This is a genomic window from Dactylosporangium sp. NPDC049140 (genome assembly GCF_040648435.1).
This window is the reverse complement of record NZ_JBEZDS010000015.1, coordinates 55004-166633: the sequence shown is the minus strand read 5'-3', so window position 1 is coordinate 166633 and position 111630 is coordinate 55004. Positions and strand designations below refer to the sequence as shown.

General features: G+C 73.9%; 106 protein-coding genes, 1 tRNA gene and 2 pseudogenes (3 of these 109 cut by a window edge). 47 read left to right on the top strand and 62 right to left on the bottom strand.

From position 1 onward, the window contains the following. Both AB0B76_RS25080 and AB0B76_RS25075 read left to right on the top strand, forming a co-directional pair. On the top strand, positions 1 to 140 hold the 3' portion of the coding sequence (locus AB0B76_RS25080; protein ID WP_360379533.1) for an MFS transporter. 568 nt of this gene lie to the left of the window's left edge; the window shows 140 of its 708 coding nt (coding positions 569-708); its start codon lies beyond the left edge, outside the window; the stop codon is at positions 138 to 140. 198 nt (positions 141 to 338) lie between these two features. Continuing rightward, positions 339 to 827 (top strand): DivIVA domain-containing protein, encoded by a 489-nt coding sequence (locus tag AB0B76_RS25075; protein WP_360379531.1) that lies wholly within the window; start codon positions 339 to 341, stop codon positions 825 to 827. Positions 828 to 1129: 302 nt separating this feature from the next. Here AB0B76_RS25075 and AB0B76_RS25070 read toward each other — a convergent pair whose 3' ends face one another. Then, positions 1130 to 1612: an SRPBCC family protein gene (locus tag AB0B76_RS25070; protein ID WP_360379529.1), complete on the bottom strand. Its 483-nt coding sequence runs from the start codon at positions 1610 to 1612 to the stop codon at positions 1130 to 1132. Next, the gene (locus AB0B76_RS25065) at positions 1609 to 1932 is read right to left on the bottom strand and encodes a metalloregulator ArsR/SmtB family transcription factor (RefSeq protein ID WP_360379526.1); all 324 of its coding nucleotides are present in this window, start codon (positions 1930 to 1932) and stop codon (positions 1609 to 1611) included. The genes AB0B76_RS25070 and AB0B76_RS25065 overlap by 4 nt, the downstream gene beginning before the upstream one ends. Before the next feature lie 68 nt (positions 1933 to 2000). Here AB0B76_RS25065 and AB0B76_RS25060 point away from each other — a divergent pair, with 68 nt between their 5' ends. Further along, positions 2001 to 3170 carry an MFS transporter gene (locus AB0B76_RS25060; protein WP_360379523.1) on the top strand — a complete coding sequence of 390 codons (1170 nt, stop codon included), beginning with the start codon at positions 2001 to 2003 and terminating at the stop codon, positions 3168 to 3170. Here AB0B76_RS25060 and AB0B76_RS25055 read toward each other — a convergent pair. After that, complete coding sequence (locus tag AB0B76_RS25055) at positions 3167 to 4609, bottom strand: HAMP domain-containing sensor histidine kinase (protein WP_360379520.1); 1443 nt, start codon at positions 4607 to 4609, stop codon at positions 3167 to 3169. The genes AB0B76_RS25060 and AB0B76_RS25055 overlap by 4 nt on opposite strands. A gap of 1 nt (position 4610) precedes the next feature. Then, positions 4611 to 5288: a response regulator transcription factor gene (locus AB0B76_RS25050; protein ID WP_360379517.1), complete on the bottom strand. Its 678-nt coding sequence runs from the start codon at positions 5286 to 5288 to the stop codon at positions 4611 to 4613. Positions 5289 to 5367: 79 nt separating this feature from the next. On the opposite strand from AB0B76_RS25050, the gene AB0B76_RS25045 reads away from it, so the two are divergent. Genes AB0B76_RS25045 through AB0B76_RS25035 form a run of 3 tightly spaced genes read left to right on the top strand, consistent with a single transcriptional unit; the run spans position 5368 to position 7696 of the window. Then, positions 5368 to 6342 (top strand): ABC transporter ATP-binding protein, encoded by a 975-nt coding sequence (locus AB0B76_RS25045; RefSeq protein WP_360379514.1) that lies wholly within the window; start codon positions 5368 to 5370, stop codon positions 6340 to 6342. Beyond that, a complete protein-coding gene (locus AB0B76_RS25040) occupies positions 6339 to 7220 on the top strand; it encodes an ABC transporter permease (protein WP_360379512.1) in 882 nt (293 codons plus the stop codon). Before AB0B76_RS25045 ends, AB0B76_RS25040 begins: the two co-directional genes overlap by 4 nt. A 5-nt stretch (positions 7221 to 7225) precedes the next feature. After that, positions 7226 to 7696 carry a hypothetical protein gene (locus AB0B76_RS25035; RefSeq protein WP_360379509.1) on the top strand — a complete coding sequence of 157 codons (471 nt, stop codon included), beginning with the start codon at positions 7226 to 7228 and terminating at the stop codon, positions 7694 to 7696. Between the two features lie 115 nt (positions 7697 to 7811). Here the strand turns inward: AB0B76_RS25035 and AB0B76_RS25030 are convergent, their stop codons facing one another. The 3 genes from AB0B76_RS25030 to AB0B76_RS25020 are packed head-to-tail and all read right to left on the bottom strand — an operon-like array spanning position 7812 to position 9420. Next, positions 7812 to 8750, bottom strand: coding sequence for a DUF2218 domain-containing protein (locus tag AB0B76_RS25030; protein ID WP_360379506.1), 939 nt, complete (start codon positions 8748 to 8750; stop codon positions 7812 to 7814). Next, complete coding sequence (locus AB0B76_RS25025; RefSeq protein ID WP_360379504.1) at positions 8747 to 9265, bottom strand: DUF2269 domain-containing protein; 519 nt, start codon at positions 9263 to 9265, stop codon at positions 8747 to 8749. The genes AB0B76_RS25030 and AB0B76_RS25025 overlap by 4 nt, the downstream gene beginning before the upstream one ends. Beyond that, on the bottom strand, positions 9259 to 9420 hold the full coding sequence (locus tag AB0B76_RS25020) for a hypothetical protein (RefSeq protein WP_360379502.1): 162 nt from the start codon (positions 9418 to 9420) through the stop codon (positions 9259 to 9261). The genes AB0B76_RS25025 and AB0B76_RS25020 overlap by 7 nt, the downstream gene beginning before the upstream one ends. Before the next feature lie 99 nt (positions 9421 to 9519). Here AB0B76_RS25020 and AB0B76_RS25015 point away from each other — a divergent pair, with 99 nt between their 5' ends. The 3 genes from AB0B76_RS25015 (at position 9520) to AB0B76_RS25005 (ending at position 11292) form a co-directional block, all read left to right on the top strand. Then, positions 9520 to 10122, top strand: coding sequence for a helix-turn-helix domain-containing protein (locus AB0B76_RS25015; protein ID WP_360379500.1), 603 nt, complete (start codon positions 9520 to 9522; stop codon positions 10120 to 10122). Positions 10123 to 10142: 20 nt separating this feature from the next. Continuing rightward, complete coding sequence (locus AB0B76_RS25010; protein ID WP_360379498.1) at positions 10143 to 10586, top strand: DUF6153 family protein; 444 nt, start codon at positions 10143 to 10145, stop codon at positions 10584 to 10586. Between the two features lie 91 nt (positions 10587 to 10677). Beyond that, positions 10678 to 11292 carry a DUF305 domain-containing protein gene (locus tag AB0B76_RS25005; protein WP_360379495.1) on the top strand — a complete coding sequence of 205 codons (615 nt, stop codon included), beginning with the start codon at positions 10678 to 10680 and terminating at the stop codon, positions 11290 to 11292. 52 nt (positions 11293 to 11344) lie between these two features. On the opposite strand, the gene AB0B76_RS25000 is transcribed toward AB0B76_RS25005, so the two are convergent. Then, positions 11345 to 12100, bottom strand: a complete 756-nt coding sequence (locus tag AB0B76_RS25000) for a methyltransferase domain-containing protein (RefSeq protein ID WP_360379493.1) — start codon at positions 12098 to 12100, stop codon at positions 11345 to 11347. Positions 12101 to 12128: 28 nt separating this feature from the next. Here AB0B76_RS25000 and AB0B76_RS24995 point away from each other — a divergent pair, with 28 nt between their 5' ends. Then, complete coding sequence (locus tag AB0B76_RS24995; RefSeq protein ID WP_360379490.1) at positions 12129 to 12560, top strand: MerR family transcriptional regulator; 432 nt, start codon at positions 12129 to 12131, stop codon at positions 12558 to 12560. A 101-nt stretch (positions 12561 to 12661) separates the two neighbouring features. Here AB0B76_RS24995 and AB0B76_RS24990 read toward each other — a convergent pair whose 3' ends face one another. Next, complete coding sequence (locus tag AB0B76_RS24990; protein WP_360379487.1) at positions 12662 to 14083, bottom strand: MFS transporter; 1422 nt, start codon at positions 14081 to 14083, stop codon at positions 12662 to 12664. Positions 14084 to 14180: 97 nt separating this feature from the next. Between AB0B76_RS24990 and AB0B76_RS24985 the strand changes: the two genes are divergently transcribed. Beyond that, positions 14181 to 14867 (top strand): TetR/AcrR family transcriptional regulator, encoded by a 687-nt coding sequence (locus AB0B76_RS24985; protein WP_360379485.1) that lies wholly within the window; start codon positions 14181 to 14183, stop codon positions 14865 to 14867. Here AB0B76_RS24985 and AB0B76_RS24980 read toward each other — a convergent pair. The 13 genes from AB0B76_RS24980 to AB0B76_RS24920 all read right to left on the bottom strand — a co-directional run bounded on the left by AB0B76_RS24980 (position 14848) and on the right by AB0B76_RS24920 (position 41355). After that, positions 14848 to 15159: a hypothetical protein gene (locus AB0B76_RS24980; RefSeq protein ID WP_360379483.1), complete on the bottom strand. Its 312-nt coding sequence runs from the start codon at positions 15157 to 15159 to the stop codon at positions 14848 to 14850. The two genes, AB0B76_RS24985 and AB0B76_RS24980, sit on opposite strands and share 20 nt — an antisense overlap. Positions 15160 to 15279: 120 nt before the next feature. Then, on the bottom strand, positions 15280 to 15711 hold the full coding sequence (locus AB0B76_RS24975) for a hypothetical protein (RefSeq protein ID WP_360379481.1): 432 nt from the start codon (positions 15709 to 15711) through the stop codon (positions 15280 to 15282). 531 nt (positions 15712 to 16242) lie between these two features. Further along, positions 16243 to 17985 carry a hypothetical protein gene (locus tag AB0B76_RS24970; protein ID WP_360379478.1) on the bottom strand — a complete coding sequence of 581 codons (1743 nt, stop codon included), beginning with the start codon at positions 17983 to 17985 and terminating at the stop codon, positions 16243 to 16245. Further along, complete coding sequence (locus AB0B76_RS24965; protein ID WP_360379475.1) at positions 17978 to 23164, bottom strand: hypothetical protein; 5187 nt, start codon at positions 23162 to 23164, stop codon at positions 17978 to 17980. The genes AB0B76_RS24970 and AB0B76_RS24965 overlap by 8 nt, the downstream gene beginning before the upstream one ends. After that, positions 23161 to 26223, bottom strand: coding sequence for a hypothetical protein (locus AB0B76_RS24960; RefSeq protein ID WP_360379472.1), 3063 nt, complete (start codon positions 26221 to 26223; stop codon positions 23161 to 23163). The genes AB0B76_RS24965 and AB0B76_RS24960 overlap by 4 nt, the downstream gene beginning before the upstream one ends. A gap of 1 nt (position 26224) precedes the next feature. Then, positions 26225 to 27394 (bottom strand): kelch repeat-containing protein, encoded by a 1170-nt coding sequence (locus AB0B76_RS24955; protein WP_360379469.1) that lies wholly within the window; start codon positions 27392 to 27394, stop codon positions 26225 to 26227. 49 nt (positions 27395 to 27443) lie between these two features. Next, positions 27444 to 31991: a DUF6603 domain-containing protein gene (locus AB0B76_RS24950; RefSeq protein WP_360379466.1), complete on the bottom strand. Its 4548-nt coding sequence runs from the start codon at positions 31989 to 31991 to the stop codon at positions 27444 to 27446. Next, on the bottom strand, positions 31991 to 34582 hold the full coding sequence (locus AB0B76_RS24945) for a S8 family serine peptidase (protein WP_360379463.1): 2592 nt from the start codon (positions 34580 to 34582) through the stop codon (positions 31991 to 31993). Before AB0B76_RS24945 ends, AB0B76_RS24950 begins: the two co-directional genes overlap by 1 nt. Continuing rightward, entirely contained in the window at positions 34582 to 37194 is a 2613-nt protein-coding gene (locus tag AB0B76_RS24940) for a S8 family serine peptidase (protein ID WP_360379461.1), read from the bottom strand. Before AB0B76_RS24940 ends, AB0B76_RS24945 begins: the two co-directional genes overlap by 1 nt. 147 nt (positions 37195 to 37341) lie before the next feature. Continuing rightward, positions 37342 to 38001, bottom strand: coding sequence for a hypothetical protein (locus AB0B76_RS24935; protein WP_360379459.1), 660 nt, complete (start codon positions 37999 to 38001; stop codon positions 37342 to 37344). A 152-nt stretch (positions 38002 to 38153) separates the two neighbouring features. Beyond that, a complete protein-coding gene (locus tag AB0B76_RS24930) occupies positions 38154 to 39104 on the bottom strand; it encodes a L,D-transpeptidase (RefSeq protein ID WP_360379456.1) in 951 nt (316 codons plus the stop codon). A 139-nt stretch (positions 39105 to 39243) separates the two neighbouring features. Beyond that, positions 39244 to 41007, bottom strand: a complete 1764-nt coding sequence (locus tag AB0B76_RS24925) for a bifunctional diguanylate cyclase/phosphodiesterase (RefSeq protein ID WP_360379453.1) — start codon at positions 41005 to 41007, stop codon at positions 39244 to 39246. 129 nt (positions 41008 to 41136) lie between these two features. After that, positions 41137 to 41355, bottom strand: coding sequence for an SAM-dependent methyltransferase (locus tag AB0B76_RS24920; protein ID WP_360379663.1), 219 nt, complete (start codon positions 41353 to 41355; stop codon positions 41137 to 41139). Between the two features lie 53 nt (positions 41356 to 41408). Between AB0B76_RS24920 and AB0B76_RS24915 the strand changes: the two genes are divergently transcribed. After that, positions 41409 to 44870 carry a phosphodiester glycosidase family protein gene (locus AB0B76_RS24915; RefSeq protein ID WP_360379451.1) on the top strand — a complete coding sequence of 1154 codons (3462 nt, stop codon included), beginning with the start codon at positions 41409 to 41411 and terminating at the stop codon, positions 44868 to 44870. A 56-nt stretch (positions 44871 to 44926) separates the two neighbouring features. Here AB0B76_RS24915 and AB0B76_RS24910 read toward each other — a convergent pair whose 3' ends face one another. Further along, the gene (locus AB0B76_RS24910; protein ID WP_360379448.1) at positions 44927 to 45997 is read right to left on the bottom strand and encodes a M57 family metalloprotease; all 1071 of its coding nucleotides are present in this window, start codon (positions 45995 to 45997) and stop codon (positions 44927 to 44929) included. Next, a complete protein-coding gene (locus AB0B76_RS24905; RefSeq protein ID WP_360379446.1) occupies positions 45991 to 46371 on the bottom strand; it encodes a hypothetical protein in 381 nt (126 codons plus the stop codon). Before AB0B76_RS24905 ends, AB0B76_RS24910 begins: the two co-directional genes overlap by 7 nt. Between AB0B76_RS24905 and AB0B76_RS24900 the strand changes: the two are divergent. From AB0B76_RS24900 to AB0B76_RS24890, 3 genes and pseudogenes are all read left to right on the top strand, one after another. Beyond that, positions 46344 to 46877: pseudogene (locus tag AB0B76_RS24900) on the top strand (hypothetical protein); the annotation flags it as partial. The gene AB0B76_RS24905 and the pseudogene AB0B76_RS24900 sit on opposite strands and share 28 nt — an antisense overlap. Beyond that, positions 46781 to 47224: a LuxR C-terminal-related transcriptional regulator gene (locus tag AB0B76_RS24895; RefSeq protein ID WP_360379443.1), complete on the top strand. Its 444-nt coding sequence runs from the start codon at positions 46781 to 46783 to the stop codon at positions 47222 to 47224. The pseudogene AB0B76_RS24900 and the gene AB0B76_RS24895, both read left to right, overlap by 97 nt. A 31-nt stretch (positions 47225 to 47255) precedes the next feature. Then, the gene (locus AB0B76_RS24890) at positions 47256 to 48458 is read left to right on the top strand and encodes an ATP-binding protein (protein WP_360379441.1); all 1203 of its coding nucleotides are present in this window, start codon (positions 47256 to 47258) and stop codon (positions 48456 to 48458) included. A gap of 18 nt (positions 48459 to 48476) precedes the next feature. On the opposite strand, the gene AB0B76_RS24885 is transcribed toward AB0B76_RS24890, so the two are convergent. Next, positions 48477 to 49421 (bottom strand): helix-turn-helix domain-containing protein, encoded by a 945-nt coding sequence (locus AB0B76_RS24885; protein WP_360379438.1) that lies wholly within the window; start codon positions 49419 to 49421, stop codon positions 48477 to 48479. A 99-nt stretch (positions 49422 to 49520) separates the two neighbouring features. Between AB0B76_RS24885 and AB0B76_RS24880 the strand changes: the two genes are divergently transcribed. Beyond that, positions 49521 to 49892 carry a VOC family protein gene (locus tag AB0B76_RS24880; protein WP_360379436.1) on the top strand — a complete coding sequence of 124 codons (372 nt, stop codon included), beginning with the start codon at positions 49521 to 49523 and terminating at the stop codon, positions 49890 to 49892. 19 nt (positions 49893 to 49911) lie between these two features. Here AB0B76_RS24880 and AB0B76_RS24875 read toward each other — a convergent pair whose 3' ends face one another. Both AB0B76_RS24875 and AB0B76_RS24870 read right to left on the bottom strand, forming a co-directional pair. Then, on the bottom strand, positions 49912 to 50880 hold the full coding sequence (locus tag AB0B76_RS24875) for a hypothetical protein (RefSeq protein WP_360379433.1): 969 nt from the start codon (positions 50878 to 50880) through the stop codon (positions 49912 to 49914). A gap of 200 nt (positions 50881 to 51080) precedes the next feature. Beyond that, a complete protein-coding gene (locus tag AB0B76_RS24870; protein ID WP_360379431.1) occupies positions 51081 to 51575 on the bottom strand; it encodes a DUF2690 domain-containing protein in 495 nt (164 codons plus the stop codon). Between AB0B76_RS24870 and AB0B76_RS24865 the strand changes: the two genes are divergently transcribed. From AB0B76_RS24865 to AB0B76_RS24855, 3 genes are all read left to right on the top strand, one after another. Beyond that, on the top strand, positions 51563 to 51976 hold the full coding sequence (locus AB0B76_RS24865) for a hypothetical protein (RefSeq protein ID WP_360379428.1): 414 nt from the start codon (positions 51563 to 51565) through the stop codon (positions 51974 to 51976). The two genes, AB0B76_RS24870 and AB0B76_RS24865, sit on opposite strands and share 13 nt — an antisense overlap. 169 nt (positions 51977 to 52145) lie before the next feature. Continuing rightward, positions 52146 to 52442, top strand: coding sequence for a hypothetical protein (locus AB0B76_RS24860; protein ID WP_360379426.1), 297 nt, complete (start codon positions 52146 to 52148; stop codon positions 52440 to 52442). Between the two features lie 534 nt (positions 52443 to 52976). After that, complete coding sequence (locus AB0B76_RS24855) at positions 52977 to 54083, top strand: universal stress protein (RefSeq protein ID WP_360379424.1); 1107 nt, start codon at positions 52977 to 52979, stop codon at positions 54081 to 54083. Positions 54084 to 54310: 227 nt separating this feature from the next. On the opposite strand, the gene AB0B76_RS24850 is transcribed toward AB0B76_RS24855, so the two are convergent. From AB0B76_RS24850 to AB0B76_RS24830, 5 genes are all read right to left on the bottom strand, one after another. Further along, a complete protein-coding gene (locus AB0B76_RS24850; RefSeq protein WP_360379421.1) occupies positions 54311 to 55003 on the bottom strand; it encodes a DinB family protein in 693 nt (230 codons plus the stop codon). A gap of 12 nt (positions 55004 to 55015) precedes the next feature. Continuing rightward, positions 55016 to 55978, bottom strand: a complete 963-nt coding sequence (locus tag AB0B76_RS24845; RefSeq protein WP_360379419.1) for a DUF1152 domain-containing protein — start codon at positions 55976 to 55978, stop codon at positions 55016 to 55018. A 41-nt stretch (positions 55979 to 56019) separates the two neighbouring features. Then, entirely contained in the window at positions 56020 to 56676 is a 657-nt protein-coding gene (locus AB0B76_RS24840; RefSeq protein ID WP_360379660.1) for a response regulator transcription factor, read from the bottom strand. Positions 56677 to 57815: 1139 nt separating this feature from the next. Then, positions 57816 to 58973 (bottom strand): caspase family protein, encoded by a 1158-nt coding sequence (locus AB0B76_RS24835; protein ID WP_360379417.1) that lies wholly within the window; start codon positions 58971 to 58973, stop codon positions 57816 to 57818. Further along, positions 58973 to 60139 carry a hypothetical protein gene (locus AB0B76_RS24830; RefSeq protein ID WP_360379415.1) on the bottom strand — a complete coding sequence of 389 codons (1167 nt, stop codon included), beginning with the start codon at positions 60137 to 60139 and terminating at the stop codon, positions 58973 to 58975. Before AB0B76_RS24830 ends, AB0B76_RS24835 begins: the two co-directional genes overlap by 1 nt. A gap of 114 nt (positions 60140 to 60253) precedes the next feature. Here AB0B76_RS24830 and AB0B76_RS24825 point away from each other — a divergent pair, with 114 nt between their 5' ends. Beyond that, a complete protein-coding gene (locus tag AB0B76_RS24825) occupies positions 60254 to 61210 on the top strand; it encodes a pentapeptide repeat-containing protein (protein WP_360379413.1) in 957 nt (318 codons plus the stop codon). Beyond that, the gene (locus AB0B76_RS24820) at positions 61207 to 61395 is read left to right on the top strand and encodes a hypothetical protein (protein WP_360379410.1); all 189 of its coding nucleotides are present in this window, start codon (positions 61207 to 61209) and stop codon (positions 61393 to 61395) included. Before AB0B76_RS24825 ends, AB0B76_RS24820 begins: the two co-directional genes overlap by 4 nt. On the opposite strand, the gene AB0B76_RS24815 is transcribed toward AB0B76_RS24820, so the two are convergent. From AB0B76_RS24815 to AB0B76_RS24800, 4 genes are read right to left on the bottom strand one after another with little or no spacing between them, the layout of a single operon-like run. Beyond that, the gene (locus tag AB0B76_RS24815; RefSeq protein WP_360379408.1) at positions 61390 to 62601 is read right to left on the bottom strand and encodes an FAD/NAD(P)-binding oxidoreductase; all 1212 of its coding nucleotides are present in this window, start codon (positions 62599 to 62601) and stop codon (positions 61390 to 61392) included. The genes AB0B76_RS24820 and AB0B76_RS24815 overlap by 6 nt on opposite strands. Next, on the bottom strand, positions 62598 to 63977 hold the full coding sequence (locus AB0B76_RS24810) for an NAD(P)/FAD-dependent oxidoreductase (protein WP_360379406.1): 1380 nt from the start codon (positions 63975 to 63977) through the stop codon (positions 62598 to 62600). The genes AB0B76_RS24815 and AB0B76_RS24810 overlap by 4 nt, the downstream gene beginning before the upstream one ends. Then, positions 63974 to 65383 carry an FGGY family carbohydrate kinase gene (locus AB0B76_RS24805; protein WP_360379403.1) on the bottom strand — a complete coding sequence of 470 codons (1410 nt, stop codon included), beginning with the start codon at positions 65381 to 65383 and terminating at the stop codon, positions 63974 to 63976. The genes AB0B76_RS24810 and AB0B76_RS24805 overlap by 4 nt, the downstream gene beginning before the upstream one ends. Next, complete coding sequence (locus tag AB0B76_RS24800) at positions 65380 to 66273, bottom strand: M48 family metalloprotease (RefSeq protein ID WP_360379400.1); 894 nt, start codon at positions 66271 to 66273, stop codon at positions 65380 to 65382. The genes AB0B76_RS24805 and AB0B76_RS24800 overlap by 4 nt, the downstream gene beginning before the upstream one ends. Positions 66274 to 66315: 42 nt before the next feature. On the opposite strand from AB0B76_RS24800, the gene AB0B76_RS24795 reads away from it, so the two are divergent. The 8 genes from AB0B76_RS24795 (at position 66316) to AB0B76_RS24760 (ending at position 72586) form a co-directional block, all read left to right on the top strand. Then, positions 66316 to 66699 carry a BlaI/MecI/CopY family transcriptional regulator gene (locus AB0B76_RS24795; RefSeq protein ID WP_360379397.1) on the top strand — a complete coding sequence of 128 codons (384 nt, stop codon included), beginning with the start codon at positions 66316 to 66318 and terminating at the stop codon, positions 66697 to 66699. Between the two features lie 39 nt (positions 66700 to 66738). Continuing rightward, positions 66739 to 67278 carry a PadR family transcriptional regulator gene (locus AB0B76_RS24790; RefSeq protein WP_360379395.1) on the top strand — a complete coding sequence of 180 codons (540 nt, stop codon included), beginning with the start codon at positions 66739 to 66741 and terminating at the stop codon, positions 67276 to 67278. Further along, complete coding sequence (locus AB0B76_RS24785; RefSeq protein ID WP_360379393.1) at positions 67275 to 68309, top strand: glycosyl hydrolase family 18 protein; 1035 nt, start codon at positions 67275 to 67277, stop codon at positions 68307 to 68309. The genes AB0B76_RS24790 and AB0B76_RS24785 overlap by 4 nt, the downstream gene beginning before the upstream one ends. A 266-nt stretch (positions 68310 to 68575) precedes the next feature. Continuing rightward, entirely contained in the window at positions 68576 to 69208 is a 633-nt protein-coding gene (locus AB0B76_RS24780; protein WP_360379391.1) for a hypothetical protein, read from the top strand. Positions 69209 to 69219: 11 nt separating this feature from the next. Next, positions 69220 to 69771: a hypothetical protein gene (locus AB0B76_RS24775; RefSeq protein WP_360379389.1), complete on the top strand. Its 552-nt coding sequence runs from the start codon at positions 69220 to 69222 to the stop codon at positions 69769 to 69771. Between the two features lie 36 nt (positions 69772 to 69807). Beyond that, a complete protein-coding gene (locus AB0B76_RS24770) occupies positions 69808 to 70872 on the top strand; it encodes a hypothetical protein (RefSeq protein WP_360379387.1) in 1065 nt (354 codons plus the stop codon). Continuing rightward, positions 70869 to 71774 carry an ABC transporter ATP-binding protein gene (locus AB0B76_RS24765; RefSeq protein ID WP_360379385.1) on the top strand — a complete coding sequence of 302 codons (906 nt, stop codon included), beginning with the start codon at positions 70869 to 70871 and terminating at the stop codon, positions 71772 to 71774. Before AB0B76_RS24770 ends, AB0B76_RS24765 begins: the two co-directional genes overlap by 4 nt. Continuing rightward, on the top strand, positions 71771 to 72586 hold the full coding sequence (locus AB0B76_RS24760) for an ABC transporter permease (RefSeq protein WP_360379383.1): 816 nt from the start codon (positions 71771 to 71773) through the stop codon (positions 72584 to 72586). Before AB0B76_RS24765 ends, AB0B76_RS24760 begins: the two co-directional genes overlap by 4 nt. A 19-nt stretch (positions 72587 to 72605) precedes the next feature. Here AB0B76_RS24760 and AB0B76_RS24755 read toward each other — a convergent pair whose 3' ends face one another. The 4 genes from AB0B76_RS24755 to AB0B76_RS24740 all read right to left on the bottom strand — a co-directional run bounded on the left by AB0B76_RS24755 (position 72606) and on the right by AB0B76_RS24740 (position 76424). Then, positions 72606 to 73361 (bottom strand): lipase, encoded by a 756-nt coding sequence (locus AB0B76_RS24755; protein ID WP_360379380.1) that lies wholly within the window; start codon positions 73359 to 73361, stop codon positions 72606 to 72608. 170 nt (positions 73362 to 73531) lie between these two features. Beyond that, on the bottom strand, positions 73532 to 74365 hold the full coding sequence (locus AB0B76_RS24750; RefSeq protein ID WP_360379377.1) for an NAD(P)-dependent oxidoreductase: 834 nt from the start codon (positions 74363 to 74365) through the stop codon (positions 73532 to 73534). Further along, on the bottom strand, positions 74362 to 75654 hold the full coding sequence (locus tag AB0B76_RS24745) for an enolase C-terminal domain-like protein (protein WP_360379374.1): 1293 nt from the start codon (positions 75652 to 75654) through the stop codon (positions 74362 to 74364). Before AB0B76_RS24745 ends, AB0B76_RS24750 begins: the two co-directional genes overlap by 4 nt. A gap of 2 nt (positions 75655 to 75656) precedes the next feature. Then, complete coding sequence (locus tag AB0B76_RS24740; protein ID WP_360379371.1) at positions 75657 to 76424, bottom strand: class I SAM-dependent methyltransferase; 768 nt, start codon at positions 76422 to 76424, stop codon at positions 75657 to 75659. A gap of 19 nt (positions 76425 to 76443) precedes the next feature. On the opposite strand from AB0B76_RS24740, the gene AB0B76_RS24735 reads away from it, so the two are divergent. Then, positions 76444 to 76740 (top strand): DUF1877 family protein, encoded by a 297-nt coding sequence (locus AB0B76_RS24735; RefSeq protein WP_360379369.1) that lies wholly within the window; start codon positions 76444 to 76446, stop codon positions 76738 to 76740. 36 nt (positions 76741 to 76776) lie between these two features. Continuing rightward, complete coding sequence (locus AB0B76_RS24730) at positions 76777 to 77997, top strand: aspartyl protease family protein (protein WP_360379366.1); 1221 nt, start codon at positions 76777 to 76779, stop codon at positions 77995 to 77997. Between the two features lie 19 nt (positions 77998 to 78016). Here AB0B76_RS24730 and AB0B76_RS24725 read toward each other — a convergent pair whose 3' ends face one another. The 4 genes from AB0B76_RS24725 to AB0B76_RS24710 are packed head-to-tail and all read right to left on the bottom strand — an operon-like array spanning position 78017 to position 81231. Then, positions 78017 to 79273: a suppressor of fused domain protein gene (locus tag AB0B76_RS24725; RefSeq protein ID WP_360379364.1), complete on the bottom strand. Its 1257-nt coding sequence runs from the start codon at positions 79271 to 79273 to the stop codon at positions 78017 to 78019. Between the two features lie 12 nt (positions 79274 to 79285). Then, positions 79286 to 79540, bottom strand: coding sequence for a hypothetical protein (locus AB0B76_RS24720; protein ID WP_360379361.1), 255 nt, complete (start codon positions 79538 to 79540; stop codon positions 79286 to 79288). Positions 79541 to 79558: 18 nt separating this feature from the next. Beyond that, positions 79559 to 79984 carry a GNAT family N-acetyltransferase gene (locus AB0B76_RS24715; RefSeq protein WP_360379359.1) on the bottom strand — a complete coding sequence of 142 codons (426 nt, stop codon included), beginning with the start codon at positions 79982 to 79984 and terminating at the stop codon, positions 79559 to 79561. Beyond that, positions 79981 to 81231 carry a PQQ-binding-like beta-propeller repeat protein gene (locus tag AB0B76_RS24710; protein ID WP_360379356.1) on the bottom strand — a complete coding sequence of 417 codons (1251 nt, stop codon included), beginning with the start codon at positions 81229 to 81231 and terminating at the stop codon, positions 79981 to 79983. Before AB0B76_RS24710 ends, AB0B76_RS24715 begins: the two co-directional genes overlap by 4 nt. Positions 81232 to 81343: 112 nt before the next feature. On the opposite strand from AB0B76_RS24710, the gene AB0B76_RS24705 reads away from it, so the two are divergent. Beyond that, positions 81344 to 82507 (top strand): glutamate-cysteine ligase family protein, encoded by a 1164-nt coding sequence (locus AB0B76_RS24705; RefSeq protein WP_360379354.1) that lies wholly within the window; start codon positions 81344 to 81346, stop codon positions 82505 to 82507. Between the two features lie 161 nt (positions 82508 to 82668). Here the strand turns inward: AB0B76_RS24705 and AB0B76_RS24700 are convergent, their stop codons facing one another. Then, a complete protein-coding gene (locus AB0B76_RS24700; protein WP_360379351.1) occupies positions 82669 to 82857 on the bottom strand; it encodes a hypothetical protein in 189 nt (62 codons plus the stop codon). A gap of 50 nt (positions 82858 to 82907) precedes the next feature. Here AB0B76_RS24700 and AB0B76_RS24695 point away from each other — a divergent pair, with 50 nt between their 5' ends. Further along, positions 82908 to 84020 carry a PQQ-dependent sugar dehydrogenase gene (locus tag AB0B76_RS24695; protein ID WP_360379349.1) on the top strand — a complete coding sequence of 371 codons (1113 nt, stop codon included), beginning with the start codon at positions 82908 to 82910 and terminating at the stop codon, positions 84018 to 84020. A 9-nt stretch (positions 84021 to 84029) separates the two neighbouring features. Here AB0B76_RS24695 and AB0B76_RS24690 read toward each other — a convergent pair whose 3' ends face one another. The 4 genes from AB0B76_RS24690 to AB0B76_RS24675 are packed head-to-tail and all read right to left on the bottom strand — an operon-like array spanning position 84030 to position 87784. Continuing rightward, complete coding sequence (locus tag AB0B76_RS24690; RefSeq protein WP_360379346.1) at positions 84030 to 84689, bottom strand: hypothetical protein; 660 nt, start codon at positions 84687 to 84689, stop codon at positions 84030 to 84032. A gap of 44 nt (positions 84690 to 84733) precedes the next feature. Continuing rightward, positions 84734 to 85765 (bottom strand): LacI family DNA-binding transcriptional regulator, encoded by a 1032-nt coding sequence (locus AB0B76_RS24685; RefSeq protein ID WP_360379344.1) that lies wholly within the window; start codon positions 85763 to 85765, stop codon positions 84734 to 84736. Further along, positions 85762 to 86778: a LacI family DNA-binding transcriptional regulator gene (locus tag AB0B76_RS24680; RefSeq protein WP_360379342.1), complete on the bottom strand. Its 1017-nt coding sequence runs from the start codon at positions 86776 to 86778 to the stop codon at positions 85762 to 85764. The genes AB0B76_RS24685 and AB0B76_RS24680 overlap by 4 nt, the downstream gene beginning before the upstream one ends. A 34-nt stretch (positions 86779 to 86812) precedes the next feature. Beyond that, positions 86813 to 87784, bottom strand: coding sequence for an acetylxylan esterase (locus AB0B76_RS24675; RefSeq protein WP_360379339.1), 972 nt, complete (start codon positions 87782 to 87784; stop codon positions 86813 to 86815). A gap of 208 nt (positions 87785 to 87992) precedes the next feature. Between AB0B76_RS24675 and AB0B76_RS24670 the strand changes: the two genes are divergently transcribed. The 7 genes from AB0B76_RS24670 (at position 87993) to AB0B76_RS24640 (ending at position 97543) form a co-directional block, all read left to right on the top strand. Next, positions 87993 to 88913, top strand: a complete 921-nt coding sequence (locus AB0B76_RS24670; protein ID WP_360379336.1) for an ABC transporter permease subunit — start codon at positions 87993 to 87995, stop codon at positions 88911 to 88913. Continuing rightward, entirely contained in the window at positions 88910 to 89764 is an 855-nt protein-coding gene (locus AB0B76_RS24665; protein ID WP_360379333.1) for a carbohydrate ABC transporter permease, read from the top strand. Before AB0B76_RS24670 ends, AB0B76_RS24665 begins: the two co-directional genes overlap by 4 nt. 34 nt (positions 89765 to 89798) lie before the next feature. After that, the gene (locus AB0B76_RS24660; protein WP_360379331.1) at positions 89799 to 91454 is read left to right on the top strand and encodes an extracellular solute-binding protein; all 1656 of its coding nucleotides are present in this window, start codon (positions 89799 to 89801) and stop codon (positions 91452 to 91454) included. Next, a complete protein-coding gene (locus AB0B76_RS24655) occupies positions 91455 to 92975 on the top strand; it encodes a xylan 1,4-beta-xylosidase (RefSeq protein ID WP_360379328.1) in 1521 nt (506 codons plus the stop codon). After that, entirely contained in the window at positions 92972 to 93625 is a 654-nt protein-coding gene (locus AB0B76_RS24650) for a hypothetical protein (protein ID WP_360379325.1), read from the top strand. The genes AB0B76_RS24655 and AB0B76_RS24650 overlap by 4 nt, the downstream gene beginning before the upstream one ends. Then, complete coding sequence (locus AB0B76_RS24645; protein ID WP_360379323.1) at positions 93622 to 95625, top strand: beta-galactosidase; 2004 nt, start codon at positions 93622 to 93624, stop codon at positions 95623 to 95625. The genes AB0B76_RS24650 and AB0B76_RS24645 overlap by 4 nt, the downstream gene beginning before the upstream one ends. A 133-nt stretch (positions 95626 to 95758) precedes the next feature. Beyond that, entirely contained in the window at positions 95759 to 97543 is a 1785-nt protein-coding gene (locus AB0B76_RS24640) for an alpha-glucuronidase (protein WP_360379321.1), read from the top strand. Positions 97544 to 97603: 60 nt separating this feature from the next. On the opposite strand, the gene AB0B76_RS24635 is transcribed toward AB0B76_RS24640, so the two are convergent. The 3 genes from AB0B76_RS24635 to AB0B76_RS24625 are packed head-to-tail and all read right to left on the bottom strand — an operon-like array spanning position 97604 to position 100548. Further along, entirely contained in the window at positions 97604 to 98497 is an 894-nt protein-coding gene (locus tag AB0B76_RS24635) for an SRPBCC family protein (RefSeq protein ID WP_360379318.1), read from the bottom strand. Further along, on the bottom strand, positions 98481 to 99095 hold the full coding sequence (locus tag AB0B76_RS24630) for a helix-turn-helix domain-containing protein (protein WP_360379315.1): 615 nt from the start codon (positions 99093 to 99095) through the stop codon (positions 98481 to 98483). Before AB0B76_RS24630 ends, AB0B76_RS24635 begins: the two co-directional genes overlap by 17 nt. 34 nt (positions 99096 to 99129) lie before the next feature. Then, positions 99130 to 100548 carry a PLP-dependent aminotransferase family protein gene (locus tag AB0B76_RS24625; protein ID WP_360379312.1) on the bottom strand — a complete coding sequence of 473 codons (1419 nt, stop codon included), beginning with the start codon at positions 100546 to 100548 and terminating at the stop codon, positions 99130 to 99132. Between the two features lie 47 nt (positions 100549 to 100595). On the opposite strand from AB0B76_RS24625, the gene AB0B76_RS24620 reads away from it, so the two are divergent. Next, entirely contained in the window at positions 100596 to 101735 is a 1140-nt protein-coding gene (locus AB0B76_RS24620; protein WP_360379309.1) for an MFS transporter, read from the top strand. 155 nt (positions 101736 to 101890) lie between these two features. Here AB0B76_RS24620 and AB0B76_RS24615 read toward each other — a convergent pair whose 3' ends face one another. The 5 genes and pseudogenes from AB0B76_RS24615 to AB0B76_RS24595 all read right to left on the bottom strand — a co-directional run bounded on the left by AB0B76_RS24615 (position 101891) and on the right by AB0B76_RS24595 (position 105816). Then, positions 101891 to 103099 (bottom strand): hypothetical protein, encoded by a 1209-nt coding sequence (locus tag AB0B76_RS24615; protein WP_360379306.1) that lies wholly within the window; start codon positions 103097 to 103099, stop codon positions 101891 to 101893. Between the two features lie 57 nt (positions 103100 to 103156). Then, positions 103157 to 104206: a cation diffusion facilitator family transporter gene (locus AB0B76_RS24610; protein WP_360379304.1), complete on the bottom strand. Its 1050-nt coding sequence runs from the start codon at positions 104204 to 104206 to the stop codon at positions 103157 to 103159. A gap of 23 nt (positions 104207 to 104229) precedes the next feature. Beyond that, positions 104230 to 104436, bottom strand: a pseudogene (locus AB0B76_RS24605) (hypothetical protein); the annotation flags it as partial. A 22-nt stretch (positions 104437 to 104458) separates the two neighbouring features. Continuing rightward, positions 104459 to 105637 carry a M28 family peptidase gene (locus tag AB0B76_RS24600; RefSeq protein ID WP_360379302.1) on the bottom strand — a complete coding sequence of 393 codons (1179 nt, stop codon included), beginning with the start codon at positions 105635 to 105637 and terminating at the stop codon, positions 104459 to 104461. After that, complete coding sequence (locus AB0B76_RS24595) at positions 105634 to 105816, bottom strand: hypothetical protein (RefSeq protein ID WP_360379300.1); 183 nt, start codon at positions 105814 to 105816, stop codon at positions 105634 to 105636. The genes AB0B76_RS24600 and AB0B76_RS24595 overlap by 4 nt, the downstream gene beginning before the upstream one ends. A gap of 83 nt (positions 105817 to 105899) precedes the next feature. Here AB0B76_RS24595 and AB0B76_RS24590 point away from each other — a divergent pair, with 83 nt between their 5' ends. Continuing rightward, complete coding sequence (locus AB0B76_RS24590) at positions 105900 to 106235, top strand: metalloregulator ArsR/SmtB family transcription factor (RefSeq protein ID WP_360379297.1); 336 nt, start codon at positions 105900 to 105902, stop codon at positions 106233 to 106235. A gap of 11 nt (positions 106236 to 106246) precedes the next feature. After that, the gene (locus AB0B76_RS24585; protein ID WP_360379294.1) at positions 106247 to 106912 is read left to right on the top strand and encodes a hypothetical protein; all 666 of its coding nucleotides are present in this window, start codon (positions 106247 to 106249) and stop codon (positions 106910 to 106912) included. Positions 106913 to 106939: 27 nt separating this feature from the next. Here the strand turns inward: AB0B76_RS24585 and AB0B76_RS24580 are convergent, their stop codons facing one another. Next, positions 106940 to 107089 carry a hypothetical protein gene (locus AB0B76_RS24580; RefSeq protein WP_360379291.1) on the bottom strand — a complete coding sequence of 50 codons (150 nt, stop codon included), beginning with the start codon at positions 107087 to 107089 and terminating at the stop codon, positions 106940 to 106942. A 31-nt stretch (positions 107090 to 107120) separates the two neighbouring features. Between AB0B76_RS24580 and AB0B76_RS24575 the strand changes: the two genes are divergently transcribed. Further along, the gene (locus AB0B76_RS24575) at positions 107121 to 107558 is read left to right on the top strand and encodes a hypothetical protein (RefSeq protein WP_360379289.1); all 438 of its coding nucleotides are present in this window, start codon (positions 107121 to 107123) and stop codon (positions 107556 to 107558) included. On the opposite strand, the gene AB0B76_RS24570 is transcribed toward AB0B76_RS24575, so the two are convergent. Further along, entirely contained in the window at positions 107505 to 107744 is a 240-nt protein-coding gene (locus tag AB0B76_RS24570; protein WP_360379286.1) for a hypothetical protein, read from the bottom strand. The two genes, AB0B76_RS24575 and AB0B76_RS24570, sit on opposite strands and share 54 nt — an antisense overlap. Before the next feature lie 213 nt (positions 107745 to 107957). Here AB0B76_RS24570 and AB0B76_RS24565 point away from each other — a divergent pair, with 213 nt between their 5' ends. Continuing rightward, positions 107958 to 108326 (top strand): glucosaminidase domain-containing protein, encoded by a 369-nt coding sequence (locus AB0B76_RS24565; RefSeq protein WP_360379657.1) that lies wholly within the window; start codon positions 107958 to 107960, stop codon positions 108324 to 108326. Positions 108327 to 108380: 54 nt separating this feature from the next. Here AB0B76_RS24565 and AB0B76_RS24560 read toward each other — a convergent pair whose 3' ends face one another. From AB0B76_RS24560 to AB0B76_RS24550, 3 genes are all read right to left on the bottom strand, one after another. Beyond that, entirely contained in the window at positions 108381 to 108566 is a 186-nt protein-coding gene (locus tag AB0B76_RS24560) for a DUF3073 domain-containing protein (protein WP_360379283.1), read from the bottom strand. Positions 108567 to 108945: 379 nt separating this feature from the next. Then, positions 108946 to 111132 carry a hypothetical protein gene (locus AB0B76_RS24555; RefSeq protein ID WP_360379281.1) on the bottom strand — a complete coding sequence of 729 codons (2187 nt, stop codon included), beginning with the start codon at positions 111130 to 111132 and terminating at the stop codon, positions 108946 to 108948. A gap of 1 nt (position 111133) precedes the next feature. Beyond that, a tRNA-Pro gene (locus tag AB0B76_RS24550) sits at positions 111134 to 111206 on the bottom strand. 95 nt (positions 111207 to 111301) lie between these two features. On the opposite strand from AB0B76_RS24550, the gene AB0B76_RS24545 reads away from it, so the two are divergent. Then, a protein-coding gene (locus tag AB0B76_RS24545) for a metalloregulator ArsR/SmtB family transcription factor (protein WP_360379279.1) crosses the window boundary here: on the top strand, positions 111302 to 111630 show its 5' portion. Its footprint extends 64 nt past the window's final position; 329 of the gene's 393 nt are visible here — the first part of the coding sequence; its start codon is at positions 111302 to 111304; its stop codon lies off the right edge, out of view. Next, position 111630: a 1-nt sliver of an SRPBCC family protein gene (locus AB0B76_RS24540; RefSeq protein WP_360379277.1), read on the top strand. 854 nt of this gene lie beyond the right edge of the window; a 1-nt sliver of its 855-nt coding sequence is all that appears in the window; its start codon straddles the right edge of the window (only 1 of its three bases is visible, at position 111630); the stop codon falls past the right edge of the window. The genes AB0B76_RS24545 and AB0B76_RS24540 overlap by 65 nt, the downstream gene beginning before the upstream one ends.

Sequence of the window (111630 nt, the reverse complement as noted above, 5' to 3'; positions counted from 1 at the left end):
TCGTGTTCCTGGTTGACGTCCCGGTGGCTGGGCTCGCACTGGTTGTCACCGCAGCGACCGGAATCGCCATGCTGGCCGTGCGCGCATCACAGCCGAGCTCGCAGTCCGGCCCTGTTGTGGTCGGCAGCCCAGCGCGCTGACGATGAGCGCGGCGCGTAGCGCTTCCATGGTGGTCTTGCACTCGGCGAGGCGCCGGCGGTAGTAGACGCGGCGGGGTGGGTCGCGGCGGAGCTGGGCGATGGCAAGCGACGCGGACCGCACCTACGCAAGTCCGACCCCATCGCACTCCGCGACAATTGGCAGGCGGCGGGATTGACAGGGGTGGCAACACTGAGCTGATGATCTCCTTCGAGTTCTCCGTGGTGCTGCGCGGATACGACCCACAAGCTGTGGATGCGCTTCTGGCACCGGCCGTCGCCGCACTCACGGCCGTCGACGAGAGTGCGCGGGCAGACGCAGTCGCCGCATTGCGCCGCGCGAACCTGCCCGTCGTACTGCGCGGGTTCGACCGGGCGCAGGTCGACGGCGCGATCGCGAGTCTGACCGCTCAGCTTGAGGGTGCACCCGGGTCAGAGCCGGACCCGGACCTGTCGGACGGCTGGTCGGTGCACACGGCGGAGTTCGACGTGGCCCTGCGTGGCTACGACGTGGCTGCCGTGGACCGGTTGGTCGAGCAGGTCGGCCGAGCGCTGACATCCGGGAGCGCCACTGCCCGCGCCGAGGCTGCGGTCGCGGTGCGACAGGCCGACTTCGCGGTCAAGTTCCGCGGGTACGCGCGACACCAGATCGATCGGTTCCTTGAACAGGCAGCACGGGAACTCGCATAGGCCGCATCACCGCAATCGACAGACAGTGCTGTGTGATCACCGGGCTGTGCGGCTTAAGAGCGGGCCGCGACCGGTACGTTGGCCCAGCCTCCGGCCATGACGCCGCCGTAACGTCCTATTTCGAGAACGCGGCGGTCCTGCGCCGGACGGCGCCCAGGCGGGCGAAGCCGATGCCGGCGATGAGCAGCAGCAGCCCGGCCGCGCCGAAGAGTGAGATCGAGGATCCGGGCCGGGTCGACGGCGTAGGCGAACACGTCCGGCGCCGGCCGTTCGACGTCGATGGCGACGGTGATCGGCGCCATTCAACGGCCTTCGGCGAAGAGGGCGGCGTAGCGGTCCAGGTACAGGGGCCATCCCTGGTCGTGGGCGACGCCGTCGCGGACGGCTTCCCAGCCGGGACCGTGCCGGTCCAGGTGGCGGTGCTCCAGCTCGACCCGGGTCCGGTCAGGAGTCTCGGCGATGAACGTGACCTCGACCTCGCTGGCGTGCTCCGGGTCGGTCTCGACCTGCCACTGGGGGCTGATGTCCCAGCTGAACACGACCCGGTCCGGCGGGTTGTAGGCCAGGACCCGCGCCCAGCGGCACTCGCTGCCGTCGACGGCGCGGTCGTAGATGTAGCCGCCGACCTTCGGCTCGAACACGGTCTCGGCGATCGGGGCGCCGAGCAGGTTGTGCTCCGGTGGTTTGAAGTCGCCGAACCGGTCGGTGAACACGCTGAATGCCCGTTCGATCGGCGCCCGCACGATGATGTGCCGGCGCACCACGACCTCGGCGGCTCCGGTCATGACCCCTCCTCGGTGGATTCGTCGACCGCGTCCTGAAAGCCGGCCAGCGTGCGGTTCCAGAACGCGTCGAGCTGGTCGCGCAGCGCGGCCACGCCGGCCGGGTTGAGCCGGTAGACCCGGCGGGCCCCCGCGGCCCGGTCGGTGACGAGCCCGGCATCCTTGAGCACCTTCAGGTGCTGCGACACCGCCGGCCGGCTGATGGGCAGCGCGTCGGCGAGCTCGACCACGGCCTGGGGCCGTTCGGCCAGCGACGCGATGATGGCGCGCCGGGACGGATCGCCGAGCACGTCCCAGCCGTCACCGGTCTGGTAAGTTGCCACGAACGGTAAGTTACAACTTACGGCCTCGTTGGTCAACCACGCCGCGTCGCCTCGCAGGGGGCATACTCATGACTTCGTCCTTGCCGGACCGGAAGATGTGGCCGCTGTACGCTGCCGGGCTGACGACGGCGTTCGGCGCGCACGGCATCGCCGCGAACCTCGGTGGGTTCTCCGAGGACGCGGTCACGTCGCTGCTCGTGCTGGGCGGGCTGCTGGCGTTGTACGACGGGGCGGAGGTACTGCTGAAGCCACTCTTCGGAAGCCTGGCCGACCGGGTCGGGGCCCGCCCGGTCCTGCTCGGCGGCCTGATCGCCTTCGCGGTCGCGTCGGCGGCGTACGTCGTGGCGGACCGGCCGTCGTGGTTGTGGGTGGCCCGGCTGGGCCAGGGCGCGGCGGCGTCGGCGTTCTCGCCCGCGGCGTCGGCGCTTGTCGCCCGGCTCACGCCGGCGGCCCGGCACGGCCGGGCGTTCGGCTCGTACGGCTTCTACAAGTCGATCGGCTACACCCTGGGCCCGCTGCTCGGCGGATTGCTGGTGTGGGCCGGCGGGCTGCGGCTGCTGTTCGGCGTCCTGGCAGTGCTCGGGGCGGCGGTGGCGGTCTGGGCGGTCGTGGCCGTGCCGGCGGTGGCGCCGCTGCCGAAGGTACGGCAGACGGTGTTCGACCTGGTTCGGCGGTTGACCGACCGGGCGTTTCTGGCGCCGACCGGTGCGCTGGCGGCGGCGTCGGCGGCGCTGTCGGTCGGGGTGGGGTTCCTGCCCGTCACCGGGCGGGCGGCCGGGCTCGGTACGGTCGCCACCGGTGCTGCCGTGTCGGTGCTGGCCGTGTGTGCCGCGGTGGTGCAGCCGCGGGCCGGCCGCGCCCTCGACGCGGGGCGGCTGACGACCCGTACCGGCCTGGGTGCGGGCCTCGCGGTCACGGCGGCCGGCCTGGGCTGTGCGATCCTGCCGGGCCTGGCCGGGGTGCTGGCCGCGGCCGTGCTGATCGGGGCCGGCACCGGGTTGATGACGCCGCTGGGGTTCGCGGCGCTGGCCGCGGGGACGCCGCCGGAGCGGCTGGGCCAGACGATGGGATCCGCGGAGCTGGGCCGGGAGCTCGGCGATGCCGGCGGGCCGCTGCTGGTGGCCGCGGTGGCGTCCGCGACGGCGCTGGCATATGGGTTCGCGGTGCTGGCCGTCCTCCTCGTGGCCGGTGCGGCGCTCGCGTTCGCCGCCCGGTCCACGCGCGCGCCGAGGACCTAGCCCCGTCCGGTCGTCGGGAGCAGCACGGCGATCGTGGTGCCGGTGCCGCGGTGGGTGCACGGGACCGGATCCCGCTGTGGATGGTGGTGGGCGGGGCCGGAGCAGCAGCGCAGCTGCCCGCCGTGCGCGGTGACGATGGCCTCGACGAGGGACAGGCCGAGGCCGGTGCCGGGGGTGGTGCGGGCGGTGTCGGCGCGGGCGAAGCGTTCCGCGGCGTGGGGCAGGAACTCGGCCGGCATGCCGGGGCCGGTGTCGTGCACGGTGAGCCGCGCCCAACCGCCGGCGGTGGCGGTGGCCACGGTGATCGGCGGGGCGCCGTGGCGCAGGGCGTTGTCGAGCAGGTTGGTGACGATGCGGTCGAGGCGGACCGGGTCGAGGCGGACCGGCGGCGCGGGGTCGAGATCGGTGCGCAGCGCGGTGCCGGGGAGGTCGGCGGCGTTGCGGTACCGCCGCACGATCGGCTCGACCGTGTGGGCGAGGTCGGTGGGCGGGGCGTCGGCGGCGGGTGCGGGCTGGACGCCGACGGCCAGGAGGGTGTCGGCGAGGGTGATCAATGCGGCGGTGTCGGTGGCGGCGGCCCGCAGCGCCTCCTGGAGTTCGGTGGCGGGCCGGGGCCGTCGCAGGGCGAGCTCGAGCTCGGCGGCGAGGAGGGTCAGCGGGGTACGCAGTTCGTGGCTGGCGTCGCTGACGAAGCGCCGTTCCCGTTCCAGGGCGGTGTCGAGGGCGGCGAGCATGTCGTTGAGGGTGCGGCCGAGGCGGGTGAGTTCGTCGTCGCCGGGCGGGACGTCGAGGCGGACGCCGGTGGCGCCGTCGGTGATGCGGGCGGCCTGGGCACGGTAACGCTCGACCGGGTCGAGCGCGGCCCGGGCGAGACGGTAGCCGACGAACGAGGCAACGGCCAGGGCCGCGAGGTTGGCCAGGGCGAGCTGGGCGATGAGCTCCCGCAGGGCCTCGTCGCGCTGGTCGCGGCGCACGGCGACGACCATGACCGCCGGTTGCCCGGCCGGCGGCGTGGTGTCCGCGGACAGCGCAGTGGCGAGGACGCGCAGCGGTTCGGGGCTGATCGGCAGCAGCGTGCCCAGATCGGCGCGGACCGGCCCTTGCCGGGCGGCCGCGACCTGTCCGGCGGTGAGCAGCGCCCGGTTGGTGAGGCCGGGGCTGGCCTGCAGGATCGCGCCGGTGGGATCGAGGATCTGGTAGAGGCCGCCGGAGACGATCGCGGGGTTGCGGGGGTCGAGGGTGCCGTCGTGCAGGGCGGCCGCAACCGCGGTCTGCTCGGCGGTGAGGTCGGCGTCGAGGCGCCGGTCGAGGGCGTACCGCACCCGCAGGTACACGAACCCGCCCGCCCCGGTGAGCACGACCAGCATGGCCGCGGCGAACCCGGCGATGAGCCGGACCCGCAGCGGCAGCCGCCGCCACCGCCCGGACCCGGGCGTCATCTCAGCCACCGTCCGGACGGAGCCGGTAGCCGGCGCCGCGCAGGGTCTCGATGGCGTGCCGGCCGAAGGGTTTGTCGACCTTGCCGCGCAGGGTGGCGATGTAGACGTCGATGACGTTGGAGCGCAGGTCGGTCTCGCCGTCCCACACCTCGTCGAGGATCTGGTAGCGGGTGACGCACTGCCCGGCCCGGGTCATGAGCAGCGCGAGGATGTCGAACTCCCGGGCCGAGACGTCGATCCCGGTGCCGCCGCGCGCGACCCTTCGGGTAGCGGGGTCGGCGGTGAGGTCACCGGCCGTGAGGGTGGCCGCGGCCGCGTCGGCGGTACGCCGGTGCAGGGCCCGCAGGCGGGCGAGGAGCTCGTCGAACGAGAACGGTTTGCTGAGGTAGTCGTCGGCGCCGGCGTCGAGGCCGGCGACCCGGTCGGGGACTTCGCCGCGGGCGGTGAGCATCAGCACGGGTACCCGGTGTCCGGCCTGCCGCAGCCGCCGGCAGACGGCCACGCCGTCCAGGCCGGGCAGCATCACGTCGAGCACGACCACGTCGAAGCGGCCGGCCGACGCGGCGAGCAGCCCGTCCGGGCCGGTATGCCGGGCTTCGGTGTCGTGGCCGGCCTCCGCCAGGCCACGGGTGAGCAGCTGGGCGAGGCGTCGCTCATCCTCCACCACCAGTACGCGCATGCCGCCTAGTGCACCACGCCGCGGTTCACCGTCGACGGCTTCATGTCTGTTTCATGTGGCGTCTCTAGCGTCCGTGGGCATGAGCGATGTGCTGGCGGTCAACGCCGTCGACCTCACCAAGACGTTCGGGACGCTGACCGCGGTCGACCACATCAGCCTGCAGGTCGCCCAGGGCGAGGTCTACGGCGTCCTCGGCCCCAACGGCGCCGGCAAGACCACGCTGCTGCGCATGCTGTTCGGCCTCATCCGCCCGGACGGCGGTACCCTCGAGGTGTTCGGCCGTTCCTGGCCCCACGACGGGGTGCGCACCCTCGACGGGGTGGCCGGGTTCATCGAGAGCCCGAGGTTCTACCCGGGTCTGTCCGGGCGGCGCAACCTGCAGCTCCTCGCGGGCCTCGACGGCCTCGACGGGCCGGGCGCGACCCGGCGGGTCGAGGAGGTTCTCGACACCGTCGACCTGCTCGGCCGGGACCGGGAGAAGGTCCGCGGCTACTCCTTCGGCATGCGTCAGCGCCTCGGCGTGGCCGCCGCGCTGCTGCGCGACCCGCGGCTGCTGGTGCTCGACGAGCCGGCCAACGGCCTCGACCCGGCCGGCATCCGCGACATGCGCGCCCTCGTCAACCGCCTCGCCGGCAGCGGCCTGACCGTACTGCTGTCCAGCCACGACATGGCCGAGGTCGAGCAGATCTGCGACGACGTCATGATCATGCGTACCGGTCAGGTCGTCTACCACGGCTCGATCGCCACCCTCCGCGAGCGGGCGCCGGCCCAGGCGCACCGCCTCGCCACCACCGACGACGAACGCACCGTCGCCCTCGCGACCGCCCGCGGCCTGGACGTCGAGCCGGCCGACGGCGGCCTCGCGGTCCGCGGCGACGAGGCGGCGCTCGACGCGCTCGTCGCCGACCTCGTCGGCGCGGGGATCGGGCTGCGCGGGCTGGCCCTGTCCGAGACACCGCTGGAGGCGCTGTTCTTCATGCTCACCGAGACCGCGCCCGACGCGCCCACCGCCGACCTGGACCGTACCGCCGCCACCACCGGAGCCCGCCGATGACCCACACCACCACCGCCGTCGGCGCCGTCACTGCGCACACCGCCGGTCACCATGCGCCGGCCCGGCGGCCCGGCACCCTGACCGTGCTGCGCTGGGAGGTGGCGAAGGTCGCCGCCCAGGCCCGCGCCCGTTACCTGTTGCTGGGCTGCCTGATCGTCCCGCCGGTCATCGTCGCGGTGTTCACCGGCCAGCAGCCGCCGTCGGACACCATCTACGGCCGGCACATCCACGCCAGCGGCTTCGCCGACGCCCTGCTCATCCTCGCCTTCGCCCACCAGTGGCTGTTCCCGCTCCTCGCCGCGCTCGTCGCCGGGGACATTTTCGCCAACGAGGACGGCCACGGCACGTGGAAGACGATCCTGACCCGCTCGGCGAGCCGCGGCCAGATCTTCGCCGCCAAGACCCTGACCGCCGTGCTGTTCAACCTCCTCGCGCTGCTGATCCTCGCGGGCAGCACGATCGCCGCCGGCCTGCTCATCGTCGGCACCCAGCCGCTGCCCGGCCTGTCCGGCCAGCTCATCCCGGCCGGCACCGCGCTGCCGCTCGTCGCGGCGGCCTGGGCAACGGCCATCGCGCCGCTGCTCGGCTTCACCGCCCTGGCGCTGCTGCTGTCCGTGCTGTCACGCAACCCCACCGTCGGCGTCGCCACCCCGGTCGTGCTCGGCTTCGCGATGCAGCTGTTGTCGACCCTCGGCGGCCTCGACCTCGCCCGGCGGCTGCTGCTCACCACCGGCTTCGAGGCCTGGCACGGCCTGTTCACGCAGGAGCGGTTCACCGGCCCGATCGCGCAGGCCGGGGCGGTCGCCGCCGGCTGGACCGCCGTGTGCCTGCTCATCGGCTACCTGGCGCTGCGCCGCCGCGACATCACCGGAGGCTGACCGCCATGGACCGCACCACATTGCGCACCCGCCTGCTCGGCCCGACGGCCGCGGTCGCCGCCGTCGCCGCGGTGTTCGCCGCCACTGCCGGGCGCGGCGGCGAGGACATCACCAAGGCCCGCCTGGAACGCGCCATCGGCCCGGCGTTCGCCAACCTCTACGTGCAGCGCTCCGCGATCCTCGGCAAGACCGGCGTCACCGTGGCGTCGATCGACGCGCATACGACCTGCGACCGCGGCGGCCCCAAGGTGCCCGACGCCGGTCCCGGCGCCAACTGGATCTGCATGATCACGTTCACCGACGACGGCGGTCAGCGGCAGGAGGGCAAGTTCGAGGTCACGGCCAACGCCGACGCCACCTACGTCGCTGGCGGACCGTCCAAACTCGTCGGCCTGGCCACCATCACCGACACCCACGGCAACGACGTCACCAACCCGGCCTTCGAGTTCGACGGCGCGTTCGACCCCGACAGCTGACCGGATTCGCCGCCGAGCTGGTCGGCGCCCTCGAGGTCGACGAGGTCGCGGTCAGCCCGGCCGCCCCGGGGCGCGGCTCGCGGCTCGGCGTGACCGACGCCAACCGGGTGCGCGTTCAGGGCTGCCCGGACCCGCCGGGTTGCCAGGTGATGGCCGGCTGTTCGCGGCGCGCGAACCGGCCGAGGTCGGCGGAGAGCAGCACCTGGATCCGGCGCAGGGTCTCGGTGTCGTCGGCGTCCACCCGCAGGAGCAGGGCGTCGGCCCGTGCGTCCAGGGTGCACCGGGCGCTCGCGAAGTCCAGGATCGCGACGGGCCCGTCGCGCCGGACGGTCACCTGCCGCCGGTCCGCGCCGGGATGATTCGGGATGGGGCCGATGCGGTGGACCTGTTCGGCGTGCCGGCAGAACTGTTCGAGGTACCGCTGTGCCCGTACGGTGGGCACCCGGGCGTGCGCGGTAACCGGTTGGGACTGCAGGGTGAGACTCACCAGCCAGCCCGCGACGCCGTCACCATCGCCGGCGGTGGCCAGGGTGGTGGGGGTGATGGCGTCGATGCGCCAGCCGTCGGTGAACGCCGCGACCACCTCGTCGCGGGACAGCCGGCGGGGGCCGCCGGGGGCCTGCTGGCGGTCGCTGAAGCACAGGACGTGCATCCGGCCGCCCGGGGCGAGGACCGAGCGGACGCTGCGCAGGTAGGCGTCGCGTTCGGGGTTGGTCAAGATGTGCAGCAGGCCGCTGTCCAGCACGGTGTCGAAGGTTTCGCCGAGGTCGGCGAGGCGATGCACGTCGTGCACGATGAACCGGGCGGTCAACCCGCGGTCGGCGGCCTTGCTCCGGGCGATACCGATCGCGGCCGGTGCGATGTCGACGCCGGTCGCGTCCAGGCCGTGGGCGGCGCACAGCAGGACGTGCTCGCCGCTGCCGCAGCCGGCGTCGAGGACCCGGCCCCGCACGGCGCCGGAGCTGACCAGCTCCGCCATGGCCGGCTGCGGGCGGCCCGGGTCCCAGTGCGGGATTCCGGTGGTGTAGCTGGCATTCCACTGCGCCGGGTTCATCGCACGCCTCCAGCCGGGGTGAGGAGATCGGATCGGCCGTACCTGGTCAGGGCGCGCGGCTTGTACACCGACAGGACCAGGGCGACGAGCAGCAGCGCGATCGCGGCGGCGGCATGCACGACCGGTGACGCGGTGCGCAGTTGCGCGGCACCGGTACCCGGGTCGGCGGCCATGCCGGCGAGCATGGCGAGGGTCTGCATGTACAGCAGCAGGATCCCGGTGGCGAACAGGTTCATGAGCAGCTTGAACAGCACCCAGTAGTGCCGGACGAGGCCCCAGGTGGTCCCCAGCGACTGGACGAGGCCGGTGAGCAGGCTCGCCACGCTGAACGGTACGAGCGTCGCCCAGCCGACCGGCTCGAGGACCAGATAGACGCCACGTACGACGCCGGGGTCGTCGGCGGCCAGCCCGACCACGCCGAGGGCCAGGGACGCGGCCACCGCGCCGAGCCAGCCGACCGACGCGCCCACGTGCAGCACCAGCATCAGTCTCCGGGTCGGCGGGCGCATCACCATCCCGGCCCACCCACGGCCGGTACCGGGTGCGGCATGCCGTGGTGCATGTGCCGGCCCGGTCCGTGTCCGGCCAGCAAGGCCACCACCACCAGGACCACGATCACCCCGCCGGCGATCGCGAACACCCTCACCCAGCGCGGCGACGGTTCGGTCATCACAAGCCTCCTGCAACTCGACTGCCCACCACTTTGCAAGACAACGTGTCGTTTTGCAAGACATACTGTCTCGTAGGCGGCGGAGTGTATGGTGAGGGAGTGCCGAGGCTGTGGAACGCGACGATCGACGAGCATCGCCGCACCGTGCATTCCGCGATCCTCGACGCCACGGCGGCGCTGGTCGCCGAGCACGGGCTGGCCGGGGTGACGATGTCGCAGATCGCCGCGCAGGCCGGGATCGGCCGGGCCACGCTGTACAAGTACTTCCCGGACGTCGAGGCGATCGTCGTGGCCTGGCACGAGCGGCAGGTCGGCGAGCACCTCGCGCAGCTGACCGCGGTCGCCGCGGAGCCGGCCGAGGCGGATGCGCGGCTGCGGGCGGTCCTGCTCACGCTCGCCGAGCTGACCGGAGGGCGGCATCAGCCCGCGACGGCCGGGCACGGCCCGGACCTGGCCGTGCCGCTGCACCGCGCCGAGCACCTGCACCGGGCCCGCCACCACCTGCACACCCTGCTGACCGACGTCATCGCCGCGGCAGCCCAGGCCGGGCACGTCCGCGCCGATGTGCCGGCCGCCGAATTGGCCACGTACAGCCTGCACGCCCTCGCCGCGGCCGCCGACCTGCCCGCCACCCGCCCGGCCCGCACCCGCCTGGTCGAGCTCACCCTCGCCGCGCTGCGACCGGCCGCTCGTACCTCGTGACGGCCGGTATCGTGGACGTCGTGGCCCACGGCAGCGCGCACCATCGGCATGGGCGGACGGCCCGGCTGGTGCTGCTGCTGACCACCCTGATCGGCCTGGCCGCCATGCACACCCTCGGCCACCACGGGCCGCACCTCGGAGCCGACCACCACCGCGGTCACCCCGCCGCCATGGCCCCAGACCCCGCGATCGCGGTGGCCGACGGCCTGATGTGCGCCGGTGACGGCTGCGGTGTCATCCTGACCGCCCCGATGAGCGGCGGTCACGGGCCGGGCGGCTGGGATGTCTGCGTCGCCGTACTTGTCGCGTTCGCCGTGCTCCTGCTCGCGGCCACCGTGCTGCGGGCCCGCCGGGCCGGCGCGACGGCGCACCGGGGCGGCCCGTCCAGCGCGGCGCGCCCGCGCGGCCCTCCGACCGGACGGGTCGGTCTCACCCTCGCCACGGTGTCGGTCCTGCGCACGTAGGACGCCCCGCACGGCCGCTGCCCGTCCGGGCCGCCGCCGTGCCGCCGCGTCCTGCGCAGACCCCGTCCGACACCGAAAGGTCAACACACCCATGACGCGCACCCTCGTGCGCCGAGCCACCCTGGCCGGCGCCACCCTCACCCTTGCGCTGCTCGTGGCCGCCTGCGGCGACCACGACGCGATGCCCGGCATGCAGCACGGCGGTGCCACCACCACGGCGGCCGGCAGTGCCTCGCCCGGTACCGCCGCGTTCAACGACGCCGACGCGATGTTCGCCCAGATGATGGTCCCGCACCACCAGCAGGCCGTGGAGATGGCCGACCTCGCCGACACCCGCGCCGCCGACCCCGAGGTGAAGACCCTCGCCAGGCAGATCAAGGCCGCGCAAGGTCCCGAGATCACGACCATGACCGGCTGGCTGTCCAGCTGGGGCAAGCCCGTCCCGGCGATGAGCGACATGTCGCACGGCGGCATGTCCGGCATGATGTCCGGCACCGACATGGCCAAGCTCAAAGCGGCCACCGGCAAAGACTTCGACCGGCAGTTCTGCACCATGATGATCGCCCACCACCAGGGCGCCATCGCCATGTCCCAGGACGAGCTCAGGAACGGCACCAACGCCGACGCCAAGGCCCTCGCCCAGCGGATCATCACGGCTCAGCAGGCCGAGATCGACACCATGAACAAGATCCTCGCCCGGCTGTAGTGCACCGCGACGCTGGACCGCCCAGGCCCGGGCGGCCCAGCGTCGCGAGCTGTCATGATCGGCGCGCGGAGGCGACGAACATCGGGATGGCGAGGAACATCCGACCGGTCTGGGCGCGGTGCTGCTGCTCGGCGGTCCATGCGTCGGCCTGTTCGCCGCTGATGGCGCCGGTGCTCTGCGCGGCGCGGCCGAGCCCGACCAGGATCGGCAGCATGGCGGCGTCGGTGAACACCGCGGTGTGCACCTCGACGGCGGGCTGGTCGAATCCGGCCGCCAGCAGCAGGTTGCGGTAGCGGCGGGCGGCCCACGGGCTTGGGATCGCGTCGGCGCGGGCGTGCACGATGGTCCGGGTCAGCGCCCGGTCGTCGGCGTCGATCACGAACGTGTCCCAGTCCTGGCCGATCAGCACGATCGAGCCGCCTGGGGTGAGGACCCGCCGGGCCTCGGCGAGAGCCTGGCCGGCATCGGTCAGTTCGTGGAAGACCTTGTCCGCGCGGTACCCGGCGACCGACGCGTCCGGGATCGGGAGCCGGCGGGCATCGCCCGATCGGAGGTCGAGGCCGGGCCGGCGCCGTCGGGCCTGCTCGATCATCTGCTCGCTGCGGTCCACCCCGATCGCCTGGAACCCGCGGTCGGCGAGCTCGGCCACCGCCCGGCCGGTGCCGCAGCCCACGTCGGCCACCGTCCCGCCCGGGGGGAGCGCGAGCAGGTCGTAGCTGCGCTCCCGGAGGGCGGCGGCGCCGGGCAGCGCGTCAGCGGCGTCGAGGAGCCGGATCAGCGCGTCGACGGTGTTGCTCGTCGTTGACATGCCCACCACCCTGCGACTTAATGTCGGCATGAAGTCAACCGGCGGGCCGGCGTCGATGGGTATCGGCGAGATCGCCGCACGTTTCGGCCTGGCCACGCATGTGCTGCGGCACTGGGAGTCCGTCGGGCTGCTGTCGCCGCCGCGGGCGGTGGCCGGCCGCCGGCGCTACGGTGCGGACCACCTGTACCGGATCGCGGTCATCCTGCGGGCGAAGGAGGCCGGGTTCGGCCTGGACGACATCCGCGCGATGATCGCCGCCCCGAGCCCGGCGCAGCGCACGGAGGTCCTGCGCCGGCACCGGGCCGACCTGGCGCGGCGCATCGCCCAGGCGCAGGCGTCCCTCGAGCTCATCGACTGCGCGCTGACCTGCGACCACGACGACCTCACCAGCTGCCCGCACTTCCAGGCCATGGTGGCCGACCGGATCGGCATCGGGGCGCCGGTGCACATGCCGTTCTGACCGGCCGTCGGGCCGTCGATCGTCCTTACCGCCGGCCGCATGCTGCGCGGGCCGGCGCAGCATGCGGATCCCGCTGGCATTGCGGTGGCAGGGCGGCCCGGTCAGTGCATGTGGCGGACGGCGCCCACCGGTGGCCGACCGGCCGGGATCAGCACCGCGGCGACGGCCGCGGCGATCACGCCGAGGATGACGATGAAGAGCAGTCCGCGGGTGAAGCCGGTGCTGGTCGGGTCGGCGCCGAGGCCGGCGGCGGCGAGGCTGGACACGACGGCGACACCGATCGCGGCGCCGAGCTCGTGGAAGGTGTTCACGGCCCCGGAGGCGACGCCGGCCTGCTGGGGGTCGACGTGGGCCAGGGCGGTGGAGGTCGCCGCGACGAACGTCGCGCCGAGACCGGCGGCGAGGACCGCGAGGCCGATGATCAGGCCGGGTGCGCTCAGCCAGGCGGTGGCGACGGCGGCGCCTGCCGCCGCGACACCGAGCCCGCCGGCCGCGGCCGCCCGGCCGCCGGCGTGACCGAGGATGCGACTGCCGAGATGGGCGCCGGCGATCGTCATCACCGCCGTCGGCAGGAACGCCAGGCCGGTGGCGAGGGCGGTGAAGCCGCGTACGTGCTGCAGCCAGAACGAGCCGAGGAAGAGGCCGCCGACCAGCAGAGCGGTGGCCACCAGCATGAGGAACGCGCCGGCCGCCATCGGCCGCCGGGTGAGCAGCCGCGGGTCGAGCAGTGGCTGGCGGCGGCCGCGCTCCAGCAGCAGGAACCCGGCGGTGAGGACGACGGCCGCGGCGAGCGGGACCAGGGTGCGCACGCCGCTCCAGCCGTCGTCGCCGGCGGTGGTGAACCCGTAGATGGCGGCCCCGGTCGCGGCGGTGATCAGCGTGGCGCCGGGCAGGTCGAGCCGCTCACGGCGACGGCTGGCCGGCCACGCCCGGGTCAGCAGCGGCAGCGCGGCGAGGACGGCCACGCCGACGGGGACGTTGATGAGGAAGATCCACCGCCAGCCGGGGCCGGCGGTGAGCGCCCCGCCCAAGAGCACGCCGACGGCTGAGCCGGTACCGCCGAGGGCGGCCCACACACCGAGGGCCTTGTTGCGCGCACCGCCGGTGAAGGTCGTGGTGACGATCGACAGGGCGGCGGGCGACAGGATCGCGGCGCCGACCCCTTGCAGCGCCCGGCCGGCGATCAAGGTGGTGGCGGTGTGCGCTGCGCCGCTGAGCGCGGAGGCGGCGATGAAGATCGCCAGGCCGGCCAGCACGGTGCGGCGCGCGCCGAGCAGGTCGGCGAGCCGCCCGCCCAGCAGCATCAGCCCGCCGAAGCACAGCGTGTACGCGGTGAGGGCCCAGGTCAGGGCGATGCGGCCCAGGTGCAGGTCGGCGCTGATGTGGGGCAGCGCGACGTTCACCACGGTGATGTCCAGGATCAGCATGAACTGCCCGGCGCCGAGCAGCCCGAGGACCAGCCAGCGCCGCGGTGGGGGTGTCTCGGCCATCGCGGGTGTCGGTGCAGCGGTGGGTGCGGTCACGCCATCCTCCTAAGTCAAGCAATGCGGTACGAGTTATGAGGAAGCGTAACTCGTATATGCTCGTCTGAGTTAGTGCGGATGAGGCGGGGGTGGTGTGATGTCGGCAGCACCGGCGGCGGGGCGGCGGCGGGCCGACGCGCAGCGGAACATCGATGCGATCCTGGACGCCGGACTGGCCTGTCTGAGCCGTGACCGGCAGGCGAGCCTGGCGGACATCGCGGCGGCGGCCGGCGTCGGCCGGATGACCCTCTACGGGCATTTCCGCACCCGGGCTGACCTTGTCGAGGGGGTACTGGCCCGGTTGCTGGCGCAGTGCGACGAGGTGCTCGGCCGGGTCGAGCTCGACGCCGAGCCGGCGACCGCGCTCGGGGAGCTGATCGGCTCGGCGTGGCAGCTGGTGCACCAGTTCCACGCGGTGAAGTCGGCCGCGGCGACCGAGCTGGGCGAAGAGCGCCTCCGGGCCCACCACGACCAGCCGATGGCCCGGGTCCGGCAACTGCTCGAACGGGGCCGCGACACCGGCGCGTTCCGCCGGGACCTGCCGGTCAGCTGGCTCGTGACGGTGTTCTACAGCATCGTGCACGCCGCCGCCGACGAGTGCGCCGCCGGACGGCTCGACCCGGCGCAGGCCCCGCGCGTCATCACCGCCACCGTGCTCGCCGCGGCCGCCCCGCCACCGGACCCGGGCGGCGCGCGGCGCGGAAAGTGGCCCACGACCGAGGGTATGCCCAGCTTCGTCACGCTCGCGCGGAACACCTGGAACGTCACGCCACCTTCTCGATGAGCGCGGCGACCAGGTCACGCACCTCGGGCACGCCGGCCAGCCCGCCGGCCGTGGGATACACGCGGCAGGTCAGCGCGCCCGTGGCGGGTGGGGCGTCGAACAAGTCGACGCCGTCCACTGTGAACGTCGGTGACCCCGCGAAACCGGCAGCGGCCGCGTCGGCCTCGGTCTCCACCGCCCGCAGCTGTACCTGTGCATCGCCGCGGCCGATCTCGTCCAGCGCCTCCCGCATCCGGTGCTCGGCGAGCCGCCAGTTCGGGCAGTCCCCGAAGTACCACACGCTGACCTGCATGCATCCGATCGTGCCCCTCGCCACCGAACTCATCAACAGCGGCGCGCTCAGCACCGGACCGCCCACTTCGTGCAGTGCTGGACCTGCGGCCTCGACCGGATCGGCCGGGTGGCACGAAGGTCACGGGTGCAGCGCGGCGTAGGCGACCAGGGACGGGCCGGCGGCGGAGTTGATCGTCGGGTGGGCGATCTGCGGCGTCGCCCAGCGGTTGGCGTCCACCCGGCTGGACCACCAGACCCGCTGGTCGGAGCCCGCGCCCTTCCAGGCCAGGACCAGTGTCCCGTCGAAGTGGGCGAGGCCCGGGCCGTGGCTCGTCAGGACGGCGCCGTCGATCGGGTCCACGGTGTGCGGGGTGGACCAGCGGCCGCCGGGCTCCCACTCGGAGAACCACAGGCGCGGGTCGTTGTTGGCCACGCCCTTCCAGGCCATGGCCAGGCCGCGACCCGTCACCGCCAGGGCCGGGACGTCGCTGGTGTTGGCGCCGCCGTCCACGAGCGGCAGCGGCTCGGGGGCGGACCAGGACGAGGTGCCCAGCTGGTGCTCGGACCACATGATCCGCTCGGTGCCGGACTGCTTCCAGGCGCAGAGGCCGTGCCGTGCAGGACGGCCAGGGCGGGCGCTCGGTCGGTGAAGCCGCCGACGGGGCCCGGCGACGTCCAGTTGCCGGGGCCGCCGGTCGCGTACTCCAGCGCGCCGGCCGCGCTCCAGGCCAGGATGGCGGAATCGCCGTCCATGGCGATGGCCGGGCGGCCGGCGAACTGGGTCGCCTCGCCGCCGGTGGAGGACAGCTCGTCGCCGAAGGCGGTTCGGCCGACGCGGATGCGGCCCTGCTGGTCGACCCTGGTCAGCAGGCGCGCCCGGTCGGCGAAGCTCGCGGCCACCGGGGCGAAGGCGCTCGCCGCGGCCCTGGTCTCAACGGCGCCCCACCCAGGCGCCGTTGCGGGACAAGCTGCTGTTCCTGAGCCGCTCGTCACCTTCGACGCCCCGCCAGTTGAGCCACAACGTGTTGTCGGTCATGACGTACGGATGCGCTACGTCGTCGCTTGATACGGCCGGGCCGAAGGGCCGCCCGGCGAGCCGGGCTCAGCCGGTCGGCGTGATGATGTCGTAGGCGAGCCCGCTGGAGCCCTCGCCGCGGCCGGTGCCCCGGCGGGTGCCGAGCCACACGGTGACGCTCCCGTCCGCGGACCTGGTGCGGCGGAACGCCAGTGCCAGGGTGGTGCCCGTCGGCGGTACCTCCTCCTCGTTGACGAAGTACGCCTGGGGAAGTCCTTCGCGCAGCAGTGCGGTGTGGGGTCGTACCGGGGCGCCGTCGACCGGGCTGGGCAGGGCGGCGCGCTGCAGCTGTACCGAGCGGGAGTCGTCCGGCACGTGGGCGGCGATGAACGGGATCCAGTGCGCCGGCACGTCGTTCATCGCCGTGTAGGCGATGGCGGCGTGCGGCTCGTCGGGCGGCGCGGCCGGGTGCAGGCGCCGCTGCTGGGCCAGGAGTTCGGCGGCGATCTCGTCGCCGCGGCGGGGGTCTCCCGTGGGGGTGCTGATCGTGCGTTCGACGCCCCACACGAGGTTGGCCTGTTCGTCGCGGATGAGTGACACGTCCTCCAGGGCGGGGCCGGTGGCGATCTGCGGGGCGTGGGCGGGCAGCAGGAGCCGGGTGTCGGCCGCGTCGGTGGCCTGCAGCGTGTCGAGGGTGTACATGGACCAGCGCTGCCAGTCGTTCTCGACGCCCGCCCCGGCCGGGGTGATCCACTGGCGCTGGCCGAACACGTCGGTCACGGCCAGGCCCTGGATGTTCGCGAGGGTGCCGGCCGGCAGGTCGCACGGCAGCAGGTACCAGCTGTTGCTGAACACCAGCGCGAACTCGAGGAACACGAGCCGGATCAGGTCGGTGCTGTCGGGCTGGACGGCGGCGAAGTTGGTGGTGCCGTCCTCGATCGCCCACCAGCGCGGCAGCGGCATGCCGGAGAATCGGACCGGGGCCGGCAGCACGGTGCGGTTCACGGTCGCCGTGGTGGCGGCCGTCGCGGCCGGGGCGCCGGTGTCGACCGAGAAGGTGTGCCAGTCCAGGGAGCCGCCCGGGTACTCGGGGGCGGTCAGCGTGGTGCCGCCGGCGTCGACCGAGAAGTGGTGCTCCAGGCGCCGGGGGTCCCATGTGGACGGTCCGGTGGGCTGGTCGATCAGCCCGTTGAACCACGTGACGAGCCGGGTGCCGAGCGCGTCCAGCTGGGCGCGGAACAGCGTGCTGCCGGGGATGCCGTCGTACGCGTGGCCGCCGTTGACCAGGTGCCGGTAGAGGGCGAAACCGTCCATCCGGCGCCCCGACACGGCCTGCAGCTGGGCCCACACCTCGGGGTGGGCGGTGCGGGGCGTGTCGGCGTCGGCCGCCGGGTCGGGTGCGGCGATCGGGTACTCGTCGACGTACTTGTCGCGGAACAGCCGCAGCAGCACGGAGCTGCCGAGCAGCTTGAGCCAGCGGCGTCCGATCGCCAGTCGCAGGTCGTAGGCGACGGGGTCGGGGCCGCGCTCCATCGGGACCGTCCGGCGCTCGGCCGCGGCCTCGATCGGCTGCTTGGCGGGCGCGGACACGTTTGCGGTACCGATGGAATAAAAGGCGGTCACGGGGGAGCCCGCGTCGCTGCCGCGGAACTCGCCCAGTTGCCACTGGCGGGTGAGCATCCACAGTGGATCGCGGAGCTCGGCGCGCAGGGCGCGGTCGAAGTCGGTCGTGCGGGGCCGGCCCTCGAGGCGGTTCCAGCGGCCGATCGTCGGGAAGGCGCGGGTGGCCAGCGCGGCCGGGAGGTCGTCGATGCGCGTGGGTTCAGTCACTGGTCTTCCACCGGAGGTTGGCGATCGCGAGATCGGTGCTGATGGTGATCGGCTGGGCCGCCGCGGACAGGAGCGTCGCCGGGAGGAACTGGGCGTACGCGGTGGTGTCGAGGTGCTGGGGTTCGACGGCGCGCAGCGGTACGAGGTCGTAGGTCTCGTTTATCGCGGCGACGATGTCGTCGGTCTTCCAGGTGCCCGTGCGGGCCGGCGGCACGACCAGCAGCATCGCCTGGGGCGGCTCGGAGTCGGGCCGGTCCAGCTCCAGCGCGATGCCGGTGGTCTCCTGGGCGGCCGGGACGACCTCGGTCCACTCGTCGAGCAGCAGGCCGCAGCGCTGGTGCTGGCTCGACGGCGGGTCGTTGCCCGCGTAGTGGGCGGTGAACAGCAGCCGGTCCTCGGTGATCGCCGCGCCGGCCGCGAACTCGAGGCCGAGCCAATGGTCGTGCGGCTGGTACGGCAGCTGGATCGGCTCCAGCTCCGGGTCGTTCGCGTTGAACGGGTCGCCGAGCAGGCCACCCCGGTCGCGCAGCGCGTCGCTCAGCAGCGTCACGCGTTCCCACGACCGCAACGGCTCCCGGACCCGGGCCACGCCGTGCAGCCAGTCGTCGACCGGGAAGTCGCGCCCGGCCGCGGTGAGGTGCTGCACGAGCTGGTCGCTGTCGTTGCGGGCGTTGTGCAGGTCCCGCGCGAGCTGGTCGGTCGCGGTGAACTCGGGCACCGCGAGGGCGTCCGGGCCGAGCAGGGCCTTGAGTGCGGCGAGGCCGGCGGCGACCTTGTCGGGGGCGGTGACGGCCTGGTCGTACTGGGCGAGCGCGGCGTCGGCGGCGGTGAGCCGCCCGGTGATGTCGGCCTGGAGCGCCTGGGCGCGGCTGAGCAGTTCGGCGGCGAACGCGGTGACCCGGTCCCGCAGCGGGGTGAGGTCGAGGCCGGTCGCGTCGAAGTCGGTCAGCGGCAGGAGTTTGCCGACGTCGTCGAGCAGCGCGGCGAGGGTGTTGTCGTGGGTGCCGGCGATGCCCTGCAGCGCGTTGAGGCGGTTGGCGAACTTGTCCCGGGAGCTGCGCACGCTGCCGCGCAGCGTGGCCGGCTTGGGCGGGCGGGGGCTGGTCGGCATGGTCTTGATCAGCCGCTCGGCCTGCTGGAGGAGCTGGAAGCGGGCCTCGTCGGTGGCCGAGTTGGGCAGCGCCGCCTCCTGCGCGATGAGCGCGTTGGCCGTGGAGAGGTGCCCGGCCATCCGCGCGGCGGTGGCGGCGACGGCGGTGAGGACGTCGGTGAACACGCCGCGCCGCCAGGCGAGCAGCTCACCCCAGCCGCTGCGGACCAGCCCGAAGCCGCCGCCGGTGACGACGAGCTCCGCGTACCGGCGCAGGAACGTGTCGATGGCGGCGATCCGGGAGGCCGGTTGGGCCTGGGTGAGGTCATGGATGTAGTCGGCCACCTCGTCGCCGAGGTCGTCGAGGCTCTTGCGCACGGCCGCCGGTCGTTCGCGGCGCAGCGTGACGGCGTCGTCCGCGGTGCGGTCGACGTCGGCGGTGCCGGCGGCCGGCACGAGGTCGGTCGGGGCCAGCGGCCGTCCGGTGGTGACCAGGGTGCGCAGCGACGCCACCAGCGGCGACAGCTCGAAGAAGGTCACCTTGCCGGAGATTTTGGTGGTGTACCGGATGGTGAGCTCGGCATCCGGGCGGGGCTGGTCGCGGGCGAACACCACGCCGAGGATCCGGTCGTCGAGGTCGGTCATCGCCGCCTCCCCGGCCGGGCGCACGGCCCACAGCAGGTCCAGCGGCTCGAGCCCGGCGTCGTCCTGGGTGACCACACGGCTGCGGGCGTTGCCGGAGACGGGGTCGGTCCACGTCACCGTCGCGGCCACGTCGTCGTCGTCGGGCAGCAGGTCGGCCAGCCAGTCGTTGACGGCCGGCTCGGCCTGCACGCGCGGGGTACCGTTGCCCGGCACGCCGAGGCCCGGGTTGAACACCACGCCGAACCGGTGGGTCAGCGTGACGCCGCTGCGCGGACTGCGGACCACGGTCGGGTCGGTCGGGAAGCCCTCCTTGGCGAACGTGTCGAGCGTGGTGGTGGCCCGCTCCGGGTTGCCGGAGATGGCCTGGTGCGTGCTCTCGGCGACGGCCAGGTCGGCGACCGCGTCGTGCAGGTCCAGCAGCCGGTCGAGCTCCTTGTGCAGCGCGTCCAGCTGGGCCGGGCTCGCCGGGGGCAGGCCCTTGGCGCCGAACGGGTACTCGGTCGCGTCGGTGCGCGTGACCACGCGGACGAGGGCCAGCCCGTCGATGACGTTGCGCGCCTCGACCAGCTCGGCCGGCGTCCCGGGCTCGGCGGTCGACAGCTTCCCGGCGCGCAGCGGGAACGCGCCGCGCAGCCCGTCGATGATCGTGTCCAGCTCGGCCTCGCCGAACCGGTCGTGCAGGCCACGCTCGAAGCGGTACCCGAGGATCGCGCCGAGGGCCTGGCCCTGCCGCATCCCGTCGAGCACGCTCAGCGCCTGGCGGACCCGCTCCGAGCTCAGGTTCACCGCGAACGCGTCGCGGTTGTCCGGCGAGGCGTTGGCCAGATACCCGGCCCGCAGGACCGCCGCGGTGGTGGCCTGCGCGGGCGACGGCGCGTGGACGAAGCCGCCTCCGGTCGGGTCCTGGACGAGCGGGGTCGAGCCGGGCGGCGTGAACAGCTGGGCGAGCGGGCCCGTCAGGTGCACCGGCTGACGGTGGTCGGGCGGCTGCGGGTGTACGTTCTCGAGCCAGCCGTACGCGCCGAGATGGACCCCGCGCAGCTTGCCGCCGGTGCCGTAGCGCAGCTCGGCGAGGCGCTCGTTGGCCAGCCCGAGCCGCCAGGCGTCGTAGCGGTAGGTGGCGGTGTCGAGGTGCTCGACGAGCACCCGTTCGAGCCGCGCGGTCGCGGCGTTCTCCAGCAGGCCGAGCGCCTGCACCTGCTCGGCGAGCTGGGCCGTGGGCGGCTGCCCGGCGGCCAGCGCGACCGGCACGAAGTCGACCACGCGCTGGTCGGCGTTGCCGGTGATGACCGGGTCGGGGGAGTACAGCTGCCGGAACCGGCTCTCCGAACCGGTCGCGGTGGCGACGTGCACGAACGGCGGGTCGGCCGGGTCGGGCACCTGCGGGCTGCCGGCCGCGATCGCGAGGCGGCGGCCGGCGTCCTCCCAGCCGAGCAGGACGGCGTGGCGCAGCAGCAGGTACAGCAGTGCGGCGGGCGGCCGGTCCCGCAGGAAGCCGGTCTCCAGCCGGATCGGCTCCAGGTGCGTGCCGGCCAGGCCGGCCAGCCAGGCCAGGTAGTTGCGGTGGTCCGTGGTGTACTCGCGGACCGGGTCGGTCTCCGACAGCGGCCGGTCGTCGACCAGCGGCGCCAGGATCGGCTGCTGCGCATCGGCGAACAGCCGCCGGATCAGGTCGGGGTCGGGGCCGGCGGCGCCGAGGCGGGTCAGCAGGGCGCGGACCGGCTGCGGCATCTGGAGGGCGTCGAGCGCGGGCAGCACCGCCGGCCCGAGGCCGCCGAGGTTCTCCCGGTTGTAGACCTCCTCGACGCTGCGCGCGTAGCGCTGGTAGAACTCGGCCGAGGTCGGGTGCAGCGCGAGGATGTCCAGCAGGACCTGGTGCGGGTCGCCCGCGTTCGCCGGGTCGTCCGGCCGGGGCAGGCGCCCGACGTGCGCCGACGCGGCCTGCCAGTCGGCCCCGATCGCGGTGAGCACCTGGTGCAGCCGCCGCCGGTGGGCCTGCGCGTCCGGCCACACGAGCCGGGAGAACGCGGTGGTGGGCAGGATCCCGTACGGCTGCCGCCCGATCTGCACCGCCGGCACCGGGCCGCGCCCGGACACGTAGCGGGTGAAGAACTCGCGGGTCTGGTCGATCGCGGCCGGGCCCAGCAGCGGGTGCAGCGTCGACTGCAGGTACGCGCCCCAGGTGGCCGGCCACAGCGCGACGTTTGCCGCGCGCGCGTCGCGCTGGTCGGTGTTCTGCTGGTTCGGCGCGCCCGCGACGGCGGCCGGGTCGACGCCGACCAGCTCGGCGAACCACTGCCCGTCGGTCTTGGTGAGCCAGTCGGCCGGGGCCGCGGCGGCGGCCTGGGTCGCCGCCACCGGCCCGGTGTCGTCGGCCCCGGCCGGGGCCTGCTCGGTGTTGTTTGTCGCGGTGCCCTGCGGCACGAACGCGAACCCGGCGGGGCTGCGCGACTGCCTGGTGTACAGGTCGGCCAGGTCGGTCGCGGTCTGCTCCGGGGTCTTCTGCTGGCGCAGCCCGAGCACGACGAGGCGGTCCAGGCCATGGCGGATCTGGTCGGTGAGCGGGATGCGCACCCCCATGCCGACCGCGACCGCCTGATCGAAGTCGGTCATCCAGCGCAGCTCCGGCGGCACGTGCAGGGCCCCGGTCGCCGGGTCGACCGACAGCTGGTCGGTGGCGCCCGGGTTGGGGCTCACGGCGAGCGTGGCCGGCACCGTGGCGCCGGTGACCGACACGACCTGTTGCCCGCCGAGGTACCCGAGCACGGTGAACCGGTCCGGCAGCAGGCGCGCCAGGGCCGCCTGGGTCCAGGACTGCGGGGCGAGGCCGCTGGCCGGAACCGGCGGCAGGACGAGGAACGAGACCAGCACGTCGTCGCCGTGGTCGTTGGGGTCCGCCGGGTTGACCCGGACGACCGTGGCCGCGTCGATGCCGGCCGGGCGGCGCCCCCGGATGGTGGCGGCCCGGGTCGCGCCGACCGCGGTCTGCAGCGCGATGTCGGCCTGGCGCAGCCGGATCCGGTCGCCGTGGGCGCGCCACACCGCCGTCCAGTACGTGATACTGGGCGCGCGGTCGGCGGTCGCCACCGCCGCCGGCGTGACGACGGTCAGCACCGTGGTGGTGGCGGGCACGCCGGCGGGCTGGTCGGCCGGGTTCGCCGGGACGCGGGTCTGCAGCAGCCACGTCGCCCGGCCGGCCGGCACGCGCGTGGCGAGCTGGTCGAACGCGGCCTGCAGTGCGGCCGGGTTGCCGCCCGAGCGCCAGACGCCGGTCCAGTAGGTGTCCACGGCGCCCACCTCGGCCGCGGTCGGCAGCGGTTCGAACTTGTCCACCGACCAGTCGTCCGGGAAGACCCGGACCAGCAGGTCGGTGGCGGTGAACCGGGTCTCGATCCGTACCGGGCCGAGCAGCACCGGGTACGCGTCGCTGAGCGGGGTCGTCACGGGAGCATCTCCTCGGCGTGCACCGCCATGAGTACCGGTGCCTGGAACAGGATGTAGGCGAGATCGGCCGAGCTGAGCCCGGCGTGCCACAGCGGCAGGGCCAGGTCCTCGGCGTGCTGGTCTTCCTTCTCGGCGTCGTCGACCGGGTTGTCGAACTCCTGGAGCACGACCGGGGTCGTGTTCACGTCGAGGCGGATGAACCCGGTGCCGGCGGGGTCGACGGCGGGCCAGGACAGGTCGTTCCACACCTCGACCGGGCCGTCGGGGTCGAGGTCGAGGCCGAAGCGCGGGTCGCCCGGGCGCTCCTTGATGACGAAGAACCAGCCCTCGTCGCCGCCGGTACCGCGGGCCTGCTCGGCGGTGAGGTCGAAGCCGAGCAGGTACACGTCGGGATCGATCTTTGCCTCGTAGAGCGGCAGCCGGATCTCGTCCGGGGTCGGGTGCGCCGGGTCGAGCGGCTCGACGAGCACGCGTTCGAGCCCGGCGCCGACCGAGCGGGCCTTCTGCGCGTAGATCGCGGCCGTCGGGTACTTCTTGAGCAGGTCCCCGCGCAGCACGAGGACGAGGTCCTCCTGCACGCGGTTCTCGTTCTCGCCCAGTTTGGCGGTCGGCGGCCACTGGTCGAGCGGGCGGATGTCGTAGAGCCGCTCCTGCCGCTCGGCCGGCGTCTCGTCGGGCCGGGCCGGGGCGGTGCGCGGGTCCCAGAACTGCCGGAACGGGGTGCCCCGCTGGTCGGTCGGGTACTCGCGCCAGAGCAGTTCCCGGGCCATCTCGGAGTTGAGCCCGACCATGAACGCCTCGATGAACTCGCGGTTGGTCTCCAGGAGGGTGACCGTATTCGGCGGCAGCAGCTCGAGGTTGGGCACGAAGACGTCCACGGACTGGTCCAGCAGCGTCCGGTACATCGGCAGGTCGATCACCGGATAGGCCATCGCCTCCACGAACCGCTCGGCGAACGGCTGCAGCCGCTCGGGCAGGCGGACCGCGGTGAGCAGGCTCCGCGGCACGGTCCGGTCGGCGCTGAGCCCGTCGAGCACCGCGGTCGTGGCCGTCGCGACCTGCAGCGGGTCGCGCTGGTCGGTCCGCGCGGCGAGCTCGGCCGCGGCGGTGGCGCGGGCGGCGTCGGCGAGCGCGGCCTTGAACCGGATCGCGTCGGCGCTGTCCGGGCCGCCCGGGGCCGGTACGCGGGGGTCGCCGATTGTGGTGATGACGAAGTCACTGCTGGTCGGCAGCGGATCGGGCAGCCCGGCCGGGTGCAGGCGGGCGTCGAGGTCCTCGGCGACCACGAGGGCGCCCGGCCGGCGCTTGGGCGGGGCCGCGGTGAGCGGGTCGTCGGCGTCGTCGAGCCGGGGGACCAGCGCGTCGAGCGGTGCGGCGGCGGGGAACGTCAGCCCGCGCACGAGCCGGGAGCCGGGCCGCACGATGCGCCGCATCGCGGGGGAGACGGGTGCCGGGCCGACCCGGCTGGTGGCGACCCGGAACCCGACCGCGACGTCCTCGACGGCCGAGGCGACGAGGCCCAGCCCGTCGCGGAGGCGCGGGCCGCCGACGACGGTCGCCTGGGTCACGCGGGCGTGGGCCGGGGCGGTCAGGGTGAGGGCGCGGCCCGACGGCGCGGCCGCGGCGAGCCGGCCGAGGGCGGCCGGGGCCGGGGCCGGCGTGAGGTGGCGCAGCTGGAGCCGGTGGCCGACCTCGCGGGCCAGCTGGGCCGCGCGGATGCGGCTGTTGGCGACGAGGACGTCGCCGATCTGGGCCCAGGCGGCCGCCATGAACTCCTCCTGGCGGTCCTGCACGACGCGCGTGCCGAAGCTCGCGGCGACCCGGAAGCGCGGGTCGAGGTTGAGCCGGTGCACCCAGTTGCGGTCGTTGCCGACCGGCGTGGTGTGGTCGCGCTCCACGAGCAGCCGTGCGGTGAACGCGGGCCAGCGGCCGTAGATGGGTGGCGTGAGGATCGGGTCGACCGGCGCGGCCGGGGTCACGAGGGCGTCGTCGGACTGGTTGATGAGCGCGGCCAGGGCCCGCTGGAACGGGTGCGGGTACGGCTCGTCCCAGGTGTCGAACGCGTCCGGCGCGCGGTCGGGCACCTGCAGGGCGCCGCCGAGGCGCAGCACCCCGCCGATGGCGGCCGGGGTGACGATGCCCGGCAGGCCGAGCCCGGCCGAGCGGTGCACGTCGATGTCGCGGCGGCCGACCCGCTCGTCCGGTTTGCGGGGCTGCAGCAGGCGCACGAGCGACTCGAAGTCGCCGCCGTCGCCGGTGGTGAAGTACCAGCGGTGGTAGTACGGCAGCGTGCCGGGCAGCTGCTGGCCGGTGTAGGGCACGGCCCACGCCGGGTGCAGCGCGGCCGGGGTGGCCGCCGGGTCGAGGCCCAGCCCGGCGAGGCGGCCGCTCTCGAACGCGGGCACCAGGAACGCGTGGTAGCCGGTGCCGGGCTCGAGCCGCCGGGGGCACATGATGCGGGAGCACGCGTTGTCGGCGTTCGCCGCGAGGACGGCCTGCAGCGCCGGCAGGGCGACGCCCATGTCGGACGACACGACCTGGCCCGCCAGGTCGCCGTTGACGTGCACGTGGGCCCAGGCGCCGAGCTGGTCCGGCGGCTGCAGCGCGGTCGCGTCGGTGACGGTGACGAACGGCAGCGGCCGGTCGGGGCTGACCCCGTCGGTGAACTCGCCGTCCTCGCCGTCGCGCCCGGCGGCCAGCACGACCAGCGCGAGCCACGGCGCCGTGCGGCCGGTGGTGCCGTCCGGCGGCGCCGGGCTGTACCGCCACGGGAAGTCCTCGTCGTAGAACTCGATGTGCGCCAGGTAGTTCGGCTCGGCGTTCGTCACCCAGGCGCGCGGCTCGTGGCGGCTGACCGCCCGGGTGTCGACGCCGACCACGTCACCGGGCCCGTAGAGCTGCACCTGCTGCTCGACGTCGCGGGTGACGACGCCGGCGTCGGTGTCGGCGCTGAGCCGCAGCTGCACCGCGACGGAGGCCCGGGCGGCGCTGCCCGGCGGGGTCAGGATGTGCGTGGCCAGCCCGGTGCGCAGCCACGGCAGGAAGGAGTACGCGTTCACGTCAGTCCGTCCCGCCGAGGGTGAAGAGCTCCGTGGTGGCCGTGAGCTCCCGCCCGGCCCCGGCCGCGGTGGCCTGGCCGCTGCGGGTCACGCCGCCGACCACGAGCACCGAGCCGTCCTGCAGGGCGGCCGCGCCGAAGCCCCAGCGACCGACGGCGAGCCCGGGCACGGCGGTCCAGCCGGTGCCGTCGAACACCAGCGGGGCGGTGAACCCGGCGGCGTCGCGGACGTTGTCGGTGCCGCCGGCCACGAGGACCTGCCCGTCGTCGAGCGCCACCGCGCGGTGCAGTTCCCGGCCGCCGCCCGGCAGCGGGGCCACCGCGGTCCACGCGCCGGTGGCCTGGTTGAAGACCTCGGCGCTCGCACGGGGGAACGGGTCGAACCCGGCGTCGTCGTCCGGGCCGGGCGGCTGCCCGCCGACGACCAGCACCGTGGTCGGCGACAGCAGCACCGCCTGGTGCCGGGCCCGCGGGACCGTGAGGCTGCCGGTCGCGGTCCAGGTGTCGTGGGCGGGGTCGTACAGCTCGCAGAACGCGAGCGCGGCCTCGTCGTCCGGGCCCAGCGGTACCGTGCCGCCGATCACGAGCACCTTGCCGTCGCCCAGGACCACGGCGACGTGGCCGGTGCGGGCGTCGTTCATCGGCGCGACGTCGGTCCACTGGCCGCTGCCCGGGTCGAACCGCTCCACGCTGCGCAGCGCGGTGAGGGAGGTGGCGGACCGGATGGTGCTGCCGCCGGCCACGAGGACCGAACCGTCGCCGAGGGCGACCGCGCTGTGCCCCCAGCGGGCGTGGTGCAGCGGGCCGGGGGTCGGCGACCACGTGGTGTGGCCGGGGTCGAGCCGCTCGCTGGTCGCCAGGGCCGGCGGCGGGAACTGGGTGGCGGCGGAGGTGCCGCCGGCGACCAGGGCACCGCCGTCGCCGAGCGCGGTCACCGTGTGCCGGCGGCGGGGCGTGTGCAGCGCGCCGGCGGGCGTCCAGCCCCCGGTCGCGGGCTCGAAGCGGGCGGCCCGGGCGAGCGGGGCCGAGCCCGCGTCGGCCCCGCCGACGATGAGGATCGTGCCGTCGGTGAGCCGGACCGGGCCGTCGTGCTGCCCGTCCCAGGTCGCCGTGGGCGTCAGGTCGTCCGCGGCGGTCCAGGTGCCGGTCACGGGCGGAGCGGTGGTGGTCACGGCGTCTTGCCTCCTTGGTTCGTTGACTCGAAGCTCGTGCGGCGGGGGCTCACGGCGTGAACACCTCGGTTCCGGCGGTGGGGTCGTCGCCGCCCAGGCCGCCGGCGGCGACGATGCGGCCGTCGGTGAGCTGCGCGACGGCGTGGTCGCGGCGGCCGTTGACCAGCCCGCCGGTGGGCGACCAGCGGTCGTGCCCGGGGTCGTAGACGACGACGCTGCGGTAGCCGGCGGTGAAACCCGGGCCGCTGGTGCCGCCGGTCAGCAGTACCTCACCGGTGCGCACGAGCAGCGCCCGGTGCCGGGTGCGCGGCCCGGGCATCGCCGCGGCGGCGTGCCAGGTGCCGGTGGCCGGGGCGAAGCGCTCGGCGGTGGCGAGGCTGCGGGCGCTGAACGTCCCGTCGGGCCGCAACCCGATCGTGTCGCCGCCGGCGACCAGCACCGAGTGGTCCGGCAGCAGGGTCGCGGAGTGCCCGGCCCGGGCGCCGGCCAGCGAGCCGGTGGGCGTCCAGTGGCCGGTGCCCGGGTCGAACAGCTCGCAGTAGGCGGTGGCGCGGCGGGCGCCGGCGCCGGTGGTGACGACGCCGCCGGCGACGAGGAGCCGGCCGTCGTCGAGCAGCACCGCCTGGTGCGCGGCCCGCCCGTCGGTCATCGGGCCGGCCGCCGTCCAGGCGCCGGTGTGCGGGTCGAAGCGCTGGACCGCCGCGGTCACCGCGTCGTCGCTGCCGCCGGTGCCGCCGGCGACCAGGACGGTGCCGTCGCCGAGCAGGGTCGCCGAGTGGTCCCGGTATTCGGGGCCGGTGGCGGACGGGCCGGTCGCCGTCCAGCCGCCGGTGCGCGGGTCGAAGATCTCGGCGTCGGTACCGGCGACCAGCACCCGGCCGTCGTCGAGCAGCGTCAGCGTGTGTCCATCGTGGACGTGCAGGGGCGCCGGGCCGGGTGTCCACAGTGTCCGGACCGGGTCGAACAGTGCCGACTGGCCGCCGGAGACGGCCAGCAGCCGCCCGTCGCCGAGCCGGACCACCGGCGCGTCGGCCGTCGCCCAGGCCGCGGCGAACGGCAGCGCGCCGCCGGCCGACCACGTGTTCGCCACGGCGAGCGGGGCCGAGGCGTCGGCGGCCGGGATGACGTGCAGCGTGCCGGCCAGGCCCGGGGCCGCCTTGATCCAGTCGGCGAGGGCGTCCTCGGCGGCGGCCTGGCTGCGGAAGGAGGCCGCCGCCACGCCCGCGCCGAGGCTCGGGGTGGGCGGGAACGCCTGCTGGTTGTTGCGGACGTAGGCGATGACGAACCGGCCGCCACCCAGCTGCACGGTGTCGGCGGCCGCGAACGGCTGCTTGGCCCCGGCGTCCTGCCGGGACAGCACCGAGCGGGCGGTGCTGCTGCCGGTGAGCAGCTGACCGAAGACGGCCGGGCTGACGGTCGTGAGCCGGCGGGGCGCGGGGCGCGGGCGGGCCGGCGCCGCCGACGCGACCGTGCCGGCGAGCGCGTGGGCGCGGGTGCTGTCGATGACGATCGCCTCGTACCGCGCGCTGCGGCGGAGCGCCCGCACCGAGGTGAGCTCGCCGTTCCGTCCGGCCAGCTCGAGGCCGGCGTCCTGGTCGGCGTACGCCGGAAGGGACAGCTGTTGCGCCTCACTGAGGTTCTGGAACTGGCCCATCGCGAACTTGTCGGAGGCGACCCCGGCCTGCTGCAGGGCCCCGCCGTCGAGCGGGGTGACGCCGAACCGGCGGCCGTCGCGGGCCCGCCGGGCGCCGACCCGGTCGAGCCGGACGTTGAGCGGGATGGCCCGCTGGCGTACCACGAGCGTGCCGAGCGGGTGCAGGACCAGGCCGTCGCCGGGCGGCAGCTGGCGCAGGTTCACCAGCGCGCCGCGACCGGCCGGCAGCCGGGTCAGCCAGCCCTCGACCTTGGTGACCTCGGCGGCCAGCAGCGGCAGGACGTCGATCGGCGGCAGCGTGGTGTCGCGGGACTCGCCCCAGGTGATGTCGAAGTCGGCCGAGATCTCGAAGAACAGGAAGCCGATCGAGCCGCGGCCGTGCGCGCGGAACGGCGCCGGGCCTTCGAGGGCGAAGCGCAGGTCGATGTGGAACAGCCCGACCCCGAACGCCTTGAGCGAGACCCGGCCGTGCACCGCCACGACGAAGTGGAACGGCGAGAACTGGAACAGCGCGTCGAAGCCGAGGTGGCCCTCGATGCCGAAGCCGTCGAAGCCGAGCTTCAGCTGCACCTCACCGCCGAACTGCACGGTGTTGCTGGTGATCGCGAAGTAGCCGGACGCCCGGATGAGCTGGCCGCTCCTGTTGAGCAGGTCGACCGTGAGCCGCTCCGGCACCGGGAAGGGCAGCGGCGGCGGCCGGAACGCCGGGTGGAAGCCGCCGACGGTGACGATGAGGTCCGGGTTGTCGCCCCAGGCGACCAGGACCCCCATCGAACCGGTGAGCGGCATGGTGAGGATGCGGGAGTCGAAGAGCTGCGCGAAGAGCCACAGCCGCTGCTTGTCGAACTCGAGCGCGCCGACGAAGTCGACCTGCAGGCGCAGCAGCGCCCGGCCGGCGTCGGGCAGCTGCGCGCGCAGGACACCGATGACGGCCAGGTTGCCGGGGATCTCGATGACCACGCCGAGCGAGACGCTGATCAGGGTCGGGGTGCCCCAGCCGAGCTTGGCCATCGGCCCGACGACGAACTTGCCCGCCTCGGCCGGGAAGAACGAGCGCAGGTCGCTGAGGATGCGCGGCGCGTTGGCCACCACGTCCTTGGGAAACATGACCGACTCGACGGCGCCGGTGCGCACGCCCTCGACGAGGGCCTGCAGGTTCATCGAGCGGTTGAGCCCGAGGATGCCGCCCACGGCGAGCAGGGTGAACCCTTCCCCGAGCTGCAGCCCGGTGCTGCCGAACTCGGCGGTGAGCACCACGAGCAGCGAGAAGCCCGGCGAGCCGTCGGGGTTGCGGGTGCTGATCAGCCCGATGCCCTTGAGCGCGAGGAAGTCCGCGAACTCCAGCTCCAGGGCGCCCGAGTACTCGCCGCGGGCGGGGTCGAAGGACAGGAACCCGCCGCCGGCGACCAGCCCGGCGTTGACGCTGAGCCCGACGCCGGTGGGCGCCTTGAACCCGACCGACAGATCGAGCGGGCCCAGGTTGCCGTTGGTGAACCGGGGCACGATCTGCAGGCCCGCGCGTTCGACGGCCGCGGTCACCGGCCCGAGGGTGGCGATGAAGCTGCCGGACACCTCGATCGGCAGCGCGCCGGCGACCGGCGGCCCGGCGGCCAGGGTCAGCGCGGTGACGTCGACCGGGCCGAGGCTCAGGTGCAGCGGCAGCGACACCGCGAGCGAGCCGCCGTCGAGCTGCAGGCCGCCCGAGGGCGACCACGACGCCGACAGTGCCAGCGGGGCCTCGATCGTGCCGCCGCCGGTGACGCTGGTGAGGAACCCGTCGCCGTCGGACAGGTCGACCACGACCCGGCCGCCTTCCAGGGCGAGCCGGGCGAAGGGTTCGGTCTGCACGCTGCCGTCGGCCGCGGCGGTGGCCCGGACCCCGAGCGAGGCGCTGAACTTCGTCAGCTCGACCCGCGACCCGCCGGCGACGCCGAGCAGGAGCATCGGCGCGCCGCCGCGCTCGGCGGTCAGGTCGAGGGACACGTCGAGCTGGACGCTGCCGTCGAGCCCGTTGACGGTGAGCGCGAACGGGGGCGTGATGTGCGCGTCGAGGCCGGCCTCGAACCGCGACGCGGCGGTGAACCCGACCGACCAGACCGCGCCGGAGGCGAGCTTCTGGGACACGTCGAACGACGCCGGGATCCGCAGCCGCGTGCTGAGCGACGGCGGCGTGGTGGCCGGGTCGACCGCGAAGCGCAGCAGGAACGCCTCCAGGGCGTTCGGGCCGCCGGCGGGAGTCAGCAGCAGGGACGGCAGGTCGAGGAAGTCGAGCAGCTCGCCGATCCGGCTGAACAGGGTCAGGCCGTCGAAGCCCGGGGTGCCGAACCCGTACGCGTCGGCGAGCCAGGTCGCCGGGTCGGTGAAGAACGACACGAGCCGGTCGAGGTGCAGCGCCCGGTGCCGCACCGGCAGCTGCACCGGGTCGTTCGGGTCGGCCGTCTGGGGCGTGTCGTCGACGACGCCGAGCAGCCGCAGCGTGGGGATGGCGTCGGCGCTCTTGGCCTCCACATAGGACATCAGCACGAAGTCGAGCAGCCGCTTGGGCAGCTCGGTCGCGAGCGCCTGCAGCTCGGCCTTCTGGCCGGCCGGGAGGCCGGTGGCCGCGCCGACCGCGGCGGAGACCGCGGGCCCGAGCGCGCTGATCGCGTCGAGCACCAGCTTGACCCGGCCGAGCAGGTCGACGCCGGCCCGGACGATCGCCGCGCTGTCCTCCGCCGCGACCGCTGTCGCGAGGGCCTGCAGCACCGGGGTGAGCGCCGCGGCCTGCTGGGCCAGCACACCGATCGGTGCGCCGACCGCCGTCAGTACCGCGGGAGGAAGCCGCAGCCCGAGCTCGTTGAGGAACCCGTCGGCCCGGTCGGTGGCCAGCCGCTGTTCCAGCGGCTGCAACGCGATCGCGAGTTCGCGGGCCAGGATCTCCAGTGTGCCGGCCGGGGTGGCCATCAGTGCACCTCCAGCAGGTCGAGGTCGGTGAGGCGGGCGCCCGGAACGGCGAGCAGCAGCGGGCGGTGGTCCTGGATCGCCCGGCGCAGGGCCGGGCTGCCGGCGTTGGCGAGGGCGTCGAGCAGCCGGCCGAGGCCGTCGTCGATCGGCCGGTCGCCGTGGTCGGCCGGGATCGGTACCTCGTCGGCGAAGGTCGTGAGCGCCGAGCGCAGGATGGCCGGGCCGTGCATGCGGTGCCAGGCGATGAGGCTGTGCCGGTCGGTGTTGACCAGCCGGCGCACCTCGTCGACGTGTTCGGAGACGAGGGCCAGCAGCAGCCGCCCGGTCGCGCTGGCCTCGACCCGTTGCCGCAGCGCCTCGAGCTTCTCCGCCGGGGGCAGGAACGTGCTGGCGCGTGCGCTGGCCGACACGGTCACCGGGGTGTCGGCCAGCGCGGCCGGCAGGGACCGGCGCACCGCCTGCTCGGCGTCGAGCTTGCCGTAGCCCCAGGTGTTGTCGGGCACCCCCGGGTCCGGGCTGGGCTTGCGGGCGGTGGCGTGCAGGATGTCGCGTACCTGTCCGAAGGTGAGCGCGGGGTTGGCCTGGAACATCAGCGCGACCGTGCCGGCCACGAACGGTGCCGCCGTGCTCGTCCCCAGCTCCGGCAGGTAGAAGTCGGCGCAGCAGTCGCAGGTGAGCCAGCCGGGACGCACGACGCTCTTGGCCGAGACGACACCGACCCCGGGCGCGGCCAGGTCGGGCTTCATCCGGTTGTCCAGGGTCGGGCCGCGGGCGGAGAAGTCCGCGAGCTGCCCGTCGGCGATGTTGTACGCGCCGACCGTGATCACGTTCTTCGCGTTGGCGGGCGCGTTGACCGTGACCGACTGCTCCTGGTCCGCCCGGACCCAGCGCGGATGCGGGTCGCCCTCCGTGGACGAGATCCAGCAGTGGGCCGTGGTGGTGGTGCCGGCGGTCTCGATGAGCCGCAACGTCCAGGTCCCCGGCGCGATCGGCTGCCCGTCCGGCGGGACGATCGTCGCCGTGATCCGGTTGCGGCCGTTCTGGGGCTCGCCGATCGTGGACAGCACGCGCAGCGTGTGCCCGGCGTAGGACAGCCGTACCGCGCCCGACTTCGGCGGGACCGGCGTGCTCGGGGCGTTGCCCGGAGCGGTGAAGCTGATGTTGATGCTGCCCGGGCCCGGGTACCAGATCTCGAACAGGTCCGGTTCGAGGTCCTGGCCCCGGATGGTGAAATGGAAGGCCTGCGTGCCGTGCGCCGGGACGTCCTTGGTGCTGTGGATGGCGCCGCCGGTCTTCGGCAGGCGCTCGGCCGGCAGGTTGTCCGCGAACAGCTGGCCGTCGTTGCCGGCGGCCACCACGACCGCGCGCCCGGCGGCCGCCTCGACCAGCGCGTCGATCGCCTTCTCGACCGCGTCGGTGCCGTCGTGGGCCGACAGCTCGCTGCCGTTGCTGATGTTGACCACCGCCGGCTGGTGCGGCGCGCCGGCCGGCAGCCACGGCTGCTCGAGGACGAACCGGGCCCCGCGGGCCAGGTCGTCGATGAACCCCGTGGTCCGCACCATGACCAGGTCGGCGTCGGGCGCCACGCCGACGTAGTAGCCGGCCCGGCGGCAGCAGGCACCGTCGGGGGTGGTGCCGGCCTGCGAGCCGTTGCCGGCCGCGATCCCCAGGACGTGGGTGGCGTGCTCGGCCGGGTGCAGCGACACGAACTTGTCGTTCTTCTGGGCCAGGACCGCGTTGAGCTCGTCGGCCGTGAAGGCGCGCCCGCTCGTCTTGACCATCGTCTGCGCGGGGTCGTGGCCCGGGATCAGCGTGACCTGCTCCAGCAGCAGGACCAGCCGGCCGCCGTCGAACACGGCGGGGTCGTACCGGCCGATGAAGTCCACGGCCAAAGGCGTGCCCGGCAGCGGACCGCCGGTGACCGCGATGTCGCCGGGGTTGATGCCGTTGAGCTTCTCCAGCGCGGCCTGGAACGCGGCCGCCGTCGTCGGAATGCTTATCGGGTCGGTGGTCTCGGCGACCCGCCCGGCCCCGGACGCGGCCGGTCCGATGAACGTGACGGTGAAGGTGCCGCCGGTCACCGGGCCGGTCACGACGAACTGGTGGTGCACGGTCTGGTCGAAGTACGCCAGGAACCGCGTCGTGTCGTCGGGCTTGCGGAACGTGTGGTGGAAGATGTCGACCATGTCGGGGTCGACGACGCCGACGACGACGCCCTTGCCGCTGAACCCCGGCGGGACCTCGCGGGCCCGGTCGCCGCGCATCTCCGGCACGTTTTCGTGCAGGAGCTTGCGGGAGCGCCGCGGCACCTCGATCCGCTCGACGTCGGGGAGCGCGGCCAGCGCCTCGAGGTCGCCGTACGCGACGGTGCCGCGGCTGATCGGGCCGATCGTCCACTCGGTCCACAGGCCGGCCGCCTCGACGGTGGCGAGGTCACCGACGACGTGGACGAGGACCGTCGCCCGGTCGGCCGGGTGGCCGGACTCGGCGTGGTCGGCGATCCGGAACGCCAGGTCGCCGTCCAGTTTGTGCAGGACGTGGTTCGGGGGCGCGCTGTCCAGCTTTTGCCGGACGTTGTTCGGGGGCGCCATCAGCGCACCTCCAGCAGGTCGAGGTCGGCCAGGCTCGCGCCCGGTACGGCGAGCAGCAGCGCCCGGTTGGTGTCGATCGCCTCGCGCAGGGCCGGGCGGCCCGCGCCCGCCAGCGCGTCGAGGAGCCGGCCGAGCCCGTCCGACACCGGCCGGCCGTCGTGCTCGGCCGGGATCGGCACCTCGTCGTCGTAGCGGCCGAGCAGACCGCGCAGCAGGCCAGGGCCGTGCATGCGGTGCCAGGCGACGAGGCTGCGGCGGTCGGTGTTGACCAGCCGGCGTACCTCGTCGACGTGCTCGGATACCAGCGCGAACAGCAGCCGCCCGGTCGGGCTGGCCAGCACCCGCTCCCGCAGCGCTTCGAGCCGCTCCGCCGTGGGCCGGTACGTGTCGGCGCGGGCGGTGACCGCCGCGGCCGCCGGGGCCGGTGGCGCTCCCGGCGTCGCGGGCAGCGACTTGCGTACCGCCGCCTCGGCGTCGACCTTGCCGTAGCCCCAGTCGTTGTTCGGCTTGCCCGGGGTCGGGTCCGGGTCGGGCCTGCGGGCGGTCGAGGTGAGGTTCGTGAACACGTCCGCGAACGTGAGGTTCGGGTTGGCCTCGAACATCAGCGCGACCGTCCCGGCCACGTGCGGCGCGGCCGAGCTCGTGCCGTCTTCCGGGGTGTAGAAATTGACGCAGCAGTCCGGGCGCCAGCAGCTGTCGCGGGCGAGGTTCTTGGGCGCCACGATGCCGACGCCCGGCGCGGTGATGTCCGGCTTGATGCGCCCCTCCCCGTCCAGGGTCGGACCGCGGCCGGAGAAGTCGCCGAGCTGACCGTTGGACGGGTCGTAGGCGCCGACCGCGATGACGTTCTTGGCGCTGGCCGGCATCTCGACGGTGCTCTCGCGCCGCTGGTCAGGCGTGATCCACCGCGCGTGCGCGTCGGTGGCCTGGGGCTGGATCCAGCCGTCGACCGGGGTGTCGGTGCCGGCGGTCTCGGTGAGCGTGATCGTCCAGGTCCCCACGGCGATCGTGCCGCCCGCCGGTGGCGCGATATCGAGCACGATGCGGTGCTTGTTGTTCTGCGCCCGGTTCAGCACGGACTGCACCCGCACCGCGTGGCCGGCGAGCGTGAACTTCTGGGTCGGGTCGGGCTTGGTCGGGTCGGTCGTGTCCGGCACCGGCACGATCGTGGCCGAAGACTGGTTGTCCGGCGTGGTGAGCCGGAAGTTGAGCCGGCCGGCACCGCCGTACCAGATCTGGAATCCGTCCGGGTTGCGGTCGCCCTCCTCGACGGTGAACCGGAACGTCACCGGCTTCCCGGCCAGGACCTTCTTCGCGCTGTGGATGCCGCCGCCGAACTGGTCGTGCGGCTGCTTGCTGAAGTCGACCAACTTGCCGTCGTTGCCGGCCGCGGCGACGATCGCCCGGCCGGGACGGGCCGCGACCAGCGCGTCGAGCGCGAGCTCGGCGGGGTCGGTGCCGTCGTGGGCGCTGCCCTGGGCGCCGAAGCTCATGCTGACCACCGCGGGCTTGAGCGGTGCGCCGGCGGGCCGCCAGGCCTGGTCGAAGGTGTGCTTGGCGCCGCGGACCCAGTCGTCGCTCTGCAGCGTCGTCTTCACCACGACGAGGTCGGCATCGGGCGCGACCCCGATGTAGTAGCCGGCGTGGTGGCAGCAGAACTCCTTGTCGGACGCGCCGGCCTGCGAGCCGTCGCCGGCCGCGATGCCCAGGCAGTGGGTACCGTGCCCGACGCGGTCCTTGGACGGGAAGGTCTCGTCGTTCGCCCGCAACGCGGCGTCGATCTCGGCCTGGGTGAACACCTTGCCGACGGTGTAGTGCAGCTCCGGCGGCGGATCGGCCGGCAGGAACTTGAAGTTCGTGGCGGCGATGTCGAACGTGACCTGCTCGCTCGCGACCACCCGGGGGTCGTAGCGGCCGACGAAGTCGACCACGATCGGCTGGCTCCCCAGCGGTCCGCCGGCGACGGTGACGTCACCCGGGTTGATGATGTCGAGCGCCTCCAGCACGGCCTGGAACTCGGCCGCGGTTGACGTCACCTTGATCGGCCCGGTGACCTGGAACGGCCGGGCCGCGCCTTCCTTCGGCGCCGGGCCGGTGAACCGGAGCGTGAAGGTGGAGTCGGCCGTCGGCTTGCCGGCCATCTCGAAATGGTGCTCGATCGTCTGATCCAGCAACGACACGATCCGGGTGCTGCCGTCGTCCTTGCGGAATGCGAAGTGGAAAATGTCGACCCCGGTGTCGACGACCCCCACGATCACGTTCTTGCCGCTGAAACCGGGCGGGATCTTGCGCGCCTTGTCGGCGCGGATCTCCGGGACGCTGTCGTGAATGAGCAGCCGGCCGGTCTTGGGCTCATCGACCTGGATGACGCTGTCCAGCGCGGCCAGTGCGGCCAGGTCGCCGTACGCGACCGTGCCCCGCGCGACCGGCCCGGCCGTCCAGTCGGTCCACAGCCCGGCCGCCTCGGCCGCCGCGAGGTCGTCGGTGTGCACCAGCACCACGACCCGCTCGCTGGGGTCGTCCAACTCGGTCCGGTCGGCCATCCGGAACGACAGCCGGCTGTCGAGCTTGCGAATTATCTCGACGGTGGATTCGCTACGGGGAAATGCCACATGGCGACGCTAGCCGTCAATCATGGGGGAGGCTGCCACCAAGTTGACAGGAGTAATTTCGCATTCGAGGCAACTGTATCTTGGAAATGGAACGGCATGGAACATCGGCCTATTCGTTCCTTTGCGTTCCATCGACGCTCAAGAAGATCAGGGGGTGAAGCTGAACCGGGCCACGATCGGGCCCCAGCGGCGGTACACGTCGAGGTCGTCCAGGGCGTCCGGCGTCAGGCATTCCTGGAGTGCGCGGGCGAGGGTCAGCCACTGCTCCTGCGCGGCACCGGCCGGATCGGACCGGACGGGCGGGTCGGCCAGGGCCGCGACGAACTGCGACCAGGTGCCGGCGTTGCTCGTCCGGTCGGCGTCCTGCAACGCCAGCAGGAGGCGGTCGACGAGCAGCGGGTAGCCGGCGGCGATGGCCAGCAGGGTCAGCACCGCCTGGCACTCGCCGGGGACGTGCTCGCCGCCGAGGAACCGGGAGCGGGAGCCGACGTGGCGGGTGGAGCGGATCAGGCGGTACGTGTTGAGCAGGCGCTCGGTCGCGCGCGGGCTCTTGACCAGCGGGCCGAGCCGCTGGGCGAAGCGGACCTCGGCGGGGGTGATGTCGATCGGGTCGCCGGCCGCGCCGGACGCCGACGAACCGTCCTGCACGTCGAGCAGCGCGCGGGTCGGCACGCGCTCGCCGGCCGGCCGGTCCTCGGCGGGCCCGCGGCCGGTCGGCGTGTCCGGGTGCGGCGGCGGTGCGGGGGCGCTGCCGGGGTCCACGCCGGCGAGGTTCGCGACCAGCCGGGCGTAGGCGGTCGGCTCCATCGCCGGGAGGGTCAGCGGGATCTGGAAGATCTTCCGCGGCCCGGCGTGTGCCCGGTCCGGGAGATCAGCTCCTGCAGCGTGCGCGCCGGCGGTTCAGCCATGCGGTAACGCTATGCGAAGCCACCCGGCAGTGTCGTCTCGCCGCGTTCGCCTCAGCCGGCCGGCACCGCGCCGCCCGCCTGCCACATGCCCCAGGCCACGTTCCAGTCGCCGTACCCGTCCCAGGTCGGCATCGTCGGGCCGCCGGTGTTGGTGTAGCTGATCGGGTCGCCGACCTGGGCGAAGTCGAAGTAGGCCTTGGCGTTGGCCTCGGTCAGGTTGGTGCAGCCGTGGGAGGTGCTGCGCTGGCCGATGTTGCCGCCGTTCCAGCTGGCCGAGTGGACGTACTCGCCGGAGTTGGTGACCCGTACCGACCACGGCACCTGCTCGTCGTAGCCGTCGCCGACCATGTGTTCGACCGCCTTCTTCTCCATGACGACCTTGGTGCCGTTGAACGTGGGGGTGCTCGCCTTGCCCAGCGACACCGGGAAGTCGAAGACCTGCTTGCCGTCGGAGGTCACGACCATCCGCAGGGTGCCGCCGTCGACCTTGCCGATGTTCGCCGCCCCGGTCTTGATGTCGAGGGTCAGGCTGTTGTCGTACACCAGCCCGGTCCCGCCCGACTTTCCCTTCGTGTCGAGGCTCATCGCGATCTCGGCGTGCGCCGGCCAGTACTCGGCCGGGCGGTAGTGCGCCTCGATCGGGTAGCCGGCGTAGACCGCGGACTTCTGGAAGTACCACGCGCCCTGGGCCGGCGCCCCGTTCACGGTGACCGTGGTCGCCGCGTTGAAGTCCTTGGCGCTCGTGATCGACGCCGACAGGTACGCGATGATCGGCATGCCCACGCCGTATGTCGCCCCGTCCTTCTCGTACAGCCGTACGTGCACCGGCTTGCCGGTCGGCGCCGGCGACACCGACGGCGACGCGCCCGCGCCCGACTGCTGAGCCGACGACGGCCCACCCGACCACGAGGCCTGCGGCGCGGATTTCCCGCCGCACGCCGTCAGCCCGAGCCCGAGACTGACCAGCAGCGCCGCCACCCGCCAACGGTGAGAAGATCTCATAGCCATGACGATGCCCTCTACGCGCGCCCGCCGCCACCTCTGCCGGGCTCGGCCACGTCACAATCGGCCGGATCGAACCTCACGGCGGGGACGCGGATAGTCCGTTTTGTCGGTATTATCCGGAACCTTCGCCACCCATTCACGCTGAGGCGCTGTCTTGCAGCAGGGGGTCATCGGTCGGCTCGAGCAGCCGGGCGACTTCAAGCGGGGGCTGGGCCGGGCCGAGATACGGGCCGCACGCCTGGTCGCAACCGAGGTCGCGGAGAACGTCCAGCTCGGCGCGGCTCTCGATGTTGGTGGCGGTGACGATGAAGTTGAGGTCGTGGAACATTTCGATGAGCCAGGCGAGCATCGTGGTGGTTGCCCGGTAGTTGCTCAACTGGTCGTGCCGGCCGTTTGTGAGGTGCCGGTCGAGGCTGACGATCCGCACCGGCGCCCGCAGCGCCAGCGCGTGGCCCGCGCCGCCGACGTCGACGATCAGGGTCACACCGAGCCGGGTGAGGCCGTCCAGCGCGGCGGCCGTGGCCTCGACGGCGTCGTCGTAGGCGGTGTCACCGATGACGAGGTGCAGCTGGTCCGGGAGGAGGCCCGTGTCGTCGAGGATCGCGGCGACCTCGGCGAGCAGATCGGGCTCGCGCAGGTGATCGGCGCTGAGGTCGAGCCGGACGAACGGGGGTATGGCGGCATCCTGCCATTGGGTGGCCTGGGCGCAGGCATCGCGCAGCACACAGGTGCTGAGGCGGGGGAGCAGCCCGGTGGTCGCGGCGAGACGCAACAGCTGGGTGGTGCCGATCGGTTCGCCACCCGGGCGGTGCCAGCGAGGCAGAGCGTGCAGCCCGACGATGGCGTGGTCGGTCAGCTGCCGGATCGGCTGATAGAGGAGGCGGACCTGGCCCCGGCGCAGTGCCCCGGGCAGCTCGCTGCCCAGCCGATGATGACGGAGTTCCGCGGCGGCGCGGTCCGGGTTGAACAGCCTCCATCGGCTTGCGTTGTTGTCGGCGCGCGCCCAGCGTAGTGCGGTGCTGGACGCGCGGAGCAGCTCGACGCCGGTGGTCGCCGCGTTGGCCTGCTCGACGATACCGGCGGTGGCGGTGACGTCGTCGTGGCTGTCCCCGGGTGATGGCAGGGCCAGGTGCCGCAGGGCGGCGTCACCGGCCTTGACGGCGTCGTCGGGCCCGGTCGTGTCCTCGACCACGAGGGCGAAGGCGTCGCCGCCGAGATGCGCCAGGAAGTACTCGCGCTCGCCGGCGAGCACGCGCAACTGCCCGGCGATCTGCTGGACGAGTTGGTCCGTGAGGCCGGCTTCGGGCGCCGGGCCGCCGGTGGAGAACCGGTGCAGGTTGAGCTGACAGAGCCCCAACCTTCCGTCGGGCTTCGCGGCCAGAACCAGGTCGAGGTAGCTGAGCAGCGACACCTGGTTCGGCAGGCCGGTCACGGGGTCGTGCAACAGCGTGTACCGGATCTTGTCCTGGAGCTGCTGCTGATGTGCTCGCCATGCTTCGCGCTGATCGCGGGAGATCTGCTCGGCGGCCTCCCGCGCCCGCTCCTTCAACGTGGTGGCGAACCCCAGCGCGAAGTCCTCCAGCAGCACCGGCAGTCGCGCCGCGTGGAGCGGGTCGGTGAGTTCGAAGTCGGTCGTCAGCCGCCGTCGCAGGATCCGCATGCTGGTGGCCATGATCTTGGGATCGGCGAGGCCGAGCCGCACCATCTCCTGCCCGGCCCGGTATCCGGCGCCCGGGACCGCGTCGGGGTCGACCAGGGCGGTCACGAGCTCACCGGTGAGGTTCTGCAGCACCTGCTGGCGACGGTCCCGTCCACCCATGATGAAGTTGGTGGCCGGCAGGCTCTCATCCCAGATTCGTGCGAACGCGGCGGCGGATGGAGCCGGGGGGTGTCCTGTCACGTCAACTCCCGTCACGCGCGGTCGGCGGCCTCGCCGGAGACCGTTGGGCGGGCGTCCGTTCCCGACGGGCGATGCGCGACCGTAGTATTCCTCTGCGTTGTCGGGACCGTTGCAGAGTGTCGATGTTATTCACCTGCTGGGGTGAATGCCGACGTCCGAATCACCGGCCCCGGCAGCTCCGGCCGAGTCGTACATACGCGATATGCCCGCGGCCGGGTCGTCCTCGTCGTCGATGAAGTGCAGCACCGCCAGCATGAGTACCGCCACCGGTTCACCGGAGTCCAGCAACGCCAGGACCTCGGGATCGCTCAGGATCCGGTCCGCTCGTTGTAGATATTTTTCGCCAATTGTTGCCTAGTGGTTGTTTTTTCGCGCGTCGCCAGACCCTAGAGTGATCGACCGTGACCGATTCTGGGAACGGTACGGCCGGCATCACGCGGCGTGGCCTCATCGTCGGTGCCGTCGCCGCGGCGGGACTCGCCGCCACCGGCCGCCCGGCCGCGGCCGGGCCGGGCTCCGGGCCGGGCGCGTCGAGCCGGTTCGTCCCGGGCTGGCACGGGCCCTTCGGCTACACGGTGCCGACCTACCGCACGACCGTGCCGGGCGAGTCGGTCGAGGCCGGCCGGACCGACCACCCGGTCGCGCCCGGGATCGCGCTGACCTCGTTCGACACGTTCGGGCGCACCGGCTGGACCCGGGTGCACGTGCTCAACGCCGACCTGGGCCGCGACGCGGTGAGCGCGGACCTGGTCGCCGACAAGGTCAGCGAGCCGCGGGCGATGTCCGTCGCCGCCGGCGCGCAGCACGCGGTCGCCGCGGTCAACGGCGACTACTTCGACATCACCGAGACCTTCGCCGCCGAGGGGCCGGAGATCCAGCACGGGCAGCTGCGCAAGGCCACCAACCAGCCGTCGACCGTCGCCGCCCTCGGCGCCGACCGGGTGGCCCGGCTCGCCGATCTGGTGCTCACGGGTACCGTCGCCGTCGCCGGCGTTGCGCGCTCGCTCGCCGCGGTCAACTCCGCGACGGTGCCCGCCGACGGCGTCGCCGTGTTCACCGAGCAGTGGGGCGCGGGGCCGCGCACGCTCATCCAGGACCCGGGCCCCTACACCGAGCTGGTCGTGACGGCCGGCACGGTGACCACGGTCAACGGGCAGATCACCGCGGCGGCGGTACCGCAGAACGGCTGGATCCTTCTCGGGCGCGGGACCGCCGCGGCGGCACTGGCCGGCGCCCGGCCGGGCGATGCGGTGACCGTGTCGTACACCGCGCAGACCAACGCCGGCTCGCCGCTGCGCACGGCGCTGGGCAGCGGCGCGGTCCTGGTCCGCGACGGCGCCGCGGTCGACTTCCCGCCGGGCACCGGCAACGACGAACCCAAGCCCCGCACCGCCATCGGCTGGCTCGACGGCGGACACCGGCTGCTGCTGGTCGCGGTCGACGGCGCGGCGAACTTCTCCGCCGGCCTGAGCTTCGACGACACCGCGAAGTTGCTGGTACGCCTGGGCGCCACTGACGCCTTCATGCTCGACGGCGGCGGCTCCACCGAGCTCGTCGCCCGCCGGCCCGGCGACGCCGGCGCCGGCGTGGTCAACACCCCGTCGGACGGCCATGAGCGACCCGTGCCCAACGGCGTCGGCCTGTTCGCCGCGCCCGGCTCGGGCGTCCTGCGCGGGCTCGACGTGCGGCTGCGCGCCGACCGGGTGGTCCGCGGGCTCAGCCTGGACGTCGCGGTCGCCGGCTACGACGAGACCTGGGCGGCCGTGGCGGTGGCCCGGCGTCCGATCCTGTGGATGGCCGAGCCCGGCGGGCTGGGCTGGACGAGCGACGGCGTCTTCCGGGCCCGGAGCTCCGGTGCCGGCACGCTGCACGCCCGGTCCGGGTTCGCCGGCGGCGAGCACGACCTGCGCGTCCTGGGCGACCTGCACCGGCTGGCCTTCAGCGAGCGGGCCGTGACGATCGAGCCGGGCGCCGCGGTGACCGTCGAGCTGATCGGGTACGACGCCGACGGGTTCGACGCCCCGGTGGCGGCCCGCGACGTGAGGCTCGACTACGACCAGCGGGTGATCGCGGTGACGGCGGCCCCCGGCGGCGGCCTGACCGTCACCGGCGGCCCGGACGCGGGCGGCCGGGCGGCGACGATCAGCGCGACGGTCCAGTCCGTGACGGCGAGGCTGCCGGTCACGGTCGGTCTGATCGACGTGCCGCTGGCCGAGTTCGAGCCGTCCGAGACGTGGACCGCGCTCGCCGCCCGGGGTACCGCATCGGTGGTCACCGTGGCGGCGGCCGACCGCCCCGGCGCGGACGCCGGCAACCACGCACTGCGCATGACCTACGACTTCACCGGCCAGGCCAGCACCTCGGCCGCCTACGCCGTCGCCGGCCCGGGCCCGATCACGCTGCCCGCCGGGGCCCGGCGGCTCGCGCTGTGGGTCAACGGCGACGGCCGGCGGCACTGGCTGCGCGCGATGCTGCGCTCGCAGGGCACCACGAACGTGCCGTTCACGTTCGCCGACACCGTCGACTGGACGGGCTGGCGGCGGGTCGTCGGCGACATTCCCGCCGGGTTCTCGGAGCCGATCACACTGCTGCGGGTGTACCTCGCCGAAACGTCGCAGACGAACAAGAACGCCGGACAGCTTGACCTCGACGGGCTCGCCGCCCAGGTCGGGCAGCAGCCCGACACCGCCGATCCGCCGCTGCCGGACCCCAGCGTCGTCGAGCAGGGCGGCCTTCCGGGCGGCCGCTGGACCTTCGCCGTGCTGTCCGACCTGCACGTCAGCGCGGCGGCCGGCCGGGACTCGTTCTCCGGGCGGCAGGCGGCGAGCGCGCTGGACCAGGCGGTCGCGAGCCGGCCCGACTTCATCCTGATCAACGGCGACTTCGTGGACGACAACAGCCCCGCCGACTTCGAGCTGGCCAACGGGCTGCTGCGCGACCACGTCCCGACCGGCCTGCCGGTGTACTGGTCGCCGGGCAACCACGAGGCCGGTCTCTCCGCGACCGGCGGCCTGCAGGCGTTCACCGCGGCGACCGGCCGGCCGGCGCGGCAGGTCTTCGACCACAAGGGAACCCGGTTCATCCTGCTCGACTCCCACACCGGCGACCTGCGCACGTCGGACTGGGATCAGGTACCGCTGCTGCAGGCGGAGCTGGCGAAGGCCGGGACCGACCGATCGGTCACCGGGGTCGTGGTCTCCTTCCACCACCCGCTGCACGACCCCTCCGGAGCGGGCGCCTCGCAGCAGTCCGACCAGCTCGCCGCCGGGCTGTTCCAGCGCTGGCTGGCCGGCTTCCGGGAACGCTCCGGCAAGCCCGTCGCGGTGTTCACCGGCCACGCGCACACCGCCTCGGTCACCCGGGCCGACGGCGTGCTCGACGTCACCACCCCGGCCGTGGGCAAGACCCCGTACAGCTCACCCGACCAGGGCGGCTTCTTCGGCTGGATGCTCATCGGGGTCGACGCCCGGCCGGCCCGGATCAAGCCGGGCGAGCCGAGCCCGGAGACCCGCGAGTGGCTGCGGGCCGACGTACGGCCGGTGATCGACGGCATCGACCTGTCGGCGCCCGCGCAGGTCACCGTCGGCGGGGCGGCGCCGGTGTCCGCGACCGGCATCACGAGCGAGTTCGGCCTGCGGTTTCCGCTGCGGTACCCCGCCACCGTCACCTGGGGCGGCGGACCCGGCCTCGTCGTGGTGCGCTCGCCGGGCGACGCCAAGGCGGCCGCACGGGCGGGGCAGGCCCGGGCCGTACTGGTCCTGGACACCGGCACGCTGATCGGCGCGCGTCCGGGGACGGTCACCGTCGCCGTCACCGCGGGCGCCCGCACCGCGACGGCGACAGTCACGATCGCCGCCGCGTAGAGCGGCCGCCGCTTCCGGCTCGCCACGCCCGTCAGCCCGGCGGGTCGACCAGCGGGTCAGAACCAGTTCGTGCAGTATCTACCGGTCGAGCCGCCGGCGTCACTGCGGAACGTGACGCAGGCATGGGCGATGTTGTTCGGGGAGTGCAGCATGTTCCCGTAGTAGAACGTCGACCAGGGCACATCCTCGATGCTCAGCGCACGGCCGTCCGGGCCGGACTGTCGTTCGACCAGGATGCGGTAGATGTGCCAACCGGCGGCCGTCGTCGTCGCCTTCGCCCAGTTGGCGCCGCAGTTCGAGCTGTAGTGCAGTTCGACCCAGCCCGCGCCGGGCACGGTGATCCGCGGGGGGCCCACGGCGTCGGCGCAGCCCTGATCGACCGGGTCCATGCCGTTGCAGTTGTCGTCGCCGGGGCTGGCCGCGCACCGCCGCGGCACCTGGGGATACAGGGCGTTGATCAGGCTGAGGTCGGTGAACGTCGCCTGCTTGATCGGGTCGCCCTCCAGGAACTTGGCCTGGATGGCGCCGCGCATCATCGGCTGGAGCGGCCCGTTGAAGTGGCTGTTGTGGAACAGGCCAAGGTTGTGGCCCAGCTCGTGGCCGATGAGCGCCGTCCAGGTATCCGGGTTGGCGGTGCAGCCGAGGGTCTGCGCGTTCAGGCTGATGCGGTAGCGCAGCGCGTCGCCGGCGGTGCCGCCCCAGGACTTCGCCCAGGCGGAGGTGGCGCAGTCGGCGCCGAAGTTGTCGGTGGCGATGGTGATGAGGTTGGGGTACCCGGTGGAGCTCACGCGGGCGAGCCGCAGGTGGGCGCCGGAGGTGTTCCAGTTCGCGACGGCGTTGTCGACGGCGTTGCTACGCAACGCATCGAAGCCGGGGGCGTAGACGCTGACCCGCAGGAAATCGCCGGCGGGCTGGGCGAAGTTGGTGATGTCGTAGACGCAACCGTCATACGGATCATCGAGACTCTGCCGGTACTGGCCGAGGGTCCACCCCGGCCCGCAGTTCGGCCCCTGATCGTCGGCGGAGGCGACCCCGGGCGTGACGAGCACGACGGCCGCGACCGCCGCCAGGCTGAGCAGGGCCGCCGGCCATGACCGGCGGCCCGCGCGAGCGCGGCGGGTCAACACTGCGGTACCAGGTTGCGCACGTCGGACGAGGTCTGGATCCAGGCATCCGCGCCGTAGCCGGCGACGCCGGTGTTGTCATCGACGATCCTGTCCCAGATCGCCGACGGCCACGGGGCGTTCTGGTCGATGTACTCGCCCAAGGTCCAGCACGTGATCTTCACCGCGTCGAGGTGGTTCGCGCGGCCGATCGGGTTCAGGGAACGGTCCGGCGTCCGGCGCACGCTCAGGTAGGGGTCGGCGACGATGCTGCCCCAGGTACCGCAGAAGTTGTCCGGACAGCTGGCGTGCGCCGAGGTGGCGGGAACGACGGCCGCGGTCAGGGCAAGGCAGATTCCGGCGAGCGCGGATGCGGCGCGGCGTTGGGTCACTGGCATGGCGATGTCCTCCAGGGAGCTTTGCCTACGGTCCCCGGAACGGGGCCGATGTGAGCAGTCTGTGCCCGCGTACCGCGCCGGTCAGGTCGGCAATTGCCGGGACGGCGCGTCCCCCATTCGCCCCACAGCGTTGTCGGGGCCGGCTCTTCCCCCGCCCCCTACTTCGCGGGAGGATATCCACCTGCGTCGTTCATGCGCCGACATCCAGGCGGTGGTCCGAGATGATCGAGGTCGCGGTCCTTGACGACCATCCCATTGCCCGGCGCGGCATCGAGCAGGTGCTCGCCGAGTCGCCGGGGTGTGCGGTGACCGTGTCGGCGGGCAGCGCGGCGGAGTTGGCGGACCTCATTGCGGCGCGGCACGCGCCCGACGTGATCGTGCTCGACCTGTACCACGACGGCGACCGGCCGTGCGTCGATGCGGTGGCCCGCTTCTCGGCGGTGTCCCGGGTGCTGGTGATCTCGGCGTTCGGCCGCGCCGACGATGTGATCGGCGCCATGCAGGCGGGCGCCGCGGGGTACGTCACCAAGCACGCCGCCCCGGACCTGCTGGTCGCGGCGGTCCGCACGGTCGCGGCGGGCGGGTTCGCACTCTCGGCCAGCTCGCCGACCTCGTCCGCGCCACCCTCGTCGAGCCCGCGCCCGCCGCCGGTGCGCTGTCGCCGCGGGAGCAGCAGACGCTCGACCTCATCGCCAGCGGTTTCACGCACGCGCAGGTGGCGAGCCGGATGGGCGTACGCAAGGCGACCGTCGACACGTACGTCGAGCGCATCCGGGCGAAGCTGCAGCTGGGCAACAAGGCGGAGCTGACCCGGGCCGCCCTCGACCCGGCCCACCGGGCCCGCCCGGCATGAGGTCGCGGGTGAAACGTCGGATGAGCACCGGATGAGCCAGGAAAGCGGTGCGGCGGGCTCGTTACCCCGCTCTGCCGCGGCGGCCGTCGAGTCCTGGCTGGCGTACCTCGGGACGGTGTACCGGATCTTCGGCCTGGTCCACATCTTCTCCACCGTCTGGGCGGGCTGGACGCGGTATCCGGGGCTGACCGGCACGCTGGTGTTTTCCACAGCCATGATCGTCGAGGCGTTCGCGGTGATCGCGGTGTGCCTGCGGGCCCGGCGCCTGCCGCGCGCGATCATGACGATCGACCTCGCGTGGTGCGTGCTGGCGCTGTGCGTCGGCGCGCGGCTGAGCTGGGTCGCCGACGGCTCCACGTGGGTGAGTTACCTGTACCCGTACACCATCATCAGCTCGGTCGTGTACGGCATCGGCTACCGGCGCTACCTGACGGTGTTCGCCGCGGCGGCGCTGCTGTCCGGCGCGTACAACACGGGCGACCTGCTGTGGCACCCCGAACCCGCGATCGCCTTCTTCCCCAACACGCTTGCCTATTTCAGCAACACCACCATCGCATTCCTGTGCGCCCGCATGCTGCGCCGGCTGGCCGGGCAGCTCGACGCGAGCCGGGCGGAGGCGCTCACGCGGGCGGAGGCGTTGACGCGGGAGCGGGAGCGGCTACGCCACGTGCGGACGCTGCACGACCGCGCGCTGCAGACGCTGGAGGCGCTCAGCCGGGGCAGCTGGCTCACCGACCCGCAGGTGCGCCGGCGTGTCGCGGCCGAGGCGGCGTGGCTGCGCGCGTTCGTCGCCGGCGAGAACGCGAGCGCGGGGGAGGGCGAAAGCGATCTGCTCGACGGGCTGCGCCAGCTCGTCTACGACAAGACGCTGTCCGGCCTGCAGGTCGAGCTCAACGTGGCCCAGCTGGCCGGGCGCGACGACTGGCGCCGCCGGCTGCCCCCTGAGGCGACCCGCGCGCTGTTGGACGCCGCCCATGAGGCGTTGAACAACGTGCTCAAGCACGCCGACGTCGACCGGGCCACGGTGCGCGCGACCGTCTCCGGCGCCGAACTAAGGCTGTCCATAATGGATGGTGGGCGCGGCTTCGACCCGGCCCGGCAGCCGCGCGGCGTCGGGCTCGCGGAGTCGATCGAGAGGCGTATCCACGACGCCGGCGGCAGTGCGCGGTTGGACAGCGGGCCGGGCCGCGGCACGCTCGTCGAGCTTGCGGTGCCGCTCTCCGTACACGAATGACCAGAACGTGCGCGGCGTCTACCGCCGGAGGGTGCGCGGCGCGGCCGCCGCGGTCGCGACGACGGCCAGTTGCACCCGCAGGTCGACGTCGGGACCGCCCCCGGCGAACGGCCGGCCATTCCAGGCCTCGAAACAGGGCTGGTGGTCGGGAACGAAGCCGCTCGCCGGCAACCACGTCCGGTACAGCCACTGGAGGGCGCGAAGCTCCAGCTCGACGGGCCCGGCGACGTCGATCTCGGCGAGCGTCATGGCCGGAAAATCGGCGACGCCGACCTCGCCGTCCACGACGTGGTCGCCCGGGATCTCCACCGCCACGTCGTAGCGGCACTGCTCCAGCGGCACCGTTTCCGGGTCCTCCCATTGGTAGCCCAGCCACTGCCCGCCGGCGAGTCCGCGCGCCTCGGCCCAGGCGACCAGGCGCGCCGCGGCGGCCGGCACGCCACCGTCGTACGGATGCCGGACCCGCACGTACGCCACCCGGCGTCGCGGGACCCGCCGCAGCCGGACGTCGAACTCGTCCGGATGCTCGCCGGCGGGCAGCGGCGCGAGCCGATGGCGCTGGTGCGCCACCAACGCCTCCAGCATGTCCGCCTGCCGTCCGGCGCGGAACTGGGCAATGTCCAGCCCGCGCGGCGACACCCCGTATCGGGCCCGGAAGCTGCGCGAGAAGTCCGAGCTGGACGAGAAGCCGCACGCGAACGCGACCTGCGTCAAGGACAGCTGCGGCTGGTGCGACATGAGAAAGAGCGCCCGCTCGAGCCGCACCCGCTTGACGAACGCGTGCACGGTCTCACCCATGAGCGCGCTGAAGATCCGGTGGAAGTGGTACGGCGAGAAACGCGCCACGCGCGCCAGTTCGGCCAGCGGCAGCGGACCGGCGAGATGGCGTACGGCATGGTCGATCGCCCGGTTCACCTGGTCGACGTATTCGAACTTCGCAAGATTCGGCAAGTCCGCGACCACGGGCTTAGCCTAATCTTCGCTCGGTGGCCGGTGGCCGGTGGCCGGTGGCCGGTGGCCGGTGGCCGGTCGCCGGTCGCCGCGAGCTCGGGAGGAGCAGCAGTGGACCTCGGCAACTTCTCGGTCAGCCTGGCCGTCAAGGATCTGGCGGCGTCGCGGACGTTCTATGCGGCGCTGGGCTTCACCCCGGCCGGCGGCGACGGCCGGCGATTCCAGATCATGCGCAACGCCACCACCACGATCGGCCTGTTCCAGGGCATGTTCGACCGGAACATCCTGACGTTCAACCCCGGTTGGGACGCCGACGGCAACCCGCTGCCGACCTTCACCGACGTCCGCGACCTGCAACGGCACCTCCGCCAGGAGGGCATCGACCCGGTCACGGCGGCGGACGAGTCGACGACGGGCCCGGCGAGCTTCCTGATCATCGACCCGGACGGCAACCCGATCCTCGTCGACCAGCACGTCTCGTAGCGCCTGTCGGGATCTCCGATCAGCTGGCGAAGCGGCTTTCGACCACGAGGTTGCCGGCGGGGTTGAACCAGGCGTACGTGGCGCCCTGGGCATCGGCGCCGATTGCCGACGAGACGGCCGTGCCGGTGTCGACCGGCGCGAAGCAGGTGGGGACGCAGCCCTCGGAGAAGCCCAGGTGCTTGTGGTTGTCTGCGGCCCGGAAGGCCAGGTAGAGGTCCGAAGGCGCCGCGGACAGGGCGGGGGCGGAGGTCGGGTACGCCCCGGCGGTGTTCACTGTGGACAGTCGTACCAGGGTGGTGGAGCCCACCCAGCTTGCCACCGTGAGGGTGTGTGCGGCGTCCGGGGCGACCCAGGCGATGAGCATGCCGAGCTTGGCGCTGGTGGTGTCGAAGACCAGGGCCGGGCCGTAGGCGGCGGTTTGGGGCAAGACGGTGCGGGCGGACAGGCCCAGGGTATGGGTGGTCGGGCACGCGGCGGTGCTCAGCCGGGCCACGTTGAGGTGGTCGGTGGTGTCGGTCCAGGCCAGGTAGAGCTTGCCGGACGAGTCGGCGGCCAGCGCCGGGGAGTGGCGCGTGGTCAGACCGGTGAAGGCGGTCCGGCAGCCGAACGCGGTGCCGTCGTAGACGGTGGCCGTCAAGGTGCCGGCGCCGCGGCCGTCGGCCCAGGCGAGCACCACCCCGGCGGGATTGTCCGGGTCGGCGACCAGGGCCGGGCCCTCGCCCTGCGGCGTGCGTTCGACGGTGCTGATCTTGGTGATGGTCTGGCCGTTGGTGGTGGACCAGCCCACGACAACCTCCTTTGCGGCCGCGGTACCGCTGGAGCCCGTCCAGGCCACGTAGAGCCGCCCGCCGGCGTGGGCCAGCGCCGGAGCCGCGCTGCCGGTGTGGCCGGTCGTGATGACCGCGGCGTGTGCGGGTCGGCCGGCGACCGCGACGGCCAAGGCGGCCAACAGCACCATGGTCGCGGTGGCGGCTCGTTGCTTGCTCATCGCTGCTCCAGAAGGGAGAGGAGGGCCAAGGTCTCGGAGCGTGGCGTCGCCGGGGCGACCCGTCAATACGTCGCTGCGTTCGCGGATCGTCGCTGCCGCAGCGCTTTTCCGTTGTCGCAGGGTGTCGGGTTCGGTCGGATCGTCATCAATGATCGCTTTCTGTGTACGTTTCATAGCTCTCGGTGTTGTCCTGGTTGGCGCTAGGACGGCTGCAGGCAGGGAGTCTCGGCGGTGGCGAGCGGCCCGCCGTTCTGCGGGGCGGTGATCTCCACCGTGACGCAGCCCCGGCCGGTCTGCAGCAGGTTGCCGAAGACGCTGAACACCTGCGGATGGACCATGTACGGGTAGTCGAACGCGCTCACCGCACCGTCGGACGGGCGGCTGGCGCGCAGCCGGATCGTCGCCCCGGTCGGCACCCGTTCGCTGGAGACCAGGAGCGGCCAGGCGCCGCGGCAGCGCGGCGAGTACCGCAGCGTGAGGCTGCCGTAGGCCGGCCGTGACGGGTCCGGATCGGCGACCGGAACCGTGTGGGCGTTGACCGCGTCGAGCTGGCAGTGCTGCTCCTGCGGGTCGCTGCCGTCGGGCGCGCCCGACGAAGGGGACGTCTCCGGTCCGGCGGCCGGCCCGGCCCGGTCCGGCGGCCGGCCCGGCCCGGTCCGGCGGCCGGGCCGTGAAGACGCCGGTGACGGCGGCAACCGTCAGGGCCAGGACCGCCAGCAAGGCGAGCAGGCCGACCGGCAGGATCCACCGGCGCCGGGCGGATGCGGCGTCGTCCGCGGCGGGCTCCACCGCGGCGATCCACACCACCGGCACCCCGCCGGCAGGGGCACTGGTGTTCTTCAACGCCGCCGCGATCAACGGCTACTTCGGCCACGTGATGCTCTCCGAGGGCAACGGCAACTACATCACCTCCGGCCCGACCGTGCAGCGTGTGAGCCTCAACTGGCCCGGCGCCCCCTACATCGGCTGGTCCTACGCCGACCCGAGTGGGCCGGGCGCTAGCACCGCTCCACCCGTCGCTCGAAGTACCCCCTCGAAAGGACAGCGATGCGTCTCCTCCGTCCCCTGCTCGTTCTCGCGATCGCCGGCGCGCTGACGCTGGCCGCGTCCACGGCCGCGAGCGCGGCTCCGGTGCCCCGCCCGGGCGCAGGCAAGCCGGCCAGCGTCGGCGGCCCGGCCACCGGCACCGTCAGCCCCGGTGCCGCCCGGATCTCCGCGGTCGGCATCGACCTCTGTGCCCAGATCTGTCGGCGGCCCAGGCCGCGGTGAACCGGCTCGGCGGCGGCGGTGGCAACCCTCCGGTCACCGGCACGATCCTCGCCAGTCCGTACCTCAACGTCCGCTCGGGCCCGCACACGACCTCCGGCACCGCCGGCTACGCCAACTACGGCGACGTCGTGACCATCTCCTGCTACACGTTCGGCGACTACGTGAGCGGGGGCTACTGGCCGTCCTCGACCTGGGACCGCATCACGGACCCGGCCACCGGGGCGAGCGGATACGCGGCGGACACGTGGATCTCGACGACGTACGACGTCAAGACCATGGTCGGCCAGTGCTGACGCGGGCTTGGCGCCTGTTCGCCGTAGCCGCGATCGGCGTGCTGGTCGGGGCCGGTCTGGCCGCGCAGCCGGCCGGGGCGACGGAGTACGTCACCAACGGCAACTTCTCCGCGGGCCTCACGGCGTGGAACATGCCGACCGGCGGCGGCGCGGCCGGAACGGAGACCTGCTGCGCGAACCCGCCCGGCGGCGTGCCGAACGCGTTCTTCCACCCCAATGGCCAGGGTAGCGGCACCAGCCTCAATGGCTACCTCGTGAGCTGGCAGAACATCTCGGGGGCGGCGTCGGGCACCTACACGCTGAGCGCCAGGGTCCGCACCTCGGGCGGGGTGCAGGCACCACATGAGCACCGGCGAGAACAGCCAGCTGCAGTACTCCGGCGGGCGCTACTACCAGGTGAAGAACGCCCACTGGGAGGAGATCTGGGCGGATGCGGGCGCGATCTAGCGCTTCCGCGACACGTCCTCGGAAACCACCTTCTACGGCCTGTACACCAGCGGCGGCGCCCAGGGCGACCTGTGGATCGGCCGCTACGTGTCGCCGGGCTACACCCTGATCCGCAGCCCCGCGATCAGGGTCTACAACAAGAGCAACTGCAGCGCCGCGCCGGGCTGGGGCACCGACTCGTCGCGGATCGCCTTCATGCAGTACTACGCCGCCGGCGTTGATCAGCGCCCGGCTCGGGTACCAATGGCACACCCAGGCCTGCCGAACGACCTGTCCGTGGTGCACAGCTCGGCGCCATGCTCGAAGAGGCGAGGAAATGCGGCTGAGGAGGCTCCCATGGCGGCTCCTACCAACGTCCGTGTGATCTTGGGCTACGACGGGTCCCGGGCGGCGACCACCGCGATCGACGTCGGTGCGGCCCTGTTCCCGGGAGCCCGCGCGTGGATCGCACACCTGTGGACTCCGCCGTTCGCCAGTGAAGGCATGCGCCGACGTCTGTGGCGGGGCGCCGCCCACATCGACGACTTCGTCGCGGCCATCGAGCGCGAGGGGCGGTGGGAGGCCGGCCGGGTCGCGGCGGTCGGTACCACCCTTGCTCGCGCCGCCGGATGGGACGCCGAGCCGCTCGTGCAACGCTGCGACGGCGGCGAGGCGTTCGCGTTCGCCCAGCTCGCCACGGCGTTGGATCCGCAGGTCGTGCTGGTCGGTTCGCGTGGACTGAGCGGCGCCAGGGCGGTCCTGGGCAGCGTGTCCGACATGGCGGTGCATTACTCACCGAAACCCGTGATGGTGTCGCCCCATCCGCTGCTCACGGCCGAATGCGCCGCGCTGTCCGCCGGTCCGGTGGTGATCGGCTGGGACGGTTCGGCTGGCGCGCGCACGGCCCTCGCCGCGGCCGAGCGCTTGTTTCCATCCCGCGAACCGCTGGTGGTATCGGTCGGCGACGGTGTGACGGACCAACCGGCGCTAGCCCAGGTGGTCCATCTGCCTGCCGACCACAAGTACGGCAGGACCGCCCGGTCGGTCGCCGACGCGTTGGCCATGTACGCGGACCGGCGCGGCGCCGCGCTGATCGTGGTCGGCTCACGCGGTCGCTCGGCAGTCCAGGAGATCGTGCTCGGCAGCGTGGCGATGGCGACATTGCACCGGGCCTACCGCCCCGTCATGGTGGTGCCCCAGACCGAGGTCGGGTAGACCGCTACAACCACCGTTCGAAGTTCCTCAGACGGCACGGCCGGCCGATCGCCAACCCTTTCATGCGCGGCGATGGTCTGAGCCGGTCTCGCGTGAGAAGGACGAGCCGCGTCGACACCGCCCAGCGAGCGTTCCTGACCGCGGGCAACCTGGACCTGCGGACGCCGTTGTCGTGGAAGGTCCACGGCGACCCGTACACGATCACCGGCTGAGCGCGGCCGCGACGCCTACGACGTCTGAAGGGCGTCGAGGTCGCGTACGGCGTACCGGTGGTGCTCCCACTCCTCGCCCAGGATCACGTGCAGGGCGGACAGGACGGTCACGGACTTCTCCGGCGCGTGCGGGTTGCGGCGCGGCTCGGCCAGGATCTCGGGCGTGGCCTCGGCCAGGTAGTCGCGCACCATGGCGACGCGGCCGGACCGGACCTCCAGGATCTCGGCATAAGACAGAGCGGTCGGCTGTACCGGGCTGTCGTACCGCAGGCCGGCGGGGTGGAACGGATCCTCGAGCTCCAGGATCGTCCGGCCGAACCAGATGTCCGTGGCGTGCACCAGGTGCCGCAAGGTCTGCGCGAACGACCACTCGCCCTGCACCGACGCGTCGACGGTGCCGGTCGGCATGGCCGCCGCGCGGGCGAGCGTGGCCGTCCACGTCTGCTCCACCGCTGTCCAGGCCGCGCGCAGGCCGTCCGGGTCGGCGGCGCGGCGCTCGGCACGGCCGGGGAAGCGGCGGTCCAGCTCGGCGTCGACGTACGGCAACACGTCGACGCCGTTGACGATCAAGGTGTTGCCCGCGTCGAAGAGCCACGGCGACTCGATCTCCACGCCCTGCAGGTCGACGCCGCGCAGGACCGCGCCGGACAGGTCGGCGCCGATGAACCGGGCGCCGCGCAGGTCGTCGGACTCGCTGAAGGTAACCACGGGGTCTCCGTTTCAGTGCGGGAACTGCCGCGGCGTGCGCGGATCGACGGTGATGCGGAAGTTGTTGATCCGCGAGGCGACCTGGAGCATACCGACCGTGGGCTCGATCAGGTCCAGGTAGAGGCAGCGGGCGGCGAGCTTCGGCAGGTCGACGGTGAAGTACACCGCCATGAGCGGGTTGACGAAGAGCCGGCTGCCGCTGGTGCGGGTCGTGAACCGCACGTCGCCGAAGGCGCCCTCGAGCGCGGCGGCGATCTGCCCGTTCACGATGCTCGGGCGCAGCGGCGTGGCGGCCTGGGCGTCGGCGACCGCGGCGCGGTACAGCTCGGCCTCGGGGCTGCCGGCCGGGATCGACAGCGCGCCGAGGTAGCCGCCCTCGCGGTCCAGGGCGGCGAGGTTCTCCAGCACCTGGGTGTGCACCACGCCGTGGTACGCGTCGATGCCGAAGCCGAGGCAGGTGACCAGCCGCACCGGGATCCCGTCGAGGCCCGCGACCGCGGCCAGGCTCGTGATGTCCTCGACCGGCGTGCCGAGCCCGGCCTCGTCGCCGCGCATGAGGATGTCGGTGCCGCCGTCGACCAGGACGATCGCGTCGAGGCGGAGGCGGTCGGTCAGGTGAAGGTACGCCCGCCGCAGCCGCTGCACGCCGACCTTCGGGAACGCGAAGACCGTCGCGGGAAACCCCTGCCCGGCGAGCCAGCGCGCGAGGGTGCGCTCCGGGAAGTACTCCGCCGGCCCGACCGTGTCCGGAACGACCTCGGCGACGTCGGGCGCGGCCCAGGCGTCGACCTCGAGCAGTTCGAGCGGCGTGAACGAGAGGTTCGCGAGGTGTACCTCAACCCCGGCATCCCACAACGAAACGGCGAGCGGCAGCCCGGCGTAGACGTCGAACCCCCCACCGGCCCCGGCGATGAGCACGCGCCGCGCCCCCTGGAGCGCGGCGAACAACGGCGGCACCGAAAGCGACGGGGTCACGGCCCAATCATGCGCGAATTCCGGGCCGCGGTGTGACCCGCTCAGAACTGCGGGGTGTCGGGGGCTTCGAGCACACCGAGCCGGAGCGCGTTCATGAGGGCCTGGGTCCGGTTGGCGGCGCCGAGTTTCTCGTAGAGCTTGGAGATGTGGGTCTTCGCGGTGGACTCGGAGACGAACAGCTGCTTGGCGATGCCGGACACGCTTCTGCCGTCGGCCAGCAGGCGCAGGACCTGGCTCTCGCGCGGGGACAGCCGCGGTCCGCTCGGGGCCAGCCGGCGCCTCATCGCCTCGCCCAGGTCGGCCGCGGCGAACGCGCCGGGCGCCGAGACGGCGTGCCGGGCGGCCGCCACAATCTCCTCGGCCGGGGCGGTCTTGGGTACGAACGCCGAGGCCCCCGCCTCGAGCGCGCCGAAGAGCTGGTCGTCGCCGGCGTACATGGCCAGCAGGACGATGCCCATGCCGCCGCTGGTCCGGCGCAGGGCGCGGGTGACCTCCAGCCCGCTGCCGTCGGGCAGGCGGAGCTCCATGATCACGACGTCAGGTCGCAGCGCGCCGGCCTGACGGATCGCCTCGGCGGCCGTCGCGGCCTCGCCCACCACCTCGAACTGGCGGTGTTCCTCGAACGCGTGCCGCAGCCCTCGGCGGATCAGGTCCTGGTCGTCGACGAGCAGCAGCCGGGAACGCGCGACCGCCGTCATCCGTCGCGGGGCCGGGCCCGGGCTCCGCCGTGCGGCCGGCCCGGGCTCCCCGTTCGGCAACGAGCCCGGCTCCAGGGGCCGCAGATCTGGTACGAGGCCGTTCAACCGCATGATCCGCGCGTGCGGCGGCGGGCCGGCGGCGACCGGCAGCGGGGCCGGGGCGGCCGGGTCGCCACCCCAGAACGTCGTCAGCGGACGGTTCAGCGCGCCGCGCAGATATGGGACGTACCGCCGCCGCGCGGCGACCAGCTCCGCGTCATCGGTGCCCTGGACGAGCAGCCGGAGCCCGTCGTCGAGCACCCGCAGCCCTTGCGAGAACATCGGCAGGCCGTAGCGGGTGGCCTCCAGCAGCCGGTCCCGCGCGTGCGGCCACCCCTGCGGATCCCGCATCAACGCCGAGGCGTGGATCAGTCGCGCGTCGAACGAGTCCGGTTGGGCGGCGAGCAGCTCCCGCGCCCAGTCGCTCAGCCGCGGATCGCCGAAGCGGAGCAGGCCGTAGCCGACGGCGACGGCCGCAACGGGGTCCGGCGCGGCACCGGCCTCGAGCAGAAAGTCCAGCAGCACCCGGGCGGCGGGTACGTCACCACGGTGGAGGAACGTCACGAGCGTCCGCGCGGCCGCCGACGCCGGATGGAGATCGAGCGTCGCCGCGTCGCCGCCGAAGTGCAAGGGCATGCCCGCGATCGCCGCGGTGAACAAGGGAGCGTGGGGCTCCACCGTCCACTGGATCAGCGTCGTGGTTCCGGTTCCCGGACCCGAAGCCGCGATCGCGTTGCCGGCACGCCGGCGTACCCCTCCCGGGACGAAGGCATCCGTTCCCGCGTCGAACCGCCATCCGGCAAGCCAGCCGGCGGAGTCGGTTGCGGCGGGAGCGGCCGGCGCGGTGGCCTCCAGCTCCGCGACCACCGCGGTGCGGCTACCGGCCGGGATCTCGACACGGCTCGACACACGCCGCCCCGACGTCAGGGTGGCCCGGGCGAAGTACTGGCCGGGAGCGAGGGTTCCGGCCGGGCTCGGTTGCCCATTGACCAGCACGCCGGCGGACACCGTACGCATGCCGGAGTCCACCAGCTCGAATGCGCCGATGACGGCACCGGCCGCCGCGGCCGCGTCCCGGCCGACGATGATCACGGTCGGGCTCATGCGGGCTCGACCTGCGCATGCCAGGTCTTGTTCGGCGGGAGCACCTCCGCGAAAACCGACGCCCCGCTGAACTCGGCGTTGGGGAACGCGAGATCCAGGCGGTAGGCGCCGGCGACCACCTCGCCGACGCCGTCGGGGGCGACGGGGATCGGCTGGTCCTGCCGGGCCTCGAGCTGCCGCATGGATACGACCGCCGCGGGCAGCGCGCGCTCCGGGGCGCACATCAGCCGGAACGGGACCCGGGGCGGTCCGTCCAGGGTGCGCAACACGCTCGACCCGCACTGCTCGCCGGCGAACGTGAGGAGGGCCGAGCGGTCGGTGCCCGGGTTGTCCCAGGCGATCACGTCGCGCAGATACATCCCGAAGCGGTCGGTGGCGACACGCCAGGGACCGGCGCCGACCCGGTGCGCGCCGAGCCCGTCGAGCGTGCGGAGCAACGCGACGGTGAATGGTGTGACCGCCGCCCGGTCGACTTCGGAGGGGTAGCGCTGCGCCGTCGAGAAGTAGACCGGCGCGTCGAGCGGCGCCAGCGGCAGCGTGACCTGCTCCGGGCGATCCATGAGACGGCCGGGCTCGGCGTGCACCTGGAACAGCGCGGTCGGCATCTGCCGGCATGCTTCGATGCAGTACAGCTGGGACCGGGCCCGGCAGTGTTGCATCAGGGTCCGGACCTCGCTGAGCTCGACGGCGTTCTCCAGTAACGCGTCCGGGTCGGCCCCGAAGTCCTCCAGCAGCAGCAGCTGCCCGTCGAGATGCCAGCCGTGCCCGCAGAAGTAGAAGAATGCGATGTTGCCGGGATCCGTGTCGCATCGGCGCCGCCATCGGCGAAACGCCGCCTTGAACCGCTCGAACGTGGCGCCGTCGACCGATCGTCCGTCGCCGTCGGCGAGCCCCACCGTCGCGGGTTCGGGCGCGGAGATCAGCACCTCGACGGTGCCGACCGGCAGATCGCCCTCGCCGCGCGGCGCCCGCAGCAGCCACTCGGCGACGGCGCCGGCCGACGGGGGCGGACTCGTCACCGAGCCGAGGTCACCCAGTACGCGGCTCGCGATGCCGGTCACGGGGGGATTGTCGCAGTTCGGGTACTGCCCGACGCCGATCACGAAGGCGTGTAGCCGCGGACCGGGCCCGGGGTCGACGATGATCTCGGTCATCAGCGGGCCTTACGCGCGCGCTCCGCGAGACGCGCGTGGAAGTTCGGTTGCTGGAAGTAGGCGCCGTGGGCCCAGGGGGCGTCGGACGGGTAGTCGTAGTCCTCGGCCCCGCCGAATATCGGTGCGGCCCGGTAGGCGAGAACGTCGCCGCGATCGACGACGTTGATCCAGCGCGTGACGTTGGCCGGCGGCGCGACCAGCGGACGGCGCGGGTCGGGCACCGCGGGGTCGCTGCCGCCGAACAGCTTGAGCTCCTCGAACAGGCCGACCTGCGATCCGACGGTGATGAGCGTGTCCACCTGGATGTCCGGCCGGAAGTGACTCAGGACGTCATAGGCGATGTTGCCGCCCATGCTGTGGGCCACCACCACGAGCGGACCGTCGCGACGACCGGCATCCAGGGCCGCCGCCACCAGGGCGACGATCGGGCCGGGTTCGGCCGGGGTACCCCGGCCGCCGAGGTACACCATCACGTCGCCGATCAGCAGTGAGATCGGCCGGCCGGCCAGCCGCCGCAGGGCCGCGGCCGCGTACCGGACCGGCGGCCCGACATTCTGCTGGCGGTAGCGGTTCACGGCGGCAACGAGCGCGGCCCGGGCGACCTCCCGCACCCGCCGGCGTCCGCCGAGGGTCTCCGAGCCCTCGGCCTGCGCCGGCTGCGGCGCGGCCGCCCGAACGAGCAGTTCGAGCAGTTCCCGATCGTCGTCGACCGGCCCGAGCCGGGGCCCTTCGGCGCCCTCCTGGCGGTCGCACCAGTCCACCAGGTCGGCGGCGAGATCGGCGAGATCGGTGATCTCGTCCGCGCCGCGCCCTCGCAGGTCGAGCATCGTGTACAGCAGGTCGATGGCGTCCCGGAGGTCGTCGCGGGCCACCCGAACCAGCGGCTGGCCGGTCCGCCCGGGGTCGGTCACGCTCATGACATCGGCGACGAACGGGTCGTCCGGGCCGAGCCGCTCGCCGGGCCGGATGCCGGGCGCCGAGGCGTGGTCCCAGGCCAGCCGGGCCCCGAGGCCACCCCACACGGGGTTCAGGATCGGCGATCCGGTCAACTCCGGGAAGGCCCGGTCGAGCAGGAACCGCCGGAACAGCGCATCGCGGAACGCGACCTTCCTGTCGTACGCGGCGCCACTGCGGTTGCCGATGCCGTGCACGAAGACCAGGGCCATGAGCCACAGTTCTACCCCAGCCCGCTCACGGAGTCCTATGCGCCGAACGGCCGAATCGTTACCGTACAAAGTGGCCCCACGTTCCGCTGCCGCTCGGCGAAGGGAGACGGCGCTGTGCGTGTTCGTCCGCACGCCTGGCTCGTCGTGACGGCGCTCGTCGTGCTCGTCGCGGTCCTCGTCGTCGTGGTCGTGCTCGGGCCGCTGTGGCTCTATCCGCCGCTGTCGTCCGCGGGTCTCGCGGGCGTCGCCGATCCCAAGGCGCGCATCGAGCTGCAGCAGGCGCAGTCGCAGCTGCAGAACAACGCGCGCGGGCTGTTGCTGCAGACGATCGGCGGGATCGTCGTGCTCGCCGGGCTGGCCGCGACCTGGCGGCAGGTCATGGTCGCCCGCGATGGGCAGATCACCGATCGGATCGGGCGGGCCGTCGAGCAGCTCGGCAGCGACAAGGTCGACGTGCGGGTCGGCGGGGTGTACGCGCTCGGGCGCGTCGCGAACAACTCCGGGCCCGACCGGCCGACCGTGCAGTACATGCTCGGCGCCTTCGTCCGGGGGCACGCCCCGTGGGACGGCCGGGCGCCCGGCGGGGACGTCGACCGCGACCTGCCCTGGATGTACGTGCGCGCCCCCGACGTGCAGGCGGCCATGAACGTGCTCGGGCGCCGCCCGCGGGCCCGCGGGGCCTGGCGGCTGTACCTGTCGCGGGTCGACCTGCGCAGCACCGCCCTCGACGGGGTGCGGCTGACCGAGGTCATCATGCGGCGGGCGACCCTCGCGCGGGCCGAGCTGAGCGGGGCCCGGCTCGACGGCGGGGACCTCAAGGGGACCGACCTGCGGCAGGCGTCCCTGGCCGGGGCGTCGCTCACCGGCGCCGTGCTGGTCGAGGCGTGCCTGCGCGACGCCGACCTGCATCAGGCCGACCTGCGCGGGGCCGACCTGCGCGGGGCGGACCTGCGGGCCCGGCGGCTCGAGTCGGCGCTGCTCACGGGCGCGCGGGCCGATGACTCCACGGTCTGGCCCGCGGGCTTCGACGCCGGGCGGCTGCGCGATCTCGGCGTCGATGTCAACAGTTGACGGACGACCTGCGCGCCCGCGCTGAGGCCGGCACCGGCGCCGAGGCGCTGCCGGCGGCCGTCGGCCCCGCCTACCGCGGCCGGCGTACCCGCCGGATCGCCGCCCAGATCCGCATCCCCGACCCGTACACCGTGCTCTCGTCGCACGGCAGGTACGGGATGGCCGGCGTGCTGCGGGAGTCATGACAGGCTGAGGTGGACCGGTCCGCCGCCCGGGTCGGCCCCGCGCACCAGCGAGTACGGCACCCGGAAGACGCGACCGGGCGCCGCGGGCCACGGCGGCCGCACCGATCCGACCCGCCGGCCGTCCTGCACCGCCGTCACCCGAGGGAGGCGGCGGTGCTCGGCCGTCCACAGCAGCAGCCGGCCCCGGGCGGGCGGCGGGCCCCCGGGCCGGATCAGCTGCGGCGCCACCCACACCAGCGGCGGCTCGACGACCAGCGCAAGCCCCGCGGCAACGTCCGGGGAACCGTCCAGCCACGACAGCACGGCCGCGGCGACGTGGTGGCCGTCGAGGGCGGCGACGTCGGCGGTGTCGACCGGATGCAGCAGGTTGCCGGCGGCGAACACGCCGGGGCGGCTGGTGCGCAGCGCCGTGTCGACGCGCGGGCCGCGGGTCGCCGGGTCGAGCTCCAGCCCGGCCAGGCGGGCCAGCTCGTGGTCGGGGATCCAGTCGCCGGTGAGGACCACGGTATCGCACTCGACGAGCTCGCGGCGGCCCGTGCGCAGGTCCTCCAGCTCCACGGTGGACACCCGGCCGTGCCCGTGGATCGCGGCCACGCGCGTGCGGGTGCGCACCGGCCGCAGCGGCAGGCGCAGCTCGGGCCGGGGGCGCTCGGTGGTCAGCAGCACCGTACGGCAGCCGGCCGCCCGCAGGGTGAGCACCGCCGACCAGCTCACCAGCTCGGCGCCGACGACGACCGCGCGGTGGCCGACCGGCCGGTGGTGGAGGTGGACGAGCTGCTGGAGCTGGCCGGTGGTGTACATGCCGGCCGGGCGGTCGCCGGGGACCATCCGCGCGGGGCGGGGCCGTTCGCGGGCGCCGGTGGCGAGCACGACGGCGTCGGCGGTCACGGTGCGCCGGCCCCGCGGCGAGGTCACCTCGAGCGCCCGGTCGCCGGCCCAGCCGGTCACCATCGCCTCGGTCTCCACCACGGCCCCGGCGGCCACGGCACGGGCGGCGAGACGCTCCGCATAGGACGGTCCACTGAGGACCCGGTGCAGATCCCGGATGCCGTACCCGCTGTGCGCACTGTGCCGCGGCACGCCCCCGGGGGCGGACTCCCGCTCCAGCACGAGCACCGGCCCGCCGACGCGCCCGGCGAGGGCCGCGGCCGCACCCAGCCCGGCCGGCCCGCCCCCGACAATGGCAACGCGAACATGCCCGCTCACCGTGCGCCCCCGGCCTCGTGCAGCGCCGCCACCTCGGCGCCGCAGTAGAAGCCCTGGCACCGGCCGTTCATCGCGCGCGTCCGGCGCCGCAGGCCGTCCACAGTGGCCGGCGGGATCGTCGAGGCGTAGGCGTCGCGGATCTCGCCCCGGGTCACCCGCTCGCAGAAGCACACGATCCGGCCGTACTCCGGGTCGCCGGCGATCGCCGCGCCGTCCCGGTAGGGCCGGACACCCGCCTCGCCCAGGTTCGGCATCCGCGGCGGCGGAGGCAGCCCGGGGCGCTCGCGAACGTCCAGCGCGCCGTCCAGAAGGGACACCACGTGCTCGGCGATGGCCAGGCACGCGGTGAGGCCGGTCGAGCGGATGCCGCCGACGAGCGCGTACCGCCGCGGCCCGTCCACGTCGATGAGGTAGTCGTCGGCGTCGACCGCCGCGCGCAGGCCCGCGTAGGCGGCGGTGACCTCCTCGTCCAGCAGCGACGGCAGGATCGCCGCCCCCTTGGCGCGCAGGAACGCGAACCCGGCCTCGGAGGTGCCGGTGGCCGTGCGGTCCTCGAGGTCCTCGGCGGTCGGGCCGAGCATCACGTTGCCGTAGATCGTGGGGCTGATGAGCACGCCCTTGCCCGCCTTGGACGGCACCGGCAGGACGATCTTCGGGGCCTTGGGCCGGGCGAGCTTGTCGAACACGAGCAGTTCCCCGCGGCGGGGCGTGACGGTGAACCGTTCGTGGCCGAAGAGCCGGTCGAGCCCGTCGGCGCCGAGCCCGGCGGCGTTGACGACCCAGCGGGCGCCGATCTCCCCGGCGCCGGTGCCGAGCCAGGTGTGGGTGCCGTCGTCGCGGACCGCGGTGACGCGGTGGCCGCGCCGCAGGGTGACGCCGCGGCGCACCGCGTCGGTCGCCAGGGCCAGGTTCGTCGTCCACGTGCAGGTGATCGACTCGCCCGGGACGGTGAGGCCGCCGAGGGCGCCCGGGGCCAGGGCGGGCACCTCCCGGTACACCTGACCGGAATCGACGATCGAACACTCGGTGCAGCCGTTGCGGGTGGCCTTGTCCCGCAGGCCGGGCAGGGCCGCCAGCTGCTCGTCGTCCCACGCGACAAGCAGCGCGCCGGTGCGCTCGACGGGGATGCCGGCCGCCGCGGCGTACTCGCCGAGCAGGTGGTAGCCGCGGGCGACCAGGCGCGACTCGAGGGTGCCCGGCCGGGCGTCGAACCCGGTGTGCAGGATCGCCGTGTTGGCCTTGCTGGTGCCGTCGCCGACGTCGTCGCGGGCCTCGATGAGCACAGTGGACAGTGCGGTGCCGCCGAGGCGCCGGGCGATCGCGGCGCCGACGAGCCCGGCGCCGATCACGGCCACGTCGAACGCCGGGGCGCTCATGCGCCGGCCAGGGCGTGCCAGCGGGCCAGGTGCTCGGCGGCGCGCTCCGCCGGCCACGCGGGCTCGAACGTGGCCGCGGGCCGCCAGTCCCCGATGGCGTCCACGATGGACAGTGCCGGGTCGAGGGCGAGGCGGGCGCAGGCGGCGGCGCCGAGGGCGGTCGCGTGCGGGGACGGGTACACCTCGATCGGGCGCTGCGCGAGGTCGGCCTGGGCCTGCATCAGCACGCGGGAACGGGTGAGGCCGCCGTCGGCGCGCAGCCGGGTCAGCGGGGTGCCGAGGTCGTCGCCGGTGAGCGCGGCGAGCGCGGCGACCTGGGCGGCGATGCCCTCGAGCACGGCCCGCACCACGTGGCCGCGGCCGGTGCTCAGGGTCAGGCCGGTGAGCGAGGCCGTCGCGGCCGGGTTCCACCACGGCGCGGCGAGCCCGGCGAGGGCGGGCACGCAGAGCACGCCGCCGCTGTCGGGCGCGGCGACCGCGTCGAGCTCGCCGGCGCCGCCGATGAGGCCGAGGTCGGCGAGCCAGCGCACGGCGGAGGCGGCGGTGTAGACCTGGCCGTCGGCGCAGTACGCGGTGGCGTCGCGCAGCCGCCAGGCGACCGACGTGGCCAGCCCCTGCCGCGACCGGGCCGCGCTCGCGCCCAGCTGGGCGAGCAGGAAGGCGCCGGTGCCGTACGTGCACTTGGCGGTGCCGGGCTCGAGGCACGCCTCGGCGAGCAGCGCGGCCTGCTGGTCGACGATGAGGCCGGTGACCGGGACGTCGCCGCCGAACGCCGCGGTGGTGCCGACGATCCGGTCGCTCGGCACGATCTCGGGCAGCTCCTCGCCGGCGAGGCCGAAGAGGTCGAGCAGCTCGCCGCTCCACTCGACCCGGTCGAGGTCGAGCAGCAGCGACCGGCTCGCCGTGGACGCGTCGGTGACGAAGGCGCCGCACAGCCGGTGCACGAGCCAGGTGTCGGTGGTGGTGACGACGCCGCCGGGGCCGCGCTGCTCGCGCAGCCAGCGCATCTTGGGGGCGGAGAAGTACGGGTCGAGCACGAGCCCGGTCAGCTCGGCGACCCGCGGGGCGGACGCGGCGCGGGCGGCGCAGACCGTCTCGGCCCGCCGGTCCTGCCAGACGATCGCCGGGCCGAGCGGCGCCCCGGTCGTGCGGTCCCAGGCGAGCACCGTCTCGCCCTGGTTGGCCAGCGCCACGGCCCCGACCGGCACCCCGGCCGCGGCGACGGCCCGCCGCCCGGCCCGCAGCACGGAGCCGAGCAGCGCGTGCGGATCGACCTCGACCCCGCCTCCGTCGAGGTACACCGGCCGCAGCTCCTCCTCGGCGGTCGCGAGCACCCGCCCGCGGGCGTCGGTGACCACCGCCTTGGTCCCGGAGGTGCCCTGGTCGATCGCGAGGACGTGGCTCAACGGGCGGCCGCCGCGAAGAGCTGGACCAGGTCGAGGGCGGCCTCGCCGGTCCAGACCAGCGAGGAGAGGCCCACGAGGACCGGCACGACGGCCAGGCCGCGCGGCAGCACCGCCGGGTGCGGGCGCAGCAGGAGGCTGACCCGGCGGGGCACGATGCCCCCGACGCTCGCCGCGTGCAGGCCCGACGGGTGCGGGGCGGGGCCGGCGAGGGCGGCCGCGCCGATGGCGGTGGCGACGGTACGGCGGTCACCCAGCGCGGCCGCGGCCCGCTCGTCGGCCGCCCGCTCGACGAGGTAGTCGACGTGCCGGCCGACCCACCACAGCGCCGGATGCGCGGCCACGGCCAGCTCGGTCATGCGCACCAGGCGGTGGTGGCGCTCGGCGAGGTGGGCGCGCTCGTGCGCGAGGAGGGCCTCGAACTGCCGGTCGCTGAGCAGGTCGCGCATGCCGGTCGTGACCACGACGTGGCCCGGGCGGCCGGGGACGGCGAACGCGCCCGCGGCCGCGTCGGGCACGATGACCAGGGGCTCCGGGCCGCCGGACGGCAGCAGCCGCAGCAGCCGGTGCTGGCGGATCCAGCGGTACGACACCGAGATGACGGCGGCCGCGAGCAGCCCGATGCTGAGCCACGGCACCCAGGGCTCGGCCGCCGTGTCGCGCGCGACGAGCCCGGTCGACCAGCCCAGCGCCCGGCCGGCCAGCGGCACCTCGGCGGCCGCGTGGGCCGCGAACAGCGCCAGGCTGACCGTGCTGCCGAAGGCGGCCGCGGCGGCGGACCAGGCCCCGGCCCGGGCCGCGGCGCCCGGCGCGAGCCGGTCGGCCAGCAGCCGCACGGCGATCACGAGCAGCGGCGGGACCGCGAGTACGGACCAGACGAAATGATCGAACACGATGCGGCGAAACCTTCCCGCTACTCCCGCTACAGTCTGCCCGTGACCCCAGACGAGGCGCGGCCGAGGCGGCGGCCCGGCCAGCTCGAGGCCGAGATCCTGACGGTACTCGGCTCGGCGGGCGCCCCGCTCACCCCGGGGGAGGTCCGGGAACGCGTCGACCCCGCGGGCCGCCTGTCCTACAGCGCCGTCGTGACCACGCTGACCCGGCTGCACGAGCGCGGCGCGGTGACCCGGCGGCGGGACGGGCGGGCGTACCGGTACGGCGCCCTCAGCGACGCCGCCGGCCTGGTCGCGGACCGGATCAGCCGGCTGCTCACGGCCCAGTCCGACCGTGCCTCCGTGCTGCGCCGCTTCGTCGGCCGCCTCTGCGAGCAGGACGAGCGCCTGCTGCGCGAACTGCTGAACGAGGACCCGGACTGCTAACTTCTACACGGCTGTAGAAGTTGAAGTCGGAGGTCCTCGATGACGGTGGCGCTGGACGATGTCGTCCTGGTGCTGCTGGCCGAGGGGCCGAGCAGCGCGTACGAGCTGTGGCAGCGGCACACCGCGGTCTTCGGCGAGGCCCGCAAGGTCGACCTGAGCCGCGTCATGATCAGCGTCAACCGGCTGGAGCGCGCCGGCCTGATCCGCATCGAGGCGCCGGCGACGGTACGGCACGGCAGCGCCAACCGCCTCGCGTGCTGGCTCACGGCCGAGGGCCGCCGGCGCCAGGCCGCCTGGCTGTGCGCGGTCGGCCCGGACACCGCGGTCGACGACCTGTACGTGCGGGGCATGCTGGCCGTGGACGCCGCCAACCCGGCGACCTTCGACACCTTCCTCGCCAGCGGCCTGGCCGCGACCCGCCTGCGCATCAGCCGCCTCGCCACCGCCGGCGACCACGACCCGGCACTGCGGGCGCGGGCCGCCTTCGACCAGGAGGTGGCGCGGGCCCTGGCCCTGTGGCTCAACCAGCTCCCTGAGCACCGCCGCCCCGGCCAGGAGGCTGGTACGGTGCCCGGATGATCACGTTGGGCGCGTACGTTCCCGGGACCAGCCTCGCCGCCGGGTACACGGTCGACGCCCGGGCCGCGAGCCTGCTGACCCACGTGTTCTACGCCTTCGCGACGATCGAGCAGGGCCGCCTGACGCTGCCGCCCGACGCGCCGGCCCACCTCGAGGCGCTCGCCGCACTCGGCCTCAAGACGGTGCTGTCGGTCGGCGGCTGGGGCGCGGGCGGGTTCTCCGACGCGGCGCTCACCGCGCGGTCCCGGGCCGCCTTCGCCGACGAGTGCCTCGCCCTCGCGGCCGGCTTCGACGGCGTGGACCTGGACTGGGAGTTCCCCGTCGCGGGCGGCCCGGCCGAGGTGACCCACCGCCCCGAGGACCGGCGCAACTGCACGCTGCTGGCGCGGGAGCTGCGCGACCGCCTCGGCCCCGACCGGCTGCTGACCGCGGCGCTGCCGGCGGGCCGGCTGCAGTCGGCGGGCCCGTACGACCCGGCGGACAGCTACGAGCTCGCCGAGCTCGCCGGGCGGCTGGACTTCGTCAACCTCATGACGTACGACTTCGGCACCGGTTTTTCCTCGGTCGCCACGTTCAACGCCCCGCTGACCGAGGTGCCCGGCGACCCCCTCGACCCGCAGCTGCGCCGGTGGAACAACGTCACCGGCGCCGTCGAGTACTACGAGCGCCTCGGCGTGCCGCGGGACAAGCTCGTGCTGGGCGTGCCGTTCTACGGCCGCGGCTTCCGCGCCGCCCCGCCCGGGCTGTTCCAGCCCCAGACCGGCGCCGTCTACGCCGGCGACTACCGCGACATCGCGCGCGACCTGCTGAGCGACCCGGCCTGGGAGCGGCACCGCGACCCGGTGGCGCGCTCGCCCTGGCTGTACCACCCCGGAACGCAGACGTTCGTGAGCTACGAGGACGCGGAGTCGATCGCGCAGCGCGCGACCTTCGCGGCGCGCCACGGCCTGAGGGGCGCGTTCACGTGGCACCTCGCGGGCGACGACGACGAGCACACCCTGCTGAAGGCGATGGCCGGGCCGTTCCGGTAAACGGCGTTGCCCGGGCGAGTGGGCTGGGGCACGATACGGGGGCACTCCCGGTGCGCAGGTTACCGCTACTTCCTAACCCAAAGGTGGTTACGCGGGTTCGAATCCCGCCGCCGTCCTCGGACGGTGTCGACCAGCGGCCCAGGTCACCAGGCACGGTAACCGACTCCGACCTCGGGGGTGCCTTGCTGCGAGTTGCGCAGGCTCCTATCGGGTCAGAGCCCGACCGGTGACGCGGCAACGGGGCGCCGGAACGTCTGTGGAACGGGATGGAACGCCTGCTGGGCGTGACCCAGGTACTGCTCGAGCTTCTCGCAAAACCGGGCAAAGCACGCACCGCCCGGCTCACCATCACCGACGAGGGTGTCGACGTCAACGGCGACGGGTTTCGCTGGGGTGAGATCACGCGCATCCAGTACCGCGCGATCGACCAGCACGTCAACGGCGCCTACATGCACACCAGCTTCACGCTCGGCGTCGGCGACGCCCGGCACGCGGCGACGTTCATGATGTTCTCCGGCACGACGGGCGCGCTGAAGACGAAGGTCGACCACGCCACCCGTACCGCGTTCCACGAGCGGTGGGCCCGGGCCGCCGACCTGCTCGAGCACCGCGCCGGGGTCCGGCTCGCGGCCGACGCCGTCGCCGCGGTGCACGGCGGCGCCGTGGCGGAGATGGCGGGCCTGCGCCTCGACGGCGCGGGTGTCCACAAGGGCGGGCTGTTCCGCCGGAGCATCGCGTGGGCGGAGTACGCCGGCGTGCGGCGCGAGTCGATGTACCTGCACCTGCTGGCCCGGCGCGGCGACAAGGCGAAGTCGCGCATCCAGGTGCACAACGGCGCCTGGAACGTGACGGTGCTTCCCCGCGTCCTCGCCGCGCTCACCCCGGGAGGCGGCAAGTAGGGTGAGCGACCATGACCCGGCGGACGACGGCCACGGCGCTGCGCAAGGCCAAGGGCACACACGAGTTGCTGCGCGTCGGGCGGGTCTGGTCGGAGGAGACCTTCGAGGGCTACGCCGGTGCGGTCGCGGACACCTGGGCCGCGCTGCACGTGCTCAACCACAACATCTACCTCGACGGCTTCGCGGCCGTCCGGCTCGACGACGTCACGTCGATCGAGCCGCGGGGCGGGCCCGAGACGTTCGCGGCCCGGTCGCTGGCCCTGGACGACCAGTGGCCGCCGCCCCCGCTGCCCGAGGACGTGGACCTCACGTCGGTGCGGCGCATCCTGACCACGGCGGCCCAGCGGTACCGCGTGGTGAGCATCTACATCGAGCGCGACGACCCCGAGGTGGTGTTCATCGGCCGGGTGGTGGGCTTCACCCCGAAGACGCTCAACCTGCTGGAGCTCGACACGAAGGCGGAGTGGCTGAAGGAGCCCAGCGCGTGGCGCCTGGACGAGATCACGCGGGTCGACTTCGGCGGGGAGTACCAGCGCAAGCTCCTGCGAGTCGCCGGCGGGTGAGGGCCGCTTCCCGGCGCCCGTCGTACTGTTGAGCGGGTGAGCGTGGTCCGGCGCGAGGCGCGACGACGGTGGCTGGTCGTCGCGTCGGTGATCGGTGCGCTCCTGGCCGTGCCGCTCGTGGTCGCCTTCGCGCCCGTCAGCGCCCAGAAGATCGCGCCCGCGACGCTGCGTGACCGGATCCTCGCCGCGGCCGACGGGCCCTACCAGGGGTACGCCGAGAGCCGCGGCTCCGTCGTCCTGCCCGACCTGCCGCAGCTCGGCGACGCGACCGGGCTGTTCGGTGGCACCACCAGCATGCGCGTCTGGCACGCCGGGCCCGACTCGTGGCGGGTCGCGGTGCTCGACCCGGTCGGCGAGAAGGACTACTTCCGCACCTCGTCCGCCGCGTTCACCTGGGACTACGGCCGCAACCTGTGGACCGCGACGGCCGGGGAGCCGGCGGCCCGTCCGCCGCAGGCCGCCGACCTGGTGCCGCCCGAGCTCGCGCACCGCCTGCTCCGCGACGCCGGGCCCGGCGCGCGGCTGGAGGCGTTGCCGTCCCGCCGCATCGCCGGGACCGCCGCGGCCGGGCTGCGGGTCGTGCCCGCGGACCCCGACACCACCATCCGCGCCATCGACATGTGGGCCGACCCGCGGACCGGGCTGACCCTGGAGGTCGACGTGGCCGGCGCGCTCACGACGCGGTTCCTCGACGCCGGTACGGCACCGCCCGCCGCCGACGTCGTCGAGCCCCGCGCCGCCGGGTCGTCCGGGTTCGCCTCCACCACCCAGTCGGAGATCACCTCGTCGCTGAACTCGGTCGCCCGGGCGAACCTGCCGGGCTCGCTCGCCGGCCGGGCGCGGGTGCCGGGGCCGTTGAGCGCGCTCGCGGTGTACGGCGGCGGGCTTTCGCGGTTCGTCGTTGTCGCGGTGCCGGGCCGGCTCGGCGAGCGGACGCTCAACGCCCTGCGCGACGCGGGCGGGCAGCCGCTGGCCGGCGGGTACCTGCTGCGCTCCTCGGTGCTGAACCTGGCCGTCACCCGGTCGGGGCGGCGCACGTACCTGGTCGCCGGGTTCGTCACCCCGGAGCTGATCACCCGAGCGGCCGGAGAACTGCGGTGATCGAGACCGTGGCGCTGACCAAGACCTACGGCCGGGTCCGCGCCGTCGACGCCGTCGACCTCACGGTGCCGGAGGGGTCGCGGTTCGGGCTGCTCGGCCCGAACGGCTCGGGCAAGACCACGCTGATCCGGATGCTGCTCGGCCTCGTCTTCGCCACGAGCGGGCAGATCTCGATCCTGGGCCGGCCGGTGCCGCGGCGCCTGGCCGAGGTGCTGCCCGACGTGGGCGCGCTCGTCGAGGGCCCGGCCGCGTACGCGCACCTGTCGGGCCGCGCCAACCTGCGCCTGCTCGACGCGGCCGGCCGCTCGGTGCGCGCCACCCGCCGCCGGCGCATCGAGGAGGCCCTGGAGCGGGTCGGGCTCGGCGGCGTCGACGGGCGCCCGGTGCGCACGTACTCCCTCGGCATGCGCCAGCGCCTCGGCCTCGCCGCGGCCCTGCTGCGCACCCCGCGCCTGCTGATCCTCGACGAGCCGACAAACGGCCTCGACCCGCAGGGCATCCACGAGATCCGGGAGCTGCTGCTGGAGATCAGCGCCGCCGGTACCACCCTGCTGCTCTCCAGCCATCTGCTCACCGAGATCGAGCAGCTGTGCACCTGGGTCGGGATCATGGACCGCGGCCGCCTCGTCGGGCAGGACGAGCTGGCCGCGCTGCGGGTGCCGACCGGGCGCGTCATGCTGCGCAGCCCCGACGCCGACCGGGTCGTCGCACTGCTCGACGGCCACGTCACCCACCGCGACGGCGACCGGCTCGCGGTCACCCACCCGGACGCGGCGGCGCTCAACGCGCAGCTCGTCGCGGCCGGGCTGCGGATCGCGGAGATCGGCGCCGAGCGGCGCACCCTGGAGCAGGTCGTCCTGGAGGCCACCGGGGCCGGCACGGATCGGATGGAGCGCCGTTGATCCTCGTCGAGCTGCGCAAGCTGTACCGCCGGCCGCGCACCCTGGTCAGCCTCGGCCTGCTGTGCGGGCTGCCGCTGGCGGTCGCCATCCTCCTGGCCACCACCCGCATCGGCACCGCCGCCGCGCAGGGGCCGGCGTTTCTTTCGGCGGTACTGAACAACGGCTCGCTGTTCCCCGCGGCCGCCCTGGCGATCGTGCTGCCGCTGTTCCTGCCGGTCGCCGTGGCGATCGTGGGCGGCGACGCGGTCGCGGGCGAGGCGGCCGCCGGCATGCTGCGCTACCTCGTCGCCCGCCCGGTGGGCCGCACCCGCCTGCTGCTGGCCAAGCTCGTCTCGATCCTGGTGTACGTGCTGGGCGCCGTCGTGCTCGTCGTGCTCAGCGGGTACGTCATCGGCATTTCGCTTTTCCCGGCCCAGCCCGGCGCGGAGGTCGTCACGTCGGTGTCCGGCCCGGCCCTGAGCCCCCAGCAGGTGACCCTACGCATCGCGGCGGCGACGGTGTACGTGGCGCTGTCGATGCTCGGCGTCGGCGCGATCGCCCTGTTCCTGTCCACCGTGAGCGACTCGTCACTCGGCGCGACCCTGGGCGCCCTGGCCGCGCTGGTGGCGAGCCAGCTGTTCACGGCCCTGGACGCGGCCGTCGCCATCCGCCCCTATCTGCCCACGCGCTACTGGCTGGCCTGGATCGACTTCTTCCGCGAGCCGATACTCTGGCGCGACATCGAGCGGGGCCTGGGGATCCAGGCGGTGTACGTGGTCATCTTCCTCGGACTGGCCTGGGCGAACTTCGCCACGAAGGACATCACGAGCTAGGCCGGCTCTTGGCCGGCTTTCAGCAGGGCGGTGCGGGCCCGATGGGCGCCGTCCCGATCGCGTCGAGCACGAGCCCGGTCACGTAGTCGTCGGTCGGCAGGTCCCCGTGCGCGACCTCGCGCCCCGGGCACGCCTGCTGGATGTCGACGTCGACGGCCCCGTCGAGCCGCGCCGAGTCGGGCGGCACCACGGTCTGGTCCTGCTCGGTCCACACGCTGAGCCACTGCGGCGGGTTCGGCACGGGGCTCTTGAGCTGCGCCAGGAGCGTGCTGCCGGGCGTGAGCTGCTGGCACGCGGCCGGGCAGGCCCCGGGCAGCCCGGCGGCCCCGGCCGCGGCGAGCCGCGCCCCTTGGTGGGGCGAGCCGAGCGTGACGATCCGCCGCGCCTTGTGCACCCCGTCGTGCCGCTGCGCCCAGAGCCGCGCGACGACACCCCCGGCCGAGTACCCGATCACGTCGACGGACGGCGCCCGCCGCAACGCCTGCCCGACGGCGTCGTCGAGCACATCGGCCTGCACCACGAGATCCCCGGTCCCGCCGTCGGGCATCTCGACCACGGTGGCCGCCCGCCCGCCGGCCCGAACAGCCGCGGCGAGCCGGTCAACGCCCTCGGTCCCGCCCCCGTACCCGGGCACGAGCAGCACCGCCCCGAGCACACCCTGGTCGGGGACGCGCACCGGCTCACGCCGCAGCAGCCCGCGCAGCGCAAAACCCCCGACGGCGAGCACGACGATCGCCGCGAGCACCGCGAACATGGCCCGCCGCCGAGGACTCATTCGTCATGTGTACCTCGCGCGGCCGCACAATCGGATACCGCGCTCGAACGCCGGGCGCTCCGGATGCCGCCCGGCGCGGGTGAAGCCGAGCGGTCCGAGCACGCCCCGATGCGGGTGACCGGCGATACTCACACCAAGGCAACCCCGAGATCGGAGTCGGTTGCCGCGGCTCACAGCATGCGGGTCGCGCGGAAGCTCAGTAGGTGTTCGATCGCCCGGGTGTCGATCGGGGTTGCGGTGCCGGGGATCGAGGCGCGGATCTCCGTCTGCGGGTGGTACCGCGCGATCAGGTCCATCGTCGGGTGCTCGGACAGCGTGCGCGGGGCGGCCAGGAGCACCGGGTGGAAGCCGGTCACCGGGCGGGTCAGGGCCAGCCACACCGCCTCGGCGGCGTCGTCCACGTGCAGGTACGACCACGAGTCCGCGGCCATGGCCGACGGGTCGCGGGCGCAGCGCGCGGCCATGGTGCGCAGGCGGTCCCAGGCGCCGGTGAACGGGAAGCGCAGGGCGACGATGTCCAGGCCGTAGCGGCGGTGCATCATGGCGGCCGTGGCCTCGTCGGCCTGCTTCGACAGGGAGTACGGGTCCTCGATCTGCAGCGGGGTGGCCTCGTCGAGGGGGTAGTACGCCGGGTGCAGCTCGCGCTCGGCGAAGCGCAGGCCCAGGATCGAGTAGCTGGACGCGATCACGGCTCGGCGCACGCCCGCCCTCGCGCACTCCTCCAGGACGTTGAACGTGGCGCGGGTGTTGCCGGCGAAGACGTCGATCGCGGGGTGGTCCAGCGGGCTCGGGATGGCGGCCAGGTGCACCACCGCGTCCACGCCGCCCGCCAGGGCCGCCCGGACGGTGGCGGGGTCGCCGGCGTCGCCTGTGACCGAGTGCTCGGCGGTGGCCGGGGGCGGCCCGTCGAGTACCAAGGCATGGGTTGTCGCGTTCCCGGCGGCGAGCCGGGCGCACACGGCGGCGCCGATGTTGCCGCCCGCGCCGGTCACGAGCACTCTCACGGCGCCTCCAGGGCCCCGTCCGGGCGGCGTACGACGGCGGCCCAGCGGTCGAAGAGGAACTTGGTCGGCGGGTACTGTGCCGCCTTCTCCTCGTCCAGGTCGACGCCCCAGCCGGGCTTGTCCGAGGGGTACATGTATCCGCCGGTGACGTCCGGGCAGCCGGGGAAGACCTCGTGGGTGGCCTCGTTGTACTCGTGCGACTCCTGGAACCCGAACGCGGGACTGGACACGTCGACGGCGAGGTTGGCCGCGACCCCGACCGGCGAGACGTCGGCGGGGGAGTGGAACGCGGTGCGCACCCCGCACAGCTCGGCGAGGGCCGCGAGCTTGCGCGTCGGGGTCAGGCCGCCGATCGCCGACGTGTGCAGGCGGATCAGGTCGACGCCGCCGTCGCGGATCAGGCGGGCCGCGTCCGGCACCGAGCCGACCTGCTCGCCGACGGCCAGGGGTACCGGCGAGGCGGCGCGCACCTCCGGCAGCCGGTCGTAGTGCTCGGGCGGGATGACGTCCTCGAGGAAGGACAGGCCGTACGGCTCCAGCGCGCGGGCCAGCACGATCGCCTGCTTCGGGGTGAGCCGGCTGTGCACGTCGTGCATGAGGTTGATCTGGAGGCCGAGGCGCTCCCGGGCCGCGGCGAACAGCGACGGGGTGCCGCGCAGGTACCGCTCCGGGTCCCAGCCGTCGGGGTTCGGCGAGCCGGGGTAGTGCCCGCCGGTACCGGGCGCGCCGTAGCTGCCCAGGCCGGGCTCGGCGCGCTGGATCCGGATGTTGCGGTAGCCCTGGGCGATGAGCGCCTCGGCCCGGTCCAGGACCTCCTCCGTGGTGTCGCCGGAGGCGTGGGTGTACACCTCCACGCCGCCCCGCACCCGCCCGCCGAGCAGCTCGTACACGGGCAGCCCGGCGCGCTTGCCGGCGATGTCCCACAGCGCCTGGTCCAGTCCGGAGAGGGCGTTGTTCAGGACCGGGCCGTTGCGCCAGTACGACGAGAAGTGCACCGTCCGCGTGATGTCCTCGATGTCGGCCGGGTGCCGCCCGATCGCGAGCGGCCCGACGTGCTCGGCCACGGCGGCGGCGACGGCGGCGTAGCGCTGGGTGAAGGTGGCGCAGCCCAGGCCGTACAGCCCGGGCTCGCTCGTCTCGACCTTGACCACCACGAGCGGCAGCCCCTCGGGCGCCGTGACGATCGGCCGGACGGCGGTGATGCGCAGCGCGTCGCGGGCCGGCCACGGGGGGCGGGCCTCGGGCAGCCCACCGTGTTCGTCGAGCAGCGCGTTGGGATCATGGGTCACGGTCAGGAGTCTACGAGCAGGTACCGCTCGTCGGTGACGGGCTTGCCCCAGAGCGCCTCGTCGGTCAGCGGCCGCACCTGCGCCGGGCGGCCCAGGCGGCGCAGCAGCGCGGTGCACTCCGCGGCCGTCAGCCCCGCGCCGGTGGACCAGCGGCCCTCGATCAGCACCAGGCGGCGGCCCAGCTCGAACCAGCGGGCCAGGGTCGCGGCCGGGTCGGGGACCGCCCACAGCACGTGGCGTACGAGGACCACGTCGAAGGAGCCGGGCGCGAACGGGGGCCGGCTCACGTCGCCGCGGACCAGGGGCAGGTCCGGTTGCTTGCCGCGGGCCTGCCGCAGCATGGCCGCGGACCCGTCGAGGCCGACCACGCGGTGCCCCTGCCCGGCGGCCAGGACGGACAGGCTGCCGGTACCGCAGCCGAGGTCCACAATGGACGCTGGGGCCGGTGGGAGTACCGACGCGAGCAGCCGCGACCAGGCCCGCCGGACCGAGGGGTCGCGCAGGCCGTGGTCGGGCTCGTCGTCGAACGTCGCCGCGTGCTCGTCCCAGACGCCGTTCGCGACGGTCCGCCGGTAGCGGAGCTCCTCGATCGGTACCCCGGCGAAGTCCTCGATCCGGGAACCGCCGTCGGCGTGCCAGCCGGCCGCCTCGTAGAAGCGCCGCGCGCGCTCGTTCGAGGCCAGGACCCACAGCACCGCCTCGGCGTGACCGTCGGCGCGCAGGCGGTCCAGGGCCGCGGCGTCGTGCTCGGTCGCCCGTCGAACGGTCACGACCGATAGCCTGGACGGTATGAGCATGATCGGCAACCATCTCCGTATCACGCCGCTCGAGCTGGACCGCGCGCGCAAGGACCCCGACTGGGTCCAGGAGTACGCCGACGATCTCGAGGACGCCGAGCTCGACGAGCCCGGCAGCCCTGACGGGCAGCTCGCCGCCGATCGCCTGCACCGCACCGGGAAGTCTTGGGACGCCCTGCGGCACCTGTTGCAGCGCGCCGGCTGCCCGGTGAACGTGATCCGGGGCGAGGAGGCGTTCACCGAGGCCGACTGGGGCTACGGCGACGAGGTGCTGCGCCGCGAACGGTGACGCCCGGGATACGCGGGCCCGGCTTGGATTCGGCGCATGGGAATTCACAGAAGGCTCGTGCTCGGCGCGGCCGTCGCCGGCGGGGTGGCCTGGGCCGCGCCCGTACCCGCGTACGCCGCCGGGCCCGGCCCGGATGAGCTGTTCCGTGCCGGCCGGTTCGACGAGGCCGACCGCGGATACGCGGGCGTGCTGCGGGCGAACCCGGGCGACCCGCACGCGCTCGGGCAGCGCGGGTACATCGCGCTGCTGTCCAACCGGTTCGCCGCCGCCGAGCGGTTCCTCGCGCCGATCGCCGGCGCCGACGCCGTCGCCCGGCAGCGGCTCGCCGAGTGTTTCGTGCGCCAGGACCGGTACGACCGCGCGGTTCCGCTCCTGGGCGACTCGCCGATCGGCCGGCTGTTCGCGGCCGTCGGTCCCCGGCCGTGGCGCGTCACCGGGGCCGGGCGCACCCGCGTGCCGTTCCTGGGCCTCGACCCGCTGCCACACGTGGCGGCCACGGCCAACGGCGGTCCGGCCGGGCGGTACCTCATCGACACCTACGCGACCGTGACGCTCGCCGGCAGCGAGGCCCGGCGGCTCGGGCTGCGGGCCGTCGCCACCGCCGGCGGCGTGCTCGGCAACCGGCCCGTCACCACCTACCTCGGGGTGCTCGACTCCTTCCGGATCGGCGGCATCGAGCTGCGCAACGTGCCGGTCAACTGGGCCGACGTGCCCCTGCCGGCGCTGCCCGACGGCCGCGAGCCGGCGGGCGTGTTCGGCACGACGCTGCTGTACCACCTGCTGTCCACACTGGACTACGCGCGGGGCGAGCTCGTCCTGCGCCGGCGGGGCGGGCCGAATCCGCGCACCGGCAACGACCTGCCGCTGTGGCTGGCCGGCGACCACTACCCGTGCACGGTCGGGAGCCTGCGCGCCTTGGGCCCGCGGATCGTCACGCTCGACACCGGCGGCATCGGCCACGGCCTGGACACCACCGTCGAGGTCGCCGAGCGGGCCGGCATCCCCGTCGACCACGCGCATCCGGGCGACGTCAACGGCGCGACGGTGTACCCGATCCGCCCCGATCGCATCGCGCTGGGCCGCGCGGTCGGCCGCGACGTGCCGGGGATCGCGGCGGCGGCGGTGTGGCCGGGGCTGCCGGGGCCGGGGCAGTCGGCGATGTTCGGCTTCGAGGCGATCGCGAACTTCACGCACGAGTACTGCAAGCCGTTCGCGCTGACCTTCGACTTCACCGCGATGCGCCTGTCGGTGGTCTAGGTCCGCAGCGGCCGGGCGATCAGGGGGTGCCGCCGATCCAGGGGGCGCCCGGGCCCGTGCGGCGGGCGGAGTCGCCGGGCGGCAGGCCCAGCACGTCGAGCAGGGTCGGATCCTCGTCCACCACGTGGTGCAGGTGGGCGACGCGCGCGGTCGCCGGGTCCACGCCGGTCGCGCCGATGAGCTGCCACAGGCCGTCGTCCGCGTCGTGGCTGACGTACAGCACCGGCTCGCGGCCCTCGAACACCTCGCCGGCCTGGATGGCGGACGTGCCCAGCAGCCAGTGCCACATCCAGCGGGCGCGGCGGTCGCGCTCCATCACCTGGTCGGCGACCCACCACACGAACTGGAGGTCCTCGTGGGCGCGGGCCTGGCCGGCGGTCAGGTCCGGGCCGCCCTGCGGTACCCGCTCGAACGGCTCGTCGCTGAGCGCGAACGCGCTGTCGCCCTCGTGCGCGAGCACTGTCGCGTGGAACGTGCCGCCGCCCGGGTTGCCCGCGCCGATGCCGATCGTCAGGCGGCCCACGTGCGGGTCGGCGCCGGTGGTCCAGCCGAACGCGTACGAGGCGAGCTCGCCCCGCGGCCCGACGAACTCGCCGAACGCGCGCCGCTCCACGCCCGTCGCGTCGCGCGTCGGCGCCTCGGTGAGCCGGCCCTCCAGCACCTGGACGTCGGGGCGCCCGACCCGGTCGACGGCCGGGTCGACCACTGACGCGCGGCCGGGGTCAACCGGGTTGATGCCGGCGGACTCGAAGCGCCGCTCGAGCGCCTCCAGGCCGCGGGCGTGCCGGAACGTCTTCTCGGCCTCGGTGACGGGCAGCAGCCACAGCAGCCGGGCCCGGCCACCGGGGACCGGGCACTCCTCCAGCGCCGGGCCCCACGGGTAGGGCAGGCTGACCAGCAGGTGGTCGCACTCGGACTCGCCGGCCCAGGGGCGCCCGATCGGCACGGTGTGGCCGTGGTCGAGCGTGCCGTCCCCGCCGCCCGCGTGGTAGTACGCGACCATGCTCAGCGTCTCGGCGTGCTGCTCGTCGGCGGGCTCGGGGGCGTACAACAGGAACTCGAGGCCCTCACCGTCGTGCTGGGTGGCGTCCCAGACGCCGCTGGTGACGTAGAGCCGGCCGCCGTCCTCCGGGTCCAGGCGCAGGATGTGCAGGCCCGGCACCCGGTCGCGGATCGGGCCGGGCGCGGGCGGGAGCACGGCGACCTTCCGCCCCGGGAAGCGGGCGCGGAGGTGCTCCAGCAGGGCCCGGGCGGCCGGGGTCAGCTCGTGATCCACTGCGGCAGTGTCTCACGGAAGGCGCTCGACGAACGTCCAGTGCCGGCCGACCGGGCAGTACTGGAACCGGGTCGCGCCCAGGCGGACGGCCTTGAACGAGACGCCGGGCACCCAGTCGGTGGTGAAGACGTGGCCGTCGCGGCACCGCACCGGGACCTCGGCGCCGTAGGGCCCGGTCCGCACCGCGCCGGCGATCCGGTACACCACCACGCCCGCCACCGCGAGGAGCGCGACGAGGGCGACCAGCGTGATCAACTGCTGCGTCACGGATCCATTGTCGCGCGGTTACAGCCGTTTCACCCATCGGCGCCAGGCCGGTTGCCGCTCGTAGCCCGCCGCCGCCCACGCCGGGTGGGCGAGCGCGTTGTCCTCCAGCACCATCGCGTCGGCCCGGCGGCCGCCGAGGGCCCGGAAGCGCCGCTCGGCCGCGTCGAGCAGCCGCCGGCCGATGCCCTCGCGGCGCCGCCCGGGGTGGACCGCGAAGCGGTACAGGTGGCAGCGCCAGCCGTCGAAGCCCGCCACGACCGAGCCGACGATCAGCTCCCCGTCGACCGCGAGGATCAGCGCCCCGGGGTCCCGGCCGAGCAGCGCGGCCACCGCAGCGGCGTCGTCGCCGGCCCGGTTGGTGTCCTCGGCCGCGAGCTTCCAGAAGGCGAGCACGGCGGGAATGTCGGCCTCGGCGGCGGCCCGCAGCGCCGGCGCCGGGCTCATGACCGCGCCGCCGGTACCGGCCAGACGGCGACGGGGTCCAGCCGGCACACGAGCCGCGTCTGCGTCGCGGTGCACGGCGGGGACGTCCAGTGCCCGGCTCGGGCGAACACCCGCACCGCGCCCGTCCCGGCGTCGAGCCGGCCGATGAGCGTGGTGCCGTCCGCGGCGGTGGTGGCGGCCAGGATGCCGTCGCCGCCGACGGTGCCGATGACGTACCAGTCCGGGATGCGGCGCAGGACCCGGCCGGTCGCCGGGTCCAGCACGAGCAGGCCCGGCCCGGGGCCGGCGGCGTCCTGCGGGTACGGGGTGGCCAGCATGAACCGGGCGTCGGGGGAGCCGATGTCGGTGAGCCCGTCGAGGTGCCAGAGCTCGCGGCCCGTGCCAGGGTCGAGCACCGTGACCGCGCCCGCGTTGCCGGCGCACACCAGCGGCGCGCACCACCACAGCGGTTCGCCGTCCGGGCCGTTGTCGCGGCGCCACAGCCTCCGGCCCGTCGTCAGGTCGTAGACGGCGCCGTCGAGCGTGACGCCGCGGTCGTTGGTGCGGATGGCGAGCAGCCGGTCGCCGCTGATGTCGAACCAGTTGAACGGGTCGGGGTGGTCCAGCGCGGCCGTCCGTACCACCGCCGCCGAATCGGCACTGCGCACCCGCAGCGCGCCGCCGGCGGTGAGCTCCGCGATCGCCACGCGTTCGCCTTCGCGCACGAGCGTCCGCGTGACGTCCCCCGGCGGGCCGAGCGACCAGCGCACGGCGCCGGTGCGGATGTCGATCCCGGCGTCGGTCACCGTCGCCGACTCGTCGGTCGTGGCGACCACGACGCCCGATGCGCCGGCGGTACCGTAGACGGACGGCACGAAACCGCCCGCCCGCCACCGCTCGTCGCCCGTGGCGGCGTCGAACCCGGCCAGGAAGTCCGGGTCGTTGTGGGCCAGCACGACCCGCCCGGCCTCGACGCTCACCAGCCGCGAGCCGGGCGTGACCGGGGCCGTCCAGCGCCGCCGGCCGTCCGACGCCCGGTACGCCGCCAGCGACTCGCGCGACACCAGGTAGACGGTGCCGCCGTCGACGCGGAGGTCGATGACGCCGTCGCCGGGCAGCCGCACCGCCGGGTCGAGGGAGGCCGGCGCCCCCGTGCCGGTGAGCAGGGCGACGGCCGCCCCGGCGAGCAGGAGCAACGGCAGGCGGGAGCGCCGGGGCCGGTCGGCCCCGGGCTGCGGCAGGCCGCCGTAAGCGTCGAGGTCGATCAATGCCGGGCCGCTCCTCCGCGGATGTTGGAGCGCCGAGGCGCCGATTGTACTGAGCGTGTTCGTCGATGTACAGATGGTGTGATGACCTTGGGTGCGGGCGTAGCATCCGACCATGAACAACACCGCCGAGATTACGCAGATCGAGGACGCGGAGGGGTACATCGCGTCGATCTGCTTCAAGACGGGGCCGCCGCTGACCGTCGGCGTGGAGATCGAGCAGCTCGTGCACGTCGCCGACCATCCGCATCGGCCGCTCGGGGCCGCGAGCCTCACCGCCGTGCTCTGCGGGCACGAGCCGCAGGACGGCGGGCGGATCGTGCTCGGCCCCGGCGGGCAGGTCACCCTCGCGGCGTGGCCGCAGGCCGGGCTGGAGCGCCTGCACGAGACCGTCCACGCCGAGCTCGACCGGCTCGACCTGCTCGTCACGCGGGGCGGCCTGCGCCTCGCCGGGCTCGGCATCGATCCGCACCGGGCGCCCCGGCGGGTCGTCGACTCCCGGCGGCAGCGCGCGATGGCCGGAGCCCTCGCCCGGCGCGGCGGCGACGGGCGCGTCCTGATGTACAGCACCGCCGGGCTCCGCCCGCTGCTCCCGGCCGGCCCGCCCGAGGACCTCGAGGCGCGCTGGGCCGCCGTCCACGAGCTCGGCCCGCCGCTGCTGGCGCTGTTTGCGAACTCGCCGGTGCACGCCGGCCGCGACACCGGCTGGGCCTCGACGCGCATGCGGGCCTGGTACGCCCTCGACCCCTCCCGCGCCGGCGCGCCGCGCACGGCGCCCGACCCGGCCGCGGCCTGGGCCCGCCACGCGCTGCACGCCCCCCTGCTCTATGCCCGCGGCCCCGCGGCGAACTGGAGCGTCCCCGACGGCGTGACGTTCGCGGACTGGATCGGCGGCGCGCTGCCCCGGCGGCCGACGTTCGCCGACCTCGACGAGCATCTGGGCACGCTGTACCCGCCGGTGCGCCCGGGCGGCCACCTCGAGGTGCGCTACCTCGACGCGCAGCCGGGCGGCGACTGGTTCGCGCCCGTCGCGGTGCTCGCCGCGCTGCTGGGCGACGCGGCCACGATCGACGCGGCCCGCGAGCTGGCGGCGCCGGCCGCCGGGCGCTGGGTCGAGGCCGCCCGCTACGGGCTGACCGACGCCGTCATCGCCGCCGCCGCGCCGCCGCTGGTGGAGCTGGCGCTGCGGACGCTGGAGCGCGACGGCCTGCCCGGGCCGCTGCTCGAGGAGGTTTCGGGCGCGGTCGAGAGCCGTTTTCGTCGTGCTCATATGCTATAAAATCGATAGGAGACGGCGACTGAATGTGGGGGTCGTGATGGCAGTCGCGGCCCTGCTCTTCGCCGGCGCGCTGGTGGCGCTGGCCGTGCGCGCCGAGGGCGTCTTCTGGGTGCTCGCCGCCCTGGCCGTCGGTTGGCAGCTGGTGCTGGTGGAGCGCGACCTCAGCCGGTCGCGGAGCCTCTGTAGCGGAGATCCGCCTCCGCCTGATGCGTGATCCGGTGCAGGGCGCGGTCCAGCGAGAGCTCGGCCCACACGGTCGCCTCGGGCGGGGTGTCCACGCCGAAGCCGACGAGCTGATGGGCGATCCGGACGATCCGGTTCACCACGAGCGTCATGGTCTGCTGCCTCATGCCCCAAAGCATACTGCTCCGATAGGATTAAGCAAGGCTACGCTGGATCGGTGAGAGTCGGCTGGGTGGCGGTCCTGTGTGCGGTGCTGGTGACCGGGTGTAGCGGCGGGCCGGAGCAGGCCCCGGTGCCGGCCCCGCCGGCGAGTTCCGGCGCGGGTGCGAGCGCCGGCCCGGGCGCGGGTCCGGGCCGGGCCGCGCCCGACCTCGGCGCGCCGCAGGAGATCGCGACCGGGCTCGACGTGCCCTGGGGCGTGACGTTCCTGCCCGGCGGCGACGCGCTCGTCGCCGAGCGCGGCATCGGCCGCGTGCTGCAGGTGCCGGCCCGCGGCGGTGCGCCGACGCCGGTGTACCAGGTGCCGGGCGTGTCCGCCCAGGGCGAGGGCGGCCTGCTGGGGCTGGCCGTGTCGCCGGGGTACGCGCAGGACGGCTACGTGTACGCCTACTTCACCAGCGGCTCCGACAACCGCATCGTCCGCTTCAAGCTCGGCCCCGCCGCGCCCGAGGTCATCTTCAGCGGGCTCGCCAAGGCCGGCATCCACAACGGCGGGCGGATCGCGTTCGGCCCGGACGGGCTGCTCTACGTCGGCACCGGCGACGCGGGCCAGCGCGGCCTCGCCCAGGACCCGAAGAGCCCCAACGGCAAGATCCTCCGGCTCGCCCCGGACGGCCGGCCGGCGCCCGGGAACCCGACGGCGGGCTCGCCGGTCTACAGCCTCGGGCACCGCAACGTCCAGGGCCTCGCGTGGGACTCGGCGGGGCGGCTGTGGGCGGTCGAGTTCGGCCAGGACACCTACGACGAGGTCAACCTGATCAAGCCGGGCGCCAACTACGGCTGGCCGGTCGTCGAGGGCCAGGGCGACACCCAGGGCGGCAGGTTCACCAACCCGCTGGTCGTGTGGCGCACCGCCGACGCGTCCCCGTCCGGGGCGGCGATCATCGGCGACACGCTGTACGTCGCGGCGCTGCGGGGCGAGCGGCTGTGGACGGTGCCGCTCGACGGCGAGAAGACCGGCACGCCGAAGGCGGAGCTGCGGGGGCGGTACGGCCGGCTGCGCACCGCCGCCGCCGCGCCCGACGGCTCGCTGTGGCTGACCACCTCGAACCGGGACGGGCGCGGCGACCCGAAGAGCGGCGACGACCGCATCCTGCGCTTCGCCGGGTAGGACGCGGGCTCAGCCGCCCTTCTGTACGCCGACGCCGGGCTTGATCCGGGCGGAGCCGATCGCCTTGCCCTTGGCGCTGTAGATGGTGACGAGGGGGTACTGCTCCGCGGGCCCCGGGCTCGTCATGCCGCGGTCCGGGAAGAAGCTCGCGCCGGGCGCCGGCTTGCCCTGCCGCCGCAGCCAGAAGACGGTGATGACGTCCTTGTTCCAGCGGGCGAACTTGGCCTCGGTGATCTTGCCGTCGGCCTGGCTGGTGACGCGCGAGGCCTCGCCCCGGAAGGCGCCGAACTCGATGAGGCTGCCGTCCGTCGCGACGCACTGGGTCAGGTCGAGGAACGGCGGCTGCGACTCGGAGCCGGTGCCGCCGGTGCACATGCCGATGTCCTGGCTGACGGCGCCGGTGGCGGTGTCGCGGACGGCCTGGGCGAAGACCGGCCGCTCGGAGGCCATCCAGAAGAAGAGCACCAGCTCCTTGCCGTCCACGACGATGCCGGTCGGCATCGTGTTGCCGGCGACCGAGGCGCTGGGGCCGATGTCGATGGGGATGGACGAGGGGGTGACCGGGCCGCCGGGCCCGGAGCCGCCGGACGACTCGGCGCAGGCGGACACGGCGAACGGTACGGTGAGGGCGAGCAGGAGCGGGACGAGCAGCAACTGGCGGCGGCGCATCGAACCTCCCGGAGGCTTGTGCCTGTTACGACGCCGCGGGACGGTCAGATGGTTGGCGGGGCGGTGCTGCCGCGCACGACGAGCTCGGTGGCCAGCTCGACCCGGGCCGGCTCGACGACCTCGCCCTGGGCGAGCTGCAGCACCATCCGGGCCGCGGTGGCGCCCATCTCGGCGAACGGCTGGCGCACCGTGGTCATCGGCGGCCCGCACCAGCGCGTGACCTCGATGTCGTCGAAGCCCACGACGCTGAGGTCGGCGGGGATGCGCAGCCCGAGGCGGCGGGCGGCCTCGTAGACGCCGAGGGCCTGCAGGTCGTCGCCGCACACGATCGCGCTCGGGCGGCGGGCCCGGGACAGCAGCTCGTGGCCCAGGTCGATACCGTCCTCGAAGGTGAACCGGCCGTGGCGGACCAGGTCGGGCTCCAGCGGGTGCCCGGCGGTCTCGAGGGCGCCGCGGCAGGCCTCGAGGCGGGCCCGCGCGCAGAGGTACTCCATCGGCCCGGTGATCACCGCGATCCGGCGGTGGCCGAGGTCGAGCAGGTGCCGGGTCGCGGCGACCCCGCCGCTCCAGTTCGTCGCGCCCACGGACGGGATGCTGTGGCTGGGCTCGCCGGTCGGGTCGAGCACCACCATCGGCACGCCGCTGGCGATCAGCTGCTCGTACTGGCGGGCCCGGAATGCGGAGTTCACGGCGATGACGCCGGTGGGGCGGCGGGCCAGGAGCCGGTCGGCGGGGCGGCGGCCGCCCGGGACCGGCCCCTGCAGGTCGGTGAAGCCGACGGCCAGGTCGCGCTCGCGGACGGTCTGCTCGACGCCGCGCAGGATCTCCATCGCGAGGTGGCTCTCCAGCCCGAAGAACGCCACCTCGATGTTCGGGGTCGTGGTGAGGGCGTCGGCGCGGCGGTACCCGTGCTCGCGCAGCAGCGCCTCGACCCGGTCGCGGGTCTCGGCGGCGATCCCGGCCCGGCCGTTGAGCACCTTGGAGACCGTCGGCACCGACACCCCGGCGAGCTGCGCGATGGTGGCGACGGTGACCTCGCCCCGGCGGCGCCGCCCCCCGTTCCCCGGCGTCGTCATGCGATGGCGGCGGTGCTGTTGCGGACGACGAGCGGCGTGGCCAGCTCCAGCCGGGACGCGTCGAGCCGCTCCCCGGCCACGAGCGTGAGCAGCATCCGCGTGGCCAGGGCGGCCATCTCGGTGAGCGGCTGGCGGACGGTGGTCAGCGGCGGGATCGACCAGCGGGCCTGCTCGAGGTCGTCGAAGCCGACGACGGAGAGGTCGTCGGGGACGCGCCGGCCGCGTTCGTAGAGGGCCTCGTAGGCGCCCCGGGCCATCTCGTCCGAGCACGCGAAGATGGCCGTCGGCGGGTCCGGCAGGTCGAGCAGGGCGAGGGTCTCGCGGTGCCCGGTCGGGCTGGTGAAGTCGCCGACGCGGATGTACGCGGGCGGCACCTGCAGCCCCGCCGCGTGCATGGCGGCGCGGTAGCCGTCGACGCGGGCCTGGGAGCACAGCACGTCCTCGGGTCCGCCGATGACGGCGATGCGGCGGTGGCCGAGGCCGAGCAGGTGCTCGGTCGCGGTCAGCGCGCCGGTCCAGTTCGTGGCGCCGACCGACGGTACCGCCGGATCCGGCTGGCCCACCGGGTCGATCACGACGACCGGGATGCCGAACCCGGACAGCTGCCCGAGCTGCTCCGCGGACAGCTCCGACAGGACCAGCAACACCCCGTCGGAGCGGCGCGCGGCGAGGCCCTCGAGCCAGCGGCGGTCCGGCGCGGTGCGCACCCGCCCGTGCACGGCGGAGACGACGACGCCGGTGCCGGCCCGGTGCGCGGTCTCCTCGACGCCGGCGAGGATCTGCATGGCCCACGAGTTGCCGAGGTCGACGAAGACCACGTCGATGAGCCCGGCCGCGGTGGGCGGCTGGGCGCGCCGCGGCTTGTAGCTGTGCCGCCGCAGCAGGTCCTCGACCCGGTTCCGGGTGGCCGGCGCGACGTCCCGCCGCCCGTTGAGAACCTTCGAGACCGTGGGCACGGAGACGCCCGCCTCGGCGGCGATCTCCGCCATGGTGGCCCGCTGGTGCTGCGTCATCCGGTTTCCCTTTCGCATGTTCGGCCCGGCGAGTCTATGTCGAAACTTTCGCGAGCCAAGTCACCTGTCGCAGAGTGTGCAGTGCCTCTCCGCCCTCGTGGCCGTTGAACTCGTAGACGTGCACGGTTTTGTCCGTTCCGCCGTACCGGTTGTAGGCGGCGAAGGCGGTGCTCGGCGGGCACACGATGTCGCGCAGCCCCACGCCGAAGTGGGCCGGGGCGGTGGCCCGGCGGGCGAAGCTCACGCCGTCCAGGTAGGACAGTGTGCGGCGCACCCGGGCGTGCGCGGTGCGGTGCACGGCCAGGAACTGGGCGATCTCGCCGTACGGGGACGCGTCGGTGAGCGCCAGCGCGCGCTCGAAGTGGCACAGGAACGGCGCCGAGGCGAGCAGCGCGTGCAGGTCCGGCACGAGCCCGGCGACGGCGAGGGCGAGCCCGCCGCCCTGGCTGTTGCCGGCCGCGGCGACCCGGGCGGGGTCGACGCCGGGCAGGGCGCGCACGGCGTCGACGGCCCGCACGGCGTCGGTGACGAGCCGCCGGTAGTAGTACTCCCGCGGGTCGAGGATGCCCTGCGTGGCGGGCCGGTGGCCGCCGGCCGCGCCGCGGTGCGGGTCGGGGGTGTCGCCGCCGTTGCCGTACTGGTCGCCCTGCCCCCGCACGTCCATGAGCAGGTGCGCGTAGCCGGCCGCGGGCCAGACGAGCCGCTCGCCGGGCAGGCCCCGGCCGCGGCCGTAGCCGGCGAACTCGACGACCGCGGGCAGCTCGGCGGCGGTCCCGGCCGGGCGGGTGTACCAGGCCCGGATCGGCGCGCCGCCGAAGCCCGCGAACGTGACGTCCCAGGTGTCCACCAGCGCCAGCCCGGTCGGCTCCGGCCGGACCTGCAGCACCGGCGGGACGGTGCGGGCCTCGGCGAGGGTCTCGGTCCAGAACGCGTCGAAGTCGTCCGGCTCGGCCACCTCGGGGGCGTACCGCTCCAGCTCCGGCAGCGGCAGGTCGAACGCGGGCATGCAGCATCCTCCGAAACTTTCCGATCGCCGGTCGGTCGGCGCCGGGCGCCATGGTAGCGCTACCAGGCCCTCTGCAACAGATCGGCAGTTGCAAGTGTTTGCAGCTCACAGCGTCACCAGTGGATCCCTTGACACCTTTCAGTGAAAAACCTAAATTACGCCTTGCCCAACGACAGATTTCCGAAACTTTCGGGAAGGGACGCGGAGAATGGTGGTGCAAGCTCGGCGCCGGACGTGGCGCGCGGCCCTACGGCGGGACTGGCAGCTGTACTCCCTCGCCGTGGTCCCGCTCGCGTTCTTCGTGATCTTCCGGTACCTGCCCATGGCCGGGAACGTGATCGCCTTCCGCCGCTACCGGCCCGGCGGCGACCTCTTCGGCGAGCGGTGGGTCGGCCTGCACTACTTCGAGATGTTCTGGGACGACCCGACGTTCTGGCACGTCTTCACGAACACGCTCGTCATCGGCGGGCTGACCCTCGCGTTCGCGTTCCCGCTGCCGATCGTGCTGGCCCTGCTGCTCAACGAGGTCCGCACCCGCTGGCTCAAGCGGCTCGTGCAGACCATCTCCTACCTGCCGCACTTCATGTCCATCGTGGTCGTGGCCGGCCTGGTCTTCCAGCTGCTCGCGCTCAACGGCGCGGTGAACGCCGGCATCAAGGCGCTCGGCGGCGACCCGATCTCGTTCCTGCAGCAGCCGGAGTGGTTCCGCACCATCTACGTCTCCTCGGAGCTCTGGCAGACCGTCGGCTGGGGCACGATCCTGTACCTCGCCGCGCTCACCACCGTCGACCAGGAGCTGTACGAGGCCGCCCGCATCGACGGGGCCGGGCGGTGGCGCCAGACCTGGCACGTGACGCTGCCCGGCATCCGGCCGACGATGATGACGCTGCTCATCCTCAACGTCGGCACGTTCATGGCGGTCGGGTTCGAGAAGGTCCTGCTGCTGTACAACCCGCTGACGTACCCGACCGCCGACGTCATCTCCACGTACCTGTACCGGGTCGGCGTCGTGTCGGGCAGCTTCAGCTACGCCGCCGCGATCGGGCTCTTCGAGTCGGTCATCGGCCTGACGCTGGTGCTGACGACCAACTTCATCTCCCGCCGCACGGTTGGAGCGAGCCTGTGGTGAGCCGGGCCTTCCAGGTCGTCAACGGGATCGTGCTCACCGTGGTCGTGGTGCTGACCCTGTACCCGTTCGTCAACGTCATCGCCCGCTCCTTCAGCGACGAGCACTCCATCCAGGCCGGCCAGGTCAACCTGTGGCCGCGCGGGTTCAACACGACCACCTACCAGCGGGTCCTGGGCGACCCGGTGTTCTGGACCAACTACGGCAACACCGTGCTCTACACCGTCGTGGCCACCGTGATCTCGATGGTGCTGACCACCTGCTTCGCGTACGTGCTGTCCAAGAAGCACCTCAAGGGCCGCACCGCGCTCGTCGCCGTCGCGGTCTTCACGATGTTCTTCAACGGCGGCCTCATCCCGAACTACGTGCTCGTCAGCTCGCTCGGCCTGCGCAACTCCATCTGGGCGATCGTGCTGCCCAACGCGATCAGCGTCTTCAACCTGCTGGTGATGAAGGCGTTCTTCGAGAGCATGCCGGTCGAGCTGGAGGAGGCCGGCGCCGTCGACGGCCTCAGCACCTACGGCAACCTGCTGCGGATCGTGCTGCCGCTGTCGAAGGCGGTGGTCGCCACGATGACGCTGTTCTACGCGGTGTCGTTCTGGAACTCGTGGTTCTCGGCGTTCCTGTACCTCGACGACGCCGACCTGTTCCCCGTCACGATCTACCTGCGCAACCTCATCGCCGGGGCGACCGGCGGCACGGACATCACCGCGCCCAGCGAGATGACGCTGCAGATCGCGGCCAACATCCAGGCCGTGACGATCGTCCTCACCGCACTGCCGATCGTCATGGTCTACCCGTTCATCCAGCGCTACTTCGTTTCCGGGGTCACCCTCGGCGCGGTCAAGGGCTGACGCGCCGCCCCCATTGAAGGACCAAGGAGTCCCCATGAAGTTCACCAGACGGGCGGTGCTCGGCGCCGCCGGTGCCGCCGCCTTCGCCACCCTCGCCGGCTGCTCGGGCGACGACGAGGACGACACCGGCGGCGGCAAGGCCGAGGACTACAGCGCCAACCGCGACGGGGCGATGGACGACTACGCCGTCGGCAAGCAGTTCACCGCGAAGGCCCCGCTGACGTTCCCGATCATGATGTACAGCAACGCCGCCTACCCGTACAAGGAGAGCTGGCTGTTCTTCCAGGAGCTCACCAAGCGCACGGGCGTGACGCTGCAGTCGACGGTCGTGCCGGGCAGCGACTACAACCAGAAGCGCAGCGTCGTCGTCGCGTCCGGGGACGCGCCGACGATCATCCCGAAGACGTACCACCCCGACGAGGAGGCGTACATCGCCAGCGGGGCGATCCTGCCGATCAGCGACCACATCGACCTGATGCCGAACTTCAAGGAACAGGTCGCCAAGTGGAAACTGGAGCCCGACCTCGACGGCTTCCGGCAGCAGGACGGCAAGTTCTACCTGCTGCCCGGCCTGCACGAGGACGCCTGGCAGGACTACTCGCTGGCCATCCGCACCGACATCCTGCAGCAGCTCAACCTGCAGATCCCCAAGACCTGGGACGACCTGCACAACGTCCTCAAGGCGATGAAGCAGGCCTACCCGGACTCGTACCCGCTGTCGGACCGCTGGAGCACCCCGCCCCAGCCCGGCGGCAACAACCTGCTCAACCTCGTCGGCTCGTCCTACGGGGCCCTGGCCGGCTGGGGCTTCCAGCACACCGTCTGGGACGACGGCGCGAAGAAGTTCGTGTACTCCGGCACGACCGAGCAGTACAAGCAGACGCTGCAGTTCCTCAACACGCTCGTGGCCGAGAAGCTCGTCGACCCCGAGAGCTTCACCCAGCCCGACGACCAGGCCAAGCAGAAGTTCGCCAACGGCAAGTCGTTCGTCATGAGCTGCAACGCGCAGACGCTCGTCAACGAGATCCGGCCCAGCATCAAGAACATCCCCGGCGCCACCGTGCTGAAGATCCCGGTGCCGATCGGCCCGATGGGCGAGACCATCTACGTCTCCCGCCTCGAGGCCGGGCTGATGATCTCCGCGAAGGCCCGCCAGAGCAAGAACTTCGTCGCCCTCATGCAGTTCATCGACTGGCTGTACTACTCCCCGCAGGGCAAGATGTTCGCCAAGTGGGGCATCGAGGGCACCACCTACACCGGCAGCGTCGACGACGGCACGCTGAAGCTCGCGAACGACGTCAACTGGGGCGGCCTCAACCCGTCGGGCACCAAGAACCTCCAGGTCGAGTACGGCTTCTTCAACGGCGTCTTCGTCTACGGCGGCTCGACCAAGCTGCTCAACTCCCAGTTCCCCAAGGAGGAGCTGGCCTTCCAGGAGGTCATGAACAAGCGCACCAACCGGCCCCAGCCGCCGCCGCGGCCGCTCAACGCCGAGGAGCGCGAGCAGGCCACGCTGTGGGAGACCGCGCTGAAGGACCACGTCTTCCAGAACACGCTCAAGTTCATCCTCGGCCAGCGCCCGCTGAGCGACTGGAACGCCTACGTGAGCGAGCTCAAGGGCAAGAACATGGACAAGTACGTCGAGACGGTCAACGGCGCCTACGACCGGTACAAGAAGGCGCACGGCTGAGTGAGCGCCCCGATGCTCGTCCCGGACCGGCCCTCGGGCCACCTCACCGACGCTTGGCGCCGCTGTGTCGGCGCCGGGCGGTTCGAACTGGCGCTGCGCCGCGACTACCAGGACTCCCTCGCCCTCGTGCAGCGGGAGATCGGGTTCCGGCACATCCGCCAGCACGGTCTGCTCAGCGACGGCGTCGGGGTCCACCGGCCCTACGACTTCGCCGGCGAGCGCCGGGCCGCGCACGTGTTCACCTACGTCGACCAGATCATCGACGCCTACCTGGCGCTGGGGGTGCGGCCGTTCGTCGAGCTCGGCTTCACCCCCGCCGCGCTGGCCTCCGGCGCGCAGACGGTCTTCTGGTGGCAGGGCAACGTGACACCGCCGGAGTCGCCGAAGGAGTGGACGGCGCTGGTGCGCTCCACCGTGGCGCACCTCGTCGACCGCTACGGCCTCGACGAGGTGCGCGGCTGGCCGATCGAGGTGTGGAACGAGCCGGACCTGACCGTGTTCTGGAAGGACGCCGACCAGGACGCGTACCACCGGCTCTACGAGATGACCGCGCACGCGGTCAAGGAGGTCGACGCGTCGCTGCAGGTCGGCGGGCCGGCCATCTCGCCCGGCGCCGACGACGACTGGCTGGCCCGCTTCGCCGGCTTCGTCACCGACCGGTCGGTGCCGATCGACTTCGTCAGCCGGCACGCGTACACCTCCGGTCCCGCGCAGACGGTGCCGTTCGGCTCCTACCAGGCCCTCCGGCCGGCCGCGACGCTGCTGGAGCAGTTCGCGGCCCCGCGCCGCCGGCTGGCCGGCACGGCGCTGGCCGGGCTGCCCGTCCACATCACCGAGTTCAGCTCCTCCTACCGCCCGGACAACCCGATCCACGACACCGCGTTCCACGCCGCCTACCTCGCCCCCGTGGTGGCCGCGGCCGGCGATCTCGTCGACTCGTTCTCGTATTGGACGTTCTGCGACATGTTCGAGGAGGCCGGCGTGCCGGCGACCATGTTCCACGGCGGCTTCGGGCTGCTGACCCACCGCCAGATCAAGAAGCCGACCTTCCATCTGTACGCGTTCCTCGCCCGCATGGGCCCCGACGTGCTCGCCCGCGGCGAGGACCACCTCGTCACCCGCGACGCCGCCGGGCACGTCACCGTGCTCGCCTGGGCGCCCACCGACCACACCGGACAGTCCACGGTGGATAGTCACCGGATCCGGCTGTCCGTGCCCGTCGGACGGTCCGGGACGGCGTTCGTCGCCCGGTCCAGCGCCGGCGAGGACGCCGGCAACGCCCGCGCGGCGTGGGCGGCGATGGGCCGGCCCGCCTCACCCACGTCCCGCCAGCTCGACGCGCTGCGCGAGGCCGCGGAGCCGGTTCGCACCCACCGCAGCGTGCCGGTCGTCGCGGGCCGGGCCGAGCTCGACCTGACCCTCGGGCGCCACGAGGTGACCCTGGTCGAGGTGAGCCCCGTGACCGACGAGACGCCGCCGTGGTTCGACGACGCCCGGCTCTTCGGCGGTGGTACCGCATGAGCACGCTCTTCCGCGCCTCCGCCCTGATCTACACGCTCCTGGTCGTCGAGTTCCTGTTCGTGCTGGTGGCCGCGCCCGGCTTCGTCGTGCTGCTGCTCCTGGCCCGGGACAGCAGCAACGTGCCGCTGTTCGCGCTGTGCGCGATCCCGTTCGGGCCGGCCGCGTCCGCCGCCGTCTACGCCCTGCACCGCCGCCGCTCGGACCTCGCCGACCTCCATCCGGCCGCCGCGTTCTGGCGCGGGTACCGGCTCAACGCCCTGGGGGTCCTGCGGATCTGGCTCCCCGCCCTCGCGGTGCTCGCCGTGCTGGCCGTCTCCCTCGTGCACCGGGCGGCCGCGGGCGTCCCGGCCTGGTGGTCCGTGCTGCTGCTGGTGCTGGCCGCGGTCGTGGTCCTGTGGAGCGCCAACGCCCTGGTGATCTCCTCGCTGTTCGTGTTCCGCACCGCCGACATCGCCCGGCTCGCCGCCTACTTCCTGGCCCACCGGCCCGGGGTCGCCCTCGGCACGGCCGGGGTGCTGCTCACCGCGGGCGCGATCACCGTGTTCGCCTCCGAGGCCGTCGCCCTGCTGCCGGCCTCCCTGCTGATCGGCGGCCTGCTGCTCGTCGCGCGCCCCATGTGCGCCGAGATCGAGAAGCGGTTCGTGGCGTGAACGCGCGCATGGACGGGTTACGCCGCCGGCTCGGCGGCTTCGCGTTCGGCGGCGACTACAACCCGGAGCAGTGGGACCGTCCGGTGTGGAAGGAGGACGTCGAGCTCATGCGCCGGGCCGGCGTCAACCTGGTCACCGTCGGCGTCTTCGCCTGGGCGTCGCTGGAGCCGGAGCCGGGCCGGTACACCTTCGGCTGGCTCGACGAGGTGATGGACCTGCTGCACGGCGGCGGCATCAGCGTCGACCTCGCCACCCCGACGATGGCCCCGCCCGTCTGGCTCTCCCACGGCCACCCCGAGGTGCTGCCGGTCATGGCCGACGGCGAGACCTTCGGCTTCGGCAACCGGTTGCACTACGACCCGACCTCGCCGCGGTACCGCGAGCACGCCGTGGGCATCGCCGACAAGCTCGCCGAGCGCTACTCCCACCACCCCGCGCTCGCCATGTGGCATATCAGCAACGAGTACGGCCCCACGGCGTACGGGCCGTGCGCCGCCGAAGCGTTCCGGGCCTGGCTGCGGCGCCGCTACGGCGACCTCGAGGCGCTCAACGAGGCCTGGTACACCCGGTTCTGGGGGCAGCGCTACACCGACTGGGCCCAGGTCGCCCCGCCCGAGGTGCCCCGCACCTGGTCGAACCCGGCCCGCCGCCTCGACTTCAAGCGCTTCACCTCCGACGCGCTGCTGGAGTGCTTCGTGGCCGAGCGCGACGCCGTCCGGCGGTACCGCGACGACCTGCCGATCCTCACGAACTTCATGCGCTTCTACCGCCACGCCGACTACTGGCGCTGGGCGCGCGAGGAGGACGCCGCCGCCCTCGACATCTACCCCGACCCCGGCCGGGCCGACGCGCACGTCGCCGCCGCCCTCAACTTCGACCTCATGCGGTCCCTGCGCGGCGAGCCCTGGCTGCTCATGGAGCAGGCCGCGTCCGGGGTGTCGCAGTGGCGGGTCAACAACGTCAAGCGCCCCGGGCGGATGCGGCTGGGTTCGTACCAGGCCATCGCCCACGGCGCCGACAGCGTCCTGTACTTCCAGTGGCGCGCCTCGCGCGGCGGCCACGAGCGCTTCCACTCCGCGATGCTGCCGCACTCCGGAACCGGGGCCCGCAGCTGGCAGGAGGTCGAGGCGCTCGGCAACGAGCTGCCCCGCATCGCGGCGGCCGCCGGTGCCCCGTCCACGGCCGAGGTCGCGCTGCTGTTCGACTGGGACGCCTGGTGGGGCCTGGAGGACACGTACGGCCTGCCCCGCAACGACTTCGACTACGCCCGGATCGCCACCGACCACTACCGGCCGCTGCTGGAGGCGCACTACGCCGTCGACCTGGTCTCGTTCGCCGGCGACCTGAGCCGGTACCGCGTTCTTGTCATACCCAACGCGTACCTTGTCCATGACGGGTTCGCCACCGCCGTCGAGGCGTTCGCGGCGGCCGGCGGGACCGTCGTGATCTCCCTGTTCTCCGGTGTCGTCGATCGGGACAACCAGGTGCGGCAGCCCGCCTACCCGGGTGCGTTCCGGCGGCTCATCGGGGCCTACATAGACGAGTACTGGCCGGCCCGGGAGGAGGAGACGTTCGAGGTCGAGTTCGCCGACGGGACCACCGCGACCGCCGACTGGTGGCAGGAGAGCCTGCACCCGGAGACGGCGCGGGTGCTGGGGGAGTACACGGGGGGTGACCTGGCCGGACGGCCGGCGCTGATCCGCAACGACTTCGGCTCCGGCTGTGTCGTGTACATCGGCACCCGGCTGTCGCCCGAGGCCCTGCGGGACACGGTGCTGAGCGCGGTCCGGGCGGCGGGCGTGGCGCCGGTCGTCGAGGGGGCGCCGCCCTACGTGGAGGCGACCCGGCGCGACCGCTACCTGTTCCTGCTCAACCACTCCGACACCCGCACGGCCTCCGTGGCGGTGCCGGGGCCGGGGGTCGAGCTGCTCGGCGGGTCCGCTGTGGACGGCACCGTGACGCTGGCGCCGCTCGCGGTGGCCGTGGTGGAGCTGTCATGAGCGGTCCGGAGCGGAGCGGCGCCCGGTCTGGGTCGATCTCCGCGAAGCGACATCGAGCCAGACTGGGCGTTGGGGCCGCTCATCAGGGGCGCAGTTCGGGCATGCCGGCGCCGGAGCCTGCGCAGGTGACGGCATGAACGCCGTCCATCCGGCGTGGCTGCGGCGGGTCAACGACGAGGGGGTCGTGCTCACGCGTGACCCGGGCTGCGGGCTGGGGCCGGAGGCGTACACGATCGCGCGGGCCGGCGGCGTGACCACGGTGGTCGCGGCGGACGAGGCCGGGCTGCTGTACGGCTCGTTCCACGCCCTGCGCCTGGACGGGGACCAGCCGGCGTCGACGCACCGGCCGGCCGCGGCCCGGCGGATGATGCAGCACTGGGACAACGTGTTCGTGCACCCCGTCATGGGCCAGGTCGAGCGCGGGTACTCCGGCGGGTCGCTGTTCTGGGAGGACGGGGCGCTCACCGGCGACCTGGACCGTGTCTCGGACTACGCGCGGCTGCTGGCCTCGACCGGGATCAACGCGGTGTCGGTCAACAACGTCAACGTCCACGCGGGCGAGGCGCGGCTGCTCACCGACCGGCTCGGGGAGGTGGCGCTGCTGGCGTCGCGCTTCCGGCAGTACCACATCCGGGTCTTTCTCTCCGTCTCCTTCGCCGCGCCCATGACCCTGGGCGGGCTGGACACCGCCGACCCGTGCGACGCACAGGTGCGGGCCTGGTGGGCGACGGCGACGCGCCGGGTGTACGACGTGATCCCGGACTTCGGCGGCTACGTCGTCAAGGCCGACTCGGAGGGGCAGCCGGGGCCGTTCGCCTACGGGCGCACGCACGCCGACGGAGCCAACCTGCTCGCCGCCGCGCTGGCGCCGTTCGGGGGTGAGGTGTACTGGCGGGCCTTCGTCTACAACCACCGGCAGGACTGGCGGGACCGGACCACCGACCGGGCCCGGGCCGCCCACGACCACTTCGTGCCGCTCGACGGGCAGTTCGCGGCAAACGTGATCCTGCAGGTCAAGCACGGGCCGATCGACTTCCAGACCCGGGAGCCGGTGTCGCCGGTGCTGCTGGGGATGCCCGCGACCCGGCTCGCCGTCGAGCTCCAGGCGACGCAGGAGTACACGGGGCAGCAGCGGCACGTGTGCTACCTGCCGCCGATGTGGAGCTCGGTGCTGTCCACCGTGGCCGCCCGGGTCGAGGCGGTCGTCACCGTGTCGAACGCCGGCGAGGATCCGTACTGGACCGGGCACCCGCTCGCGCAGGCCAACCTGTACGCGGCCGGGCGCCTCGCCTGGGACCCCGCGCTGGACCCGATCGAGCTGCTCGACGAGTGGATCCGGCTGACGTTCCCCGCGGCCGCGGCGCCGGTCCTGCACGCGCTGATGGACTCGTCGTGGTCGGTGTACGAGCAGTACACGGCGCCGCTGGGGATCGGGTTCATGGTCAGGCCCGGCGATCACTACGGGCCGGACGTCGACGGGTACGAGTACAGCCCCTGGGGCACCTACCACTTCGCCGACCGTGACGGCGTCGGCGTCGACCGCACCGTCGCGACCGGGACCGGGTTCACCGGGCAGTACCCGGAGCCGTGGCGCTCGCGGTACGAGTCCCTCGACACATGCCCGGACGAGCTGCTGCTGTTCTTCCACCACGTGCCCTACACGCACGTGCTGCACTCCGGCCGCACGGTCATCCAGCACATCTACGACACCCACTTCGCCGGCGCGGAGGCCGTGGCCGCGATGGTCCGGCGGTGGGCGGCGCTGCCGCCGGCGGTGGTGGGCGTGGACCTGCACGACCGGGTCGGCCGGCGGCTGGCCGAGCAGGAGCGGTCCAGCGTCGAGTGGCGGGATCAGATCAACACGTACTTCTTCCGGAAGTCGGGTATCGCGGACGCGCTCGGCCGTCGCATCCACTGACGCCGCGGCCTCGGCCCGCCGCCGCCCCGGTTCCTGCGCGGAACCGGGGCGGCGCAACGGCTACACGTCGATGGTGAGCATCTCGGCCGGGATGCCCGGGGCGTGCATCTCCCGCCAGATGGTGCGCCACTGCGGAATCTCGTGGAAGCGCCGCAGCTCGGCGACGCCGCCGAGCCAGCCGGCCCAGCCCGGGTACGGCGGGTTGTCGACGTCGAACCCGCTCTGCACGAACGTGAGCCGGGTCTTGCCGTCCGAGCCGTCCAGCTCCCAGCTGGAGGTGAGGGCGCCGGCGAAGTTCAGCGTCGCCTTGCGGCCCGGCTCGAACTCGACGAACTTGACGCCGCCGGGGTCGACGTCGAAGCCGCCCATCGCGAACCGGCCGCCCACGAAGGGCTCGATGTCGACCTTGGCCCCGAACCACCGCTGGAAGGTCTCCGCCTGGGTGAGCGAGCCGAACACCGCTTCCGGGGTCGCGTCGATGAGCACCGAGGCGCGCATCTCGGCCGAGGTGTAGTCGCACTTCGGCGTCAGGTCGCGGCCGGCGACGTAGTCGGCCAGGTTCGCGATCGCGAGGGACCAGAACGTCTGCAGCGCGCCGCGGGGTCCGGCCTGGTCGGACAGGACCTCGGCGAAGGTGGGCAGGTCGCTCTGGGTGAGGGTGAGCAGGGTCCCGTCGTCGCCGTCGGCCAGGGTGATCTCGACCGTGGTCTCGACGCCGTCGACGGTCCAGGCCAGGCGCAGGGTGTTGTCGTCGGCGTGCAGGACGCGCTGGTGGGGTTCGGCGCCGTCGGGGGTGTAGCGGCCCCAGAACTGGTATCGGTCGGGCAGGTCCACCTCGGCGTACTCGGCCAGCCACACCCGGAGCGCGGCCGGGTCGGTCAGTGCCGCGTGGACGGCCTTGGGGGTGGCGGGCAGGGCCGCGCGCAGCAGCAGGAGGTCATTGAGGTCGGTCATGAGCTTCTCCTTCGGGCTTCGGGTCTTCGGTAGGGCGGCTCGGGTCTTCGGTGGGGCGGCTCGGGTAGCAGGCCAGGGCCAGGCGGAACGGGTCGCCGTCGGGGCCGCCGTAGCGGGTGAACAGGTCCTGCAGCAGCTGCTGCAGCTCGCCCAGGAACGCCGCCCGCTGGTCGGGCCGGACCCGGATGTCGCCGGACACGCCGATCGAGGGCAGGTCGGGCCGGGCCAGGTCGAGGGCGGCGACGTCGGCCTGCACGTCCTCCATCAGGTCCAGCAGGTGACCGAGGCTGAGCCGGTCCCGGGCCTGCCGCAGCCCGATCCGGCCCACCAGGCGCGGCGACAGCCAGTACGAGCGGCCGGTCGCCTGGTAGATGCCCTCGTGGATGCCCCGCACCCGCCGCTGTGCGACCTGACTCACCAGACCCGCGTCGACCAGCCGTTTGACGTGGTAGTAGACCCGCTGCGGGGTCTGATCCAGCTCCGCCGCCACCTCGGTGCACGACCGGGGCTCGGCCAGGCACCGCAGCACTTCGATCCGCTGCGGCTTGAGCAGGGCCTCGGCCTGCTCGATCTGTTCGAGGTACACGACATCTCTCATGGCAAAATCAGTCTTTACGTAAAAGAAGATTTTGTCAATCGCCCGGGCCCTGGAGAAGGTCGGCGATCGCCGCGATGCCGGCTCCGATCGCGCGCTGCGAGGTGTTGCCGAAGCCCAGGACGAGGCGCGGGCGGGCCGGTCGGGGGCCGCGCCACAGGCCCGCGTGGCCGTACAGGCCGACGCCGCGCTCCCGGGCCCGCTCGATCAGCGCCGTCTCGTCGGCGCCGGTGGGCAGCGTGACGACCGCGTGGAAGCCGGCGGCCAGACCGGTGACCGGCAGGTGCGGGGCGTGCTCCGCGAGGGCGCGGATGAGCACGGCGCGGCGGGCGGAGTACTCGGCGCGGACCCGGCGCAGGTGGCGGTCGTAGCGGCCCGACTCCATGAGCGCGGCCAGGGCCAGCTGGTCGATGGCCGGGCTGCCGCGGTCGGCGAGCCGCTTGGCGTGGGCCAGGCCGGGCCGCAGGCGCTCGGGGGCGACGATCCAGCCCAGGCGCAGGGCGGGCGCGAGGGACTTGCTGACGGTACCGAGGGAGATGACACGGTCCGGGGCCAGGCCCTGCAAGGAGCCGACCGGGTCGCGGTCGTAGCGGAACTCAGCGTCGTAGTCGTCCTCGAGGATGAACCCGTCGCGCTCGCGGGCCCACGCGATGAGCTCCAGCCGCCGCGGGCCGGACAGCACGACGCCGGTCGGCCACTGGTGGGCCGGGGTGACGAGGACCGCGCGGGCGTCGCGCAGGCCGCCGGGGTCGAGGCCGTCCGCGTCGACCGGGACGGCCTCGACCCGCATCCCGGCGGCGTCCGCCTGCTCGGCCGTCGACGCGCCCGGGCCCGGGTTCTCCACGGCCAGGGCCTCGATGCCGGCCCGTCGCAGCACGGGCAGGACCAGCGCCAGGGCCTGGGCCATGCCGGCGCAGACGATCAGGTCGTCCGGGGTCGCGGCGACCGCCCGGACGCGCGTCAGGTACGCGGCCAGGACCTCGCGCAGGCGCGGCTGGCCGGTCGCGTCGCCGTAGTCGAAGGCGGCGTTGGGCATGGTGCGGCAGGCCTCGCGGACCGCCCAGGCCCAGTCGTCGCGGGGGACGAGCCCGAGGTCGGGCACGCCGGTGCGGAAGTCGGCGACGGCCGGCGGCGGGGCCGGCGGATCGGCCCGGTGCGCCGGCGGCGGCGTCCCGTGCGCGGTGGCGCCGGTCGCGACGCGGGTGGCCGAGCCGGGGCGGCTGGTGAGGTACCCCTCGGCCTGCAGCTGCGCGTAGCAGTCCTGGACCAGGCCGCGGGAGAGCCGCAGCGCCCGGGCCAGCTCGCGCGACGACGGCAGCTTCTCCTCGCCGGCGAGGCGCCCGGTGCGGATCGCCTCGCGCAGCGCGTCCTCCAGCTGCGTGCGCAGCCCGGCCGCGCCGCCCCGATCGATCGTGACAAACAGCTCCGGCCCGAAACCGGCCCACTCGACAGGCATGAAACTGGACCTTATCAGTGAGCCGGTTACTCCCTAACGTTCTGGCCATGGCCCTCGACACCGCTCCCCGCACCCGCCTCCTCACCCGTCCGCTGCTGCTGCGCCTGGCCTCGATCGCCGGCTCCGCGATCGGCTTCTACCTGCCCCTGTCCGTGGTGCCGATGCTGGCGCAGTCCTCGCGCGGCGCGGGCCTGGCCACCGTCGCCCTGCTCGTGGCGACGGTGGCCGTCGAGCTGGTGACGCCGCGGCTGGTGGCCCGCCTCGGGTACCGCTGGTCGCTGGCCCTGGGCCTGTTCCTGCTCGGCGCCCCGACGGTGGTGCTCGCCTTCGACGCCTCGCCGTGGTCGATCATCGCCGTGAGCCTGGTCCGCGGAGCCGGGTTCGCCGTGTGTACCGTGGCCGGCGGCGCCCTGACCGCGACGCTGATCCCGGCCGGGCGGCGCGGCGAGGGCCTGGCCCTGATCGGCCTGGTGAGCGGCGTGACAAGCCTGCTTGCCCTCCCGCTGGGCGTCTGGGCGGCGGGCCGGTGGGGCTTCGGCCCGGTGTTCGTGGCGACCGCGGCGTGCACGCTGCTGGCGCTGCTGTCGGTGCCGGGCCTGCCGCGCGGCGGCTCGAGCCCCGGCGGCCACCACGGCATGCTGGCCGGCCTGCGCAGCCCCGCCCTGACCCGCCCGGCCCTGATCTTCGCGGCGTCGACGACGGCGGTGGGCGTGATCGTGACGTACCTCCCGCTGGCCGCGGCCGACCTGCCCGCGTGGGTGGCCCCGGCGGCCCTGCTCCTGCAGCCCGCCGCCGCGACGGCCGCCCGCTGGTTCGCGGGCCGCGTGGGCGACCGCCGCGGCCCGGGCGGCCTGCTGCTGCCCGGCCTGCTGCTGGCCGCGACCGGCACCGCGGCGCTCGCCCTGACCGCCAGCCCGGCCGCGCTGCTCACCGGCTCCCTGCTGCTGGGCGCCGGCTTCGGCGTGCTGCAGAACGCGACCCTGACCCTGATGTTCAACCGCGTCCCGGCCGGCGGCGAGAACACGGTGAGCGCCATCTGGAACACCGCGTACGACCTCGGCATGGCCGCGGGCGCGCTGGCCGCGGGCCTGATCGTGGGCACCGCCGGCTACCCGGCGACGTTCCTGCTGACCGCCGCCCTGATGCTGCCGGCCCTGCCGCTCATCCGCCGCGACCGTGTTTCCTAGCTCGCTGCGCTCGCGGTGGGGGAGCTGCGCTCCACCCACGCCCCCTCAAGATCTACGCCGGCGCGCTCGGGTGCCGAACGAACGCGGACGGCCCCGGTATGCGCCGCGGTGCCGACGAGGTGCATATCGGCACCGCGGGCCGTCCGCGACCGCCGCTAGTGCAGGCCGTCCGGGTCGCAGTACTCGACCTCGTCCGTGGTCTGGAACGGGCCCACGATGATCCCGCGCTGGAACGGCTTGCCGCGCAGGACGTCGTCGGCGGCGGCCTGCAGGGCGAACTGCTGCAGCACGCGCAGGTTGCGCCCGGCGATGGTGATCGGGCGGCGTACCTCGTACAGCGCGGACCACGGGCATTCGTAGTAGCAGCTGCTGCCGTCGCGGGTGCGCAGGACGGCCACGTCGCCCGCGGTCACGGCGGCGTCGATCTGGGCCTTCAGCGCCAGGGTGGCGGCCGGGTCCGGGTCGTACTGCCACAGCTCCTTGATCGCCTGCTTCGCCTTGGCGTCGCGCTGCCAGCGCTTGAGGGTGGTCCGGTCGGTCAGGCACCAGGGGTCGAACCGGACCCCGCCCGGCAGCGTGGCCGGGTCGGGGCGGGCGGCGGGGCGGATCGCGCGGTACCCGTCGAGCAGACGCGGCATCGCGGCCAGCTGCCCGACGTGGAACCACAGCTCCAGCGCCTGCTTCAGGTTGTTCTCCACCAGCTCGTGCAGCGCGGCGTTGTGCCGGGCGCTGCGCAGCCCGACCGCGTAGTCCGCGGCCGCGGCGGCCTCGGCGGTCAGCTGCTTGAGCCGGTTCACCGCCTGCCGGTGCCGCTCCGGCACGCCGGCCGCCTCCAGCGCGTACATGGCCACGTCGACGTGCTGGCGCACCGGCGGGATCGCGGCCAGCAGCGCGGCCAGGTGCTCCGGCGGGCACGGCTCGACCTCCGCCCAGGGTGGGAGCGCGGCCGGCAGCGCGAGCTCGGCGGTGATGTCGTAGTCGGGGTTGACCCGGGCCTGGCGGCCGCGCGAGATCCACCCCTCGACCGCGCTGAACCAGGCCGACACCTGGTCGAACGTCACGGCCGGCACGTACCCGACCGTGCGCGGGTTCGCGGCGTAGTCGGCGTCGAGGAACTGCTCGCCGAGGGTCTGCAGCACGAAGGCGTTCCAGGCCGCCACCAGCTGGCTGCCGACCGCGGGCGGCGCGTCCCACACGCCGGTGCCGCCGGCGGTGAGCTCGTCGCGGACCTTCTCGGCGGCCAGCAGCTCGTCGTAGGCGGTCTTGCCGGCCGAGCGCAGCGCCTCCAGCAGCGCCGCGTCACGCTCCCCGGCCAGGGATGCGCGCATCTTGGTCAGCATGGTCGGGCGCAGCGGGTCGCTCATGGGGTCCTCTCGGGGCGGGGGCGGCATTCACGGTAGCGACTGCGTGCACGCCCCGGTTCAGCCGGCCGCCGGCCGGTAGGACACGCCGTGCGAGTCGGCGCAGTGCGGGTCCGGCCCGTCCAGGCTGATCTCGTACCCGGTCGACACCGTGGGGTCCGTGTCGGCGTGGTCGACCTGCAGCGTGCTGTGCGTGATGCGGTACTCCCGCCGCACCAGCTGCTCGATGGCGTGCCGTACCGCGTGGCAGTCGCGGCCCTCGGCGACGAGCACGTGCGCCGACAGTGCCGGCTGCCCGGACGTGATCTCCCAGACGTGCAGGTCGTGTACCTCGACCACGTCGGGCAGGCCGGCGAGCCGGGCGCCGAGCGCGGCCGGCTCGATCCCGGCCGGGGCCGCCTCCAGGAAGATCCGCCCGGACGCGCGGACCAGCGACAGCCCCGCCTTGAGCATGAGCGCGACGACGATCAGCGTGGCGATCGGGTCGGCCCGGGTGAACCCCGTCGTCACCATCACGGCCCCGGCCACGGCGGTGGCGATGAAGCCGTACAGGTCGTTGAGCACGTGCTGGAAGGCGCCCTCGATGTTGAGGCTGGAGCGGTTCGCCCGCGACATCGCCCAGGCCGCGGCCAGGTTCACCGCGATCCCGGCCAGCGCGGTCACCAGGACCAGCCCGCCGGTCACCGCCGGCGGGTGGATCAGCCGCCGGACCGCCTCGACGCCCAGCACCACGCCCAGGATCAGCATGGTCAGCCCGTTGGCCTGCGCCGACAGGATCTCGGCGCGCTTGAGCCCGAAGGTGTAGCCGCCCTTCGGCGGGCGGGCCGCCAGCCGCATCGCGACCAGGGCCAGCACGATCGCGCCGGCGTCGGTGAGCATGTGCGCGGCGTCCGAGAGCAGGGCCAGCGACCGCGCGATGAGCCCGATCACGACCTCGCCGGCCATGAACACCCCGATGAGCCCGAGCGCCAGGCTCAGCCAGCGGCGGTCGGCGTCGGCCGAGACCCCGTGGCTGTGTCCGGCGTGACCGTGCCCGGCGTGGTCGTGCCCGGCGTGGTCATGGCCGTGATCGTGGTCGTCCTCATGGTCGTGGTCGTGGTCGTGACTCATCGTCGGCTCCTCGTCGGCCCGATTCATGCGCAACCCCGCATATGTTGGCAGCGTACCTCCTGGCACGGTAGGGCGGGCCGGCAAGGCGGCCGGCGTGGGCGGCCGTACCCGACCGTCTGGGTGACGGCGAGCGCGGCGACCACGGAGCGGGCCTGCTCGTAGCCGGTGGCCAGCAGGAAGGTCGGTGCCCGGCCGTAGGACTTCGCGCCCACCGCGTAGTACCCGGGCTCGCCATCATCCTTCATCGCCGATCTACGATGAAGGCTGACCGAGCAGCATCACCGTCGCCACCACCAGTCGGGCGATCGCGGCCAGGGTCGCCGGCTCGACGCGGTCCGGGGTGTCGGCCGGGCTGTGGTACCCGGCCATCCCGGCGCCGATGCCGACCGCGGCGAGCCCCGCGGCGGCGTACCGGCGGTTGTCCGAGGCGACCGGCCCGGCCACCAGGGGCAGCCCGGTGTGCCGCCCGGCCTGGTCGAGCGCGGCGAGCAGCGCGTGCGCCGGGCCGCCGGCCTCGACCGCGGCCGCCTCGTGCAGATGGCCGGCGCCGTCGACGTTGATGACGAGCGGGCGCTCCCCGGCGGCGCGCAGCGCGGCGGCGTGGTGGGCCGAGCCGAGCGCCCCGGCCTCCTCCCCGTCGAGCAGCGCCACCGCCAGTCCGGCCGTCTCCGGCAGCGCCTCGGCGAGGGCGGCCGCGGCCTCGAGCACGACGGCGACGCCGCTGCCGTTGTCCGCCGCGCCCGGCTGGCGCATCCCGGGATGGTCGCCGACGCCGTCGAAGTGGGCCGTCAGCAGCACGTCGGGGCCGCCCGCCGCGGGGCGCCACCGGCCGTGGAGGTTCGCGGCGGGCACGTCGATCCGCCGGATCGGCGCGTTGCCGGCGAAGACGCCGGTGCCGGCACTCGCGGCGCGCAGGACGGCGGCGTGCGTGGCGGGGTCGAGGGTGAGCACGGGCAGCGGACCGGGGCCCGGCCCGGCGAGCATCGTGTACTGCCAGCCGTCCGCGTCGACGCCCCGCCCCGGCAGCAGGCCGAGCGCGCCCCGGGCGTGACCGTGGGCCTCGGCCAGGGTCATCCCGCCCGGCACGACGAGCCAGCGCCCGGACGGATCGCCGGCCCCGGCGACCGCGACCGGACCGCGCCGGGTCGACGGTTCGTCGGCCGATGCCAGGTGTACCCCCACCTGCCGGCCGAACGCCAGACGCTCCCCGGACCACTGCGCGGCCGGTGTCGCGTAGACGTCGGGCAGGTGCGGTACCACGAACGGCTCCACCGTCACGTCGGCGCCGGCCTCGGCGAGCCGCTCGGCCAGCCAGGCGCGCGCCGCGGCGCCACCCGCGCTGCCGACGCGCCGGCCCGTGAACGCCGCACCGGCCAGGGCCGCGACCGTCGCGGCCATCCGCTCGCCCGACACCCGTTCCCGGGTCTTCATGCGCAGCAGCCCTGGCCGGCGGCGACTGTGCCGGCCTTCGCCGTGCTGCCGCAGCAGGAGTTCTCGGCGGCGGCTTCGGCGGTGGTACCGCAGCAGGGCGCACCGGCCGCCGGTGAGGGCGCGGGGGCCGCGGGCGGGTTGCCGCAGCAGCCGCCGGCCGGGGCGTGGGTCTCACTCATGGTCTCGTCGCTTTCGTGAGGTTGTCTCGACATCGGTCTAATCAACAGTTGCACCCTGTTTCGACATCTGTCAACCTAGAGGAATGTCGAAACAGCTCACGCCCTTGGCGGAGCGGCGGCTGCCGGCGGACACGGCGGCGGCGCTCGCGCCCGCCTTCAAGGCGCTCGGCGACCCGGTCCGGCTGCGACTCCTGTCGATGATCGCGTCGGCCGGGAGCGGCGAGATCTGCGTGTGCCACCTGACGCCGGCGTTCGACGTGTCCGGCCCGACCGTCTCGCACCACTTGCGTACCCTGCGCGAGGCGGGCCTCGTCACCGCCGCCCGGCGCGGAACCTGGGTGTACTACCGCGCCGACGCCGGCCTGCTGCACCGGCTCGGTGCACTGTTGAGCGTGGAGACGCCCGGCGCGGGGTCGTAACATCGACAGACATGGGCCAGTCCGCGCCGGACCGGATCGCCGCCTACCTCGACGAGGTGACGGGCGCGCTGCCGGCCGGGCGACGGACGCGAGCGGCGATCCGCGCCGAGCTGGCCGACGGCCTGGCCTGCGCGGTCGAGGCGCGCCTCACCCGCAGCACCGCACCGGCCGCACCGACCGCGGTGGCCGAGGCGACCGCGGCGGCGCTGGCTGAGTTCGGCGCGCCGGCCGTCGTTGCCCGTGCCTTCGCCGGTGAGCTGCTCATCGAGTCGGCCCAGCGGACCGGGCTCGGCCTGCTCTGCGGCGGGCCGCTCGCCGGGCTGCTGTGGGTTCTCGCCGCGCCCGTCACCGGGTCGTCGTGGCCGGACCGCGTCTACGCCGCCCTCACCGCCGTCCCCGCCTACCCGGTGGTGCTGGCCCTGGTCGTACCGGCGGCGGCGGTGTCGGTGGCCGCCGGCCGGCGGTTCGGGCACCGCCTGCACCGCCTCGGCGCGGTCACCGCTCAGTTCGCCGTCGCCGGCTGCGTCGCCGGGGATGTGTTGCTGCTGGCCGCGGTGGCGGGCACCGGTCCGGCCGGCTGGGCAACCTCCGCGGCGGCCACGGCGAGCGGGCTGCGGCTCATCGCGGCGGCAGTGGCCTGGCGGCGGTTGGCCCGGCTGCGGGCGGCCGCGGCCTGAGCGGTGGCGGTCGGGAGCGGCCATGGCTCATCGCGGCGGGGTCGGCGCGGCGGTGGGCAGGGTCGGGAGCGGCGGCACGGCCGGCACGACGCCGTCGAGGTCCGCTCGGCCGGCGGCGAACCGGCGGACCGGATCAACCCGGTCGCGGTCGCGGCGATGCGCGAGGCGGGCTGACAAGCCTGCTCCGAGGCGCTGCGAAGATCCGTACATGTGTGCGAAACTGCTGCTCATGCTCTCGGACGAACTGCGTGTCGAACGCCTGCACCGCGACGAGCGGCTCGCCGTCGCCCTGATCACCGGGGTCGCCGAGAACTGCACGCTGCGTGGTGGGCACAGCCTCGCCGAGGGTCGCGACGCCATCGCCGCCGAGCTGGAGCCGCACCACCCCGGGCGGCGGCGGCTCATCCTCGCGCACAGCGCGGCCGCGTTCGTCGGCGGGGAGTACCACTACCAGCAGGCCTGCGCCGAGCTCCTCCTCGGGCTCGGCGCCGACCTCGACCTGGCCGTGCGCATCGCCATCCGGCGCACCGGGCTGCCGGTCACCAACCTCGGCAACGCGGAACGCCGCCGGCGCCTCATGGCGATCGAGCCGCTACCCGCCCCAGACCCGGGTGATGCCACCGGAGATGCGCGCGGGGCCGGCTGAAGGGCGGGCGGCGTCGACCACGACCGGGCGCGGCGGCCCGGCCACCACCCCGTTCACGGTGCCGTACCCGATCTCCGTGCTCACCAGCGACGGCAGCCCTCGCGTGGTGTGCCGGGGGAGCGTGACCGGTACCACCGGCATGACCCGCTGCGCCTCCCGCACCGCCGCGTCCAGCCGGCCCGTCACACGGACCACTGTGGCCCAGCGTGATGCTCCGGCGCCATCGGGTAACCGGCCGGAGCGCGCGCAACCGCCCTGCACCGTCGCCCGAACTGCGCCGCGCCGCGCCTCGCCACGGCCGCGCAGGCCGGCGTCCCGCTGTTCTCGTGCCGCTCGCACGGCCCCGACTGCCGCCAGGCGGGCGCGCCGCCCGTGGTCCTGCCCGAGCCGAACGGCACCATGGGCCAGGACGAGTTCATCGCGGCCGCGGTGCCGGGCGCCCAGCAGAGCCGCCGCGAGCACGGCGTGCCGGTGTCGGTGACCCTGGCCCAGGCGATCCTCGAGTCCGGCTGGGGCACGAGCGCCCTGTCCACTGTGGACAAGAACTTCTTCGGCATAAAGTGCAACGGGCAGGGTAAGCACGCACTCGGCTGTCGCGCCACGCCACGAGCGAGTGCACCGCGGCCGGGGCGTGCTTCTCCACCACGGCGTCGTTCCGGATGTACGGCAGCGCCGCGGCCTTCCGGTACAAGAACGACCCGAACCGCTTCGTGGCCAAGATGCACAAGGCGGGCTACGCCACCGACCCGCAGTACACCGTCAAGCTGACCGGCGTGATGGTCAAGGTACAACCTGTACCAGTACGACCTGCCGACCTGGGTCCTACGGGTGACGTACCGGGAGGTCGCCGTCGTCGGACCAGTCGGCGGTGTCTTCCACCGGCCGCGCGACCGAATGCGGCTCGCCGCGCAGCTCGTGCTGCAGCGCCGCGAAGTCGGTCGGCGGGCTGAGGTATTTCAGATCCCGCGCGATCTTCGCCTGCTTGGCCTTGGCCCGTCCGCGTCCCATGAGTCGCCCCCCATGCGCACAAGTGTTGGAAGTCCATTCGTGCCCGATACGATAGCGCGCCGCCGCGACGCGGGCGAGCCGGTTCGCTGTGATCTCGGCACACGTATACCCCGCCGCGAAATGTACGGCCGGTCATGCACCGAACGTGGCCGGATGATCACCGCCGCCCGGCTCGTTTCACGACCCGGATCACGGGTGCCGCCTGCACCTCGCCGATCGCCGGCAGCGCGCCGAGCCGCTCGGCCGACTGCGCGTCGGCGTCGACGTGGACACCGCGGGTGCCCGGCCGGCACGCCGCGGCACGGCTGTCGGCGAGTGTGTCACCGGTCCACCTGGCCGCGACCGGTGCGGCCGTCGCCGCCCATCCCGACCGTGGCCCTCACGCCAGTAGCCAGTGCCGCCCGGTGGTCCAGCCCTGCAGGCGGCGCCCGCTCGTGAGCGAGGCCCCGGCCGCGACCTCGGCCAGCCCGGTCAGGACCGGGGTGAGCCGGGCCCGGACCGGCCGCGGCGCGGCGGCCAGCTCGGCGGCGAGCGCCTCGATCACCGGGGCCGGGTCGCCCGCGCCGGGCAGGGAGAGGTAGCAGACAAGGTGGCGCCAGGCGTACGCGATGTCCTTGACCGTCGACTGTGGACGCCGGCTGGTGCCGAGCCGGCCGGTGAGCCGGACGACGGTGGTGAACGTGCGCCGGGTCAGCGCCGGCCAGCCGTCCGGCGGGGTGACGCCGAGCGCGCCGGCCAGCGTCGCGAGGTTGTGGGTGGTGAGGATCTGCGCCTGCTCGATCACCATGCCGTTGGCCGCGACCCGCGACCCGCCGTTCGCGGCCCCGGCGGTGCGGTGGGCGCGGCGCCGGCAGAGCGCGCCGAACGCCTCGGCGTCGCCGGGCAGGTCGTCGTAGTCGATGTCGTAGTACCGCGCGTAGAGGCCGCCGGCCAGCACCCGCCCGGCGAGCTGGGCGGCGCGCAGGAACTTGGGCGAGAACCGGCCCATGAAGATGTCGGCGGCCAGCTCCTCCACCCACGGCAGATCCTCGCCCGCCTCGCCGCCCAGCGCGGCCAGCTCGGCCACGAGCGGGTTGGGCAGCAGCGTCGCCGGGAAGCCGTCCAGCGCCAGCTCCGCCAGCCGGCCCAGCGTCGCGCGGGCCTCGCCGCGGGAGCCGGCGGTGGCCTGCCGGTACGGGGCCAGGGCGCGGACCCACGGCAGTTCCTCCAGCCGTACCTGATGCCGCAGATCCAGCAGCAGCAGCGAACGGCGCCGCCGGAAGGCGCGGTAGGTCGCGGCCATCAGGGTGCGCAGCGCCGGGTCGGGATACGCGGCGGCACTCGTCATCGCCGACAGCTGCGGCACCAGGTCGGCGAGCACCTCGGCCGACGGCACGACGCCCGCGCCGATGAGTTCCGCGACGGTACCGGCGCAGGCCCGGCGCACCACCCGCCGGACCGCGTCCGGGACGACCGCCCCGACCGGCACGCCGTGCGCGACGGCCTCGGCCGCGGACACCGGCGCGCAGACCGCGTCCACGTCGGTGATGCCCGCGTCCGGGTCCAGGGCCGCGACCCGGGCGACGACGACCCGGGCCAGCCGGTGGTGCGTCGGCCGCGCGGCGTTGCGGGCCTGGTCCGCGCGCAGCGCCGCATGCCGCGGCGAGCCGGGAAGGCCGCGCCGGGCCACCATCGAGTCGACCGTGTGCCGCAGGAGGCCCACCGTCCGCGGCCCCGGGCCGAGCGCCTCCTCGGTGGCCGCGCGCAGGACGGCCAGGTTCTCGCCGGGCCGGCGGTGCTTGCCGCACCGGGTGTGTCCGGCGGCCAGCCGCTCGTACCGCGCGAGGAGCTCGGCGGCGCGCTCCCGCCACCCGGCCGCGCCGGGGTCGAGCCACAGCTGGAGGAACTCGTCGGCGAGCGGGTTCCACACCGTCAGCGCCTCGCGCATCGCGGCCACGCGCTCGTTCTCGCGCCGCCGGCCCAGCGCCGCGCCCGCCGCCCCGGCGGTCTCGCGCCACACCACCGACCAGTCCCGCGCCGTCGCCGCATCCGGCACCGGGGCGAAGCTCAGCCGATCCGCGAACGGCGCGATCTCGTCGAGCAGATCCAGCGCGGCGCCCGGGTTCCCGGCCCGCAGCAGCCACGCGACCACGAGCAGTGCGGCCTGCTCGGCCAGCTCGACCCGGTACGCGCCCCCGTCCAGCAACGCGCCCAGCGCGGCCGACCCGTCCTCGCCGAGGAGCCACGCGAACAGCGCGCCGCGCCCGGCGGGCACCCCGGCCTCGTGCGCCAGCTCCGACTCGTACGCGCGCAACGGCCCGCCGGCGGCCGGGGTGCCGGTGGCGAACCCGCCGCGCACCACCTCGGGCGTGACCCAGGCGGGCAGCCCGCGCACCGGCGTGCGGGAGCCGATGCTCAGCCGGCCGGAGGCCATGCCGTCCAGCACCGCGGCCCACTGCTCGGCCCGCCGCTCCGCCCGCGCCCGCACGTCCGGGTCCGCGTCGGTCACCGCGGTGACGAACGCCCGCGCCAACCGGCCGGCCGGGTAACCGGAGCCGGCCTGAACCTCCGTGCCGTCAGTGTCCATGCCGACGTGGCGGGCCCTGCCCCCGCGCCCTCCGGGTCCCGAGCCCGGTGCTCTCCTGCCTGAGCTACACGCCGTTCGCCGCCGACCATAAACCAGTCCGGCCCGCTGCCCGATCGGGTTTACGGTGTGTGCGATTGACGGTATATACCGTGCGGAGTATGTTCGAGGGGTGCTGTCGGTCTTCGAGGTGCTCGCGCTGCCCGCGCGGCGGGACGTCATTCACGCGCTGCGTGGCGGGCCCAGGTCCGTCGGGGAGCTCGCCGAGGGGCTCGGGGTCAGCCAGCCGATCATGTCGAAGCACCTGCGCGTGCTGCGTGACGCCGGGTTCGTGAGCGTGCGCGCCGATGCGCAGCGCCGGTGGTACGAGCTGCGCGCGGAACCGCTCGCCGAGGTGGCGCAGTGGCTGGAGCCGTACCGCTGGATGTGGGAGAGCCGCCTCGACCGGCTCGGGGCGCGGCTGGACTCGATGCGCGACGACGAAGAGGAGACCCAAGGCCA

Excerpts from the sequence above, each read along its gene's own strand:
- AB0B76_RS24610 (WP_360379304.1), bottom strand. The coding sequence starts at position 104,206 with ATGAGTCACGACCACGACCACGACCATGAGGACGACCACGATCACGGC.
- AB0B76_RS24680 (WP_360379342.1), bottom strand. The coding sequence starts at position 86,778 with ATGACGCAGCACCAGCGGGCCACCATGGCGGAGATCGCCGCCGAGGCG.
- AB0B76_RS24555 (WP_360379281.1), bottom strand. The coding sequence starts at position 111,132 with ATGGACACTGACGGCACGGAGGTTCAGGCCGGCTCCGGTTACCCGGCC.
- AB0B76_RS24975 (WP_360379481.1), bottom strand. The coding sequence starts at position 15,711 with ATGTGGTCCGAGCACCAGCTGGGCACCTCGTCCTGGTCCGCCCCCGAG.
- AB0B76_RS24755 (WP_360379380.1), bottom strand. The coding sequence starts at position 73,361 with ATGAGTCCTCGGCGGCGGGCCATGTTCGCGGTGCTCGCGGCGATCGTC.
- AB0B76_RS24790 (WP_360379395.1), top strand. The coding sequence starts at position 66,739 with ATGACGGTGGCGCTGGACGATGTCGTCCTGGTGCTGCTGGCCGAGGGG.
- AB0B76_RS25060 (WP_360379523.1), top strand. The coding sequence starts at position 2,001 with ATGACTTCGTCCTTGCCGGACCGGAAGATGTGGCCGCTGTACGCTGCC.
- AB0B76_RS24590 (WP_360379297.1), top strand. The coding sequence starts at position 105,900 with ATGTCGAAACAGCTCACGCCCTTGGCGGAGCGGCGGCTGCCGGCGGAC.
- AB0B76_RS25030 (WP_360379506.1), bottom strand. The coding sequence starts at position 8,750 with ATGAACCCGGCGCAGTGGAATGCCAGCTACACCACCGGAATCCCGCAC.
- AB0B76_RS24615 (WP_360379306.1), bottom strand. The coding sequence starts at position 103,099 with ATGAGCGACCCGCTGCGCCCGACCATGCTGACCAAGATGCGCGCATCC.
- AB0B76_RS24565 (WP_360379657.1), top strand. The coding sequence starts at position 107,958 with ATGGGCCAGGACGAGTTCATCGCGGCCGCGGTGCCGGGCGCCCAGCAG.
- AB0B76_RS24890 (WP_360379441.1), top strand. The coding sequence starts at position 47,256 with ATGAGCCAGGAAAGCGGTGCGGCGGGCTCGTTACCCCGCTCTGCCGCG.
- AB0B76_RS24640 (WP_360379321.1), top strand. The coding sequence starts at position 95,759 with ATGAACGCCGTCCATCCGGCGTGGCTGCGGCGGGTCAACGACGAGGGG.
- AB0B76_RS24980 (WP_360379483.1), bottom strand. The coding sequence starts at position 15,159 with ATGCAGGTCAGCGTGTGGTACTTCGGGGACTGCCCGAACTGGCGGCTC.
- AB0B76_RS24630 (WP_360379315.1), bottom strand. The coding sequence starts at position 99,095 with ATGAGAGATGTCGTGTACCTCGAACAGATCGAGCAGGCCGAGGCCCTG.
- AB0B76_RS24560 (WP_360379283.1), bottom strand. The coding sequence starts at position 108,566 with ATGGGACGCGGACGGGCCAAGGCCAAGCAGGCGAAGATCGCGCGGGAT.
- AB0B76_RS24810 (WP_360379406.1), bottom strand. The coding sequence starts at position 63,977 with ATGAGCGCCCCGGCGTTCGACGTGGCCGTGATCGGCGCCGGGCTCGTC.
- AB0B76_RS24785 (WP_360379393.1), top strand. The coding sequence starts at position 67,275 with ATGATCACGTTGGGCGCGTACGTTCCCGGGACCAGCCTCGCCGCCGGG.
- AB0B76_RS24905 (WP_360379446.1), bottom strand. The coding sequence starts at position 46,371 with ATGCCAGTGACCCAACGCCGCGCCGCATCCGCGCTCGCCGGAATCTGC.
- AB0B76_RS24930 (WP_360379456.1), bottom strand. The coding sequence starts at position 39,104 with ATGAGATCTTCTCACCGTTGGCGGGTGGCGGCGCTGCTGGTCAGTCTC.
- AB0B76_RS25075 (WP_360379531.1), top strand. The coding sequence starts at position 339 with ATGATCTCCTTCGAGTTCTCCGTGGTGCTGCGCGGATACGACCCACAA.
- AB0B76_RS24660 (WP_360379331.1), top strand. The coding sequence starts at position 89,799 with ATGAAGTTCACCAGACGGGCGGTGCTCGGCGCCGCCGGTGCCGCCGCC.
- AB0B76_RS24935 (WP_360379459.1), bottom strand. The coding sequence starts at position 38,001 with ATGGAGCCGACCGCCTACGCCCGGCTGGTCGCGAACCTCGCCGGCGTG.
- AB0B76_RS24840 (WP_360379660.1), bottom strand. The coding sequence starts at position 56,676 with ATGACGGCGGTCGCGCGTTCCCGGCTGCTGCTCGTCGACGACCAGGAC.
- AB0B76_RS24780 (WP_360379391.1), top strand. The coding sequence starts at position 68,576 with ATGGAACGCCTGCTGGGCGTGACCCAGGTACTGCTCGAGCTTCTCGCA.
- AB0B76_RS24625 (WP_360379312.1), bottom strand. The coding sequence starts at position 100,548 with ATGCCTGTCGAGTGGGCCGGTTTCGGGCCGGAGCTGTTTGTCACGATC.
- AB0B76_RS24950 (WP_360379466.1), bottom strand. The coding sequence starts at position 31,991 with ATGGCCACCCCGGCCGGCACACTGGAGATCCTGGCCCGCGAACTCGCG.
- AB0B76_RS24705 (WP_360379354.1), top strand. The coding sequence starts at position 81,344 with ATGAACAACACCGCCGAGATTACGCAGATCGAGGACGCGGAGGGGTAC.
- AB0B76_RS25055 (WP_360379520.1), bottom strand. The coding sequence starts at position 4,609 with ATGACGCCCGGGTCCGGGCGGTGGCGGCGGCTGCCGCTGCGGGTCCGG.
- AB0B76_RS24690 (WP_360379346.1), bottom strand. The coding sequence starts at position 84,689 with ATGCGCCGCCGCCAGTTGCTGCTCGTCCCGCTCCTGCTCGCCCTCACC.
- AB0B76_RS24945 (WP_360379463.1), bottom strand. The coding sequence starts at position 34,582 with ATGGCGCCCCCGAACAACGTCCGGCAAAAGCTGGACAGCGCGCCCCCG.
- AB0B76_RS24670 (WP_360379336.1), top strand. The coding sequence starts at position 87,993 with ATGGTGGTGCAAGCTCGGCGCCGGACGTGGCGCGCGGCCCTACGGCGG.
- AB0B76_RS25035 (WP_360379509.1), top strand. The coding sequence starts at position 7,226 with ATGGACCGCACCACATTGCGCACCCGCCTGCTCGGCCCGACGGCCGCG.
- AB0B76_RS24735 (WP_360379369.1), top strand. The coding sequence starts at position 76,444 with ATGAGCATGATCGGCAACCATCTCCGTATCACGCCGCTCGAGCTGGAC.
- AB0B76_RS24685 (WP_360379344.1), bottom strand. The coding sequence starts at position 85,765 with ATGACGACGCCGGGGAACGGGGGGCGGCGCCGCCGGGGCGAGGTCACC.
- AB0B76_RS24700 (WP_360379351.1), bottom strand. The coding sequence starts at position 82,857 with ATGAGGCAGCAGACCATGACGCTCGTGGTGAACCGGATCGTCCGGATC.
- AB0B76_RS24830 (WP_360379415.1), bottom strand. The coding sequence starts at position 60,139 with ATGGCCCTGGTCTTCGTGCACGGCATCGGCAACCGCAGTGGCGCCGCG.
- AB0B76_RS25070 (WP_360379529.1), bottom strand. The coding sequence starts at position 1,612 with ATGACCGGAGCCGCCGAGGTCGTGGTGCGCCGGCACATCATCGTGCGG.
- AB0B76_RS24995 (WP_360379490.1), top strand. The coding sequence starts at position 12,129 with ATGAAGTCAACCGGCGGGCCGGCGTCGATGGGTATCGGCGAGATCGCC.
- AB0B76_RS25040 (WP_360379512.1), top strand. The coding sequence starts at position 6,339 with ATGACCCACACCACCACCGCCGTCGGCGCCGTCACTGCGCACACCGCC.
- AB0B76_RS24585 (WP_360379294.1), top strand. The coding sequence starts at position 106,247 with ATGGGCCAGTCCGCGCCGGACCGGATCGCCGCCTACCTCGACGAGGTG.
- AB0B76_RS24620 (WP_360379309.1), top strand. The coding sequence starts at position 100,596 with ATGGCCCTCGACACCGCTCCCCGCACCCGCCTCCTCACCCGTCCGCTG.
- AB0B76_RS25020 (WP_360379502.1), bottom strand. The coding sequence starts at position 9,420 with ATGACCGAACCGTCGCCGCGCTGGGTGAGGGTGTTCGCGATCGCCGGC.
- AB0B76_RS24635 (WP_360379318.1), bottom strand. The coding sequence starts at position 98,497 with ATGACCGACCTCAATGACCTCCTGCTGCTGCGCGCGGCCCTGCCCGCC.
- AB0B76_RS24875 (WP_360379433.1), bottom strand. The coding sequence starts at position 50,880 with ATGAGCAAGCAACGAGCCGCCACCGCGACCATGGTGCTGTTGGCCGCC.
- AB0B76_RS25005 (WP_360379495.1), top strand. The coding sequence starts at position 10,678 with ATGACGCGCACCCTCGTGCGCCGAGCCACCCTGGCCGGCGCCACCCTC.
- AB0B76_RS24985 (WP_360379485.1), top strand. The coding sequence starts at position 14,181 with ATGTCGGCAGCACCGGCGGCGGGGCGGCGGCGGGCCGACGCGCAGCGG.
- AB0B76_RS24715 (WP_360379359.1), bottom strand. The coding sequence starts at position 79,984 with ATGAGCCCGGCGCCGGCGCTGCGGGCCGCCGCCGAGGCCGACATTCCC.
- AB0B76_RS24675 (WP_360379339.1), bottom strand. The coding sequence starts at position 87,784 with ATGCCCGCGTTCGACCTGCCGCTGCCGGAGCTGGAGCGGTACGCCCCC.
- AB0B76_RS24730 (WP_360379366.1), top strand. The coding sequence starts at position 76,777 with ATGGGAATTCACAGAAGGCTCGTGCTCGGCGCGGCCGTCGCCGGCGGG.
- AB0B76_RS24595 (WP_360379300.1), bottom strand. The coding sequence starts at position 105,816 with ATGAGTGAGACCCACGCCCCGGCCGGCGGCTGCTGCGGCAACCCGCCC.
- AB0B76_RS24575 (WP_360379289.1), top strand. The coding sequence starts at position 107,121 with ATGTGTGCGAAACTGCTGCTCATGCTCTCGGACGAACTGCGTGTCGAA.
- AB0B76_RS25045 (WP_360379514.1), top strand. The coding sequence starts at position 5,368 with ATGAGCGATGTGCTGGCGGTCAACGCCGTCGACCTCACCAAGACGTTC.
- AB0B76_RS25025 (WP_360379504.1), bottom strand. The coding sequence starts at position 9,265 with ATGGTGATGCGCCCGCCGACCCGGAGACTGATGCTGGTGCTGCACGTG.
- AB0B76_RS24650 (WP_360379325.1), top strand. The coding sequence starts at position 92,972 with ATGAGCACGCTCTTCCGCGCCTCCGCCCTGATCTACACGCTCCTGGTC.
- AB0B76_RS24600 (WP_360379302.1), bottom strand. The coding sequence starts at position 105,637 with ATGAAGACCCGGGAACGGGTGTCGGGCGAGCGGATGGCCGCGACGGTC.
- AB0B76_RS24835 (WP_360379417.1), bottom strand. The coding sequence starts at position 58,973 with ATGACCGAGATCATCGTCGACCCCGGGCCCGGTCCGCGGCTACACGCC.
- AB0B76_RS24775 (WP_360379389.1), top strand. The coding sequence starts at position 69,220 with ATGACCCGGCGGACGACGGCCACGGCGCTGCGCAAGGCCAAGGGCACA.
- AB0B76_RS25000 (WP_360379493.1), bottom strand. The coding sequence starts at position 12,100 with ATGTCAACGACGAGCAACACCGTCGACGCGCTGATCCGGCTCCTCGAC.
- AB0B76_RS25050 (WP_360379517.1), bottom strand. The coding sequence starts at position 5,288 with ATGCGCGTACTGGTGGTGGAGGATGAGCGACGCCTCGCCCAGCTGCTC.